The 111,711-nt window shown below is 71.0% G+C and carries 105 protein-coding genes, 1 tRNA gene and 6 pseudogenes (1 of these 112 only partly in view); 50 read left to right on the plus strand and 62 right to left on the minus strand.

The genetic code is table 11. The features are described 5' to 3' along the window. Together ACIBBB_RS22635 and ACIBBB_RS22640 are read right to left on the minus strand one after the other, a co-directional pair. Positions 1–1,019: pseudogene (locus tag ACIBBB_RS22635) on the minus strand (hypothetical protein); the annotation flags it as partial. Positions 1,020–1,024: 5 nt separating this feature from the next. Further along, entirely contained in the window at positions 1,025–2,002 is a 978-nt protein-coding gene (locus ACIBBB_RS22640) for an SMI1/KNR4 family protein (protein WP_189109560.1), read from the minus strand. Positions 2,003–2,422: 420 nt separating this feature from the next. On the opposite strand from ACIBBB_RS22640, the gene ACIBBB_RS22645 reads away from it, so the two are divergent. Both ACIBBB_RS22645 and ACIBBB_RS22650 read left to right on the plus strand, forming a co-directional pair. Further along, entirely contained in the window at positions 2,423–2,884 is a 462-nt protein-coding gene (locus ACIBBB_RS22645; protein WP_398985011.1) for a YwqJ-related putative deaminase, read from the plus strand. 7 nt (positions 2,885–2,891) lie between these two features. Next, positions 2,892–3,380, plus strand: a complete 489-nt coding sequence (locus tag ACIBBB_RS22650) for an SUKH-3 domain-containing protein (protein ID WP_398984662.1) — start codon at positions 2,892–2,894, stop codon at positions 3,378–3,380. A 26-nt stretch (positions 3,381–3,406) separates the two neighbouring features. On the opposite strand, the gene ACIBBB_RS22655 is transcribed toward ACIBBB_RS22650, so the two are convergent. Continuing rightward, on the minus strand, positions 3,407–4,753 hold the full coding sequence (locus ACIBBB_RS22655; protein WP_398984664.1) for a sensor histidine kinase: 1,347 nt from the start codon (positions 4,751–4,753) through the stop codon (positions 3,407–3,409). Positions 4,754–4,910: 157 nt separating this feature from the next. On the opposite strand from ACIBBB_RS22655, the pseudogene ACIBBB_RS22660 reads away from it, so the two are divergent. From ACIBBB_RS22660 to ACIBBB_RS22690, 7 genes and pseudogenes are all read left to right on the plus strand, one after another. Then, positions 4,911–5,397, plus strand: a pseudogene (locus tag ACIBBB_RS22660) (hypothetical protein). A gap of 11 nt (positions 5,398–5,408) precedes the next feature. Next, a tRNA-Gln gene (locus ACIBBB_RS22665) sits at positions 5,409–5,479 on the plus strand. Between the two features lie 118 nt (positions 5,480–5,597). Continuing rightward, a complete protein-coding gene (glmU, locus tag ACIBBB_RS22670) occupies positions 5,598–7,046 on the plus strand; it encodes a bifunctional UDP-N-acetylglucosamine diphosphorylase/glucosamine-1-phosphate N-acetyltransferase GlmU (RefSeq protein ID WP_398984666.1) in 1,449 nt (482 codons plus the stop codon). Positions 7,047–7,156: 110 nt separating this feature from the next. Then, the gene (locus tag ACIBBB_RS22675; RefSeq protein WP_398984668.1) at positions 7,157–8,134 is read left to right on the plus strand and encodes a ribose-phosphate diphosphokinase; all 978 of its coding nucleotides are present in this window, start codon (positions 7,157–7,159) and stop codon (positions 8,132–8,134) included. 213 nt (positions 8,135–8,347) lie between these two features. Next, positions 8,348–8,938, plus strand: coding sequence for a 50S ribosomal protein L25/general stress protein Ctc (locus ACIBBB_RS22680; RefSeq protein WP_398984670.1), 591 nt, complete (start codon positions 8,348–8,350; stop codon positions 8,936–8,938). Positions 8,939–9,061: 123 nt separating this feature from the next. After that, positions 9,062–9,658: an aminoacyl-tRNA hydrolase gene (gene pth / locus ACIBBB_RS22685; RefSeq protein WP_398984672.1), complete on the plus strand. Its 597-nt coding sequence runs from the start codon at positions 9,062–9,064 to the stop codon at positions 9,656–9,658. 98 nt (positions 9,659–9,756) lie between these two features. Further along, positions 9,757–10,227: a hypothetical protein gene (locus ACIBBB_RS22690; RefSeq protein ID WP_398984674.1), complete on the plus strand. Its 471-nt coding sequence runs from the start codon at positions 9,757–9,759 to the stop codon at positions 10,225–10,227. 238 nt (positions 10,228–10,465) lie between these two features. Here ACIBBB_RS22690 and ppc read toward each other — a convergent pair whose 3' ends face one another. Further along, entirely contained in the window at positions 10,466–13,189 is a 2,724-nt protein-coding gene (gene ppc / locus ACIBBB_RS22695) for a phosphoenolpyruvate carboxylase (RefSeq protein WP_398985013.1), read from the minus strand. Positions 13,190–13,485: 296 nt separating this feature from the next. On the opposite strand from ppc, the gene ACIBBB_RS22700 reads away from it, so the two are divergent. Both ACIBBB_RS22700 and ACIBBB_RS22705 read left to right on the plus strand, forming a co-directional pair. Continuing rightward, on the plus strand, positions 13,486–14,496 hold the full coding sequence (locus ACIBBB_RS22700; protein WP_398984676.1) for an acyl-CoA desaturase: 1,011 nt from the start codon (positions 13,486–13,488) through the stop codon (positions 14,494–14,496). After that, positions 14,493–15,185 (plus strand): TetR family transcriptional regulator, encoded by a 693-nt coding sequence (locus ACIBBB_RS22705; protein WP_384318564.1) that lies wholly within the window; start codon positions 14,493–14,495, stop codon positions 15,183–15,185. Before ACIBBB_RS22700 ends, ACIBBB_RS22705 begins: the two co-directional genes overlap by 4 nt. Before the next feature lie 108 nt (positions 15,186–15,293). Here the strand turns inward: ACIBBB_RS22705 and ACIBBB_RS22710 are convergent, their stop codons facing one another. Further along, positions 15,294–16,163, minus strand: coding sequence for a trans-aconitate 2-methyltransferase (locus ACIBBB_RS22710; protein ID WP_398984678.1), 870 nt, complete (start codon positions 16,161–16,163; stop codon positions 15,294–15,296). A gap of 131 nt (positions 16,164–16,294) precedes the next feature. Here ACIBBB_RS22710 and tamR point away from each other — a divergent pair, with 131 nt between their 5' ends. After that, positions 16,295–16,792 (plus strand): MarR family transcriptional regulator TamR, encoded by a 498-nt coding sequence (tamR, locus tag ACIBBB_RS22715; RefSeq protein WP_398984680.1) that lies wholly within the window; start codon positions 16,295–16,297, stop codon positions 16,790–16,792. Between the two features lie 28 nt (positions 16,793–16,820). Here tamR and ACIBBB_RS22720 read toward each other — a convergent pair whose 3' ends face one another. Further along, entirely contained in the window at positions 16,821–17,591 is a 771-nt protein-coding gene (locus ACIBBB_RS22720; protein ID WP_398984682.1) for a LuxR C-terminal-related transcriptional regulator, read from the minus strand. A gap of 256 nt (positions 17,592–17,847) precedes the next feature. Here ACIBBB_RS22720 and ACIBBB_RS22725 point away from each other — a divergent pair, with 256 nt between their 5' ends. Further along, positions 17,848–18,291, plus strand: coding sequence for a GNAT family N-acetyltransferase (locus ACIBBB_RS22725; RefSeq protein ID WP_398984684.1), 444 nt, complete (start codon positions 17,848–17,850; stop codon positions 18,289–18,291). A 180-nt stretch (positions 18,292–18,471) separates the two neighbouring features. Here the strand turns inward: ACIBBB_RS22725 and galK are convergent, their stop codons facing one another. From galK to galT, 3 genes are read right to left on the minus strand one after another with little or no spacing between them, the layout of a single operon-like run. After that, a complete protein-coding gene (galK, locus tag ACIBBB_RS22730) occupies positions 18,472–19,632 on the minus strand; it encodes a galactokinase (RefSeq protein WP_398984686.1) in 1,161 nt (386 codons plus the stop codon). Next, on the minus strand, positions 19,629–20,597 hold the full coding sequence (galE, locus tag ACIBBB_RS22735; protein WP_398984688.1) for a UDP-glucose 4-epimerase GalE: 969 nt from the start codon (positions 20,595–20,597) through the stop codon (positions 19,629–19,631). The genes galK and galE overlap by 4 nt, the downstream gene beginning before the upstream one ends. Further along, the gene (galT, locus tag ACIBBB_RS22740; RefSeq protein WP_398984690.1) at positions 20,594–21,640 is read right to left on the minus strand and encodes a galactose-1-phosphate uridylyltransferase; all 1,047 of its coding nucleotides are present in this window, start codon (positions 21,638–21,640) and stop codon (positions 20,594–20,596) included. The genes galE and galT overlap by 4 nt, the downstream gene beginning before the upstream one ends. Before the next feature lie 220 nt (positions 21,641–21,860). Between galT and ACIBBB_RS22745 the strand changes: the two genes are divergently transcribed. Next, the gene (locus tag ACIBBB_RS22745) at positions 21,861–23,543 is read left to right on the plus strand and encodes a sodium:solute symporter family protein (protein WP_398984692.1); all 1,683 of its coding nucleotides are present in this window, start codon (positions 21,861–21,863) and stop codon (positions 23,541–23,543) included. A 20-nt stretch (positions 23,544–23,563) separates the two neighbouring features. Next, complete coding sequence (locus tag ACIBBB_RS22750) at positions 23,564–23,860, plus strand: hypothetical protein (RefSeq protein WP_398984694.1); 297 nt, start codon at positions 23,564–23,566, stop codon at positions 23,858–23,860. Between the two features lie 32 nt (positions 23,861–23,892). Here ACIBBB_RS22750 and ACIBBB_RS22755 read toward each other — a convergent pair whose 3' ends face one another. The 4 genes from ACIBBB_RS22755 to ACIBBB_RS22770 form a co-directional block, all read right to left on the minus strand. Beyond that, complete coding sequence (locus ACIBBB_RS22755) at positions 23,893–24,615, minus strand: LuxR C-terminal-related transcriptional regulator (RefSeq protein WP_398984696.1); 723 nt, start codon at positions 24,613–24,615, stop codon at positions 23,893–23,895. A gap of 276 nt (positions 24,616–24,891) precedes the next feature. Further along, positions 24,892–26,706 (minus strand): PQQ-binding-like beta-propeller repeat protein, encoded by a 1,815-nt coding sequence (locus ACIBBB_RS22760; RefSeq protein ID WP_398984698.1) that lies wholly within the window; start codon positions 26,704–26,706, stop codon positions 24,892–24,894. Positions 26,707–26,803: 97 nt separating this feature from the next. Beyond that, positions 26,804–28,564, minus strand: coding sequence for a PQQ-binding-like beta-propeller repeat protein (locus ACIBBB_RS22765; RefSeq protein WP_398984700.1), 1,761 nt, complete (start codon positions 28,562–28,564; stop codon positions 26,804–26,806). Positions 28,565–28,820: 256 nt separating this feature from the next. Then, positions 28,821–30,641 carry an ABC-F family ATP-binding cassette domain-containing protein gene (locus ACIBBB_RS22770; protein WP_398984702.1) on the minus strand — a complete coding sequence of 607 codons (1,821 nt, stop codon included), beginning with the start codon at positions 30,639–30,641 and terminating at the stop codon, positions 28,821–28,823. Positions 30,642–30,890: 249 nt separating this feature from the next. Here ACIBBB_RS22770 and ACIBBB_RS22775 point away from each other — a divergent pair, with 249 nt between their 5' ends. Continuing rightward, positions 30,891–31,355, plus strand: a complete 465-nt coding sequence (locus tag ACIBBB_RS22775; RefSeq protein WP_398984703.1) for a hypothetical protein — start codon at positions 30,891–30,893, stop codon at positions 31,353–31,355. Positions 31,356–31,546: 191 nt separating this feature from the next. After that, complete coding sequence (locus ACIBBB_RS22780) at positions 31,547–32,686, plus strand: PQQ-dependent sugar dehydrogenase (RefSeq protein WP_398984705.1); 1,140 nt, start codon at positions 31,547–31,549, stop codon at positions 32,684–32,686. A gap of 129 nt (positions 32,687–32,815) precedes the next feature. On the opposite strand, the gene ACIBBB_RS22785 is transcribed toward ACIBBB_RS22780, so the two are convergent. Further along, positions 32,816–33,262, minus strand: coding sequence for an ATP-binding protein (locus ACIBBB_RS22785; protein WP_398984707.1), 447 nt, complete (start codon positions 33,260–33,262; stop codon positions 32,816–32,818). Positions 33,263–33,480: 218 nt separating this feature from the next. Between ACIBBB_RS22785 and ACIBBB_RS22790 the strand changes: the two genes are divergently transcribed. From ACIBBB_RS22790 to ACIBBB_RS22805, 4 genes are all read left to right on the plus strand, one after another. Continuing rightward, complete coding sequence (locus ACIBBB_RS22790) at positions 33,481–34,335, plus strand: helix-turn-helix domain-containing protein (protein WP_398984709.1); 855 nt, start codon at positions 33,481–33,483, stop codon at positions 34,333–34,335. A gap of 11 nt (positions 34,336–34,346) precedes the next feature. Continuing rightward, entirely contained in the window at positions 34,347–34,544 is a 198-nt protein-coding gene (locus ACIBBB_RS22795; protein WP_398984711.1) for a DUF397 domain-containing protein, read from the plus strand. Between the two features lie 258 nt (positions 34,545–34,802). After that, positions 34,803–35,183 (plus strand): hypothetical protein, encoded by a 381-nt coding sequence (locus ACIBBB_RS22800; RefSeq protein WP_398984713.1) that lies wholly within the window; start codon positions 34,803–34,805, stop codon positions 35,181–35,183. Between the two features lie 44 nt (positions 35,184–35,227). Beyond that, positions 35,228–35,428, plus strand: coding sequence for a DUF397 domain-containing protein (locus ACIBBB_RS22805; RefSeq protein ID WP_398984715.1), 201 nt, complete (start codon positions 35,228–35,230; stop codon positions 35,426–35,428). Positions 35,429–35,934: 506 nt separating this feature from the next. Here the strand turns inward: ACIBBB_RS22805 and ACIBBB_RS22810 are convergent. The 5 genes and pseudogenes from ACIBBB_RS22810 to ACIBBB_RS22830 form a co-directional block, all read right to left on the minus strand. Further along, positions 35,935–36,837 (minus strand): LysR family transcriptional regulator, encoded by a 903-nt coding sequence (locus tag ACIBBB_RS22810; protein ID WP_398984717.1) that lies wholly within the window; start codon positions 36,835–36,837, stop codon positions 35,935–35,937. 287 nt (positions 36,838–37,124) lie between these two features. Further along, positions 37,125–37,445 carry a hypothetical protein gene (locus tag ACIBBB_RS22815; protein ID WP_398984719.1) on the minus strand — a complete coding sequence of 107 codons (321 nt, stop codon included), beginning with the start codon at positions 37,443–37,445 and terminating at the stop codon, positions 37,125–37,127. 668 nt (positions 37,446–38,113) lie between these two features. Next, positions 38,114–38,875 carry an SDR family NAD(P)-dependent oxidoreductase gene (locus ACIBBB_RS22820; RefSeq protein WP_398984722.1) on the minus strand — a complete coding sequence of 254 codons (762 nt, stop codon included), beginning with the start codon at positions 38,873–38,875 and terminating at the stop codon, positions 38,114–38,116. A gap of 128 nt (positions 38,876–39,003) precedes the next feature. Beyond that, positions 39,004–39,654, minus strand: coding sequence for a TetR/AcrR family transcriptional regulator (locus ACIBBB_RS22825; RefSeq protein WP_398985015.1), 651 nt, complete (start codon positions 39,652–39,654; stop codon positions 39,004–39,006). A gap of 288 nt (positions 39,655–39,942) precedes the next feature. After that, a pseudogene (locus ACIBBB_RS22830) lies at positions 39,943–40,258 on the minus strand (transposase); the annotation flags it as partial. A gap of 157 nt (positions 40,259–40,415) precedes the next feature. Here ACIBBB_RS22830 and ACIBBB_RS22835 point away from each other — a divergent pair. Both ACIBBB_RS22835 and ACIBBB_RS22840 read left to right on the plus strand, forming a co-directional pair. Then, positions 40,416–40,823, plus strand: coding sequence for a YciI family protein (locus ACIBBB_RS22835; protein WP_398984724.1), 408 nt, complete (start codon positions 40,416–40,418; stop codon positions 40,821–40,823). Then, entirely contained in the window at positions 40,820–41,980 is a 1,161-nt protein-coding gene (locus ACIBBB_RS22840; RefSeq protein ID WP_398984726.1) for an RNA polymerase sigma factor, read from the plus strand. The genes ACIBBB_RS22835 and ACIBBB_RS22840 overlap by 4 nt, the downstream gene beginning before the upstream one ends. A 21-nt stretch (positions 41,981–42,001) precedes the next feature. On the opposite strand, the gene ACIBBB_RS22845 is transcribed toward ACIBBB_RS22840, so the two are convergent. Then, positions 42,002–42,547, minus strand: a complete 546-nt coding sequence (locus ACIBBB_RS22845) for a YciI family protein (RefSeq protein ID WP_398984728.1) — start codon at positions 42,545–42,547, stop codon at positions 42,002–42,004. 35 nt (positions 42,548–42,582) lie between these two features. Beyond that, positions 42,583–42,951, minus strand: a complete 369-nt coding sequence (locus ACIBBB_RS22850) for a nuclear transport factor 2 family protein (RefSeq protein ID WP_398984730.1) — start codon at positions 42,949–42,951, stop codon at positions 42,583–42,585. An 89-nt stretch (positions 42,952–43,040) separates the two neighbouring features. Between ACIBBB_RS22850 and ACIBBB_RS22855 the strand changes: the two genes are divergently transcribed. After that, entirely contained in the window at positions 43,041–43,829 is a 789-nt protein-coding gene (locus ACIBBB_RS22855; RefSeq protein WP_398984732.1) for a helix-turn-helix domain-containing protein, read from the plus strand. Positions 43,830–43,880: 51 nt separating this feature from the next. Here the strand turns inward: ACIBBB_RS22855 and ACIBBB_RS22860 are convergent. After that, positions 43,881–44,354, minus strand: a pseudogene (locus tag ACIBBB_RS22860) (TetR-like C-terminal domain-containing protein); the annotation flags it as partial. Between the two features lie 140 nt (positions 44,355–44,494). Between ACIBBB_RS22860 and ACIBBB_RS22865 the strand changes: the two are divergent. After that, positions 44,495–44,716 (plus strand): annotated as a pseudogene (locus ACIBBB_RS22865) (hypothetical protein); the annotation flags it as partial. Between the two features lie 82 nt (positions 44,717–44,798). On the opposite strand, the gene ACIBBB_RS22870 reads toward ACIBBB_RS22865, so the two are convergent. After that, positions 44,799–45,488 (minus strand): alpha/beta fold hydrolase, encoded by a 690-nt coding sequence (locus ACIBBB_RS22870; protein WP_398984734.1) that lies wholly within the window; start codon positions 45,486–45,488, stop codon positions 44,799–44,801. A 127-nt stretch (positions 45,489–45,615) separates the two neighbouring features. Here ACIBBB_RS22870 and ACIBBB_RS22875 point away from each other — a divergent pair, with 127 nt between their 5' ends. Continuing rightward, complete coding sequence (locus ACIBBB_RS22875; protein ID WP_398984736.1) at positions 45,616–46,152, plus strand: GNAT family N-acetyltransferase; 537 nt, start codon at positions 45,616–45,618, stop codon at positions 46,150–46,152. 45 nt (positions 46,153–46,197) lie between these two features. Here ACIBBB_RS22875 and ACIBBB_RS22880 read toward each other — a convergent pair whose 3' ends face one another. From ACIBBB_RS22880 to rsmI, 6 genes are all read right to left on the minus strand, one after another. Next, on the minus strand, positions 46,198–47,103 hold the full coding sequence (locus ACIBBB_RS22880; RefSeq protein ID WP_398984738.1) for a 4-(cytidine 5'-diphospho)-2-C-methyl-D-erythritol kinase: 906 nt from the start codon (positions 47,101–47,103) through the stop codon (positions 46,198–46,200). After that, complete coding sequence (gene rsmA / locus ACIBBB_RS22885) at positions 47,100–47,969, minus strand: 16S rRNA (adenine(1518)-N(6)/adenine(1519)-N(6))-dimethyltransferase RsmA (protein ID WP_398984740.1); 870 nt, start codon at positions 47,967–47,969, stop codon at positions 47,100–47,102. The genes ACIBBB_RS22880 and rsmA overlap by 4 nt, the downstream gene beginning before the upstream one ends. After that, entirely contained in the window at positions 47,966–49,243 is a 1,278-nt protein-coding gene (locus ACIBBB_RS22890; RefSeq protein ID WP_398984742.1) for a ubiquitin-like domain-containing protein, read from the minus strand. The genes rsmA and ACIBBB_RS22890 overlap by 4 nt, the downstream gene beginning before the upstream one ends. A gap of 174 nt (positions 49,244–49,417) precedes the next feature. Next, a complete protein-coding gene (locus tag ACIBBB_RS22895) occupies positions 49,418–50,302 on the minus strand; it encodes a TatD family hydrolase (RefSeq protein ID WP_398985017.1) in 885 nt (294 codons plus the stop codon). 70 nt (positions 50,303–50,372) lie between these two features. Next, complete coding sequence (locus tag ACIBBB_RS22900; protein ID WP_398984744.1) at positions 50,373–50,852, minus strand: hypothetical protein; 480 nt, start codon at positions 50,850–50,852, stop codon at positions 50,373–50,375. A 129-nt stretch (positions 50,853–50,981) separates the two neighbouring features. Continuing rightward, complete coding sequence (gene rsmI / locus ACIBBB_RS22905; RefSeq protein WP_398984746.1) at positions 50,982–51,896, minus strand: 16S rRNA (cytidine(1402)-2'-O)-methyltransferase; 915 nt, start codon at positions 51,894–51,896, stop codon at positions 50,982–50,984. 142 nt (positions 51,897–52,038) lie between these two features. Here rsmI and ACIBBB_RS22910 point away from each other — a divergent pair, with 142 nt between their 5' ends. Both ACIBBB_RS22910 and ACIBBB_RS22915 read left to right on the plus strand, forming a co-directional pair. Then, entirely contained in the window at positions 52,039–53,760 is a 1,722-nt protein-coding gene (locus ACIBBB_RS22910) for a dolichyl-phosphate-mannose--protein mannosyltransferase (protein ID WP_398984748.1), read from the plus strand. A gap of 160 nt (positions 53,761–53,920) precedes the next feature. Then, positions 53,921–55,573: a penicillin-binding transpeptidase domain-containing protein gene (locus tag ACIBBB_RS22915; protein WP_398984750.1), complete on the plus strand. Its 1,653-nt coding sequence runs from the start codon at positions 53,921–53,923 to the stop codon at positions 55,571–55,573. A gap of 66 nt (positions 55,574–55,639) precedes the next feature. Here the strand turns inward: ACIBBB_RS22915 and ACIBBB_RS22920 are convergent, their stop codons facing one another. Both ACIBBB_RS22920 and ACIBBB_RS22925 read right to left on the minus strand, forming a co-directional pair. Continuing rightward, positions 55,640–56,815: an epoxide hydrolase family protein gene (locus ACIBBB_RS22920; protein ID WP_398984752.1), complete on the minus strand. Its 1,176-nt coding sequence runs from the start codon at positions 56,813–56,815 to the stop codon at positions 55,640–55,642. Between the two features lie 61 nt (positions 56,816–56,876). Further along, the gene (locus ACIBBB_RS22925) at positions 56,877–57,338 is read right to left on the minus strand and encodes a VOC family protein (RefSeq protein ID WP_398984754.1); all 462 of its coding nucleotides are present in this window, start codon (positions 57,336–57,338) and stop codon (positions 56,877–56,879) included. A gap of 199 nt (positions 57,339–57,537) precedes the next feature. On the opposite strand from ACIBBB_RS22925, the gene ACIBBB_RS22930 reads away from it, so the two are divergent. The 6 genes and pseudogenes from ACIBBB_RS22930 to ACIBBB_RS22955 form a co-directional block, all read left to right on the plus strand. Then, positions 57,538–58,548 carry a helix-turn-helix transcriptional regulator gene (locus tag ACIBBB_RS22930; RefSeq protein ID WP_398984755.1) on the plus strand — a complete coding sequence of 337 codons (1,011 nt, stop codon included), beginning with the start codon at positions 57,538–57,540 and terminating at the stop codon, positions 58,546–58,548. 62 nt (positions 58,549–58,610) lie between these two features. Next, positions 58,611–59,069, plus strand: a complete 459-nt coding sequence (locus tag ACIBBB_RS22935; RefSeq protein ID WP_398984757.1) for a MerR family transcriptional regulator — start codon at positions 58,611–58,613, stop codon at positions 59,067–59,069. Then, the gene (locus tag ACIBBB_RS22940) at positions 59,035–60,027 is read left to right on the plus strand and encodes an aldo/keto reductase (protein WP_398984760.1); all 993 of its coding nucleotides are present in this window, start codon (positions 59,035–59,037) and stop codon (positions 60,025–60,027) included. The genes ACIBBB_RS22935 and ACIBBB_RS22940 overlap by 35 nt, the downstream gene beginning before the upstream one ends. Positions 60,028–60,124: 97 nt before the next feature. Next, positions 60,125–60,634 (plus strand): YbaK/EbsC family protein, encoded by a 510-nt coding sequence (locus ACIBBB_RS22945; protein WP_398984763.1) that lies wholly within the window; start codon positions 60,125–60,127, stop codon positions 60,632–60,634. Beyond that, positions 60,631–61,482, plus strand: a complete 852-nt coding sequence (locus ACIBBB_RS22950; RefSeq protein WP_398984765.1) for an EamA family transporter — start codon at positions 60,631–60,633, stop codon at positions 61,480–61,482. Before ACIBBB_RS22945 ends, ACIBBB_RS22950 begins: the two co-directional genes overlap by 4 nt. A gap of 52 nt (positions 61,483–61,534) precedes the next feature. Next, positions 61,535–61,777 (plus strand): annotated as a pseudogene (locus ACIBBB_RS22955) (ankyrin repeat domain-containing protein); the annotation flags it as partial. Between the two features lie 34 nt (positions 61,778–61,811). Here ACIBBB_RS22955 and ACIBBB_RS22960 read toward each other — a convergent pair. The 3 genes from ACIBBB_RS22960 to ACIBBB_RS22970 all read right to left on the minus strand — a co-directional run bounded on the left by ACIBBB_RS22960 (position 61,812) and on the right by ACIBBB_RS22970 (position 63,851). Beyond that, a complete protein-coding gene (locus tag ACIBBB_RS22960) occupies positions 61,812–62,762 on the minus strand; it encodes an SDR family NAD(P)-dependent oxidoreductase (protein WP_398984767.1) in 951 nt (316 codons plus the stop codon). A 136-nt stretch (positions 62,763–62,898) separates the two neighbouring features. Then, positions 62,899–63,633, minus strand: coding sequence for a hypothetical protein (locus ACIBBB_RS22965; protein ID WP_398984769.1), 735 nt, complete (start codon positions 63,631–63,633; stop codon positions 62,899–62,901). Continuing rightward, positions 63,630–63,851 (minus strand): hypothetical protein, encoded by a 222-nt coding sequence (locus tag ACIBBB_RS22970; protein WP_398984771.1) that lies wholly within the window; start codon positions 63,849–63,851, stop codon positions 63,630–63,632. The genes ACIBBB_RS22965 and ACIBBB_RS22970 overlap by 4 nt, the downstream gene beginning before the upstream one ends. A gap of 191 nt (positions 63,852–64,042) precedes the next feature. On the opposite strand from ACIBBB_RS22970, the gene ACIBBB_RS22975 reads away from it, so the two are divergent. From ACIBBB_RS22975 to ACIBBB_RS22985, 3 genes are all read left to right on the plus strand, one after another. Next, positions 64,043–65,092 (plus strand): aldo/keto reductase, encoded by a 1,050-nt coding sequence (locus ACIBBB_RS22975; RefSeq protein ID WP_398984773.1) that lies wholly within the window; start codon positions 64,043–64,045, stop codon positions 65,090–65,092. A gap of 413 nt (positions 65,093–65,505) precedes the next feature. Next, entirely contained in the window at positions 65,506–67,164 is a 1,659-nt protein-coding gene (locus tag ACIBBB_RS22980; RefSeq protein ID WP_398985019.1) for a lyase family protein, read from the plus strand. A 163-nt stretch (positions 67,165–67,327) separates the two neighbouring features. Continuing rightward, positions 67,328–68,896: an MFS transporter gene (locus ACIBBB_RS22985; protein ID WP_398984775.1), complete on the plus strand. Its 1,569-nt coding sequence runs from the start codon at positions 67,328–67,330 to the stop codon at positions 68,894–68,896. 54 nt (positions 68,897–68,950) lie between these two features. On the opposite strand, the gene ACIBBB_RS22990 is transcribed toward ACIBBB_RS22985, so the two are convergent. The 6 genes from ACIBBB_RS22990 to ACIBBB_RS23015 all read right to left on the minus strand — a co-directional run bounded on the left by ACIBBB_RS22990 (position 68,951) and on the right by ACIBBB_RS23015 (position 74,817). After that, entirely contained in the window at positions 68,951–69,931 is a 981-nt protein-coding gene (locus ACIBBB_RS22990) for a phosphotransferase family protein (RefSeq protein WP_398984777.1), read from the minus strand. Between the two features lie 200 nt (positions 69,932–70,131). After that, on the minus strand, positions 70,132–70,917 hold the full coding sequence (locus ACIBBB_RS22995) for an SDR family NAD(P)-dependent oxidoreductase (protein WP_398984779.1): 786 nt from the start codon (positions 70,915–70,917) through the stop codon (positions 70,132–70,134). A gap of 7 nt (positions 70,918–70,924) precedes the next feature. Further along, a complete protein-coding gene (locus ACIBBB_RS23000) occupies positions 70,925–72,127 on the minus strand; it encodes a serine hydrolase domain-containing protein (protein ID WP_398984781.1) in 1,203 nt (400 codons plus the stop codon). Positions 72,128–72,171: 44 nt separating this feature from the next. Then, the gene (locus tag ACIBBB_RS23005; RefSeq protein ID WP_398984783.1) at positions 72,172–72,948 is read right to left on the minus strand and encodes an energy-coupling factor ABC transporter ATP-binding protein; all 777 of its coding nucleotides are present in this window, start codon (positions 72,946–72,948) and stop codon (positions 72,172–72,174) included. After that, positions 72,945–73,706, minus strand: coding sequence for a cobalt ECF transporter T component CbiQ (cbiQ, locus tag ACIBBB_RS23010; RefSeq protein ID WP_398984785.1), 762 nt, complete (start codon positions 73,704–73,706; stop codon positions 72,945–72,947). Before cbiQ ends, ACIBBB_RS23005 begins: the two co-directional genes overlap by 4 nt. A 1-nt stretch (position 73,707) precedes the next feature. After that, positions 73,708–74,817 (minus strand): energy-coupling factor ABC transporter permease, encoded by a 1,110-nt coding sequence (locus ACIBBB_RS23015; RefSeq protein WP_398984787.1) that lies wholly within the window; start codon positions 74,815–74,817, stop codon positions 73,708–73,710. Positions 74,818–75,106: 289 nt separating this feature from the next. On the opposite strand from ACIBBB_RS23015, the gene ACIBBB_RS23020 reads away from it, so the two are divergent. Further along, on the plus strand, positions 75,107–75,523 hold the full coding sequence (locus tag ACIBBB_RS23020) for an SsgA family sporulation/cell division regulator (RefSeq protein ID WP_398984789.1): 417 nt from the start codon (positions 75,107–75,109) through the stop codon (positions 75,521–75,523). A 150-nt stretch (positions 75,524–75,673) separates the two neighbouring features. Here the strand turns inward: ACIBBB_RS23020 and ACIBBB_RS23025 are convergent, their stop codons facing one another. Together ACIBBB_RS23025 and ACIBBB_RS23030 are read right to left on the minus strand one after the other, a co-directional pair. Next, complete coding sequence (locus tag ACIBBB_RS23025; protein ID WP_398984791.1) at positions 75,674–77,920, minus strand: MMPL family transporter; 2,247 nt, start codon at positions 77,918–77,920, stop codon at positions 75,674–75,676. 167 nt (positions 77,921–78,087) lie between these two features. Next, positions 78,088–78,660, minus strand: coding sequence for a TetR/AcrR family transcriptional regulator (locus ACIBBB_RS23030; RefSeq protein WP_398984793.1), 573 nt, complete (start codon positions 78,658–78,660; stop codon positions 78,088–78,090). 218 nt (positions 78,661–78,878) lie between these two features. Between ACIBBB_RS23030 and ACIBBB_RS23035 the strand changes: the two genes are divergently transcribed. Further along, positions 78,879–82,274, plus strand: coding sequence for a S41 family peptidase (locus tag ACIBBB_RS23035; protein ID WP_398984795.1), 3,396 nt, complete (start codon positions 78,879–78,881; stop codon positions 82,272–82,274). A 65-nt stretch (positions 82,275–82,339) separates the two neighbouring features. Here the strand turns inward: ACIBBB_RS23035 and ACIBBB_RS23040 are convergent, their stop codons facing one another. The 4 genes from ACIBBB_RS23040 to ACIBBB_RS23055 form a co-directional block, all read right to left on the minus strand. Then, positions 82,340–82,609 (minus strand): hypothetical protein, encoded by a 270-nt coding sequence (locus tag ACIBBB_RS23040; protein WP_398984797.1) that lies wholly within the window; start codon positions 82,607–82,609, stop codon positions 82,340–82,342. A 90-nt stretch (positions 82,610–82,699) separates the two neighbouring features. Then, positions 82,700–83,581, minus strand: coding sequence for an SDR family oxidoreductase (locus ACIBBB_RS23045; RefSeq protein WP_398984799.1), 882 nt, complete (start codon positions 83,579–83,581; stop codon positions 82,700–82,702). Further along, entirely contained in the window at positions 83,578–84,486 is a 909-nt protein-coding gene (locus ACIBBB_RS23050; RefSeq protein ID WP_398984801.1) for an alpha/beta fold hydrolase, read from the minus strand. The genes ACIBBB_RS23045 and ACIBBB_RS23050 overlap by 4 nt, the downstream gene beginning before the upstream one ends. Continuing rightward, on the minus strand, positions 84,483–85,988 hold the full coding sequence (locus ACIBBB_RS23055) for a flavin-containing monooxygenase (protein ID WP_398984803.1): 1,506 nt from the start codon (positions 85,986–85,988) through the stop codon (positions 84,483–84,485). The genes ACIBBB_RS23050 and ACIBBB_RS23055 overlap by 4 nt, the downstream gene beginning before the upstream one ends. 196 nt (positions 85,989–86,184) lie before the next feature. On the opposite strand from ACIBBB_RS23055, the gene ACIBBB_RS23060 reads away from it, so the two are divergent. After that, the gene (locus ACIBBB_RS23060; RefSeq protein WP_398985021.1) at positions 86,185–86,802 is read left to right on the plus strand and encodes a MerR family transcriptional regulator; all 618 of its coding nucleotides are present in this window, start codon (positions 86,185–86,187) and stop codon (positions 86,800–86,802) included. A gap of 16 nt (positions 86,803–86,818) precedes the next feature. Here ACIBBB_RS23060 and ACIBBB_RS23065 read toward each other — a convergent pair whose 3' ends face one another. Further along, positions 86,819–87,619 (minus strand): exodeoxyribonuclease III, encoded by an 801-nt coding sequence (locus ACIBBB_RS23065; protein ID WP_398984805.1) that lies wholly within the window; start codon positions 87,617–87,619, stop codon positions 86,819–86,821. Positions 87,620–87,659: 40 nt separating this feature from the next. Here ACIBBB_RS23065 and ACIBBB_RS23070 point away from each other — a divergent pair, with 40 nt between their 5' ends. Next, complete coding sequence (locus ACIBBB_RS23070; protein ID WP_398985023.1) at positions 87,660–88,139, plus strand: GNAT family N-acetyltransferase; 480 nt, start codon at positions 87,660–87,662, stop codon at positions 88,137–88,139. Between the two features lie 86 nt (positions 88,140–88,225). On the opposite strand, the gene ACIBBB_RS23075 is transcribed toward ACIBBB_RS23070, so the two are convergent. Both ACIBBB_RS23075 and ACIBBB_RS23080 read right to left on the minus strand, forming a co-directional pair. Continuing rightward, positions 88,226–88,633, minus strand: coding sequence for a rodlin (locus tag ACIBBB_RS23075; RefSeq protein ID WP_398984807.1), 408 nt, complete (start codon positions 88,631–88,633; stop codon positions 88,226–88,228). A gap of 191 nt (positions 88,634–88,824) precedes the next feature. Then, positions 88,825–89,235: a rodlin gene (locus tag ACIBBB_RS23080; protein WP_398984809.1), complete on the minus strand. Its 411-nt coding sequence runs from the start codon at positions 89,233–89,235 to the stop codon at positions 88,825–88,827. 218 nt (positions 89,236–89,453) lie between these two features. Between ACIBBB_RS23080 and ACIBBB_RS23085 the strand changes: the two genes are divergently transcribed. The 3 genes from ACIBBB_RS23085 to ACIBBB_RS23095 all read left to right on the plus strand — a co-directional run bounded on the left by ACIBBB_RS23085 (position 89,454) and on the right by ACIBBB_RS23095 (position 91,513). Next, on the plus strand, positions 89,454–89,867 hold the full coding sequence (locus ACIBBB_RS23085) for a rodlin (RefSeq protein ID WP_398984811.1): 414 nt from the start codon (positions 89,454–89,456) through the stop codon (positions 89,865–89,867). Positions 89,868–90,150: 283 nt separating this feature from the next. Then, positions 90,151–90,384: a chaplin gene (locus ACIBBB_RS23090; RefSeq protein WP_398984813.1), complete on the plus strand. Its 234-nt coding sequence runs from the start codon at positions 90,151–90,153 to the stop codon at positions 90,382–90,384. A gap of 157 nt (positions 90,385–90,541) precedes the next feature. Further along, on the plus strand, positions 90,542–91,513 hold the full coding sequence (locus tag ACIBBB_RS23095) for a chaplin (RefSeq protein WP_398984815.1): 972 nt from the start codon (positions 90,542–90,544) through the stop codon (positions 91,511–91,513). A 95-nt stretch (positions 91,514–91,608) separates the two neighbouring features. Here the strand turns inward: ACIBBB_RS23095 and ACIBBB_RS23100 are convergent, their stop codons facing one another. Then, positions 91,609–92,907 carry an FAD-dependent oxidoreductase gene (locus tag ACIBBB_RS23100; RefSeq protein WP_398984817.1) on the minus strand — a complete coding sequence of 433 codons (1,299 nt, stop codon included), beginning with the start codon at positions 92,905–92,907 and terminating at the stop codon, positions 91,609–91,611. 62 nt (positions 92,908–92,969) lie between these two features. Then, positions 92,970–94,373: an ATP-grasp domain-containing protein gene (locus ACIBBB_RS23105; RefSeq protein WP_398984819.1), complete on the minus strand. Its 1,404-nt coding sequence runs from the start codon at positions 94,371–94,373 to the stop codon at positions 92,970–92,972. Positions 94,374–94,519: 146 nt separating this feature from the next. Between ACIBBB_RS23105 and ACIBBB_RS23110 the strand changes: the two genes are divergently transcribed. Further along, positions 94,520–95,722 (plus strand): glycoside hydrolase family 26 protein, encoded by a 1,203-nt coding sequence (locus ACIBBB_RS23110; protein WP_398984821.1) that lies wholly within the window; start codon positions 94,520–94,522, stop codon positions 95,720–95,722. Between the two features lie 27 nt (positions 95,723–95,749). Here ACIBBB_RS23110 and ACIBBB_RS23115 read toward each other — a convergent pair whose 3' ends face one another. The 9 genes from ACIBBB_RS23115 to ACIBBB_RS23155 all read right to left on the minus strand — a co-directional run bounded on the left by ACIBBB_RS23115 (position 95,750) and on the right by ACIBBB_RS23155 (position 106,940). After that, positions 95,750–96,958 carry a GNAT family N-acetyltransferase gene (locus ACIBBB_RS23115; RefSeq protein WP_398984823.1) on the minus strand — a complete coding sequence of 403 codons (1,209 nt, stop codon included), beginning with the start codon at positions 96,956–96,958 and terminating at the stop codon, positions 95,750–95,752. Then, positions 96,958–97,623, minus strand: coding sequence for a lipopolysaccharide biosynthesis protein (locus tag ACIBBB_RS23120; protein WP_398984825.1), 666 nt, complete (start codon positions 97,621–97,623; stop codon positions 96,958–96,960). The genes ACIBBB_RS23115 and ACIBBB_RS23120 overlap by 1 nt, the downstream gene beginning before the upstream one ends. Before the next feature lie 7 nt (positions 97,624–97,630). Beyond that, the gene (locus ACIBBB_RS23125) at positions 97,631–98,818 is read right to left on the minus strand and encodes a glycosyltransferase (protein WP_398984827.1); all 1,188 of its coding nucleotides are present in this window, start codon (positions 98,816–98,818) and stop codon (positions 97,631–97,633) included. Further along, complete coding sequence (locus tag ACIBBB_RS23130; RefSeq protein WP_398984829.1) at positions 98,815–99,606, minus strand: polysaccharide deacetylase family protein; 792 nt, start codon at positions 99,604–99,606, stop codon at positions 98,815–98,817. Before ACIBBB_RS23130 ends, ACIBBB_RS23125 begins: the two co-directional genes overlap by 4 nt. Further along, the gene (gene murJ / locus ACIBBB_RS23135) at positions 99,596–101,386 is read right to left on the minus strand and encodes a murein biosynthesis integral membrane protein MurJ (protein WP_398984832.1); all 1,791 of its coding nucleotides are present in this window, start codon (positions 101,384–101,386) and stop codon (positions 99,596–99,598) included. The genes ACIBBB_RS23130 and murJ overlap by 11 nt, the downstream gene beginning before the upstream one ends. Further along, positions 101,383–102,744, minus strand: a complete 1,362-nt coding sequence (locus ACIBBB_RS23140; RefSeq protein WP_398985025.1) for an O-antigen ligase family protein — start codon at positions 102,742–102,744, stop codon at positions 101,383–101,385. The genes murJ and ACIBBB_RS23140 overlap by 4 nt, the downstream gene beginning before the upstream one ends. A gap of 97 nt (positions 102,745–102,841) precedes the next feature. After that, on the minus strand, positions 102,842–104,482 hold the full coding sequence (locus ACIBBB_RS23145) for a sugar transferase (protein WP_398984833.1): 1,641 nt from the start codon (positions 104,480–104,482) through the stop codon (positions 102,842–102,844). Then, a complete protein-coding gene (locus ACIBBB_RS23150; RefSeq protein WP_398984835.1) occupies positions 104,479–105,672 on the minus strand; it encodes a glycosyltransferase in 1,194 nt (397 codons plus the stop codon). The genes ACIBBB_RS23145 and ACIBBB_RS23150 overlap by 4 nt, the downstream gene beginning before the upstream one ends. A 101-nt stretch (positions 105,673–105,773) precedes the next feature. Further along, positions 105,774–106,940: a DUF3344 domain-containing protein gene (locus ACIBBB_RS23155; protein WP_398984837.1), complete on the minus strand. Its 1,167-nt coding sequence runs from the start codon at positions 106,938–106,940 to the stop codon at positions 105,774–105,776. A gap of 229 nt (positions 106,941–107,169) precedes the next feature. On the opposite strand from ACIBBB_RS23155, the gene ACIBBB_RS23160 reads away from it, so the two are divergent. From ACIBBB_RS23160 to ACIBBB_RS23175, 4 genes are all read left to right on the plus strand, one after another. Then, positions 107,170–107,421 (plus strand): chaplin, encoded by a 252-nt coding sequence (locus tag ACIBBB_RS23160; RefSeq protein WP_398984839.1) that lies wholly within the window; start codon positions 107,170–107,172, stop codon positions 107,419–107,421. A 183-nt stretch (positions 107,422–107,604) separates the two neighbouring features. Further along, on the plus strand, positions 107,605–107,844 hold the full coding sequence (locus ACIBBB_RS23165; protein ID WP_398984841.1) for a chaplin: 240 nt from the start codon (positions 107,605–107,607) through the stop codon (positions 107,842–107,844). Positions 107,845–108,159: 315 nt separating this feature from the next. Further along, entirely contained in the window at positions 108,160–108,852 is a 693-nt protein-coding gene (locus ACIBBB_RS23170; protein WP_398984843.1) for a hypothetical protein, read from the plus strand. Between the two features lie 145 nt (positions 108,853–108,997). Continuing rightward, positions 108,998–109,297, plus strand: coding sequence for a hypothetical protein (locus ACIBBB_RS23175; protein WP_398984845.1), 300 nt, complete (start codon positions 108,998–109,000; stop codon positions 109,295–109,297). A gap of 158 nt (positions 109,298–109,455) precedes the next feature. On the opposite strand, the gene ACIBBB_RS23180 is transcribed toward ACIBBB_RS23175, so the two are convergent. Together ACIBBB_RS23180 and ACIBBB_RS23185 are read right to left on the minus strand one after the other, a co-directional pair. Continuing rightward, on the minus strand, positions 109,456–110,124 hold the full coding sequence (locus ACIBBB_RS23180; RefSeq protein ID WP_398984847.1) for a vitamin K epoxide reductase family protein: 669 nt from the start codon (positions 110,122–110,124) through the stop codon (positions 109,456–109,458). Positions 110,125–110,452: 328 nt separating this feature from the next. After that, positions 110,453–110,959, minus strand: a complete 507-nt coding sequence (locus ACIBBB_RS23185) for a DUF5949 family protein (protein ID WP_398984848.1) — start codon at positions 110,957–110,959, stop codon at positions 110,453–110,455. A gap of 176 nt (positions 110,960–111,135) precedes the next feature. Between ACIBBB_RS23185 and ACIBBB_RS23190 the strand changes: the two genes are divergently transcribed. Then, positions 111,136–111,711, plus strand: the beginning of a protein-coding gene (locus tag ACIBBB_RS23190; RefSeq protein WP_398984849.1) for a cytochrome P450. 738 nt of this gene lie beyond the right edge of the window; only the first 576 of its 1,314 coding nucleotides appear in the window; the start codon lies at positions 111,136–111,138; its stop codon lies off the right edge, out of view.

The following is a 111,711-nucleotide window of genomic DNA, read 5'->3' on the forward strand; positions in this document are numbered from 1 at the left end:
GGATCCGCCAACATCGTCGCCGCGTGATGCACACCACCGGGCGGAGGCGTACCAGGCGCACCCGGGGCACCGGGCGGAGGCGGAGGGGTACCGGGCCCACCAGGGCCGAGGTGCGAGGCGAACTGCGTCGGCTGATAGCCACCGCCCGGCGCGCCGGGCGCACCCGGAGCGGGCGGCTGAACACCGGGGGTGCCGGGGGCGCCGGGCACCCCCGGGGCACCGGGCGGAGCCGGCGGGCCGCCACGCGCGCCGCGCGGCGGCCCCGTCGCCTTGCTCGTCGCCGCGGCGGCGATGTCACCGGGGCTGCCGGGCGCGGGGGACGCCGGACCGAGGCCCGGGGCCATCGTCGTACGCGGCAGCTGACTGCCGCCCGACATCAGCGCCGTCGGCGCCTCGGCCGCCAGACCGGGCGGCGGCGTACCGTCGTCGTCCATCCCGGACAGCGGGGGTGCGAAAACCGTCGCCGGGAGACCCACGGATCCGTCGTCATTGGCGGCGTTGGTGTCCGTACCGGCCCAGGGGGTCGCCCCGGCCGGAGTGGCCGACGGCTCGGGCGCGGAAGCGGGAGCGGGGACGGACGGCCCGGCGGGAGCCGCGCCCGAGCGGGGGCCGGAACCCGCGCCCGCGCCCGCGCCCGAAGCCCCCGGGGTCCCCAACTTGTCCGCCGCGTCCTGCAACCACTCCGGCGGCGTCAGCAGGAAGGACGTCTGGTTCAGATCGATACGCTGCGGCGCCCTCGGCGGCTCGGGAGCCCCCGCCTGCGACCCGTACTCCTCCTCGTAGCGCCGGATCACCTCACCCACCGGCAGCCCCGGCCACAGCGTCGCCTCACCGCTGTCCCTCGCGATCACCAGCCGCTGGACTCCGCCGTCCGACCTCGGACCGTCCGCCCGGTCCTCCGCCCACACCACGAACCCCAGCTCGAACTCCCGCACCCGCACCTCACGGTGCTGATACGCGGGCACGTCACCGTTGACCCACTCGTCCGCGCGTTCCTGCGCCTGAGCGAATGTCACCATCGCGCTCATCCCTCCACCGGGACGGCGCGGGCGAAGCCGCCGTCCACCATCAGGTTCGCCACCGTGTCCAGCTCCGGCGGATTGCCCGCCAGCCTCGTAAGGAAGGCGTCGAAGTCCGCACCACAGGGCAGCAGCAGGCGCTCCACCCGCTCCTGCACGCTCCAGCCGTCGCGGTCACGCGCGTCGTCGTACGCGCAGAACCAGACCGAACCGGCCTGATCGCCCCGCACCTTGAGCGCCAGAATGCCGCCCTGGACGAACGCCACGCCCAGATAGTCCTTGGTCAGATGGTCCCGCAGACACTTGTTGACGTACAACAGGTCGTTGACCGCCGCCTCTTCACGCACCGTGAAGAACGGCTGGTCCACCAGCAGCCCCAGCTCCGCGTCAAGTGCCGCGCCGACGGGGGCGCAACCGCCCGCCGCCTTGAGGAAGGTGCGGTACGGGCCGGGCAGCCGGTACCCGAGATCCTCCTCCACACCGAGCAGTTGCTGCTCGGTCACCGACACCGAGCTCTTCGGCAGCCCGAAGTGCACCGGCCTTGTTTCCTGAAGAGGCCGCGTCCCGCGCTTGCCGTGATCCACCAGCGTCGTGGCCAGCCCGCCGTGATGCCGCAACAGCGCCTTGACCTCCACCGGCACCAGCAGCAGCCGGCGCGATCCCGCCGCGTGGTGCCAGGTCCAGCCGTGCGGGGTGGCCACGGAGGGGATGGTGTCCCACAGGTCGTGACCGGCGGCGTGCAGCGCGGCGTTGGCGGACACGTAGTCCGTGAGCCGCAACTCGTCCACGCCGAAGCCCTCGGGGGGTTCGGCGATCTCGGCGGCCGCGCGCGCGTACGGCGAGAAGTCCGGGAAGCCGTTGCCGTCCACCGGCACACCCCTGGGGTGGCGGGAGGCCCGGACCGGGTCCGGGAAATGCACGACCTGCCCGGCGTAGGCCGCATTCGGTGGCGCGGCTTGCTGCCCGAGCCGACCTGTCGTCATGGCGGATGCCCCCTGCTGGCTTCTGACTGGTTCGGCACAGCCTATGCGGTGAAGCAATGGGGGACGCCGCCCCTCCGGCCCCTCGAAGACCGCCGCCGGTGCGTCCGTTCGGGTACCGGTGACAACGGGTCACCCCAGGTCACGCAGCGACGACGGCGCGCCCCGATACCGCCCCGGCTTCCCCACGGCATGTCACATTTGGCAGGCTGTCCCCCGCAACTCGGGGGATTGCGTGGGGATTGGGCAGAGAGGGACGACGCTTTGCACACAGCACAACAGGACACTTCGGGGGATCCACGACTCCGCGCACCCGCCGGCCCGGGGGCGCCGTCGGAGCACCCCGGCACCGACAACGCCGGTGAGCGAGCGGCGAGGACCACCGCCGCCGCCTCGGCAGGTGACGCCTCCGGAGACCCGCGCCTGAGCTGGAGCAGCACCGAACCGCACCGGCCGCCCGCCCTGCGCCAGCGCCGCGACGGCATCCTGCCCGCCGTCGCCGCCGCGCTCTCCGTGCGTGGCGAAAATCTCACGTGCACCGCGGGCAAGGCCGATCAGCCGCCCGCCCTGCACCCCCTCGTACAGGACTTCCTGGACACCCTCACCAGCGGCCAGCGGGAACGATTCACCGGCCGCTGCCCCGAGGCGATCCTGCTGTCGCGGCACCTCGCCGCCGTCGAGGGCTCCCGCTCCAAACGGGCCCAGCGCAAGGCCCTCACCCACGGCGAGGCCCGCCGCTCCCTCAAGCACGGCAAACTCACCGCACGCCGCATCCGGGAGGACGGCGACCCGCTCCACGGCAGTTACGCGCCGCCCTGCCGTTCCTGTTCGGCGATGCTCGCCCACTTCGGCGTACGCCCCGTCGACCCGACGCAGAACGGCTGACCACCCCGTGCCCGACCTCACCACCACCAGATTCCCCGTCAACGTCGACGTCGCCCTGCGCGAGGCCGGCTGGCAGCCGGGCCGCTGGGACATGCGGCAGGCCGAGGAGTGGGCGGACACGCTGCGCGCCCACATCACCCCCGCGGGGCACGTGCACGCCGTGTTCGCGGCCGTCGTGGAGATCTGGGCGGAGTTCGGCGGGCTGACGGTGACGGGACCCGGACCGGGGCGGCAGATCGCGCCGACGACGGTACGGTTCGACCCGCTGGCCGGGATCCATTTCGCCCGTACGCTCGGCGACCTCGGGCGCTCCCTGGACACGGAGATCAGCCCGATCGGCGAGGAGGGCGACGGCCAGGCCGTACTCGCGGTCGACGCCACGGGGCGTGTCTACTCCATCGACCACACGGGCGACTGGTTTCTGGGCCCGCACATCGACCACGCCCTGGCGGCGCTGGTGACGGGGGCGCAGCCGCAGCGTCTCACCTCGGACTGAGCACCGGTACCCAGCAGCCACAGGGCCTACGCCGCGGCCCGGTCCGGCAGCACCGCCGACACCCGGAAACCCCCCGCGTCCGTCTCCCCCGACACGAACACCCCGCCCAGCGCGTGCACCCGCTCCCGCATCCCCACCAGCCCGTTGCCGCCACTGGGCAGCCCGGCGTCGGCGACGCCGTACGACGGGCCGTTCTCCACCTGCATCGCTATCTCGGCGTCGCGGTGCGCCAGGCGCACCATCACCTTCGACCCCGCCGCGTGCTTGTGCACATTCGTCAACGCCTCCTGCACCACCCGGTACGCGGTCTGCTCCACCTCCGGCGCGTACGCCCGCGACACCCCCTGCACCGCGAACTCCACCACCATCCCCGCGTCCCTCGACTGACCGACCAGCGTCTCGATGTCGCGCATACCGGGCCCGTCCTCCGCCGCGGCGGCAGCGGCGGCAGCGGCAGCGGCACCCACCGAGGCCAACGGCACCGTCGAACCGCCCGCACCGCCCCCCGGCCCCACGCCGGCCCCCTTCCGGGCCGCCTGCTGCTCTCCGGCGCGCAGCACACCGAGCATCTCCCGCAGCTCCGTCAGCGCCTGCCGCCCCATGTCCCCCACCAGCGCGGCGTTCTTCACGGCTTTCTGGGGGTCCTTCAACGCCACGGCCTGCAACGCGGCGGCATGCACCACCATCAGACTCACCCGGTGCGCCACCACGTCGTGCATCTCCCGCGCGATCCGCGTCCGCTCCTCGGTACGGGCCCACTCCGCCCGCTGCTCGGCCCGGTCGGCGAGCAGCGACAACTCCTGCTCCAGACTGTCGGCGCGCTCCCGCAGGCTCTCCATCAGCCGGCGCCTGGCTCCTACGTAGAGGCCGAGGAGTACGGGCGGCAGGGAAAGGCTCAGCGCCATGAAGACCGCTATCAGCGGTATGTACCAGCGCGTCGCGGACGCGAGGTCCGAGCCCACGACGTCCTGCCGCGTCCGTACGAAGGCGACGATGAGCGTCCCGACGAGCGACATACCGGCGAGCGCCCCGATGATCCGCCGGGGCGCGTCGGAGGCGGCGAGCGTGTAGAGCCCGACCACGCTGAGCAGCACGCCCATCTCGGCGGGAGTGACGGAGACGGAGACGAGCACGACGGCCATCGGCCAGCGCCGCCGCACCAACAGCACGGACCCGACCAGCACCCCGAAAACCACCCCGAGGGCCACCGGCAACCGGGCGTTGCCCGCGAACCGGATCCCCTCGAACGCACACTCCAGGGCGGACCCACCGGCCAGCCCCACATCCAGCACGACACTGCGCCGCCGTCTCCACCACCAGAGCCCGCGGGCGGTCGAACCCTCGGCCTCCTCGTGTGCCCCCGTTGTGGTCATGCCGTCCAGCCTACGGGCGCCCGCGACACAATTTCCGACGAGTGCTATCAGCACGCGAACGGCCCCCGCACAAGAGGAACGGACGTCGATCACACGATCCGGCGAACCGACCAGACTTTCGAGCCGGACGTCCGGATTCCGGACGATGATCTCCAACATGACAGCAATCAACGCCAAATACGCCGACTTCGAGGCACTCAGAGAGCGGGCTGTGGCGCTGCGCCGGGAGGCCTTGAGCCGCCGCCAGATCCGCGACCGGATCCAGGTCCAGAACAGCTGGAGCTGGGGTGCTCGAAGAGTTCGATCTCGTTATGGGTACGGGATCTGCCCAAGCCGCCGAAGCGAACGCGGGAGGAGGCATCGGCGATCGGCTGCGTTACCACGTACACATCCACGAGACCGCCGACGCTTCGAGCGCCGAGCGATTCTGGGCGGGAGTCGTGGGCGTAGACACGTCCCGCCTCAGCAAGACCACCGTCAAGAAGCACAATCCGAAGACGAACCGCAAGAACATCGGCGAGGGCTACCACGGCTGCCTCAGTATTCGGGTGCTCCGGAGTGCGGACCTATATCGTCGCGTGGAGGGCTGGTGGTGCGGCATAGTAGGGGCTGCGCTTTTGTCCGACCCAGCAAAGCGGACATAACTGGCATACCATCCCGGATCGTCTAAGGGCAGGACAAATGGTTTTGGTCCATTGAATGAGGGTTCGAATCCTTCTCCGGGAGCCGCGCAGTTCGGGTCCTGACCTCTCCGGTCAGGACCCGCCTTCGTTTCCGTCCCGAAACCCCCCGGTATCCTGCGGATGTCCGTCACGCCAAGCATCCGAAGCCGAAGGGCATTCCCGTGAGCGCCAACCGCCCGGCCGCCGTCGTCGTCCTCGCAGCGGGTGAGGGCACCCGTATGAAGTCGAAGACCCCCAAGGTTCTGCACGAGATCTGCGGGCGCTCGCTCGTCGGTCATGTCGTCTCCGCCGCGCGCGAGCTGGAGCCCGAGCATCTCGTCGTCGTGGTCGGGCACGCGCGGGAGCTGGTCGAGGGGCATCTGTCCGGTACGTACGACGGTGTGCGTGCCGCGTTCCAGGCCGAGCAGAACGGCACCGGGCACGCCGTCCGGATGGCCCTGGAGGAGTTGGGGCAGGCCCCCGACGGCACCGTCGTCGTCGTGTGCGGCGACACCCCGCTGCTCTCCGGTCCGACGCTCGCCGCGCTCGCCGCGCAGCACGAGAGCGACGGCAACGCCGTCACCGTGCTGACCGCCGAGGTGCCGGACGCGACCGGGTACGGGCGCATCGTGCGGGACGAGGCGAGCGGCGCGGTCACCGGGATCGTGGAGCACAAGGACGCGACGGACGAGCAGCGCGCGGTACGGGAGATCAACTCCGGGGTGTTCGCCTTCGACGGGCAGTTGCTCGCGGACGCGCTCTCCAAGGTCAGCAGGGACAACAGCCAGGGCGAGGAGTATCTGACCGATGTCCTCGGCATCCTGCGCGGGGCCGGGCACCGCGTCGGCGCGTCGGTCGCGGCCGACCACCGCGAGATCCTGGGCATCAACAACCGCGTACAGCTGGCCGAGGCGCGCCGGCTCCTGAACGAGCGGCTGTTGGAGCGGGCGATGACGGCCGGTGTGACCGTGGTCGATCCGGGTTCGGTGCTGATCGATGTGACGGTGACGTACGAGCCGGACGTGATCGTGCACCCGGCCACGCAGTTGCTCGGTTCGACGCATCTGTCGGAGGGCGCGGAGGTGGGCCCCAACTCCCGTCTGACGGACACGATGGTGGGCGAGGGCGCCCGCGTGGACAACACGGTGGCCATCGACGCCGAGGTGGGCGAGGGGGCTTCGGTGGGCCCGTTCGCGTACTTGCGTCCCGGCACGAAGCTCGGCGTGAAGTCGAAGGCCGGGACGTTCGTCGAGATGAAGAAGGCGACGATCGGGGACGGTTCGAAGGTGCCGCATCTGTCGTACGTGGGTGACGCGACGATCGGTGAGCAGACGAACATCGGTGCGGCGAGCGTGTTCGTCAACTACGACGGCGAGTCGAAGCACCACACGACGATCGGCTCACACTGCAAGACAGGTTCAGACAACATGTTTGTGGCGCCCGTCACTGTCGGGGACGGTGCTTACACCGCCGCCGGATCGGTCATCACGAAGGACGTGCCGTCGGGTTCGCTGGCCGTCGCGCGGGGCCAGCAGCGGAATATCGAGGGTTGGGTGGCTCGTAAGCGGCCGGGGAGTGCCGCCGCGCAGGCCGCCGCCGCGGCCTCCGACGAGCTCGCGCTCGAAAGCTGACCGGAAACAGGCGCTCCGTTCAGCGCGTACCGTGATAGATGCTCACGTTCGGCTGACTCGCAGGCACGCGCGGGTGCAGCAGCAATCAACACGTCTGAGGAGACTGTGCTGTGACCGGGATCAAGACGACCGGCGAGAAGAAGCTGATGCTCTTCTCCGGCCGCGCCCACCCCGAGCTGGCCGAGTCGGTCGCCCACACTCTGGGCGTCGGGATAGTGCCGACCAAGGCTTTCGATTTCGCCAACGGTGAGATCTACGTGCGCTATCAGGAGTCGGCCCGGGGTGCGGACTGTTTTCTGATCCAGAGCCACACCGCTCCGATCAACAAGTGGATCATGGAGCAGCTGATCATGATCGATGCTCTGAAGCGGGCTTCCGCCCGGAGCATCACCGTGATCGTGCCCTTCTACGGATACGCCCGGCAGGACAAGAAGCACCGTGGGCGTGAGCCCATTTCGGCCCGTCTGGTCGCGGATCTGATGAAGACGGCCGGCGCGCACCGCATCCTGACCGTGGATCTCCACACGGACCAGATCCAGGGCTTCTTCGACGGTCCGGTGGACCATCTGTTCGCGCTGCCGATCCTGGCGGACTACGTGGCGACGAAGGTCGACCGTACGAAGCTGACGGTGGTCTCGCCGGACGCCGGGCGGGTACGGGTGGCGGACCGCTGGTGCGACCGGCTGGACGCGCCGCTCGCGATCGTGCACAAGCGCCGCGACAAGGACGTCGCCAACGTGGTGACGGTCCATGAGGTCGTGGGCAATGTCGAGGGCCGGGTCTGTGTCCTGGTGGACGACATGATCGACACGGGTGGCACGATCTGCGCCGCCGCGGACGCGCTGTTCGCGCACGGCGCGGAGGATGTCATCGTGACGGCGACGCACGGTGTGCTGTCGGGCCCGGCCGCGGACCGGCTGAAGAATTCGCAGGTGAGCGAGTTCATCTTCACGGACACGCTGCCCGATCCGGGCAATCTGGAGATGGACAAGATCACGGTCCTCTCCATCGCGCCGACGATCGCGCGCGCTGTGCGTGAGGTGTTCGAGGACGGTTCGGTGACGAGCCTCTTCGACGAGCAGGCGTAGCGGTAGCCGCGTCGTACGCCCCCCGCGCGGGGCTTTGAAGATCGATTTCTGGGGCGGCCTCCCCGCCGGGTAGACTCAGTGAGTTGCTCGGCGAGGGAGGCCGCTTTCATTCGCGGCTGTCCGTTATCGACGCGCTCTTCGTAGCAGGCCTGTCGTGGCCGGGTGACCACCAGTTCCGTCGTCACCGATGATTCATCTACGAGGAGTGCAGCCATGGCTGAGATCAAGATCGCCGCTGAGGTCCGGACCGAGTTCGGCAAGGGCGCCGCCCGCCGCACCCGTCGTGAGAACAAGGTTCCCGCGGTCGTCTACGGCCACGGCGCCGACCCCGTCCACATCTCCCTGCCGGGTCACGACCTGATGATGGCGCTCAAGACGGCCAACGCGCTGCTGAACGTCGACATCGAGGGCCGCAAGGAGCTCGTCATTCCCAAGGCCGTCCAGCGTGACGCGCTCAAGGGCTTCATCAAGCACGTCGACCTGCTCGCGGTGAAGCTCGGCGAGAAGGTCTCGGTCGAGGTCGCGGTGCACACCGAGGGCGAGCTGGCCCCGGGCCCGTTCCTGCTGGAGAACGTGCTCAGCACCCTGACCGTCGAGGCCGAGGCCACGCACATCCCCGAGTCCGTCACGGTCTCCGTCGCGGGTCTGGAGGCCGGTGCCTCCATCCTGGCGAAGGACGTCCCGCTGCCCGACGGCACGACGCTGGTGACCGACGAGGACGCGGTCGTCATCCAGGTCCTGGCCGCGCAGGCGGAGGAGCCGTCGGCCGAGGAGAGCGCGGACGAGGCCGCCGCGGAGGCCTGAGCCTCGGCTTCATCCTGAGTACGGGGCCCCGGGTACGGGTCCTGGGAAACGCTTTGCCCGACGGGGTGGCGGGCCGGTGCCCGCCACCCCGTTCTTCTTCGTCCTCAAGGAGACGCAGCGCAGATGACGACGGATGCGACCGCCCCGTGGCTGATCGTGGGCCTGGGCAATCCCGGCCCCGGTTACGCGGCCAACCGCCACAATGTCGGTTTCATGGTGGCCGATCTCCTCGCGGACCGGATCGGCGGCTCGTTCAAGCGCGCCCAGAAGGCCCAGGCACAGGTCCTGGAGGGCCGGGTGGGGCCGATGGGGCCCGGCAGCCGGCGGGTGGTGCTGGCGAAGCCGCTGTCGTTCATGAATCTGTCCGGGGGCCCGGTCGCCGGGCTGCGGGACTTCTACAAGGTGCCGACGGCCAACATCGTGGCGATCCATGACGAGTTGGACATCGACTACGGCACGCTGCGGCTGAAGCTGGGCGGCGGGGACAACGGTCACAACGGTCTGAAGTCGATGACCAAGGCGATGGGCCCCGACTACCACCGGGTCCGGTTCGGCATCGGACGGCCTCCGGGGCGGATGCAGGTCGCCGACTTCGTACTGAAGGACTTCTCCTCGGTGGAGCGCAAGGAGCTGGACTTTTCCGTGGACCGCGCGGCCGACGCCGTGGAGTGTCTGGTGACGGAAGGGCTGGAGCGGGCGCAGAGCGCGTACAACTCCTGACATACACGCACATACTTCGCACACCCCTTGTCCACTCAACGACCATTTGTCTGCCACAAGTTGACCGACCGCGTCCGGATGGCCAAGGATCGCGGTCCATGAAGCGGAGCTCGTCGCAACTGGCACTGTCGGTGGGCCGTCGTGTCGCGATGGCGTTCGTCGCCGCGCTGCTGGTCGTCGCGGGTTTCTGGACGTCCTGGGGTACGGCGCAGCATGTGCTGCTCTCCAAGGGCCGCGAGCACGGGACGCTGGCCGTCACCGAGTGCGGCGGGACGACGTGTACGGGGACGTACGACCCGGAGGGGAGCGCCGGGCCTCGGGCCGGCACTCCGATCGAGCGGTCGGTGGCGGTGAAGAAGGGCCGGCAGTACGAGGTGGTGAGCAAGCCCGGCACCGGCGAACTGGTCCGCGCGGGCTCGTCCGGCCGTCTGCTCGCGTGGGTGCCGCTCGGCGGCGCGCTGCTGCTGGCGGCGCCGGTGGTCGGCGGCGGGCTGCGGCTGACGCGTACCGCGTGGGGCACGGCGCTCGCGGGTGCGGTGCTGCTGGCGGCGGCGTTCTTCGCGCTCTGACGCCGGCCTTCGGAACGGGCCTCCGAACGGGCCCTCCGAACGGAACTTCTGAACGGACACGGGCGCGGGGCGGGCCCCCCCCGCCCCGCCCCCCCCCCCCCCGGGCCCCCCGGCCCCCCCCCCCCGGGGGGGGGCGCCCCCCCCCCCCCCCCCCGCCCCGCCCCCCCCCCCCGCGCCCGCCCCCCCCCCCCCCCCCCCCCCCCCCCCCCCCCCCCCCGCCCGGTGAACAGGCTCCCGGTCAGCCGGTGTTGCGCAGCCCCGCCGCCACCCCGTTCACCGTCAGCAGCAGCGCCCGCGAGAGCAGCGGGTCCGGTGCCTCCTCGCGCGCCGCCGCCGCGCGCTGGCGCGCGAGCAGCGAGACCTGGAGGTAGGAGATCGGGTCGAGATAGGCGTCGCGGATGGCGAACGTCTGCCGCAGCACCGGGTTGGAGCCGAGCAGCTTCTCGCTGCCGGTGATCCGCAGGACTTCCTGCACCGTGAGCGCGTGCTCGGTCTCGATGGCGGTGAAGACGTGCTTCAGCTCGTCGGGCACGAGGGTGTCGACGTAGTGCCTGGCGATCCGCAGGTCGGTCTTGGCGAGGGTCATCTCGACGTTGGAGAGGAAGTTCTGGAAGAAGTGCCAGTGCTCGTGCATCTCGTCCAGGACCGGGTCGAGACCCGACTCCCGCAGCGCCTTGAGACCGGAGCCGACCCCGTACCAGCCGGGGACGATCTGCCGGGACTGCGTCCAGCCGAAGACCCACGGGATGGCGCGCAGCCCGTCGAGTCCGGCGCCGGAGTCCGGGCGCCGGGAGGGACGTGAGCCCAGGTGCAGGTCGGCGAGCTGGTCGACCGGGGTGGCCGCGAAGAAGTACGCGGGCAGGTCCGGGTCCTCGACGAGCTCGCGGTACGCCCGGTGGGCCGCGTCCGAGACGGTGTCCATGGCCGCGTCCCAGCGCGCGAGCGCCTCGTCGGACTGGCGCGGCGCGGTGTGCAGCGCGGACGCCTGGAGGGTCGCGGCGACGGTCAGTTCCAGGTTCTCCCTGGCCAGGGCCGGGATGAGGTACTTGTCGGAGATGACCTCTCCCTGCTCGGTCACCTTGATCTCGCCCTCCAGGGTGCCCCAGGGCTGCGCGAGGATCGCGTCGTGCGAGGGGCCTCCGCCGCGGCCGACGGTGCCGCCGCGGCCGTGGAAGAGCCGCAGGCGCACGCCGTAACGGTGGGCGACGTCGCGGAGCCTGCGCTGGGCGCGGTGGATCTCCCACTGGCTGGTGGTGATGCCGCCGAACTTGGACGAGTCCGAGTAGCCGAGCATGACCTCCTGGACGTCGCCGCGCAGGGAGACGAGGCGCCGGTAGGAGGGGTCCGCCAGCATCTCGTCGAGGATGATGTCGGCGGCGCGCAGCTCGTCGGTGGTCTCCAGGAGCGGCACGATGCCGATCTTCGCCCAGCCGGCGTGCAGGTCGACCAGTCCCGCCTCACGGGCGAGGACGGCGGCGGCGAAGACGTCGTCGGCGCCCTGGCACATCGAGATGATGTAGGACTCGATGACTTCGGGGCCGAAGCGCTCGAAGGCCTGCTTGACGGTGTGGAAGACGCCGAGGGTCTTCTCGCCGGCGGCGTCCAGCGGCGCCGGGGTGGGGGCGAGGGGCCGGCGGGAGCGCAGTTCCTTGGCGAGCAGCTTCTGCCGGTAGTCGCGCGGCATGTCCGCGTACCGCCAGGACTCCTCGCCGAGGCGGTCGAAGAGCTGGCCGAGCGCGTGATGGTGGGCGTCGGCGTGCTCGCGTACGTCCATGGTCGCGAGCTGGAGCCCGAACGCGGCGAGCGTGCGGATGGTGCGGTCCATACGGCCGTCGGCGAAGAGTCCGCCGCGGTGGGAGCGCAGGGACGTCTGGATGAGGGTGAGGTCTTCCAGCAGCTGCGCGGTGCCGAGGTAGTCGCGGCCCTCGTTGTGCGGGGTGCCCTTGGCGAGGCGCTCGCGGGTGTTGACGAGCTTCTGCCGGATGCAGGTGGCCTTGAGGCGGTACGGCTCTTCCGCGTTGAGGCGCTTGTAGCGGGGGCTGATCTCGGGGAGCCGGTCCAGGTCGGTGGCGAGCGAGTCCAGGAGTTCCTGGGTGGCGCCGGCGTACCGGATGGAGTTGGAGAGCTGGCCGCGCAGCTGGTCGATGAGTTCCAGTGCGTCGCTGATGCCGTGTTCGTGCTGGAGGATCAGCACTTCCCAGGTGACGGCGGGGGTGACGTTCGGGTTGCCGTCGCGGTCGCCGCCGATCCAGGTGCCGAAGCTGAGGGGGCGGGTGCCGGGGGGCAGCTCGACGCCGACGCGCTCCAGCTCGGCGACAAGGTCCTCAAGGACGTCGCCGACCGCTTCGGCGTGCAGCTCGTCGAGGTAGTAGATGGCGTTGCGGGCCTCGTCGGCGGGCTCGGGCCGTACGACGCGCAGCTCGTCGGTCTGCCAGATCAGGTCGATGGACTCGGCGAGGCGCAGGTCGTGGCGGCGCCGGTCGGCGGCGATGACGGGGGCTTCGAGGAGTTCGGCGATCCGGCGGAGCTTGTTCAGCACCGAGCGGCGCGCGGCCTCGGTGGGGTGCGCGGTGAAGACGGGCCGGACGCTGAGGTTCTTGACGGTGGCGCGCAGGTGCTCGGGGTCGGCGTCCTTCAGGCGGTCGGCGGTACGGGCGAGGAGCCCGCCCTCGGCCTCCCGGCGGGCGCGCATCTCGCGGCCCCGGTGGACCTGCTCGGTGACGTTGGCGAGGTGGAAGTAGGTGGAGAAGGCGCGGACGAGCTTCGCGGCGGTCTCCAGGTCGGTGTCTCCGAGCAGCGCGGCGGCTGCCTCGCCGTCCTCACGGGTGAGGGCGCGGACACGCTCGACGAGGTCGAGGAGTTCCCGGCCTTCCTGGCGTACGAGTGTTTCGCCCAGGAGGTCGCCGAGCCGGCGGATGTCGGAGCGCAGCTCCACATTGGCGGTCGTGCTGCTCTCGGTCACGGTGCCCTCGGCGGCGGACGGCCGGTCGGCGGTCGGTCCGGCGCCGGTCGGGATCTGGTCGGCACTGCTCACAGGTGCGGCTCCTTGCAGTGTTCGAGCACGTCGGGAGGAGAGGTTCTGGAGAGATTGTTCGACCGGACCGCGCTGTCCGACGTCACAAGGATAGGTGGCCTTCGCGCGTCGTTATCCACAGGCCCCTTGTCGCGTGCCTCCACGCTGCCATACTTACGTTGCCGTAAGTTACGCGCCCGTAGACGGGCAGAATGCCGCATTCCACACTTCCAGGGGACACACCCATGTCGACAAGCCCTGACGTTCTCGGCGACTCCTCACAGGCCCAGCCTGCGCCGGACGATTCCTCCCTCCCCCTCGCCGCCTCGGTTCCCTCCGCCACACTCGGCGGGGAGAGCAAACGCTCACTGGAGCAGATCACACTGCTCCTCTTCATCGTCGTGCCCTTCATCGCCCTGCTCGGCGCCGTTCCGCTGGTCTGGGGATGGGGCGTGAGCTGGCTCGACCTGGGCCTGCTCGTCGCCATGTATTTCATCGGCTGCCATGGCATCACGGTCGGCTTCCACCGGTATTTCACCCATGGTTCTTTCAAGGCGGCGCGGCCGTTGCGGATCGCGCTGGCCGTGGCGGGGTCGATGGCCGTGGAGGGTCCGGTGGTCCGCTGGGTCGCCGATCACCGTAAGCACCACAAGTTCTCGGACGCGGAGGGCGACCCGCACTCGCCGTGGCGGTTCGGCGAGACGCTTCCCGCGCTGCTCAAGGGCCTGTGGTGGGCGCACATCGGCTGGCTCTTCGACGAGGAGCAGACGTCGCAGCAGAAGTACGCGCCGGATCTGATCAGGGATCCGGCGATCCGGCGGGTCTCGAAGCAGTTCCTGCTGTGGGCGTTCGTGTCGCTGGCGCTGCCGCCGCTGATCGGCGGGCTGGTGACGATGTCGTGGTGGGGCGCGTTCACGGCGTTCTTCTGGGGCTCGCTGGTCCGGGTGGCGCTGCTGCACCATGTGACGTGGTCGATCAACTCGATCTGTCACGCGGTGGGCAAACGTCCGTTCAAGTCGCGTGATCGGTCAGGCAACGTGTGGTGGTTGGCGGTCTTGTCCTGTGGCGAGTCATGGCACAACCTGCACCATGCGGACCCGACGAGCGCCCGGCACGGTGTGCTGCGAGGTCAGATCGACTCCAGTGCCCGGCTGATCCGCTGGTTCGAGGTGTTCGGCTGGGTGCACAGTGTGCGGTGGCCCGACGCCGGACGACTGAACGCCCGACGGAAAATTGACCATCCCAACGCGGCATGATTGGCAACGTGGCGATCGACGGCGGTAAGAGCGACACCGACAAGAGCCGGACCTCCGCAGCGCCCCGGCGCTCGCGCCGGGTCCGGATGACCGGCAAGGAGCGTCGCGAGCAACTGCTGGACATCGGCCGCACCCTGTTCGCCGAGAAGGGCTACGAGGGCACGTCGGTGGAGGAGATCGCCTCGAAGGCGGGCGTCTCCAAGCCGGTGGTGTACGAGCACTTCGGCGGCAAGGAGGGGCTGTACGCCGTCGTGGTCGACCGCGAGATGCGCCAGCTGCTCGACATGGTGACGAGTTCTCTCACCGCGGGCCATCCGCGCGAGCTGTGCGAGCAGGCGGCGTTCGCGCTCCTCGACTACATCGAGGAGTACACGGACGGTTTCCGTATCCTGGTCCGCGATTCGCCGGTGGCCCAGTCGACCGGCACGTTCGCCTCACTGATCAGTGACATCGCCACGCAGGTCGAGGACATCCTCGGCATGGAGTTCAAGGCCCGCGGCTTCGACGCGAAGCTGGCCCCGCTGTACGCCCACGCCCTGGTGGGCATGGTGGCGCTCACGGGCCAGTGGTGGGTGGACACCCGCCGCCCCAAGAAGAACGAGGTCGCCGCGCATCTGGTGAATCTGGCCTGGCACGGCCTGGGCAATCTGGAGGCCAAGCCACGACTGATAGGCCACCGCAAGGTGTGAGCCGGGGCCGTTGGGCCCCTGATCTCCGCCGCGGACGACACCGGGACGCTATGAGGCCGTGTCGTCCCGGTGCGGCCGGACCCCGTGTCGTCCCGGTGCGGACGAGCGTCAGACCGGCCTTCTCGCCACCGCGAAGATCCGGCGGAACGGGAACACCGTGCCGTGCGGGCCCGGCGGGTACGCCTTGCGCAACAGGTCGCCGTACTGGCCGAGGAATTCCGCCGCCTCCTCCGGGTCGTCGGCCAGCTCCGTCAGGACGGGCCGCAGGGCCGTGCCCTTGACCCAGTCCAGCACCGGGTCCTCCCCGGAGAGCAGCTGGAGGTACGTGGTCTCCCACGCGTCCGTCGTGCAGCCGAGGTCGGTGAGGCGGACCAGATAGTCGGCCGGGTCCAGTATGTGGACGAAGCGCCGGCCGTGGGCGTCGAGGCGGCTGCTCCAGCGCGGGGTCTCGCACAGTTCGCCGAGCAGCGCGTGGCTGGGGGCGGTGAAGTTGCCGGGGACCTGGAAGGCGAACGTGCCGCCGGGGGTGAGGGCGTCGATCCAGCCCGCGAAGGATTCGGCGTGGTTCGGGACCCACTGGAGCGCGGCGTTGGAGACGATCAGGTCGTACGGCTCGTCGGGTGTCCAGTGCGCGGCGTCGGCGGGCCGGAAGTCCAGCCGGCCGCCGCCGGGCGTGGGGCCCGCGTACTCCTTCTCCGCCTCGGCCAGCATCTCGGGCGAGAGGTCGAAGCCGGTGATGTGGGCGGTGGGCCACCGTTCGGCGAGGAGCGCCGTGACATTGCCGGGGCCGCAGCCGATGTCGGCAATCCGTGCGGGCCGGTCTCCGCTCGGGAGTTCGGGGATCCGGCCCAGCAGATCGAGGAACGGGCGGGTGCGGTGCTGGGAGTGGTGGAGGTACTGCTGCGGGTCCCAGGTCGGTGCGGGGGTGGACCCCGGGCCGGGTGCTGGATTCGTCGCCGGACTCGCTGTCGAACGCATGTGTGAGGCCCCCTCGGGATAAGGATCGGTCGAGCGGAATGCCGTCCGCGCCCGACCATGCCCAAGCCTGCCCCCAAGTATATCTTGACGTCAAGAGACTTCATGTCGAGGGACCCTTTAGACTGATCGTCATGGAGGACGAGGTCGACCGTCTGGTCGCAGCATGGCGCCGGGAGCGCCCGGACCTCGACGTGGAGCCGCTTGAGGTGCTCAGCCGCGTCAGCAGGCTGGCGCGCCATCTCGACCGGGCCCGGCGTCTCGCGTTCTCCGAGCACAGCCTGGAGCCGTGGGAGTTCGACGTCCTCACCTCGCTGCGCCGGGCCGGCGCGCCGTACCAGCTCTCCCCCGGTCAGCTGCTCACCCAGACCCTGGTCACCTCGGGCACGATGACCAACCGCATCGACCGGCTGGCGAAGAAAGACCTGGTCGAGCGGCTGCCGGACCCCAGCGACCGGCGCGGGGTCCTCGTACGGCTCACCCCCGAAGGGCGTGACCGCGCGGACCAGGCGCTGGCCGGGCTGCTCGCCCAGGAGCGCGCGATCCTCGGGGAACTGTCACGCGGACAGCGCGGCGAACTGGCCGCGCTGCTGCGCCGGTTGACGGCGCCGTTCGACAACATCCCCGGCTGAGAGCCTGTCGGGTGGCCTCTGAGCCGGATCAGCCGACCCGTACCGCGTCCGTACCGCCCAGATCCGCCGGACCGACTCCCGCCCGGCGGGCGAGCGCGACCGCCGCCAGTGTCGAGTGCACGCCGAGCTTTCCGAGCACGTTCTGCATATGCGTACGGACCGTGTGCGGGGACAGGAAGAGGCGCTCGGCCACCGCCTTGCGTCCCAGGCCCGCCACCATGCAGCGCAGCACTTCCAGTTCGCGCGGCGTCAGCGAGTCGACCAGCCGCTCGCTGTCCGTGCGGTGCTTACGGGCGGCGGTCAGCTCCCGCAGGACGCTCGTGAGCAGCGCGGGCGGCAGATGCGTCTCGTCGCGCAGGACGCCCCTGATCACCGCCAGCAGCCGTTGCAGCGAGCAGTCCTTGGCGACCCAGCCGGACGCGCCGGCCTGGAGCGCGAGTGCCGCGCGGCTCGGGTCGTCCCTCTCCGCGAGGACGACGCAGCGCACGGACGGCTGTCCCGAACGGACGCCCGCTACCAGCGAGATGCCGTCGACGAGGCCGAGACCGGCCTCGCCGTGGTCGGGCACGGCGCGGGCCACCGGGCCGCTGCCCTGACCCGCGACGATGCCCAGATCGGCGTCGACCAGCAGCACGTCGTACTTGCGCCCCTCGGAGGCCGCCCGCTCAAGACACCGCAGCGCGGCGGGACCGCTGCCGGCGGCGGCGACGTCCACGTCCGGCTCCGCCGCGAGGGCGGCTGCCAGCGACTCGGCGAATATGCGGTGGTCGTCCACCACGAGAACTCTGATACGGACCAATTGACACCCCCTGATGTCGGGGCGCGGACGACGCGGGTACGGCGCCCGGAGAGAGGGGGATCGCGTCGCGTGGACACGGTGCCGCCTCGGCCGCCGCCGTGCGGCTGCCCACCCACCCCGGGCGTCGTACCCGACTGTCTCGCTTCCCTGATCAGCACCGGCCCCCACCGGTGCTGTGCATCAGCGTACGGGCGGGCGCCCGGAGCGGAAGACTATTTACAGAACTGATCGACGGCGTCCCATTAGGGTGAGGCGCATGTTTCGTATCGAGACAGAAGTCGACAAAGAACGACGCGCGTTGCTGGGGATACGGCTGCGGGAGAACAACACGGCCCGTTCGCCGGTCCTGCGGGAACTCCGGGGGTCCGCCGAGGACGAGGAAGTCCCGCTGCACGTGTGGCTGATGAACGAGTCGACGGGCGCGCTGGCGGGCGGCCTCGCCGCCCACATCTGGGCGCGCTGGCTCCATGTCGACCTGCTCTGGGTCGACGACGCGCACCGCGGCACGGGCCTCGGCACCCGCCTCCTGGCGGAGGCGGAGGAACTGGCCCGCACCCACGGCTGCCTCCACGCCCGCCTGGAAACCTGGGACTTCCAGGCCCCGGCGTTCTACCGCCGCCAGGGCTACGACCTGGCGGGCCACATCCCCGACTACCCGCCGGGGGTCACCGAGTACTTCTTCACCAAGCGCCTGACCTGAGGGGGGACCTACGGAAGGCGGACCAGCGGGCCCTGGAACGAGGGGCGGCCGGTCCACGCAACCGCAAGGCCGCAGGCGGCCGCGCCACGGAACGCCGGCCACGGACCGCGGTCCGCGAGACCGCGGGTCACAGGTCACAGAGGTGCGCACGCGGACATCCCGCGTGCCCGGCCGAAGGCTTCAGCCCACCCGGCGCGCCCCCCGCGAGGGGACCGCAGGGAAGACGCGCGGCGTCGTGTGGCCCGCCGTCGCGAACGCCTCCTCGACCGCCTTCGTCACCGTGTCCGCGTCCGCCGTTTCCACCAGGACGATCGCCGAGCCGCCGAAGCCGCCGCCCGTCATGCGCGCGCCGAGCGCGCCCGCCGTGACCGCCGACGTGACCACCAGGTCCAGTTCGGCGCACGAGACCCGCAGGTCGTCGCGGAGTGAGACATGGCCCTCGATCAGGATCGGGCCCACCGCGCGGACGTCACCCGCGTCGAGCAGGGCTATGACCTGTTCCACCCGGTGGTTGTCGCTCACGACATGGCGGACATAGCGGCGTACGCTCGCGGCTTCCCCCGCCAACCGGTCCAGTGCGTCGGGCAGATGCGCGTACTCCACCTCGCGCAGCGTGCGCGCGCCGAGCGCCCGCGCGCCGGCCTCGCAACCGGCGCGCCGCTCCGCGTACGCGCCGTCGCCCAGCGCGTGCTTCACCCGCGTGTCCACGACCAGCAGTTGGAGCCCGACGGCTGCCAGGTCGAAGGGGACCTGGCGCTGCGAGAGGTCGCGGGTGTCGAGGTACAGCGCGTGCCCCTCGGTGCAGCAGGCGGACGCCATCTGGTCCATGACCCCGCACGGGACACCGACGAACGCGTTCTCCGCGCGCTGCGCGAGCACCGCCAACTCGGGTGCGGACAGGCCCAGTTCGTACAGGTCGTTGAGCGCGAGCGCGGTCACGACCTCCAGCGCCGCCGACGAGGAGAGCCCCGCGCCCGTGGGCACGGTCGAGGTGAGGTGGATATCCGCGCCGGGCACCGCGTGCCCCGCCTCGCGCAGCGCCCATACGACGCCCGCCGGATACGCGGCCCAGCCGGTGTCGGAGAGCGGCACCAGTTCGTCGAGCGCGAGCCGCACCACGCCGCCCGGCGCGTCGGCGGAGTGCACCCGCAGCACGCCGTCGCTCCGCCGCGACACCGCCGCGACGGCGGTGTGCGGCAGCGCGAGCGGCATCACGAAGCCGTCGTTGAAGTCGGTGTACTCGCCGATCAGATTCACCCGGCCCGGCGCCGCCCACACGCCCTCCGGCGCCGAACCGTACAGCTCCTCGAACTGCGCGCCGACGCTCTCCTCGGTGCTCACCCGTGTGTCTCCTCTCGGCGTGCGAACGCCCACGCGTCCGCGACGATCCCCGCCAGGTCGGCGCGGCTCGGGCTCCAGCCAAGGCGCTCGCGCGCCGTCGCGGCGGAGGCGACCAGGACCGCCGGGTCGCCGGGTCGGCGCGTGGCCGCGACTTCCGGCACCGGGTGCCCGGTGACCGTACGGACGGTCTCGATGACCTCCCGGACGGAGAACCCGCTGCCGTTGCCGAGGTTGCAGATCAGGTGCTCCCTGGCGACCGCGGCCTTCAGCGCGAGCAGATGCGCGTCGGCGAGGTCGGCGACATGGATGTAGTCGCGTACGCACGTGCCGTCCGGGGTCGGGTAGTCCTCCCCGTACACCGCGATCGACTCCCGCGTCCCGAGGGCGACTTGCAGGACCAGCGGGATCAGATGCGACTCGGGATCGTGCCGCTCTCCGTAACTCCCGTACGCCCCCGCCACGTTGAAGTACCGCAGCGAGACCGCGGCCAGCCCGTGGGCGACGCACTCGCCCGCGATCATATGGTCGACGGCGAGCTTGGTCGCCCCGTACGGGCTGGTCGGCGCGGTCGGGTCGGTCTCGGTGATCGGGGTGGAGACGGGCTCGCCGTACGTCGCCGCCGTCGAGGAGAAGACGAGCCGGCGGACCCCGGCCGCGCGCATCGCCTCCAGCAGCGCCATCGATCCGCCGACGTTGTTGTCCCAGTACTTCTCGGGCTTGGCGACGGACTCGCCGACCTGGGACGAGGCGGCGAAGTGCAGGACCGCGTCGTAGGAGGGGTCGAGCCACTTGACCGCGTCGTGGACCCGGCCCTCGATGAACTCCGCCCTCGCCGGGACCGCTTCGCGGAAGCCGGTGGAGAGGTCGTCGAGCACGGTCACCTCGTGCCCGGCCTCCAGCAGATGCGTGGCGACCACGCTGCCGACATAACCCGCGCCGCCTGTAACCAGATACTTGCCACTCACGTGCTCGCTACCTCTCGCAGTGTCCGGGCCGCGGTCTCCGGCGGCACGTCGTTGATGAAGGCATCCATGCCGGACTCGGATCCGGCGAGGAACTTCAACTTGCCCGACGTGCGGCGAATGGTGAAAAGTTCCAGGTGAAGGGCGAAGTCCCCCCGTCCGGCGGCACGGAACGGTGCCTGGTGCCAGGCGGAGATGTACGGCGTCGCGGGTTCCCCCTCGCCGAAGATCCGGTCGAAGCGCCGCAGCAGCTCCAGATAGACCCCCGGGAACTCCTCACGCGCCGCCTCGTCCAGCCCCCGCAGGTCCGGCACCCGGCGCAGCGGGTAGAGGTGCACCTCGTACGGCCAGTGCGCCGCGTACGGCACGAAGGCCACCCAGTGCTCGCCCGCCAGGACCACCCGGTCGGCCGCGCGCTCGCGCTCCAGGACGTCGTCGAAGAGGTTGCCTCCGGTGGCCGCCCGGTGCTCGGCCGCGGAACGGGACATCCGTTCGGTTCGCGGGGTGACGAAGGGGTACGCGTAGATCTGCCCGTGCGGATGACCAAGGGTCACACCGATCTCGGGCCCGCGGTTCTCGAAGCAGAACACCTGCTCCACCTGCGGAAGTTCGGCGAGTTCGGCCGTGCGGTCGGTCCATACGCCGAGGACGAGCGCGGCCTGCTCCTCGGTGAGAGCGGCGAAGGAGGCCTCATGGTCGGAGGTGAAGCAGACGACCTCGCAGCGGCCGGAGTCCCCGGCGAGGGAGGGGAAGCGGTTCTCGAAGACGACGACGTCGTAGTCGCTGTCGGGGATCTCGCTGAGCCTGCCCGCCGCTGCGTCGGTGGGACAGAGCGGGCACTCCCCGGCCGGCGGGTGGTACGTCCGGCCCTGGCGGTGCGAGGCGACGGCGACCGAGTCGCCGCGCAGCGGGTCGTGGCGGATCTCGGAGGTGGTGGAGATCGGTTCGAGGGGCCGCAGGTCCACGGCGTCGCGTACGGCGTCGTCGCGGGAGTCGTAGTAGATCAGCTCCCGGCCGTCGGCGAGGGCCGTCACCGTCTTCTTCATCGATTTTTCCTCCGGGCCCGCCCGGCCCCGGAGAATCCGGGCCCGTTATCCAAACAGAACCAAACATAACTAACCACGAGCCCACACGCACGTCAACGGCTGCTTCACTCGATCACGATCGAACAAAGAACACCATCAAAAGTGTTCAGTATCTGTAAGGACAGGCGTAGGTTCCGAACTGACTTCCGAGTAACGTTCACGCGACGAAGCGGGTACCCCCATGCAGTCCCCCACGTACTACCTGGCCGAAGGGCTTCGGCTCCCCACCAACGGCCTCGACTACACGATCCTCGCGATCTACTTCATAGTCGTCCTCGGCATCGGCTTCGCCGCCCGGGCCAGCGTCAAGACCAGCCTCGACTTCTTCCTCTCCGGCAGATCACTGCCGGCCTGGGTGACCGGCCTCGCGTTCGTCGCCGCCAACCTCGGCGCGACGGAGATCCTGGGCATGGCCGCGACCGGCGCGCAGTACGGCGTGGCCGTCGTGCACTGGTACTGGATCGGCGCGATCCCCGCCATGGTCTTCCTCGGCCTGGTGATGATGCCGTTCTACTACGGCTCCAAGGTGCGTTCCGTCCCCGAGTTCCTGCTCCAGCGCTTCGACAAATCGGCGCACCTGCTCAGCTCGGTCCTCTTCGCCTTCGCCGCCATCCTCATCGCGGGCGTCAACCTGTACGCCCTGTCGATCGTGGTCGAGGCGCTGCTCGGCTGGCCCCAGTGGGTCTCGATCGTCGTCGCGGGCTTCTTCGTCCTCGCGTACATCACCGTCGGCGGGCTGTCGTCCGCCATCTACAACGAGGTGCTCCAGTTCTTCGTCATCCTCGCCGCGCTCATCCCCCTCACCGTTCTCGGCCTCAAGCGGGTCGGCGGCTGGGACGGGCTGAGCGACTCGCTGACCGCGAGCAAGGGTGAGAACTTCCTGAGCGCCTGGGGCGGTACGGGCATCGGCGACGCCAACCCGCTCGGCGCGAACTGGCTGACGATCATCCTCGGGCTCGGCTTCGTGCTCTCCTTCGGCTACTGGACGACGAACTTCGCCGAGGTGCAGCGCGCGCTCTCCGCCAAGAACCTCTCCGCCGCCAAGCGCACCCCGCTGATCGCCGCGTTCCCGAAGATCTTCATCGTCTTCCTGGTGATGATCCCGGGGCTGGTCGCCGCCGTGATCGTGCCGAAGATAGGCACGGCGGGCTCGGACCTGACGTACAACGACGCGATCCCCCTGCTGATGCAGGAGCTGCTGCCGAACGGTGTGCTCGGGATCGCCGTCACGGGTCTGATGGCCGCCTTCATGGCCGGCATGGCGGCGAACGTGTCGTCCTTCAACACCGTGTTCACCACCGACATCTGGCAGAAGTACGTGGTGAAGGACCGGGAGGACACGTACTACCTGCGTTTCGGCCGGCTCATCACCGCGATCGGCGTACTGGCCTCCATAGGCACGGCCTTCATCGCCGCCAGCTTCTCCAACATCATGAGCTACCTCCAGACCCTGTTCTCCTTCTTCAACGTGCCGATGTTCGTGGTCTTCATCATCGGTATGTTCTGGAAGCGGGCCTCGATGAAGTCCGGCGCCTGGGGTCTGGTCGCCGGTACGACGGCCGCGATGGTCAACTACTTCTGGATCTACAAGCAGGGCGTCATCGACATCCCCAGCGACCAGGGCGCCAACTTCGTCTCCGCGATCGTCGGCTTCGTCGCCGGCGCCGTGGTGATGGTCGCCGTCACCCTGTTCACCGCCCCGAAGCCGGAGTCCGAACTCGCGGGCCTGGTCTACGGGACGACCTCACCCGGCATGTCGGAGGCCCCGGCCGAGGGCGACGACGCCTGGTACCGCAAGCCCGCCCTGCTCGGCTGGGGCGCGATCGTCATCGCCGCGCTCTGCTACATCCCGTACTCCTTCTGATCGAAACGGAGGCACACACCATGTCCGACCTGCACAAAGAAGTCTCCGAACTGGAAGGCAGGTCCGCCACGGCGGCCCGCCTGTTCGACATCCGTCTCATCATCGGCGGCCTGTTCACGCTGTACGGGGTGATCGTCACCGTCGCCGGTGTCTTCGTCTCCGACGCGGACATGAAGAAGGCGGAGGACGTCAACATCAACCTCTGGACGGGGCTGGCGATGCTGGCGCTCGGCCTGTTCTTCCTCGGCTGGATGAAGCTGCGCCCGGTGGAGATACCCACGCCGGCCACGACGGACGGGCCCGGCCCGGAGAAGTAGTCGCGCCCACGCGGGGGCCGGGCGCCACGTACTCACTCGTACGTGGTGTGCGGCCCCTTCGTCGTGTCGGGGAGCCCGTCCGGCATGACCGTCACGGCCGCCCGGTCCAGCAGCCCCGTCCGCGCGGCCAGCGCCGCCGCCTCCAGCCGGGAGCCGACCCCGAGCTTCATCAGGACCCGCTGCACATGCGTACGGGCGGTGCTCGGCGCGATGCCCATACCGGCCGCGATCAGCCGGGTGTCCTCCCCCTCGGCGACCCGCACCAGCACCTCGATCTCGCGCGGGGTGAGCATCCGCAGCAGCCGCTGCCCCTCGTCGTCCGGCTGGGCCACGGGATTCAGCAGCTCGGTGAACGCGCCCTGCAACAGCCCCGGCGCCACGGCCGCGTCGCCCGCCCGCGCCTTCACTATGGCCCGTTCGACGCCCTCGATGCGTTCGTCGTGCCGTACGTATCCGCAGGCCCCGGCCGCGAAGGCGGCGGCGATGCCCCGCGGGCTCGGCACCGGCCCCAGCACCACGACCGCCACCTGCGGGCGGTCGCGTCTGATCCGTACGATCGGGTCGAAAGCTCCCGGCTCGGCCGGCGCCGCGGTCCCCATGAGACACACCTCGGGCGCCCGGCTCACGACCAGTTCGGCGGCGCCCGCCGTGGGCGCCGCCGCGGCGAGCACCCGGTGCCCGCGCAGTTTCAGTGCCGAGGCCAGCGCCTCGGCGAGCAGTCGGTGGTCGTCGACCACCATGAGCCGTACGCCCATCGAGCAACCCCATCCCCGCCGGCTCCGGGCGCCCCCCGGCCCCCCTGACCCGGCAAGCTACACGCTCGGCCGTGGTCGCGCGCCCCCATACGGGTAAGAAGACGCCCACTTGTCGAATTCGCCGCTATTAAGGGGCGACGGGTTCGTGATCCCGGTTGCGCGGCTCGTCGGCCGCGCTCGTCCTCAATCGCCGGACGGGCCGCATTTGCGGCCCGTCCGGCGATTGAGGACGAACCGCCCACCGGGCGTCCCCGGTGAACTCTTCCGGCCACGGCACTAGTTCGTGGTGAACGCCACCACGAGGTACTCCTTGCGGTCCTTGCTGTACTCGCTCGGCTCACTGATGAGCGTCTCCGAGGTGTACATCCGGCCGCCGCCGTACCTGATCTCCGCGCCGTCCAGCGAGAAGCTGGTCTCCGCCTCGCGGACGGACTCCTCGCTCGGGTTCTCCATCAGCAGCGTCTCCTTGAAGGTGCCGCCGTCGATGGAGACGATCTGTCCGCCCTTGTCGTAGGGGGGCCACTTGTACGCGATGATGTTCGAACCGTCCATGCGCAGCGGGTACATCGCGTAGCGCTCACCCGCGTCGGCCCGGTCGGTCGTGGCCTTGCCGGTCGCGAGGTCGAAGGAGACGATCTCGTTGGTCTGGCCGTAGTCCTCGCCGGTGCCCTCGTGCTCCTCGGTCGGCACATAGATCCGGTCGTTGCCGACGGCGAGCTTGCTGCACTGCTCGACCTCGGTGGATCCGCACCGGCCGGCGTACTTGTCGGCGTCCACGGGGATCTTGGCGCGCAGCTTGCCGGTCTTCTCGTCGATGGAGAAGAAGTCCGAGATGCCGCTGCCGTCACCGGCGGTGTCGCCGACGTCGGCCGCGACGACCAGCGGCTTGGTGGAGACGACCGACACGTACTCGACGCCCGCGGGCATCTTGAACTCGGAGATCGGCGCCCCGTCGGCGGGGTTCACGTTCTGGATGAGGACCGTCGGGTCGTCGTACGAACCGCACTTGCGGGCCGCGACCAGCCCGGGGCCGCCGCCGTAACCCATGTCGTAGCAGCCCTCGGCGTTGACCTCGGGCTTCCACAGGTTGTCGCCGGAGGTGAGGTCCCAGGCCGCGCCGCCGTCGGTACCGCCGACGGCGATGGTCTTTCCGCTGAGGGTGACCTCGTTGAAACTGGCCTTGTCGTCACCGGCGTTGCCGCCCGTCACCGACTTGGTCCACAGCAGCTTGCCCGCTTCGAGGTCCACCGCGCCGACCTCGGTGCAGGAGACGTACTTGTCCTTGGCGGTCGGCTTGCTCGCGGCGAAGACGACGGCCGTCTTGTTGTCCTCCGTGGTGTGGCGGGAGGCCGCGCAGACCTGGCCGGGCAGCGGGATGGTCCAGAGCTGCTTGCCCATGTCCGGGTCGTAGGCGACGATCTGGTTCACGCCGGTCTTGACGTACGCCTTGTCGGTGATCCACGAGCCGGACACATCGGTGATGTCACCGACCTTGGGCTGCGGCAGCTGGAAGGCGACCTTCGACTTGGTGTTGGACGGCGGCTTCTCGTCGCCGCCGCCGAGGGACTTCCCGTCCTTGCCACCGCCCTTGGTGTCGGACGTCTTCGCCTCGTCCTTCTTGTCGTCGCCGCTGGAGGCGAAGTAGACGCCACCGCCGACGATCAGGACGACGGCGACCACCGCGGCGATGATGATCTGTGTCTGCGTGCTGATCTTCTTGCCGCCGCCGGGGGCGCCGGGCCCGCCGGGTCCGGGCTGGTTGTACGGCTGGCCGGGCTGCTGCGGGTAGCCGTACTGCGGCTGGCCCGCCTGCGGATACCCGTACTGCGGCTGACCGGGTGGCTGCTGCGGATGGCCGTAACCGGGCTGGCCCCCGGGCTGCGCCGGCGGCTGCTGCGGATACCCGTACTGGGGCTGGCCGGGCTGCTGCTGCGGGTAGCCGTAACCGGGCTGCTCGGGTGGCGGCGTCGGGGCTCCGAAGCCACCGGGGGGCGGCTCGGTCGGTGCGCCGAAGCCACCGGCCGGTGGCTCCTGAGGCTGGCCGAAGCCTCCCTGCGGGGGCTCGTTGGGCGGCTGCGGTGGCTGCGTCATGGCGTGCTTACCTCGAAATGGGTGCGAGTACGGAGGGGGAGACGGAAGGCGGACGGAAGGCGCGCCGCCCGGAGGCGGCTCATGTGCGAGAAGCTCATCACTTGCCGAACGCCATCATGGTCTTCGTCTCCATCTCGGCCTTGTCGTCAGTGGCGCTGACCCGGCTGCTGGTCACGTAGAACCGCCCGTCCACGTAGTCCAGTTCGGAGGAGTAGAAGGAGTTCTCGATCTCGGATGTGGACTCCGGATTCTGGAGCAGCACCTTGGGCGAGCCGCCGGCCGGCGCCAGGGTCGCGATCGCGCCGCCCTTGTCGTACGAGGGCTCGAAGTAGACGACCACGTTCGCGCCCTCCATCCGCAGCGGCGTCATGACGCGCTCGGCCGGGGCCTTGGCGCGCCACTTGGCCTTGCCGGTGGCGAGGTTGAAGGCGATGACCTCGTTGGTGCCGGTCGAGCCCGTCTCGCTGGGCTGCGTCGACATGTAGAAGGTGTTGGTGTCGGCGGCGACACCGGTGCAGCCGTCCAGGTTGGCGCCGAAGACGATGAAGCTTCCGCCGCAGTTGGGCTGGAACTTGTCCTTGCCGCCGTCGATCTGCGAGCGCACGGTGCCGTTGTCGTTGAGCGCGACGATGGCCCAGGACTTCTTGTCCGGCTCGGTCAGCGACAGGACGATCGGGTTGCTCGAATAGACCTTGTCGAGCTCCCAGTTCGTCTTGAGCTTGTACGTCCACCTGGCCTTGCCGGTGGACGGATCGAGCTCCTGCACCTGGTTCTGCTGGTTGTCGATGTCACCGCCGGGGCACGTCTCGGCGGCGATCATCCGGGGGCCGCTGGAGATGGCGTTCGGCTGGCAGTCGCCGGGCACCTCGTCGAAGAGCTCCTTGCCGTCGCTCATCCGGTAGGCGTTGACATGGCCGGTGCGGGCCGCGGTGACGGTGTCGCCGTTGATCGCGAGGGTGATGTCGGAGAGGAAGTCCCAGTTGCCCGCCTGCTTGACCTCCTGCTTCCAGCCGCCCTTGCCGGTCTTGAGGTCGACCTGCTGGAGCACGTTGCAGTCGGCCTTCTCCGAGACCCCGTCCTTGATCGCGATGACGATCTTGCCGTCGTCCGTGGGCAGCGAGGGCGCGGCGCACGCCTCGGCGGGCAGGGTGAGGCTCCACTTCTGCTTACCGTCCGCGGCGCCGTAGCCGACCATCTTCTTGTACATGGCCTTGGCGACGACATCGCCGGCGAACCACGGGCCGTACACGTCGGCGCCGTTCTTCGGCAGGTCGACGTCGTTCTTCTGGAGCCACAGGACCTTCGCCTCGCCGTCCTTGCGCCCGGCGTTGAGGTCGTCCTGCGCCTCGCGCCCGCCGCCGGTGCCGTCACCGTCGTCCGGGACGGACTCGCCGGTGGGCTTGGCGTCCTTGTCCTTGCTGACGTTCTTCTTGCCCCCGCCGCTGTCGTCACCGCTGACGGCGAACCAGGTGCCGCCGCCGATGACGAGCAGGCCCGCGACGGCCGCGGCGATGACGATGCCGGGCTTGCGCTGGAAGAAGTTGCCGCCGCCGCTGCCGCCGCCCGGGGGCGGGATGGGCGCGCCGGGGAACTGCTGGGGCGGGTAACCGCCGCCACCGCCGTACGGGTTGGCCTGGGAGCCGTAGGGGCCCGGCTGGTTGTAGGGACCGGGCTGGTTGTACGGGCCCGGCTGCGCGTAGGGGCCGGGCTGACCCGGCGGCTGGCCGGGAACGGGCGGCGTCTGCTGCGGGTACCCGTACCCGGGCTCGCCCTGCGGCGATCCCTGCGGGTAGCCGTATCCCGGCTGTTGGCCCGGCTGCTGGCCCGGCGGCGGTGGCTGGCTGGGCGGCTGGGTCATCAGCCATTCCCCCTTGTCGTACGGTCCCTCGTCCGGTCGGTCTCCCCCGCGATTCCGGATGGCTGGAAATCAGCTCTCGTACACGAGCCGATAGCCACCGGAAGGAGCGATTCGGGCTTGGAATCCGCAGTGTCACGTCAGTCGAGCGGGCCTTCTTTGTATCACTCGCACCCCTGTACGGGAGGGGCCGGTCCTCCCCTGTTCCCAAGGGAGGACCGGCCCGTGATGCGGTTGTTACGAGGTCTGTACGGGACCTCTACGCGTCCTCGGCGAGCTCCATCCAGCGCATCTCCAACTCGTCGCGCTGCGCGACGAGTTCACGCAGCTCGCCGTCGAGTTTCGCCACCTTGTCGAAGTCCGTGGCGCTTTCGGCGATCTGTCCGTGGAGGGCGGTCTCGCGCGTCGACATCTTGTCGAGCTGACGCTCGATCCGCTGGAGTTCCTTCTTCGCGGCGCGGTTGTCCTTCGCGGACGCGGCGGGCGCCGGCGTACCCCCGCCGGACCGCGCCGGCGCGGACACCGCCGCCGGGGCGGCCGACTCCACGACCTGGCGCCGCCGTTCGAGGTACTCGTCGATACCGCGCGGCAGATGGCGCAGGGCGGCGTCGCCGAGGAGCGCGTACACCTTGTCCGTCGTCCGCTCGACGAAGAACCGGTCGTGGCTGATGACGACCATCGTGCCGGGCCAGCCGTCGAGCAGGTCTTCGAGCTGGGTGAGGGTCTCGATGTCGAGGTCGTTCGTCGGCTCGTCCAGGAACAGCACGTTGGGCTCGTCCATCAGCAGCCGCAGGATCTGCAGCCTGCGCCGCTCGCCGCCGGACAGATCGCCCACGGGCGTCCACTGCTTGTCCTTGCCGAAACCGAACTGCTCGCAGAGCTGACCGGCCGTCATCTCCCGCCCCTTGCCGAGGTCGACCCGGTCGCGCACCTGCTGGACGGCCTCCAACACGCGCAGCGTGGGCTTGAGTTCACCGACCTCCTGCGACAGGTACGCCAGTTTGACGGTCCGGCCGACGACGACCTTCCCGGCCGTGGGCTGGACGTCGCCCTGCGTACGGGCCGCCTCCGCGAGCGCGCGCAGCAGCGAGGTCTTGCCCGCGCCGTTGACGCCGACGAGACCGATCCGGTCACCGGGGCCGAGCTGCCAGGTCAGATGCCTGAGCAGCACCTTGGGCCCGGCCTGGACGGTCACGTCCTCCAGGTCGAAGACCGTCTTGCCGAGGCGCGCGTTGGCGAACTTCATCAGCGCCGAGTTGTCGCGCGGCGGCGGGACGTCCGCGATCAGTTCGTTGGCGGCCTCGATGCGGTAGCGCGGCTTGGAGGTACGGGCCGGCGGGCCGCGCCGCAGCCACGCCAGCTCCTTGCGTACCAGGTTCTGCCGCTTGGACTCCTCGGTGGCGGCGATCCGCTCACGCTCGGCGCGGGCGAAGACGTAGTCGGAGTAACCGCCCTCGTACTCGTGCACCGCACCGCGCTGCACGTCCCACATCCGCGTACAGACCTGGTCCAGGAACCACCGGTCGTGCGTCACGACGACGAGCGCGGACCGGCGCTCGCGCAGATGCCGGGCGAGCCAGGAGATGCCCTCGACGTCGAGATGGTTGGTCGGCTCGTCGAGGATGATCACGTCCTGCTCGGCGATGAGCAGCTTCGCGAGCGCGATCCTGCGCCGCTCACCACCGGACAGCGGCCCGATGACGGTGTCGAGCCCCCCCGGGAACCCGGCCATGTCGAGCCCGCCGAACAGCCCGGTGAGCACGTCCCGGATCTTGGCGTTGCCGGCCCACTCGTGATCGGCGAGATCCCCGATCACCTCGTGCCGGACGGTGGCGGCGGGATCGAGCGAGTCATGCTGGGTGAGCACCCCGAGCCGCAGCCCACCACTGTGCGTGACCCGCCCGGTGTCGGCCTCCTCCAGCTTGGCGAGCATCCGGATGAGGGTGGTCTTGCCGTCTCCGTTGCGCCCGACGACCCCGATCCGGTCCCCCTCGGAGACGCCGAGGGAGACACCGTCGAGCAGCGCACGGGTGCCGTACACCTTGGTGACTGCCTCGACATTGACCAGATTGACGGCCATTTCACTCCTGCTACGGGACGGATGGATCGACGTCCCAGGGTAGTCGGCGCGGGGGGTGTCCCGGGCGGGCGGTCCGGGTGGTGGGCGGGGGCCGACGGAATCAGCTCCGCGCGCGCCCGCGCAATGATCACGTGGGCTTCGGTTCCATCCCTGCGGGCGGTTTACCCAGGGGAGCGGTACGGGTCGCCTCAGGCACTCCTACGCTACTCGGCGTAGTCGATCGACTACCGATAGCGGAAGGAGATTGGTATGCGTGCCACATCTGCGGGTCGGCTGGCGGCCCTTGCCTCAACAGTCCTGGTGCTGGTCGGCGGGGTGAGCGTCGGCGCGGCCCAGGCGGAGGCGCCCGGCGGGCCCATCACGTACTCGATCACGTTCTCGAACCCGCGTGAGAGTGACGACAACGACCTGCCGGAGCCGTACGGCGAAGTGGTCGTGCGGGCCCCATGGGGCCAGCAGACCGCGCTGTGGGAGCACCCCGACCGGGAGATCAACACGCCCACCTTGCCCCGCTATCCGCTGTTCGGCGGCGCCGAGCACCGGTACGCCCCCCACCCCGTCTCCGAGGTGTGCGCGTTCGTGGGTGAGGACGACACCGGCATCAACGAGGACGACGTCCTGGCCGACGGCTGCGTGCCGTACACGGGCCCCGGCGAGTACACGATCAGCGCCGAAGGCGGATCGGTGACGGTCACCGTGTACAACTTCGGCTGACCTTCCGCCTGACCGTCCCACCGTGAACCCCGGCCATGGGTGCCCTCCCGCGTGGGCACCCGTGCGCCGGGCAGGGCGGGGCGGAGCGAACGGGACCGGTATTGGTCTGGGCCAGAACACCTCCGTCTCTGTAGCCTCACCCGTGGCCGGCCGCACCGAATCCCCCCACTCGCCGGCTCCAGGAGGTCACGATGAAATTTCGCACCAGAAGCTCGGCGATCATCGGCACCATCTGCCTCATCGGTTCCCTCGCGCTGGGCCAGGCATCCGCCGACGAGCCGACCGCCCCACGCCCGTCGGCCGCCGAGGTCGTGCTCACAGAAGTGGGCACGGCCCTGAACCCCATCGCCGGCGCCGCCGGGCCCGACGGCACGGTCTGGATCGCCGAACGCGCGGGCACCGTACGGGTCCTGGGCGACCAGGGGCTCGGCGAGCCCGTCCTCGACATATCCGACGAGACCACCACCGACGGCGAACGCGGGCTGCTGGGCGTCGCGTTCGACAAGGACTTCGCGCACTTCTACATCTCGTTCACGAATCTTGAAGGCACCAGCACGATCGACGAGTTCGCCGTACAGAACGGCGCCATCCAGCCGGACACCCGGCGCACCGTCCTGACCCAGACGCAGCCGTTCGAGAACCACAACGGCGGGGACATCAAGTTCGGCCCCGACGGTTACCTCTACATCGCGCTCGGCGACGGCGGCTCGGGCGGCGACCCGCAGGGCAACGGGCAGAACCTCGACACCCTGCTCGGCAAGATCCTCCGGATCGACCCGACCGGCGGCGAGCCGTACGCGATCCCGGCGGACAACCCGTTCGTGGGTGACCCGAACGCGAAGGACGAGATCTGGTCGTACGGGCTGCGCAACCCCTGGCGCTTCTCCTTCGACTCCGGCACGGGCGACATGCTCATCGGCGACGTCGGCCAGAGCGAATGGGAAGAGATCGACTGGGCGTCCGCGAACAGCGGCGGCGGCGAGAACTACGGCTGGGCCTCCATGGAGGGCAACCACCCCTTCCGCGGCGGCACGGAGCCCGCGAACCACGTCCCGCCGGTGCACGAGTACGACCGTAACGGCCTGGGCTGCTCGGTGACCGGCGGCTTCGTCTACCGGGGCGACGCCATCCCGGACCTCAAGGGTAATTACGTCTACAGCGACTACTGCGACGGCACGATCCGCACCCTGAAGATCGAGAACGGCGCCGTGACCGGCCAGGGCGACCTCGGGGTCAACCCGGGCGAGGTCGTCTCGTTCGTCCAGGGCGGCGACCGCGAGCTGTACGTGCTCACGCTCGGCGGCAGCGTGTCGCGTATCGACGCGGCGTAATCCCTGTCGGACACGAGGCCGGGCTCGGTGCTGAGCAGTCAGCGCCGGGCCTGGCTCGCGTACGGACCAGCCCGGCGGCGAGGGCGGCGAGCCCGGCGGCGGTGAGGATGAAGTCCCACGCCAGATGCCTCACGCGGCGGCGCCGTGCCGGGCGAGATTGAACCAGACGGCCTTGTACGAGGGCGAGCGCCCGCCGTAGATGGTGAGCCCCCAGGCACGGGCGAGACTCTCAACGAGCCGAAGCCCCTGCCCGCCTTCTTGTACGACTCCGGCCCCGGCCTCGCCGGGCGCGGGCAGGGCCCAGGGGTTGTCGTCACGCACGTACACGGTCGCCTGCTTCCGATTGACGACGGCATCGACCCGGATGAGCCGGGTGCGGGTATGCCGATGCGCGTTGGTGACGAGCTCGGTGACACAGACCCGGGCGTCGTCCACGAGGGGGGTGTACCCGCTGACGTCGAGTAGGGCGCTGACGAACTCGCGGGCGAGTCGGGGGGCGTGGGCGGTATTGGGCACGACGAGTCGGTAGCTTTCGCCGCCGTGGTGGGGGGTGGGGGTGGGGCTCACGGGGGGCATGTCGGTTCTCCCTGTCTGGAGGGTGGATACGCGTGGCCCGCCATGCGTGGCAATGGCCGCTGGCGCGGCTGCACTTCGGTCTTACTGGCAGACGTGACGCTGGCATGACCTTAGAGTTAATACATGCACCGGTGCAACCGTAGCCGCGAGGCCGCGATGGCCGGTGGACCCGTGACACCGTTACGGGCGACACTGTGCGCAAACAGGGGAAGGTAGCCATGCCGCCAAGAGACAACCCGACCGCACGCCAGGCGCGCCTCGGCTGCGAGTTGCGGAAACTTCGCGACCGCGCTGGCAAGACGGCTCGCGAAGCGGCCGGTCTGCTCTCGACGGATCAGGCCCGGATCAGCCATATCGAGGCGGGTCGGATCGGGATCAGCGAGGAGCGTGTCCGCCGGCTTGCCGCCTTCTACGCCTGCGACAACTCCGCCTTGATCGAGGCGCTTTGCGCCATCACGGGGGAGCACCGCGGTCAGTACTGGTGGGACGACTACCGGGGCATCCTGGCGCCCGGTTTTCTGGATCTCGCCGAGCTGGAACATCACGCGGTCCACCTGCGCTACCTCCAACCGGTCACCTTCCCGGGCGTCTTGCAGACAGAGGATTACGCGCGGCGCCTGTTCGACAGCGTTCTGCCGAAACTCCCGGCTACCGAGGTGGGAGCCCGTGTCGAGCACCGCATGAGGCGCAAGGCAATCTTCGAGCGCGAGGAGCCGCCGGAGTTGGAGGCGATCGTCCACGAAGCGGCGCTACGGATGCGCATCGGCGGCCGTAAGGTCGCGCGTGGCCAACTCGAACACCTCATCGAGATGTCCGAGCGCCCCGAGATCATGCTGCGGATCATCCCGTTCACCAATGAGGACTTCATCGACCTCACGCAGACCGTGCTGTACGCGGGCGGTGTTGTCCCGCAACTCGACACCGCACACATCGATGCGCCTACGGGCGGTCTCTTTCTAGACGTCGCTGCCGAGCTTGAGAAGCACCGAACATTGCTCGACTTCGCCGAGCAGGCTTCACTGGAACCTGCCGAGTCACGCAGCTTCATCCATCACATCGCACGGGAACTCTGAAAGATCGAGGCATGAAGAAAGAAATCAACTGGCAGAAGTCGTCCTTCTCCGGTGAAGGACCGCAGTGCGTCGAGATCGCCGAGCACAACGGCGACATCCTCGTCCGCGAGAGTGACGACCCGGACGCGATCACGACCACCAGCCGGGACAAGTTTGCCGCGTTCATCGCAGGTGTAAAAGCTGGCGAGTTCGACCATTTCGCCAACTGACAGGGCCTGACCTGCGATTGGAGCCCCTCCGCGCACCCGGCGGAGGGGCTCCCACTATGCATCCCCGAAACATGCTCCGGTGCATACTTGCCGCCAACCCTCCCGTGACGCTACCGTCACTACGCGTTGCACTGGCCGTGGCTACCTCGGCAGGGCCGTGCCCAGCGGCAACGCCAGAGGGGTCACCCCTGCCCGCCCGCTCTTCATGCCGGCGGCCAGGGCGGGGGTGATCGCGCCACCACGGCGGAAGGCCCACCCATGCACCAGCCCGCAGCTTCGCCATGCCCGGACGCGGAAATCCGCTACTGGTACGAGCACGTCACGTACCGTTCGCTCACCGCCGCGGGCTCGGACATCGAGAAGATCGAGCGCCACTCCGCCCGCACCCCCGCCGAGGCGATCCGCCACATCCGGCTGTCCGTCCGCACCCTCACGGCCACGCTCCCACCCAAAGAGCGCCAACGCGCCCTCAGCTGGGCCGAAGGCGGCGGCTGCGTCGGAGCCGTGGCCGCCCTGCACAGGGGCCAACCCTGCGGGTTCTCGCTCAGCCACCGGGGCGCCTGGGTGGAGTGGACCGTCCATCCGTACCACGTGTTCCACACCCCCGAGGCGCGCCGACTCCCCCTCGTACCGCGCTGAACGCAACCCACACTCCACAACACTCACGAAAGCGAGCCACCAACATGGCCGGCACCATCAACTGGCAGAAGTCCTCCTACTCGGGATCCGACGCCGAGATCAAGTGCGTGGAACTGGCCCACGTCGACGGCCGGATCCTCCTCCGGGAGAGCGACGCGCCGGAGACCGTCGTCACCACCGACCGCGACAAACTGCGGGCGTTCCTGCTCGGAGTGAAGGCGGGCGAGTTCGACCACCTGGTCTGACCTGCCCGCCTCTGAGGGCCGCCCGCCGGGACGGACGGCCCTCCCACCCTTGACGCCCTGGCCACCGGCCGGGCCGCAAGGCCCTCCGCGCAGTGGACGCACACGGCCGGCACCATCAGGGCGGTCGGCGCGCCACCGAGCGTCATGGCCCCCGCGGCACGGTCTGGATAGCGGAACGCGCGGGCCCCTGCGGTGCCTCGCTCTGCGGGCCGCACTCGGGGGGCCGCACTCGGGGGGACTCCGGCCGAGGCCGTGCGGCAGATCCGGGTGGCCGTGCGGGCCCTCGCCGCCACGCTGTCGCCCAAGGAACGTGAACACGACAGTGCGAAGGCCGTGAACATGCGTCTGCTCCTATCCGGGTCCCGGCAGGAGACGCCGGCGGGAGTCTCCCGTTTCCGGGGTGATGTCTGTGCGCGTCTGACCGCCCGGCGCGATGAACTGTTCGAGCTCGCGGACGCGGTGCTGTCTGCGGACGGTCCGGTGCTCGCGGTATGTCGCCTCACCGATCATCCGGATTCGGTGAAGTCGGTGGAGGCGGCCGTTTCGGTGACCACGTCCATCAGGACGTGCAACGCGGGTGAGGTGTTGCCGGACAACCAGACCATCTCGGTCGGGACGAACTCCCCGTCCAGGGGCACGAACACCACGCCGGTGCGGCGGAGACTGCTGGCCGACCGGGGCAGCCGGGTCACCCCGACGCCGGCCGCCACAAGGCCGAGCAGTCCTTGCGCACTCGCGTCCTGATGGACCACGTCGGGGGCGAACCCGGCCCTACGGAAGGAGCCGTCGAACGTCTGGTGCCAGGGCTCCCACGAGCTGCGCGGGGTCAGTACCCAGCGTTCGTCGGCCAGCTCGTCCAGGGCCAATTCGGCGCGTCCGGCGAGCGGATGCTTCTCCGGCAGAACCGCGCACACCTGTTCGTTGAGGAGTGTTCTGGTCTCCAGACCGTCCGCCAGCGGAGGCCGGGTGAACGCCAGGTCGTAGCGTCCTTTGAGTACACCCTCGACCAGCGGCTCGATCGTCGTCTGCTCCGTCGTCAGCTTGATTCCCGGCAGTCGTTGGCATACGGCCCGGATCACCGGCGGGAGCAGGTAGTTCGTCGTGGTGGTGAGGAAGGCGAGGCGGAGGCTGCCGATCTCGCCGCGCGCGACTCGTGCCACGCCGTCGATGGCTTCATCGGCACGGTCCAGTACCGCGCGGGCCTCGGGGACGAACCAGGCACCGACATCGGTCAGTCGGGTACCCCGGGTGTCGCGGTCGAAGAGCTTCACATCCAGCATGCGTTCCAGCAGGGTGATTTGCTGGGACAGCGACTGCTGGCTGATCATGAGCCGCTCGGCGGCCCGCGTGAAATTGGACTCCTCGGCGACGGCGACGAAATATCTCAGCTGCCGAAGATCAGGAGTCACAGCGACAGCCTACCGCCACAACAGGTAACCGGTGCTGGACGGCGTTGGTATGCCAGGACGAACGGTCTGAGATGAGGGCCCGCCGAAACCGGCGGGCCGGCGAAGGTTCCGAAAGAAGACTTAGCATGGCGCCTACACAGCTGAATTATCTTTTTCATTGCAGGGACTGGCCGGGTACTTGACCTGTCGGAAAAGCACCCGGCCGCGTCGACCAGTGACTGATTATTCTGCGGTCACCCTACAGTCGGGGGCGTCTGCCCCAGGTCAAGAGGTGACAGTTGATCCCCTCAGCCGCAGGCCCTGATGATGGCCTCTCGGGCGTTCAGAAGCGCTTGCTGCAAGGTCCCCGTGCTGATGGATGCAAGCTGTGTGATGTGCCGCACGATTCCTTCGGAATCGCTCGGGCTTCCCGTCCACTTGTTTACGAAGCCCTGGTCTCGTTCGAACTGGAGATACTTGTTGAGTTCGTCCTGGCAGGCCGCAGCGGCTGACTTGACGCTTACGTGATGCGCGGGCGTCGAGGGGGCAGCCGAAGCGGGTACAGAGAGAACCGCGACCGCTGCTGCCGACAGGAGACAGATTCCAGCGAGACGTTTCTTCATGAACATTAACTGTTCCTCTCGTAACGTCTTCTTGCCGAAGAAGAAGCTCCCCTGGTCACCGAGACGGGAGCCGTCGACCGGCGGGACATATGGGAACCTGGCGCAGTTCCCTGTTTCAAGCCCGCATGTGAGGGTGCGTCACTTACTCCCGGACTTAATTCGTGACCGTGGCGGAGTGCATGAGGCAGAAACACCATCAACTGCTGTGGCTCTCCTGAGGAATTATGTCGGTGCGCGAAAGAGAAGATCAAACAAAATCTACCTGTAACGGCTGCAGGTAAATCCTGTGGCCGACCGCAGCCCGACACTCGGGAAGGCGTACGGACCGCCTCCGGCTGCCAGTTCCACCGGATGACCACATCGCCATCAAGGCCGCCCAAGTCCCTCCGCCGGTTCACAGCGCGATCCTTGGGTGACGCTTTCTTCCCACTTCCCCCCTCGTCGACGTACTCCCGGAAGACGGTGGGTTCTTGGACCAGCCGCCCTGGGTGCGGAGCTTCTCCGGCCGTTTGCCCCTTTCCGCGGTCGGTGGTGACGAGTCCTCGGCGGCCAGGGCCCTCCAGGTGCTCCAGCAGTGGTTCGGGGGCCGGTCACGGCTGCCGACACGGCCCCCGGGGCTGTCGGACATCGCACCGGTGTCGGTGTTCCTGGCCGGTTGCCCCGGGGTGTCCGGGTCAGGGCCGGAGGCCGCCGGAGGCGAGCAGGACCTCTCCGGTCACCCATCGGGCCTCGGGCGAGGCGAGGAAGGTCACGGCGAGGGCCACGTCCTCCGGGCGACCCAGCCTCCCGAGCGGTGTCTCGGAGATCAGCTTGTCGATGTACGGGCTGCCGATGAGCCCGTGTTCGTGGCCGCCCTCGGTTTCCGTGCCGCCGGGGGCGACGGCGTTCACTCTGATGTTGGCCGGTCCGAGTTCCTTGGCGAGGACGCGGGTGATGGCCTCTACGGCGCTCTTGGTCGCCGTGTAGATCATCTGGTTCGGCTGGGAGATCTGGACCGCGGTGGAGCTGATGTTGACGACGCTGCCGCCGCCCCGGCCGAACCGTTTCACCGCCTCGCGGGTCGCCAGGACGACCCCGAGGACGTTGGTGTCGAACTGGTGGTGGAAGTCCCGCTCGGTGATCTCGGCCAGCGGGCCGAACTCGTAGACACCCGCGTTGTTCACCAGGATGTCCAGCGAACCGAATGTCTCGACGGTGCGATCGAACAGCGTGCTCAGGTCGACGGCCTTCGTGACGTCGGCGACCATGGCGATGGCCTTTCCGCCCTGGAGGGTGATGGCCTCCGCGACCTGCTGCGCGCGGGTGCGGTCCCGGTCGCCGGGGTAGTGGTTGACGACGACCGCCGCACCGGCGGCAGCCAGGTCCTTCGCTATGCCGGCGCCGATTCCCTGTCCAGCGCCGGTGACCACGGCGACCTTGCCCGTGAGTGAGCCCATGATGTGTCCCTTTCGCAACGAACGGACTTCAGTCCGGTTTGTTGAGTGCAACAGGACCACGGTCCGTTTGTATTTCCGTCGGAGGGTGCGGGTTCGGCCTCGGCGCGACAGGTGGCCTTGAGCACCACCTACACCGCTGGGGCCAGACGGACCACGACGTCGAACCAGCCGGCCTCCAGGCGCTTCAGGGACATCCCGCGCCGGCCGATCAGGTGATCGACGAGTGCGGTGGTGAGATAGCCCATCAGGGTGTGCGCGAGGAGTTCGATGTCACGATCCGCGTTCACCTGGCGCAGCAGCGTGGCGATGTGGGTGGTCCGAAGAATGTATGGCGGGGTCGTATAGAGGCGGTCGGTCTCCGCGTGGGCGGCCAGATAGAGGTCGCGGTGGGAGCGTTCGTGGCGGATGACGGCCGGCCCGAAGGCCCGAAGCCGTTCCATGGCGGGCGCGTCGGGCCCCAGCGGTGGTGGGCCGGTGAGGAAGGCGGCCTGGAGCCGTTGCTCGTGGTGATCCAGGAGTGCCTGCACGAGGCCGGCCCGGTCCCCGAATCGCCGGAAGACGGTGCCCTTACCGACCCCCGCGGCAGCGGCGACTTCCTCCATGGTCACGTTCGCGACTCCACGTTCCGCGGCGAACCGGGCCGCCACTTCCAGCAGTCGAGCGCGATTGCGCGCCGCGTCGGCCCGTAGCCGCGGCTGTTCGCCGAGGGGGGTGAGCGTGAGATCCGTCCCTTCCAAGGCGTCACTCCGCGCCGGGACGGACGGATCTTGGGTGGTCATGGACTCAATCCTAGCTCGCGGGAAACACAAATGGACCGTGGTCCGCTTAGGGTGGCGAGCAGAGATAAGGGGACTACGTCCGCCTGCCCACCGCTCTCCCCAAAGGTTTCCCTTGTCCGCAGACACCCTCGCGCTCGTCGGCAGCCCTCGTGCCGCGTCGGACAACACGTCGATCTGGTCAAGCAGCGCGGCGGCCCGTTCCGCACGCCTCGCTCTCTTGTAGGTGACCAGCATCCCCTTGTATCGCCGCGTGGACTTGTCGGGCCGGCCGAGTCCGCTTCTGGCCCGGACCGCGAGGAGGAGGCCGAGGGTGTCGATGCCGATGTGGCGCTCGCGTCCTGCGATCTTCTTGCCCGCATCGACGCCCTGGCCTGCGGCCTCCCGGACCAATCGGCGGATGGAGCCGTTGAGCTGGTCAACGCCGTCCTTCAGCGGGCGGCGAAGTATCCCTGGACGGTTTCCCACCGCGAGAAGTCATGGGGAAGGCAGCGCCAGGGGATCCCGGTCCGGTCCACGTACAAGAACGCGTCCATGATCCGCCGCAGGTCGTGCTTGGACGGCCGCCCGATGTCAGACCCTTCCCCCGCCGCTCGGCCCGCCAGGCGACAGACTGGGATCGCCGCGCGGCGCCGCACCGCAGTGAGCCCTTCGGGTCCCGCGGTAGAGATACTTCGTGCGGCGATGTCGAGAAGCGGGAGCCGGCTCCGTCCCTGGTGTGAGCGCGGCCAGAATGGGTCGCACCAGTACCGAGGAGAGACATCATGGCCAAGTACCTGCTGCTCAAGCACTACCGCGGCGCCCCTGCCTCCGTGAACGACGTCCCCATGGCCCAGTGGAAGCCCGACGAGATCACGGCGCACGTGCAGTACATGCGGGACTTCGCCACCCGGCTCGAAGGAACCGGTGAGTTCGTCGACAGTCAGGCGCTCTCCGACACGGGGACCTTCGTCCGGTACGACGGTGAGGGGCGTCCGCCGGTCACCGACGGGCCGTTCGCCGAGACCAAGGACCTCATCGCCGGGTGGATGGTGATCGACGTCGACAGCTACGAGCGCGCGCTCGAACTGGCCGGGGAACTGTCGGCCGCCCCCGGGGCGGGCGGGGAGCCGATCCACGAGTGGCTGGAGCTGCGCCCGTTCCTGACCGCGCATCCCACCGTCACGGAGTGAGTGCCGAGGGGAACGAGCCCCTGCTCCGGAGCCTCACCCCGAGCGTGCTCGGGGTCCTCGTCCGCCGCGGAGCCGACTTCGCGGCGGCCGAGGACGCCGTGCAGGAGTCGCTGGTCGAGGCGGTCCGCGTGTGGCCCGAGGACCCGCCGCGGGACCCGAAGGGCTGGCTGGTCACCGTGGCCTGGCGCAAGTTCCTCGACGCGACCCGGGCGGACACCGCCCGCCGGCGGCGGGAGGACCTCGTCGAGAAGGAGCCGGTGCCCGGACCCGCGCCGACGGTGGACGACACGCTGCGGCTCTACTTCCTGTGCGCCCATCCGTCACTGACGCCGTCGTCGGCGGTCGCGCTCACGCTGCGCGCCGTCGGCGGGCTGACCACCCGCCAGATCGCCGAGGCGTATCTGGTGCCCGAGGCGACAATGGCGCAGCGCATCAGCCGGGCCAAGCGCACCGTCTCCGGTGTGCGGTTCGACCGGCCCGGGGACGTCGCGACCGTGCTGCGCGTCCTCTACCTGGTCTTCAACGAGGGGTACTCCGGGGACATCGACCTCGCCGCCGAGGCCATCCGGCTCACCCGGCAGCTCGCGGCCTCGATCGACCACCCGGAGGTGTCGGGGCTGCTCGCCCTGATGCTGCTCCACCACGCCCGGCGCGCCGCCCGCACCGCACCCGACGGGAGCCTGGTGCCGCTGGCCGAGCAGGACCGGGGCCGGTGGGACACCAAGTCGATCGCCGAAGGCATCGAGATCCTCCAGGCGGCCCTCGCCCGCGACCGGCTGGGCGAGTTCCAGGCCCAGGCCGCGATCGCGGCACTCCACGCGGACGCGCAGACCGCCGGGGAGACGGACTGGGTGCAGATCGTCGAGTGGTACGACGAGCTCACGCGCCTCACCGACAACCCGGTCGTCCGGCTCAACCGCGCGGTGGCCGTGGGCGAGGCGGACGGACCGCGCGCCGGGCTGGTGGCGCTCGCGGCGCTGGACGACTCCCTGCCCCGCCACGACGCGGTGGCGGCGTACCTTCACGAGCGCGACGGCGACCTGGCGACGGCGGCACGGCTGTACGCGGAGGCCGCGCGGAAGGCGGCCAACCTCGCGGAACGCGAGCATCTGACGCGTCAGGCGGCCCGGCTCAACGCCGGGCGGGGCGCTTCCTAAGGGCTGTCCCCGGAATCCTTTTCACGACCGGCCGCCGAACTGCCAGTTGTGGACCTCGATGTCGGCGTATCCGTCCGGGGTGAGTACGGCGCGGGCCGTGGCCGCGTCGGGGGCGCGGAGCAGCGCCGCCGTACCCACCCAGGTGGTGTCGTCGTCGGACATCAGCGGACCGTACGCGATCAGTTCGGCCCGGTCGGACGGGACGGCGAGGTCGACGGCCGGGCCCCGGCCGAGGCCGAGCACCAGATACCGGTCGCCGTCCTCCGGGCCGCCGGGGAAGTCCCACATGGTGCGGCCCAGCGCGTTGTGCCACCGGCGCAGCAGCACGTCCCGGTACACGCCGGCCTGGTAGCCGGGCTCGTCGAAGGCGAAGGCGCGGGCGGCGGCGGGGTCGGGCAGGTCGAGGATGTGCACACTGCCGGTGCATGTCTCGTCGTCGACGAGAGTCGGGCCGCGCGCGATCATTTCCTTGGCGTACCGGTCCATGTAGGACCAGTGCTCTTCCAGAAGTTCATGGCGCAGCGCCATGGAGCCGGGACGGTCGCGGTGGTAGCAGAAGAACTCCATGCCGTTCAGTGTTCACCACCGGCCCACCGCGTCGCTCACAAGGTCGCCACCGGATTCGGAGCGTCCGGCGGGATCTGTTCGACGACTTCCCAGCGCTCCGCGATCAGACCGGCCTCGATACGGAAGACGTCTGCCACCGCGATGTCGAGATCGGTGGCGGGCAGCCACCGCCGGGAGAACATCGTCACGTAGTCGTCTTCGGCCATCAGCCGGCGGATGTCGATCCGCAGATCGGCGAGGGGCAGAAGCCGCGCCGCCGCGAGCCAGTCCGCTCTGGTCGAGGTCTGGAACGGCAGGCCGTGATCGACGTAATCGTCACACAGCAGCGGTGCGACACCGTCGAGGTCGCCCTTCCCGTACAGCTCCAGGCATGTGCGGACCAGGTCCTTGTTGTGAGTGCTCATGGACCGAAGTGTCGGCGCGAGGGGCGGGGGCTGTCGATGAACTCGCGGTTCATGGACCCGGGGCGAAGCGCGTGACTAGGGTCGCCACCATGGAAACGGTAGGCGGCCTGCTGCGCGAGTGGCGGCACGGCCGACAGCTCAGCCAGCTCGATCTCGCCCTGGCGGCGGGTGTTTCGCCGCGCTACGTCAGCCTCGTCGAGACCGGCCGGTCCCGGCCGAGCGCCGACATGGTGCTGCGGCTCGCGGCCCAGCTCGACGTGCCGCTGCGGCATCGCAACCGTCTGCTGGTCGCGGCCGGTTTCGCGCCGCGGTACCGCGAGCGGCCGCTGGACGAGCCGGACATGGCCGCCGTACGGGACGCCGTGGTCAGGGTGCTGCGCGCCCACGAGCCCTATCCGGCGCTGGTCCTGGACCAGCGCTGGAACATCGTGATGGCCAACGGCCCGGTCGAGCACTTCCTCGCGGAAGTCGACCCGGAACTGCTCCACCCTCCCGTCAACATGATCCGGCTCGGACTTGATCCACGGGGTCTCGCCCCCCTGATGGCCAATCTGGCCGAGGTCCGTTCACTGCTCCAGCTGCGGCTCGCACGGCAGGCCGCCAAGAGCGGTGACCCGGTGGTGAGCGCGCTGTACGAGGAGTTCTTCGCGGAGTACGAGCCCGAGGGACCGGCGCCCGGGATGGAGTCGGAGGTGGCGACTCCGATGATCTTCCGCTTCCAGGGGCGGGAGCTGAGCATGTTCTCGACCATCACGACGTTCGGAACCCCTCAGGACATCACGCTCGAAGAGATCTCGATCGAGTCGTACTATCCGGCGGACGCCGAGAGCGCCGCCATCCTGCGAAGCCTCGGGCCCGCCCACGGGTGGCGCGTGTAGCACCGGCAGTGGGTGGCGCGTGTAGCGCGCGCCCGGCCGGCCCGCACGCCCCTACCTGGCCGGCCCTCGGCGTCGCGGTGTCCGTTCGGGGATCCGGCTGTGGACGTCCGCGAGCGTGTTCCGCATCGCCATGCGGAAGAGCTCGGCCTGGTGGTCGCCGAGGAAAGAGGTGTGCCCGAACACCTCCAGTACGACGAGGCCGTGCAAATGCCCCCACGCGCCCAGGAGCAGTGCGGCCGCGGGAGCCGGCAGGGCTCCGGGACCGTCCGGGCTCAGCTGCCCCGGATACTCACGGAACTCGGGCGAGAGCTCGGGGGCGTCGGCGGCGGCGAGCTGGGCCTGGGTGAAGCCGTCGAACATCTCGCGCTGGAAGATCGCGCTCATCCGGAGCAGGGCCCGCGTGGTCGGGCCCCCGACGGGTGCCGCGTACTGCCGCAGCGGTGTTCCGTACAGGAGCTGGAACAGCTCGGGGTGGGCGATGGCCCACCGGCGGTAGCCCTCGGCCGCCGCCACCATGCGCGGCACGGCCGGGCCTCATCGACGAGTACAGCGGCTCGTACGAGGGCGGGCTCACCGTCCAGGCCGGAGGCGGCACCGGGGTGGGCGTCGACCTGTCGACCCAGGTGCCCAAGGACCTCATCCTGGCCGAGGCCATCGCCGTACCGCTGACCCTGTTCGGCCTCGGCAGCGGGCTGGCCATCCTCATCGACGCCGTCGCCGTACGCGGAGTGCTGGTACCCGCCGCGATGCGGCTGCTGGGACGCTCGGCCTGGTACGCGCCCGGCCTCCTGCGGAAGTTCCACGGGCGGTTCGGTCTCAGCGAGGGCGGCCCGGCGCCGACCCCCGTGGAGGCGTCGCCGTACGTGAAGAACACCACGAAGGTCTGAGAGATCGGTCCGAGGGATCTCACGCCTGTCCGACCGGCCCCGCGTGGGGTCCGGTCGGACAGCCGTTCAGACGTTACGGGGGTCAGGCGTCGAGCAGGATCCGGGCCAGTTCCCGCGGCTGGGAGAACATCGGCCAGTGCCCGGTGTTCATCTCCACCAGCCGCCACTCGTCGCTCTTCATCAGCTCGGCCACGTCCGGCGGCAGCTCCGGCCAGTCCAGCAGGCATTTGATGTACGTCGCGGGAAGCTCCCCGAGCGGGCGGTCAAGCTTCGCCCGCCCGGTCAGGCTCGCACCCGGGTGCGGCGTCGCGCCGGCCACGATGCGGGCGGTCTGCTCGTCGTCAAGGCCCTGCCCCTCGTACTCCTGTGCCGTGGGGGGCATCCAGAAGCCGCCGTTCTCCGCGATCGACGCCTCAAGGGTCGCCGAGCCGGAGACGAACGACTTCCCGTCCGTCGGCACGTCCGAGTCGACGAACACCACCCGGGCCAGCCGGTCCCCGATGCGCTCGGCGGCCTGACCGACCGGGATGCCCGAGTAGCTGTGCCCGACCAGGACGACATCACGCAGATCGAGACGCTCGATCGCGCCCACGATGTCCTGGACGTGGGTCTCCTGATCGATGGGCGTGTCCCGCCCCTCGTCCCGCCTGTCGGCCAGCCCGGACAGCGTCAGGGCGTGGGCCCCGTGCCCGGCGGCCCGCAGCTCGTCCACCACCTCGTCCCACGCCCACGAGCCCAGCCACGCCCCTGCCACGAGCACGTATTGAGTCATGGCGGGAATCTAACGCAGGGGTCTGACAACGGGGTGTCCCCCCGGCGGGCCCGGTGCGGGCGGGGCGCCGGGCCGGGGTTAGCGTTCTCGTGAACCGGGTCCAGGCAGAGCGAACAGGAGCGCCCCGTTGACCGTTGAACTGCGGGTCGATCCGACCCCCGCCGGGGCTCCCGCCCTCGACCTCCGCCCCTGGGACGACAGCGGCATCCAGCCGCTCATCGACATCTACCGCGACCCCGCGCTCCGGCGCTGGACCCGGATACCCGTCACGGGGGTCGAGGAAGCGATTCGCTGGCTGGAGCTTCAGCGGGACGGATGGCGGACCGGGGAGCGGCTCAGCTTCGCCGTCCGGGAAACGGGCCGGATCGTGGGCCACGTCGTCGTCAAATCCACTGCCACGCACGGCGACAGCGCCGAGGTCGGCTACTGGACCGCCGCCGAGGCCCGGGGACGGGGAATCGCGTCACGGGCCCTGGAGGCCCTGAGCGACTGGTCCTTCACCACCCTCGCCGGGGTCACCCGCCTCGAACTGCTCCACCAGATCGACAACCCGGCCTCCTGCCGCGTCGCGGAAAAGACGGGCTACACCTACCGGCAGACCCTTCCCGCCCGCCCCCCGTTCCCCCTGGACGGCCACCAGCACGTACGGGAGGCTCCGCGGTAAGGCGGCTCCGAGAACCGAGCCGCCCCCACAGGTCCGGTCCGTCCGTCAGGACACCACCCGCGCCCCCGGCGCCGGTGATGAAGTCACCCTTGCCGTGCGGCAGTTGCCCGAGGTCAGCAGGGCTTCGGCCACCGTCGTCGCCGACTCCTCGTCCTTCGTCAGGAACGCCGTTGTCGGGCCCGAGCCCGAGACCAGGGCCGCCAGTGCGCCCGCCGATGTGCCCGTCGTGAGCGTCGACGCGAGCGACGGGCGCAGGGAGAGGGCCGCGGGCTGGAGGTCGTTGGTGAGGGCGGCGGACAGGGCCGTCGCGTCGCCCGTGCGCAGGGCCGCGAGCAGGGCCGGGTCGGCGGCGGGTGGCGGGACGTCGGACGCCGCGTTGAGGCGGTCGAACTCCGCGTACACCGCCGGGGTCGACAGGCCGCCGTCCGCGACCGCGAACACCCAGTGGAACGTGCCGCGCACCTCCAGCGGTGTCAGCCGCTCCCCGCGCCCGACGCCGAGCGCCGCGCCGCCCAGCAGGCTGAACGGTACGTCGCTGCCCAACTCGGCGCAGATGGCGAGCAGTTCGGCCTCGGACGAGCCCAGTGACCAGAGCGCGTCGCACGCGAGCAACGCGCCCGCGCCGTCCGCGCTGCCGCCGGCCATGCCGCCCGCGACGGGGATGTCCTTGTCGATGTGGATATGGACGCGCGGCTCGATCCCGTGCCGCCGCGCCAGCGCGACGGCCGCCCGCGCCGCGAGGTTCGTCGCGTCGAGCGGGACCTGGTGCGCGTCCGGGCCCGCGCAGGTGATGCGCAGTTCGTCGGCCGCCCTCACGGTGATCTCGTCGTGGAGACCCACCGCGAGAAAGACGTTGGCCAGGTCGTGGAAGCCGTCGGGGCGTGCCGCGCCCACCGCCAGCTGGACGTTGACCTTCGCCGGTACCCGTACGGTCACCTCGGTGCCACTCACGCGTGCGCTCCCTTCGACTCCGCGATACGTGCGAACTCCTCCACCGTCAAAGACTCCCCCCGCGCCTGCGGCGAGACACCCGCCGCGAGCAGCGCCGTCTCCGCCGCCGGGGCCGACCCGGCCCAGCCCGCGAGCGCCGCGCGCAGTGTCTTGCGGCGCTGCGCGAAGGCCGCGTCCACGACCGCGAAGACCTCCGTGCGTGACGCGGTGGTCGTGAGCGGCTCGGCGCGACGGACGAGCGAGACGAGGCCGGAGTCGACGTTCGGCGCGGGCCAGAACACGTTGCGGCCGATGGCGCCGGCGCGCTTGACCTCCGCGTACCAGTTGGCCTTCACCGACGGCACGCCGTACACCTTGTTCCCCGGCGCCGCCGCGAGCCGGTCCGCGACCTCCGCCTGGACCATGATCAGGGTGCGCTCGATCGTCGGGAAGTGCTCCAGCATGTGGAGCAGGACGGGCACGGCGACGTTGTACGGCAGGTTCGCCACCAGTGCCGTGGGCGTCGGGCCCGGCAGCTCCCGTACCCGCATCGCGTCCGCGTGCACCAGCGAGAAGTGGGCGGCGCGGTCCGGCATCCGGGCCTCGACGGTGCGCGGCAGCGCGGCAGCCAGGATGTCGTCGATCTCGACGGCCGTCACATGCCTGGCCGCCTCCAGCAGCGCCAGCGTCAGCGAGCCGAGCCCGGGGCCCACCTCCACGACCACGTCGTCCGGCCGCACACCGGCCGTACGGACGATCCGTCGGACGGTGTTGGCGTCGATGACGAAGTTCTGGCCGCGCTGCTTCGTGGGGCGTACGCCCAGTGCGGCGGCCAGCTCGCGGATGTCTGCGGGGCCCAGGAGGGCATCGGGCTCTGTGGTGCTCACCCGTGCAGCCTACGGCCGCAGTGCGGCCACGGACTCGCCCCCCTTTGCACGTAGAGCTTCTTCGCCCGCATGGTCTGCTCGCCCGCCGACGCGTCCTGCGGGCGTCCGCTGCCGCCGAGGGACTGCCAGGTGCCGGTGTCGAACTGGTAGAGCCCGCCGTACGTCCCCGAGGGGTCGACCGCGTCCGGCCGCCCGCCCGACTCGCAGGCGGCGAGCCCGGCCCAGTCGAGTCCGTCGGCGCCCGCGACGGAGGCCGGGCGCCGCTTCGTACCGACCCTGACGCGCTGGGTGACGGGCGCGCGGACGATCTTCTCGGAGATCTGGCGGGGCTTCTGCTTCACCCCGTTGACGGCGCGCACCGCGTAGGTGAGGCGGCGCGTCCCCTGCTCGCCCTGGCGCGTGACCACCTCCGTGCCGGTGAACAGCGAGGGGTCCTGGATCCGTTCGGTGTGGTACGGGACAGCCTCGTCGCGGACGATCTCGTCGCGGGTGATCCGCATCACGGTGATCGTCTGGCCGTCGCGCGGGAAGCTCTCGGGCCGTACGGAGGTGGTGTCCTGGCCGTGCAGGGCCAGCCCGCCGTCGGCCAGGGCCTCGCGCACGGTCGCGGCGTTCGTACGGATGGTGTGCTCGCGCCCGTCGGCCATGAAGGTGACGGTGCGCTCCGTCAGGACGTCGAGCGCGAGCCCGCTGCGGGGGATCGCGGACGAGCGCGAGACGGACAGGAGGGCGCCCTCCGCGCGTACCCCGAGCTGCCGCAGCGCGCCGTCCACGGTCTCTGCGGTCGTCCAGATCTGGCGGCGCCGGCCGTCGACGGTGAGCATGACGGGGCGGCCGTGGCGGACAACCACCGTGTCGCCGTTGGTGAGTTCGGCGCCCCGCCCGGGGGCTACGAGGTCGTGCTCGCCGATCCTGACGCCCTCGTCGGCGAGGAGTTCGTCCACGTCGTCGGCGAAGGTGTGGAGGGTGCGCGGGGTGCCGTCGACGCTGAGCCTGACGGCCTTGTCGTCGGCGACGAAGGCGGAGGTGCCGCCCGCCAGGACGGCGACGACGAGGGCCTGCGGGACGAGACGGCGGCGAGAGGCAGGACCGGGACCGAGGTCGGGCACCGGGTCCGCGGAGACGGCGGGCGGTGGCTGCTGGTGTGGGACCGGCGTCGTCTCCGGCGGGGCGAACCACGGCACGGTGGGCGCCGGTTCGGGACGGGGCCATACCTCGCGATGCCCACCGCGTCCGCCACTTCCGGCACGGTGACTGCCCTGCGCACTGCTCATGACGCTCGACGCTCCACAAGTCCGGTCCGACCCCCGCCCGATGCCCGGCGGACACTAGCGGAGCGATCGTCACTCTCCAAAGCAGCGCGACTACACGGCGTAGCTGTTCGAACGCCGTCAGCGCCGCCGGACCGACCGGGACACCGGCCAGGACACCGGCCAGGACCAGCCGTCTCAGTAGCCGAAAGCGCGCGCCGTGTTGGCCGAAATGGCCGTCGCCATCGCGTCCTCGCCGATCCCCCGGACCTCCGCCATCGCGCGCACCGTGATCGGAATCAAAAACGGCGCATTGGGCCGTCCCCGGTACGGAACGGGCGTCAGAAAAGGTGCGTCCGTCTCGACCAGAACGAGTTCGAGCGGAGCGACGGCCAACGCCTCACGCAACGGACGCGCGTTTTTGAACGTCATATTTCCCGCGAAGGACATGAAGTAGCCTGCGGCGGCACAGATTTCGGCCATTTCCGCATCGCCCGAATAGCAGTGGAAAATGGTCCGCTCCGGAGCGCCTTCGTCGGCGAGGACGCGCAACACATCGGCGTGCGCTTCGCGGTCGTGGATCACGAGTGCTTTTCCGTGCCGCTTGGCGATCTCGATATGCGCGCGGAAGGAGCGTTCCTGCGCGGCCATCCCGTCGGGCCCCGTACGGAAGAAGTCGAGCCCGGTCTCACCGACGGCCAGCACCGGACCGAGCGCGGCCAGGCGGTCGATCTCGGTGAGCGCGTCGTCCAGGGCCGCGTCACCGCCGGCCTCGCGCACGCCCTGGCGCGACCAGCCGTCGGGGTCGCCGTGGACGATGCGCGGCGCCTCGTTGGGATGCAGCGCGACAGCCGCGTGCACGGACGCGTGCGCGGCGGCCGTCTCGGCCGCCCAGCGGGACCCCTTCACGTCGCAGCCCACCTGGACGACGGTCGGCACCCCTACGGAGGCGGCCTTGGCGAGGGCCTCCGTGACGGTGCCGCTCTGCATGTCCAGATGGGTGTGCGAATCGGCGACCGGCACCCGCAGCGGTTCGGGTGCCGGCGGCGCTTCGTCGGAGCGTGTGGCGCTTTTCGGGCTCATGGGCACGATCGTACGAGGACCGAACCCGCCGGTCCCGGGCAGCCGGGCGCTGTCCGGTGGCCTGAGCCGCCTACCTGCGGTGGAAGGGGTGCAGGAGATCGGAGAGATGCCAGTGGTGGGCCGGCTTCCCCTGCGCGTTCTCGGCCACGGCGGCGACGGCCGCCCCGCCCGCCTCGTTCGTCACCGGTATCGGCTCCGCCGGCTTCGGCTCCTTCGCGGCCTTGGACGCCTTGGACGCCTTGGACGCCTTGGACGCCTTCGGCGGCCTGGGCGTCCGGACGGAGTTCCGCTGCTGGCTCATCAGGGCGTGCACCGAGGACACCTGTCCCGAGCGCATGATGCGCACGACGTGGTGTCCGCAGTTGACACAGGTCGGACTCGACAGCGGTGAGGGCACCCGCAGTCCGTCCGCCTTGTACACGACGAATTCCTGCCCGGAACCGTCCTTGTGGTGTTCTATGTCGTACGCCTGCTCCCAGCCGTGACCGCATCGCATGCAGCAGAACGCATATGCCTCGTGGGCGACGGCGTTGCCCGTGATCTCACTCATGCCCAGCTCCTCTCCACTCGACCCAGTGGACGCCTATTCGGGCGGGAGCGCATCAACGCTGTCGATTAATGGCAGGCTCTTGGCCTCCTCATGCCGAAAGGGCCCGGCACACGGTCTGCGCTTTGCTTTTCAAGATAGTCCTTTACCGTCCCGGGGGCTTGTCCGGGCAGCATTCTTTGCCGCCACGACCGCGTCGAAGACCTCGCGTTTGGGCACCCCTCCTTCCAGGGCGACGGCCGCGATCGCCTCCTTCCTGCGCTCCCCCGCCTCCTCCCTCACCCGCACCCTGCGCACCAGTTCACCGGGGTCCGTCACGGGCGCGGGCTCCGGGGCTCCCTCGACCACCACGGTGATCTCTCCGCGTACGCCGTCGGCCGCCCACTTCGCCAGTTCGCCGAGGCCGCCGCGCTTCACCTCTTCGTACGTCTTGGTCAACTCGCGGCAGACGGCGGCCCGGCGGTCCGCGCCGAAGACCTCGGCCATCGCCGCGAGGGTGTCGTCGAGCCGGTGCGGCGCCTCGAAGTAGACAAGGGTGCGGCGCTCGTCGGCGGCCTCGCGGAGCTTCGCCAGCCGTTCGCCCGCCTTGCGCGGCAGGAACCCCTCGAAGCAGAAGCGGTCGACGGGCAGTCCGGAGAGCGCCAGCGCGGTCAGTACGGCGGAAGGGCCCGGCACCGCGGTCACCCTGATGTCGCGCTCGACGGCCGCCGCCACGAGCCGGTAACCGGGGTCGGAGACGGACGGCATCCCCGCGTCCGTCACCAGGAGCACGCGGGCGCCGCCGGCCAGCGCCTCCACGAGTTCCGGCGTACGGGCGCTCTCGTTGCCCTCGAAGTACGACACGACGCGGCCCGTGGTCCGCACGCCGAGCGCCTGTGTGAGCCTGCGCAGCCGCCGGGTGTCCTCGGCGGCGACGACGTCCGCCGCCGCGAGCTCGGTGGCGAGGCGCGGCGGGGCGTCGGAGGTGTCGCCGATGGGGGTCCCGGCGAGGACGAGAACGCCGGCCGGGGCTGCGGGGGCCGTTCCGCTGGAGGGCACAGTAGTCACGTACGCCATCCTCGCAGGGCACCCCGCGCACCGGGTCCGCCGCCGTGTCACCGCCCGGTCCGCACCCCGTCCGCGTCCGCTCCGCCGCCGTGTCCGAGGCCGTGTGCCCACGACGCACAGTCGCGTTCCCTACGATGGCGCGGTGACCAGTACCGCGCCAGAAGCCCTCCAGGGTCGTGACGCCGAGGACAGGCCGCCGTCGTGGCCCCAGCGCCTGCGGCGGTTCGGCTATGCGCCGAGACCCGTGATCGGGCTGCGCGAGCGGCTGGTCCCGCCGTACACGGAGCCGTCGACCCGTCTGTGGATCGTGTTCGGCGTACGGCCGCTGCTCGCCGACCGGCTGATCCGCTGGTCCGCGTGGACCGGTCCGCTGCTGGTGGCGCTGGTCGCCGGACTGATGCGGTTCTGGCATCTGGGCAGCCCCAAGGCGGTGATATTCGACGAGACGTACTACGCGAAGGACTCGTGGGCGCTCGTCAAGCAGGGTTACGAGGGCAGCTGGCCCAAGGACGTCGACAAGCTGATCCTGGCCGACCCCTCGACGGTCCCGGTGCCGACGGACCCCGGGTATGTGGTGCACCCGCCGGTGGGCAAGTGGATCATCGGGCTCGGGGAGCTGATGTTCGGCTTCGACCCGTTCGGCTGGCGCTTCATGGTGGCCGTCCTCGGCACGCTCTCCGTACTGATGCTGTGCCGTATCGGCCGCCGGCTGTTCCGTTCGACGTTCCTGGGCTGTCTGGCGGGCGGGCTGCTCGCCGTCGACGGACTGCACTTCGTGATGAGCCGCACCGCTCTGCTCGACCTGGTGCTGATGTTCTTCGTACTGGCCGCGTTCGGCTGTCTGCTGCTCGACAGGGACTGGGCGCGAAGGCGGTTCGCCGACGCGCTGCCGGTGGACGCCGAGGGGGTGCTGCGCCCGGACGCCGCCGTCGCCGGGGGGCTGCGGCTGGGCTGGCGGCCGTGGCGTATCGCGGCCGGTCTGATGCTGGGACTCGCGTTCGCGACGAAGTGGAACGGCCTCTACATCCTGGCCGCGTTCGGTCTGCTCACCATCTTCTGGGACGTGGGCGCGCGGCGCACCGCCGGCGCCGTACGCCCGTATCTCGCCGTCCTCAAGCGCGACCTGCTGCCGGCCTTCGTCTCGACGGTCCCGGTCGCGATCGTGACGTACATCGCCTCGTGGACCGGCTGGATCGTCACCGACAAGGGCTACTTCCGCGACTGGGCGGCGACCGAGGGCCGGGGCGGGATGTGGTCCTGGCTGCCCGACTGGCTGCGCAGCCTCTGGCACTACGAGACCGAGGTCTACAGCTTCCACGTCAATCTGACCTCCGGGCACACCTACCAGTCCAATCCCTGGAGCTGGATCGTCCTCGGCCGCCCGGTCTCGTACTTCTACGAGGACCCCAGGGGCGGTACGGAGGGCTGCACGGCGGCCCCCGCGGACAAGTGCGCCCAGGAGGTCCTGGCGATCGGCACACCCCTGCTCTGGTGGGCGGCGTGCTTCGCGCTCCTGTACGTGCTGTGGCGCTGGTTCTTCCGCCGCGACTGGCGCGCGGGCGCCATCGCCTGCGGGGTGGCGGCGGGCTGGGTCCCGTGGTTCTTCTACCAGGAACGCACGATCTTCCTCTTCTACGCGGTGGTCTTCGTCCCGTTCCTCTGTCTGGCGGTGTCGATGATGATCGGCGCCATGCTGGGCCCGGCGGGCTCGGACGAGAGACGCAGAACGATCGGCGCGGTCGGGGCGGGCGTTCTGGTGCTGCTGATCGTATGGAACTTCATCTACTTCTGGCCGGTCTTCACGGGGCAGACGATCCCGGTCGGGGAGTGGCAGGACCGGATGTGGTTCGACACCTGGGTGTAGTCGCGGAACGGCGGTGCCCGCCGGGCGGTCGCGGCGGTGCGTCGCGGTCCGATAACGGCCCCTCATTCGTTCACTCTCGTCCCGTAGAGTGCGAAATCATCGCTCCTTGAACACGTTCAAAACGTGGCCGGGAGCGCTCCTGGGGGAGGGGACCGCGCTCATGCGCAGTGGAACGAAGGTCGCGATCGTCGGCGGTGTGTTCATCGTCGTCGCCGGTGGCATCGGGTACGGGGCGTACAAAGTCATCAGCGGGGACGACGGGGGGAGTACCGGGACCGGGTCACAGTCGGCCGAGGTCAGAACCGGGCCGCCCGGCGCGGAAGAGATCAAGAACACCGCCGAGGAGTTCCTCGCCGCGTGGGCCGACGGCAAGGACCCCGAGCTCGCCGCGGCGTACACGAACAACGCGTCCGCCGCGAAGGACGCCGTCGCCGGCTACAGCGAGCGGGCGCACATCACCGGCGCCGTGATCACTCCGGGCGCGGCGACGGGCGCGAAGGTGCCGTTCACCGTCGAGGCGACGGTGACGTACAAGGGGCTGAGCAAGCCGCTGTCGTACGCCTCCGAGCTGACCGTCGTCCGGGGGGTGACCACCGGGAAGCCGCTGGTCGACTGGGCGCCGACGGTCATTCATCCGAAGCTGACGAAGAACAGCAGCCTGGTCACCGGCGAGGCGCCCACGCCGCCGATCAAGGCGGTCGACCGCGACGGGACCGAGCTGACGGCCGAGAAGTACCCGTCGCTGGCGCCGGTGCTCGACCAGTTGCGGGACAAGTACGGCGAGAAGGCGGGCGGCGAGTCCGGCATCGAGACGTGGATACAGACGGAGGGCGAAGGTGACGGCGCCGGCAACGGCGACAGTGCGCCGCGCAAGACGCTCCTGACGCTCTCCAAGGGCAAGAGCGGCGAGCTGACGACGACGCTCGACGCGGAAGTGCAGGCGGCGGCCGAGCAGGCCGTGAAGAAGTTCGACGAGGCGTCCGTCGCGGCCGTGAAGCCGAGTACCGGCGAGATAGTCGCCGTCGCCAACAACCGTAAGGACGGCTTCAACGCGGCGATGCTCGGCAAGCAGGCGCCGGGCTCGACGATGAAGATAGTGACGGCGGCGATGCTGCTGGAGAAGGGCCTGGCCGGCGCGGACCGGCCGGCCGAGTGCCCGAAGACGGTGCTCTACCAGGGCACTTCGTTCCACAACCTGGACAACTTCGACATCCAGGGCGGCACTTTCACAGAGAGCTTCGCCCGGTCCTGCAACACCGCCTTCATCAAGTTGATCGACGACACGAAGGACGACCACGCACTGCCCACCGAGGCCCGGCAGGTCTTCGGCCTCGGGCTGAACTGGCAGACGGGCATCGCGTCGGCGGACGGCAGCGTGCCGGAGTCGGACGGCGGCGGGGCGGCGGCGCAGTACATCGGCCAGGGCACGGTCCAGATGAACGTGCTGAACATCGCGTCGGTCACGGCCACCACGAAGGACGGCACCTTCCGCCAGCCGATCATCGTCCCGCGCGGGCTGGACAACCGCGAACTGGCCGTCGCCGAGAGGCAGTTGCCGGGCGCGGTGGGGCAGCAGCTGCGCGACATGATGCGCGAGACGGCCTCGTGGGGCACCGGCAAGGCGGCGATGGCCGGGCTCGGCGGTGACAAGGGCGCCAAGACGGGGTCCGCCGAGGTGGACGGGCAGGCCACGTCGAACAGCTGGTTCACCGGCTTCCAGGACGACCTGGCCGCCGCCGCGAGCGTCGAGTCGGGCGGGCACGGCGGCGACGCGGCGGGGCCGGTGGTCGCGGCCGTACTCGCGGCGGGCTGAGCGGGCGCGCGGAAGGCTGAGCGGTGCGGGGCCGAGTACCGGCCCGGGGCCCGTGCCCGGCCGTGCTCAGCCCAATGCCGCCGGGCGGTACGGGCGGAAGAACGCGCGCAGCTCCTCCGCGTACAGCTCCGGCTCCTCGAACGCCGCGAAGTGACCGCCGCTCGGGGGCTCGGTCACCCGCACGACGTTCGCCGTGCGTTCGAGCCACGCGCGCGGCGGGCGGACGATGTCGCCCGGGAAGAGCGAGAAGCCGGACGGCACCTCGACCCGGCGGGCGAGCTGCGCGGGCGGGATCGCGGCGTTCGCGCCGTACATGCGCATCGACGAGCCGATCGTCCCCGTCAGCCAGTAGAGCGTGACGTTCGTCAGGATCTCGTCCTTGGTGAAGCTCCGCTCGACATGGCCGTCGGAGTCGCTCCACGCCCGCATCTTCTCGACGATCCACGCGGCGAGCCCCGCCGGTGAGTCGGTGAGCCCGAAGGCGGCGGTCTGCGGCTTCGTACGGTGCATGGCGGCGTACGCGCCCTCCTTCGCGCCCCAGGCCGCGGCGCTGTCGAGCCAGGCGCGCTCCTCGGGGGCGAGCTCGGCCGGGTCGCCTGCGAAGACGGGCACCCCCGCGTCCGTACGGTGCACGGCCACGATCCGGTCGGGGTGGTCGAGTGCGAGGTAGCGGCTCACATGGCTGCCGATGTCGCCGCCCGCCGCACCGAACCGGTCGTAGCCGAGCACGCCCATGAGCTCGGCCCACAGACCGGCGACGGCGATGGAGTCGAGGGCCGGGCCCGTGGGGCGGTCGGAGTAGCCGTAACCCGGCATGTCGGGGACGACCACGTCGAACGCGTCGGCGGGGTCGGCGCCGTGCGCCCCCGGATCGGTCAGGAGCGGGATGACCTTCGCGTACCGCCAGAACGAGTCCGGCCAGCCGTGGCTGAGGACCAGCGGCAGCACGGGCCCGGCGGTCGCGTCGGCCCGCACGTGCGCGAAGTGGATCCCGAGGCCGCCGAGCCGGACGCGGTAGCGGGGAAAGCGGGCGAGGGCCGCCTCCTGTGCGGGCCAGTCGAATCCGTCCGCCCAGTGGGCGACGAGTTCGCGGTGGTAGGCGAGGTCGGTGCCGAGCGACCATCCGGCGTCCTCGGGCGCGTCCGGCCAGCGTGTCGCGCGCAGCCGCGCGCGGAGGTCCTCCAGCTCGGCGGGAGAGGTCCGCGCGGTGAACGGCTCGGGGCGGGGCGGGGCGTCCGGCATGGCACGCATCCTACGGACCGTGCCCGGCCGGACCGGCCCGGTCCACGCCGCGGCGTCAGGGTCAGTCCAGGCAGAACTCGTTGCCCTCCGGGTCCCGCATCACGATGTAGCCGGTGCTCATCGGGGGCGCTGGCTCGTCGCGGCGCAGCCGTGTCGCTCCCAGCGCCACGAGCCGGTCGCACTCGGCCTCCAGCGCCGCCATCCGCTCCTCCCCCTCCAGTCCGGGGGCCGCCCGGACGTCGAGGTGGACGCGGTTCTTGGCGACCTTGTCCTCCGGCACCTGCTGGAAGAAGAGCCGGGGGCCCTGCCCGTCCGGGTCCTCCAGGGCGGACCTGGTGTTGCGGTCCGCCTCCGGTACGCCGACCCGCGCGAGGAAGTCGTCCCACGCGGCGAGCGGGTCGGCGCCCTCGGGCAGGTCGACCCCGGGCGGGCCGGGGTGGACATAGCCCAGGACCTCGCGCCAGAAGGTCGACAGCGCCTGCGGGTCGTGGGCGTCGAAGGTGATCTGGATGTGGCGGCTCATCGGCTCGCTCCGTTCGTCGGGGGTTTCGTGTCCGGTCGTGACCGGTTTCTTGTCGGGGTTCTTGTCGGGGTTCCGTGTGCGGGTGGAGGTCCCGCGGCGGGCGGACCTCGAAGAGATGGTGGATCAGCTCCCGGTGGATGTGCAGCCTGACACCCCTGGCGGACAGGATCGGTCCGCCATCCCTGCCAGGCTGGGGGACATGGATACGACGGGCGGAGCCGAGCGCGGTACGACGGAGCGGGTACTCACGCTGCTCGGGCTGCTCCAGCGGCGCCGGGTCCGGACCGGCCCCGAACTCGCCGAGCGGCTCGGGGTGACGCCGCGCACGGTACGGCGCGATGTGGAGCGGCTGCGCGCGCTCGGCTATCCGGTCCATGCCGGTCAGGGCGTCGGCGGCGGCTACCGACTCGGCCCGGGGCAGGAGTTGCCGCCGCTCCTCCTCGACGACGAGGAGGCCATCGCCACGGCGGTCTCGCTGCTCGCCAACGCGGGTGGCGGCGCCGGGGGCGCGGTCGCGGGCGGTGGCGATGCCGCGCTCCGGGCGCTGAGCAAGCTCGACCAGGTGCTGCCCAACCGGCTGCGGCACGAGGTGCGCGCGCTCTCCGGCTCGGTGGAGTTCTTCGGCCAGGGGGGCCGCTCGCCGGTCGACCCCGAGACACTCATGACGCTGGCCAGGGCCTGCCGCGACGAGGTGGAGACCGGCTTCGACTACCCCTCCGGGAGCGAGGTGCGGCCCCGGCGGGCCGAGCCCTACCGGCTGGTCGCCTCCGACCGGCGCTGGTATCTCCTCGCCTACGACCTCGACCGTGACGGCTGGCGCAGCTTCCGCGTCGACCGGATGACGGGCGTGTCCCCCCGGACCTGGCGCTTTCGCCCGCGCGCGGCGCCCGACGCGGCGGCGTACGTGCAGGAGGGGGTGGCCAGCCGGGTCTACCCGCACCAGGCGCGATTCCTCGTACACGCCTCGGCCGACGCGGTGCGCGTACAGATATCGGCGTCGGCCGCTGTCGTACGCCCCCGGGGAGACGACAGCTGCGAGGTGCTCAGCGGCGGCGCCGACCTCGACTTCGTCCTGACGCATGTGCTCCTGCTGGGGCACGAGTTCGAGGTGCTGGACCCCCCGGAGCTGGCGGGGCGCGCCCGCGCGCTGGCGAGGAGACTGCGCTCGGCCGGTACCACGACGGCCGCAGCGGTGGCGGACGGGACATGACCACCCGGATGCCGGGCCCGCCGTTTGACCTGTAGCGCACTACAGGTTGCACGATGAACGACATGAGCGGACCACTGCTTCTCCCTGATGTTCCCGGCGAGGTCCCTCCCGACGGGCTCTCCATCGGGGAGACGGCGGCCCTGACCGGAGTCGGTGTCGAAACCCTGCGCTACTACGAGCGCGAAGGGCTGCTGCTGGATCCCACACCGCGCGACGCGGGCGGACGCCGCCGCTACCGGAAGCACGACATCGCCTGGATCTCCGGGCTGGTCATGCTCCGCGAGACGGGCATGCCGATCGCGGACATACGCGTCATGGCCGATCTCAGCCGGCGCTCCGGCACCGAGGCCGAACGCCTGGAGTTCCTGGAGCGGCACCGCGAACGCGTCATCGAAGAGATGGAACGCACGAAGCGGCACCTGGCGGCGATCGACAAGAAGATCCGCGCGTACCGGCTGCGAACGAGAGAAGAAGGAGAACAACCGCATGGGAACGACGATGAGGATCACGGAGCTGGGTGACGGCCTGCGGGTCTCCGCGCTCGGGCTCGGCGCCATGGGCATGAGCGCGTTCTACGGAAGCAGTGACGAGAGGGAGTCCGTCGCGACGCTGCGGCACGCCGTCGACCAGGGCGTCACCTTCATCGACACGGCCGAGGCGTACGGCCCGTTCGAGAACGAGAAGCTGATCGCCCGCGCGCTCGGGGGCCGGCGTGCCGAGGTCACCCTGGCCACGAAGGCCTCGTCCGAGACGGACGACGACGGCACGGTGCGCGGACGCAACGGCACCCCGGCGTACATCCACCGGGCCGCCGACAGATCGCTGCGGCATCTGGGCACCGACGTCATCGACCTGTACTACCTGCACCGGGTGGACCCGAACGTGCCGATCGAGGAGTCCGTCGGCGCGATGTCGGAGTTGGTCACGGCGGGCAAGGTGCGCCACATCGGCCTGTCCGAGGCATCCGCGGCGACGATCCGCCGGGCTCACGCGGTCCACCCGCTGGCGGCCGTGCAGTCGGAGTTCTCCCTCTTCTCGCGTGACGTACTGGAGAACGGCGAGAAGGCGGTCATGGACGAACTGGGCATCGGTTTCGTCGCGTTCTCACCGCTGGGGCGCGGGGTGCTCACCGGCGGCGTCCGGAGTCTCGACCACCTCGCCCCGGACGACGCCCGCCGCGGGCTGCCGCGCTTCCAGCCGGAGGCGTTCGCCGCGAACCGCGTACTCGTGGAGCGTGTCGAACTGATCGCGGCGGAGAAGGGCGTCACGATCGCGCAGGTGGCGCTCGCCTGGCTGCTCCACCAGGGAGTCGTACCGATCCCCGGCACGCGCCACCGCTCCCGGCTCGACGAGAACGCCGCCGCCGTGGATGTCACGCTGTCGCAGGACGAGCACCGGCGCCTGACGGCGGCGCTGCCGGCCACGGAGATCGCGGGCGGGCGCGGGGTCGCCCCCGCGGTCCACGGAACGGATCGCTGAGAGCGCGGCGGCGGCAGCGGCAGCGGCAGCGGCCGAGAGATCATGACCGGTGAAACGCGCTCGCACTCGCCGTGCCGGTGCCGCTAGCGTGCCCGTCATGAGCGACCCCGGCGGCACGCCTGACACCCCGGCCCATCCTCGTTTCGTCGAGGCCCTGCGCGATCTGGGCATCGACGACCTCATCGGCGAGGTCCGCACCTTCCCCGACGCCACCCGTACGGCGGCCGAGGCCGCCGCCGCCATCGGCTGCGGGCTCAGCGAGATCGTCAAGTCGCTGATCTTCGAGGCCGACGGAGTCCCGGTCCTGGTGCTGATGGACGGCGCCTCGCGCGTCGATGTGGAGCGCGTACGGGAGGAGTTGGGCGCCGGGAAGGTCACGCGGGCGCGCGCCGATCTCGTACGGGAGACCACCGGGTACGCGATCGGAGGCGTACCGCCCTTCGGCCACCGCACCAGGACGCGCGTGCTGGCCGACCGGGGGCTGCTCGACCACGACGTGGTGTGGGCGGCGGCCGGTACCCCGCACACGGTGTTCCCGATGGCTCCCAAGAGCGTGGTGTCGTACGCGGGCGGCACCCTGGTGGACGTCCGTGAGCGTATGGCGTGACCCCGGCCGTCGCCGCCGCCGTCCTCCTGGCGGCCGTCACGCACGCCACCTGGAACGCGATCGCGCACACCATCAAGGATCAGCTTGTCGCCTTCACCCTGATCGCCGGCGGCGGCACGGTGCTCGGCGCGGTCGCCGTGTGCTTCGCGCCGTTCCCGGCCGCCGGGGCGTGGCCGTATCTGATCGCCTCCGCCGTGCTGCATGTCGGCTACCAGGCGCTGCTGATGCGGTCGTTCAGCCTCGGCGACTTCGGCCAGATGTATCCGATCGCGCGCGGCACGGCGCCTCTGCTGGTGACCGTCCTGGCGGCGGTCTTCGTCGGCGAGTCGCTGGACCGCTGGCAGGCGACGGGCGTGGCCGTCGCCTCGGCGGGGCTCGTCGGGGTGGCCCTGTGGGGCATGTGGAGCGCGGAGACGAAGCCGCAGTGGCCCGCGCTGCTGGCCGCGCTGGCGACGGGGGTGTCGATCGCCGCGTACACCGTCGTGGACGGGGTGGGCGTACGCGAATCGGGCACTCCCCTCGGCTACATCGGCTGGCTGATGATCCTTCAGGGCTCGCTGATCCCGCTCTACGCGCTGTACGCCCGCCGCGGTCGGCTCTTCGCGCGGCTGCGCCCGCACGTGGGTCTCGGGCTGCTCGGCGCGGCCCTGTCGGTCGGGGCGTACGCGCTGGTGCTGTGGGCACAGACGCGCGCGGCACTCGCGCCGATCGCGGCGCTACGGGAGTCGTCGATCATCGTGGGGGCGGCGATAGGCGCGGTGTTCTTCAAGGAACGCTTCGGTACGCCGCGCATCGCGGCGGCCGGGCTGATGGTGGTCGGCATCGGCCTGATGCTGCACACGAGTTGAGGGGAAAACAGGGACCGGGACGAACAAGAGACGGCGGAAGAAGCTGTCCCGGCGTCTGCTGCTGGCGGCGGGCGCGGTGCCCGACACCGAGAGCGGCGACGGCTCGGAGGGCACGCCGCTGTGCGGGGCCGCGTGCTGGGGGCATGCCGGCGCCGTACGCGAACTGCTCGTGTACGGCGCCGATCCGCGCCTGCGCGAGGACGCCGGCAGCGGGCGCTCGCCGCTGGAATGGGCGCGGACCGGGCCGTATCCGGAGACGGTGCGGCTGCTGGAGGAGGCGGGCGCGGGCGGCTGAACCGAGTGGGCGCGGGACGGGGCGGGCGGGCGCGTCAGGCCCGCCCGGCGGCGGCCAGCATGTCGAGCGACACCTGCCACAGCCGCTCGGCCGCCGCCGGGTCCTGGGCGTGCGCGGCGACGCCGCCGGAGTCGCCCTCCCGGTGCGGACGCGCCTCGTTGCAGTCCTCGAAGTACCGGCCGCCGACGCCTTCGAGCCCCGGCCAGGTCGCCACCAGCACGGAGGTGGCCGCGCCCTGCTGGGGCGTCTTGAACGTGTAGCCGGAGGCGATCGCCTTGTCGAGTTCGTCCCGGCTCATGTGGCGTGTCAGGTTCGACAGGACCGCGCCGGGGTGGACGGCGTTGGCGGTGATGCCGTCGGCGGCCCAGCGGCGGCTCGCCTCGATCGCGAAGAGCGCGACGGCCGTCTTGGACTGGCCGTACGCGAGCACGGTGTCGAAGGGGCCGTCACGGAAGTCGATGTCGTCGAACTTCACCCCCTGCCGCAGATGCCCCACCGAGGTGAGCGCGACGATCCGGGCCCGGTCCGCCTCGGCGAGCGCCGGGTGCAGGCCGGTGGCGAGCGCGAAGTGGCCGAGGTGGTTCGTGGCGAACTGGAGCTCCCAGCCCTCCGGCGTCCGCAGCTCGGGCGTGTACATCACACCGGCGTTGTTGATCAGGATGTGCAGCGGCCCCTCCCACGCGGCGACGAACTCGGCGACGGACCGCTGGTCGGCGAGGTCGAGCGGGGCGACGGACAGGCGCCTGCTGCCGGTGCTGCCGGTGATGTCCTGGGCGGTGCGCTCGCCGGCGTCGACGTCGCGTACGGCCAGGGTGACCTCGGCGCCCGCGCCGGCGAGGGCGCGGGCGGTCTCGATGCCGATGCCGGAGGAGGCGCCGGTCACAACGGCGCGGCGGTCGGTGAGGTCGATACCGGCAACGACCTCGGCGGCGGTGGACTCGGCGTCGAAGGGGGTGGTGATGCGGCTGGTGGAGTCGGTGGTCATGGGGCGGCCTGCCTCTCTCGGGTCTCTCTGGGGGCATCACCGAAACCAATCACTGCATTTCGGCCAATACCTCTCAAGCCAACCACTGGACAGGGGTCGTTCGGCGGAGGCGGGGAAGCCCGTTTCCGCCAGTCGGTCAGGCCCCCGGCGGGGGCGGCGGGGGCAGCCGCCAGTACTGGCGTTTCTTCTCGTCGCGGATCGCCAGGCCCAGGCCGTTCAACTCGTCGCGCAGCGCCCGCACGTCCTGCGCCGTGCCCGTCTTCCCCATCGCGTGCGCGCGGGCGCTCAACAGGGCGTTCGCGCCCACCGGGAGGCCCGGTGTGTCCGGGACCCAGAGACGGAAGCCGGCCCGGTGCGGGTCCTCGGGCGTCCAGTTCCAGCCATGGGCGGTGAAGGCGGCGGTCAGCTCCGCGCGGTCCAGGTCGCACGGCTCGCGGGCCGTCTCCTCGGTGTGGTGGCCGAGCAGTACGAGGAACTTGCCGTCCAGATGGACAGCGACGGTGTCGGCGCGGCGCAGCTCGCGGGACTCGTCGCGGATCGTGAGCGTCACGTGGGTGTCCGACACCCGTACGGTCAGCGACTCGTGCAGCGCGATGAACCCCACCAGCACCCCGAGCACCGCGCCCACCGTCAGGCCGAGAACGGTGAGCCACGGCTCGGGAACGGCGTTGACCAGCTTCGCCGGGCCCTTCATCGGGGCCCAGCGCAGCGTCACCAGCCAGTTGGCGAGGAGTTTGACCAGCCAGCCGGCGACCGCCCCGGCCACGGCGAACGCCGGGACGAGCCAGGCCGGTTGGGACAGGACGGTTGCCTCGGCCGACTCGGCCGACTCGGCCGACTCGGCGGGCCTCGGTCCTTCATCCGGCTTCATGGTCGGACGGCCACGTGCTTCTTGACGGCGTCGGACAGAAAACCCACCGCGATCCCGAGCAGCGTCATGACGGTGTAGCCCACCACCTCATGCCCGTCGGGAACGAGGAAACGGGAGAAGCCGAAGAACGTCGGCATCCAGTCGACCCACTGGTGGAGCAGCCCGGTGACGCCCGACGCGACCAGCGCGAAACTGATGAACCCCAGAATTGCCTTCATGTGCCGAGGCTAGAAAGCGGAGGCCGGGGCCGGCATCGGCCGAAGGGATCCGCGGGGGTGACCAAAGTATCGGCCCGGCGTCCGTCGCCCGGATCCTGACGGCCCGTGGCGGCTTGCCTTCGACCGCACTCCAGGTCCTAGAGTGCCCCGCGTACGCCCCGACGGGGGGCTGACCAGCGAGGGAGCAGCACATGCGTTACCGCACGCTCGGCGGCACCGGTATCGAGGTGAGCGCCCACTGCCTCGGCACGATGATGTTCGGTTTCGTCGGCAACCGCGACCACGACGACTGCGTACGGATCATCCACTCGGCCCTCGACCGGGGCGTCAACTTCCTCGACACGGCGGACATGTACTCCACCGGTGAGTCCGAGGAGATCGTCGGCAAGGCGCTCAAGGGCCGCCGGGACGACGTCGTACTCGCGACCAAGGTGCACTTCCCGATGGGCGAGGGCCGCAACCGCGGCGGCAACTCGCGGCGCTGGATCGTCAAGGAGGTGGAGGAGAGCCTGAAGCGGCTGGGCACCGAGTGGATCGACCTCTACCAGATCCACCGCCCCGACCACACGACGGACATCGAGGAGACACTCTCCGCGCTGACCGATCTGGTGGCACAAGGCAAGATCCGCGCCTTCGGATGCTCGACGTTCCCCGCCGAGGAGATCGTCGAGTCGCATGTCGTGGCCGAGCGCCGCGCGCTCCACCGGTTCCGTACCGAGCAGCCGCCGTACTCGATCCTGGCGCGTGGCATCGAGACGTCGGTGCTGCCGGTCTGCCAGCGATACGGGATGGGCGTGCTGACGTGGAGTCCGCTCGCCTCCGGCTTCCTCACCGGCAAGTACCGCAGGGGCGGCGCCATCGACCTGACCACGGGCCGCGCCGCGCTCACCCCGGCCCGGTTCGATCCCGCGTCCCCGGTGACCATCGCCAAGCTGGAGATCGTCGAGCAGCTGGCCGCGCTGGCGGAGAGCATCGGCTGCTCGCTGCCGGAGCTGGCGGTCGCGTTCGCCGTCGCGCATCCGGCCGTGACGTCGGTCATCATCGGTCCGCGCACGATGGAGCAGCTGGACGGTCTGCTGGCGGGCGCCTCGCTCACCCTGGACGACGCGACGCTCGACCGTATCGACGAGATCGTGGCGCCGGGGACGAACGTCTATCACCCGGACGGCGCCTGGACGGCGCCCGTGCTGGCCGACGCCTCCCTCCGCCGGCGGCCGGTCGCCGACCGCGCGGCGGCGTAAGCCTCATACGGGGGGCAGCCTCATACGGAGGGCACAGCGCCGGTGCCGATGGCGTACGACTCCGCACACGGCACCGGCCTGGCCGACGGCCCCACGCCGTCTCACCCGGCCGGCCCCGAGGGCCTGGCCGGATTGCGCCGAAGCACGTTCCGCCGGTCCGCCCCTCGCCTCGCCGGACGCGGACCGGCGGGGGACCCTGATGGCGAAGGCCGGGCCCACGCCCGGCACGTACCGGTTCGACATCAGGCTCCAGGGCGACGAGGAGACGGTTTTCCTTGACTTCCGCCGACCACCCGGATCACACCGGTCACACCAATCACACCAGTGACGCCGGCGACGCCGGGCTGCTCTCGCCCGGCCGGGCGGGATCCGCCGCCGAGGCGGCCACCGGCGACGTCTCCTTCCTCCGCGCGATGCTCGACGCCGAGGCGGCGCTGGCCCGCGCGCAGGCGGTGGTCGGGCTCACCCCGATGGCGGCGGCCGAGGTCATCACGGCGGCGGCAGGGACGGCGGAGCGGTTCGACGTACGGGACGTGGCGCTGCGGGCGCGCGCCGGGGGCAACCCGGTGATTCCCCTGGTGGCGGATCTGACGGCGGCGGTGGACGAGGAGGACACCAGGACGGGCGGCGGCACCGACGCGGCGCAGTACGTCCACCGGGGCGCGACCAGCCAGGACATCGTGGACACGGCGATGATGCTGGTCGCCACCCGTACGGTGCCGCTGATCCTGGCGGATCTGGACCGTACGGCGGAGGTGCTCGCCGTCCTGGCCACGGCCCATCGCACGACCCCGATGGCGGGACGCACCCTCACGCAGCACGCGGTCCCGACGACGTTCGGGCTGAAGGCGGCGGGCTGGCTCTCGTCGGTACGGGACGCCCGCAGCCGGCTGGCCGCCGTCCGGCTGCCGGTCCAACTGGGCGGCGCGGCGGGGACGTTGGCGGCCTTCGCCCCGGTCGACGACGCGGTGGACGCCCGGCCGGAGAGGACCTCCTCCGCCGCGTCCTCCGACCCTGTCTACGACCTGACCGGTGCGCTCGACGCCACGGTGGACAGCCCGCCCGAGCCGTTGCCGGACTACCCGACGGACCCCGGCCCGACCGGCCCCGACACCGGGTTCGAGCCCGAGTCGGAACTGGGGACCGGCCCCGCGCCCGACGAGCCTGTCTACGACCTGACGGGCGCGGCCCCCAGTACGTCCAACAACGTCACGCCCGAGGACGCGCCCCCGGTGGAGGGCCGGACAGCGGAGGCGGACGGGGGCGCGGCCGGGAACGACACCGGCGTACGGCTCCTCACCGCGTACGCCGACCAGCTCCCCCTCGCCGAACCGACGCTGCCGTGGCACACCCTGCGCACCCCCGTCGCCGATCTCGGCGCGGCACTCGCCTTCGCGGCGGGAGCGCTCGGGAAGGTGGCCGCGGACGTTCTCGTACTGTCCCGGACCGAGATCGGGGAGGTCGCCGAGGCGCGCGGCGGCGGTTCGTCCGCGATGCCGCACAAGCGGAACCCTGTGCGGGCCACCCTGATCGCCGCCGCCGCGCGGCAGGCACCAGGGCTCGCCTCCGTACTGCTGGGGGCCCTCGTCGCCGAGGACGAACGCCCCGCCGGCCCCTGGCACGCCGAGTGGCAGCCGCTGCGCGAGCTGCTGCGGCTGACCGGCGGAGCCGCCCACGACGCCGCCGAACTCGCCCACGGCCTGCGGGTCTTCCCCGACCGGATGCGGGACAATCTCGGGCTCACCCACGGAGTGCTGGTCGGCGAACGGCTCGTGACCGCCCTGATCCCGGCCGTCGGCCGGACCCGCGCGAACGAAGTGGTGGGCGCCGCCGCGCGCCTCGCGTCACGTGCCGGTATCCCGCTCGCACAGGCGCTGACGGAGACCGACCCGGCGATCGCCGAGCTGATCGGGCAGGCGCGGCTGCACGCCCTCACCGACCCGGCCGGCTACACGGGCTCGGCCCCGGCCCTCGTGGACCGCGCGCTCGCCGAACACGCCGCCGCCGGGCGCGCGGCGGCCGAGGCCGCCCTCGAACATCCCCCGGACGGCGCCCCGGAGGACCCTCGATGACCGATAGGACCAGTGGTCCGGCGGGGGCCGTCCGGGGGACGTCCGGGGGCGGTCCGGCGGTCGAGTCGCGGGACCCTTTCGTCCCACTTAGAGTCAGATCCGGATGAACGGTGGCGTTCCCTGTCCGAGGGCGCGCATCACCCCGTTCACCACCCCCCCACCTATGACTGATTCACAGCCCACACCGCCGAACACACCGCCGAACACAGGGAAGACCGCCGCCGCTCCCGACGGGGAGGGCGGCCACGGCATCGCGCTGGCCATCATCGCGTCCTGCCAGCTGATGGTGGTTCTCGACATCACCATCGTGAACATCGCGCTCCCCCACATCCAGAGCGCGCTCGGCTTCTCGACCCAGAACCTGTCGTGGGTGGTCAACGCGTACACCCTCACCTTCGGCGGTCTGCTGCTGCTCGGCGGGCGCCTCGGCGACATCCTGGGGCGGCGCCGGGTCTTCATGTTCGGCGTGGCGCTCTTCGCCTTCGCCTCGCTGCTCTGCGGTCTGGCGCAGGACTCCTGGCAACTGCTGGCCGCCCGCGCCCTCCAGGGCGTCGGCGGCGCCATCGCGTCCCCGACCGCGCTGTCGCTGATCACCACCACGTTCCGCGAAGGGCCCTCGCGCAACAGGGCGTTCGGCGTGTTCGCGGCCGTCTCCGCGGGCGGCAGCGCGATCGGACTGCTGCTCGGCGGCATCCTGGTGGAGTGGCTGGACTGGCGGTGGATCTTCTTCGTCAACGTGCCGATCGGGCTGGTGATCATCGGCCTGACCCCCCGCTTCATCAAGGAGTCCGAGCCGCGCCCCGGCAGTTTCGACGTCGTCGGCGCGCTCACCGCGACCCTGGGCATGGTGGGCCTGGTCTACGGCTTCATCCGGGCGTCCGAGGAGGGCTGGACCGACGACCTGACACTCGGGTCCTTCGGCGCGGCGGTGGTGCTCCTGGTCCTCTTCATCGTCATCGAGCGCCGGTCGCGACAGCCGATCACGCCGCTGTGGATGTTCCGCGACCGCAACCGCGCGGGCGTCTACGGGATGATGCTGAGTCTGTCCGCCGCGCTGTTCGGCATGTTCTTCTTCCTCACGCTCTTCACGCAGGAGGTCCTGGACTTCAGCCCGCTCCGGACCGGCCTGGCCTTCCTCCCGGTGAGCGTGGTCATCGCGATCGGTTCGGGGGTCGCCTCGCAACTGCTGCCGCGCTACGGTCCGAAACCGTTCATGGTGACCGGCGCGATCCTGGCCACCGCCGGCCTCGCGTGGCTGACCCAGACGGACGTCCACAGCACCTACGCGGGCAGCCTGCTGGGCCCGGTGCTGGTCTTCGGCCTCGGCATGGGCTTCCAGTTCGTGTCGCTGACCCTGATGGCCGTCTCGGGCGTCGACCCGAAGGAGGCCGGCGCCGCCTCCGGCATCCTCAACGCGACGCAGCAGGTGGGTGGTTCGCTGGGGCTGTCCATCCTGGTGACGGTGTTCGGCACGGCCACCAGGGACGAGGCGAAGACCCAGGCCCGCGACTTCATGGCGCACGCGACCCCGGCCCAGAAACTGACGTTCCAGAAGACGCGTTCGCTGCCGAAGCCGTGGAGTGACGAGGTACTGGCCGCGGGTGTGTCGAACGCGTTCATCGTGGCCGCGGTGATGGCCGGTGTCTCGGCCGTGATCGCGCTGTTCGTGATCCAGGTCCGCGCCTCGGACCTCGAACGCCTCAAGGGCGGCATGCCCCCACCGGGCGCCTGACGTCCCTAGGGCGTGCCGGGCGCCGCGTGCCGGACGGGACTTCTGAAACACTCCCTAGGCCGTCGTGGAGATCACTCCAAGGGCCAGGATCAGCGCGGGCCCGGCGGTCCTGCGGGTCACGGCGGTCCGCGCGGGCGGGTAGCCGCGCGGCACGGCCTCGACCAGCATGATCAGGTAGAGGTAGCAGCGGTAGAGCGCCATGCGCAGCCGCGCGGCCGTGTCGAAGCCGGTGTCACCGCCGCCCGCGCGGTAGCCGTCAAGCAGGGCCGGGTCGTCCTCGGGCTCACCGAACAGATTGAGCGAGACGAACTCCGCCAACGGGTCGCCCCAGAACATCCGTTCCCCATCGATGACCCCACCGATCCGCCGCTCCCCCGGCTCACCTGTCAGCAGGATGTTGCCCTGCCAGAGATCGAAGTGGACGAGCGCGGGAACGCCGACCTCGTCCAGCGCGGGAGCGGCGGCCCGCGCCAACGTCCGTACGCGCTCCCCGGACACCGGCAGCCTGGCCCCGAACCGCTCGGCGTCCGCCAGAACCGCCTCCAGCATCGCGCCGAACGCCTCACGCCAGGTTCCCGCGGTGGCCACGGCCTCGGACGGATACCCGAAGCGTGTACCGGTGACGGTGTGCAACTCGGCGACGTACGACCCGAGTTCGCGCCGCAACCGGTCATGCTCCGCGTCCCCGAGCCCGGCCGCCGCCGGCGCGGACCAGGGCTCCCCCGGTACCTCCGACATCAGCAACGAGTCCGACGCCAGGCGCACCACCTCGGGCACGGGCACGCCGGTGCCACCGGCCCGCCGGTAGAACTCACCCTCGTTGACGAGCAGTTCACCCTCGTACGTCAGACGCGGCGTCCCGGGCTCCGGCGGCAACTTCAGTATCAGCCGCCCGCCGCCGTCCAGCCGGACGCGGTAGAGGCTGTTGTACGTGCCCCCGCCCAGCGCCTCGTATCCGTCGACCGCCCGCGCCCCGCCCGGCGTCCCCGCGGCATCGAGGATGGCGGCGAGCCGGGACGCGGTCAGCGCGGACATCTGCGGAATCCCCTCGACGGCACGGCCACGGCGTGGCTGAAGACCTCAGCCTACGAGCACCTTCCGCAGCACCTCCGCGAACTCCGCCGGTGCCTCGACGAACCCGCCGTGCCCGGGTGTGGGTGGTGACCATGGTGGGGCCGTCCTTCTGTGAGAAGCGGTGGCGATGACGTACATACGACCCCGTCGAGCGGCGGAACTCATCGCTCCCCGGACACCGGCGCGCCCGTCAGCGCCTGCCGCAGCGCCACGTTCGCCGACAGGATCCCGCCGTCCACCGGCAGCGTCACCCCCGTGATCCACCCCGCGTCCGACGACGCCAGGAACGCCACCGCCGAGGCGACATCGTCCGGCCGCCCCACCCGGCCCGCCGGGTAGTGCGGCGCCGCGCGTTCCAGGTTGGCCTCGCGGCCCGTCCAGCCGTCCGTGTGGATCGTGCCGGGGGCGACGAGGTTGACGCGGACCCCTCGCGGCGCCGCGTGGCCGGCCAGGGTGCGGGTCAGGCTCGCGAGGCCCGCCTTCGCCGCGCTGTAGGCGTGGTTGCCGAAGTCCTGTTCGCCGTTGACCGAGCCGATGCTCACGATCGCGCCGCGCCCCGACGCCGCCAGGTGCGGCAGCGCCGCCCGCGCGCAGCGGAAGGCGCCGGTCAGGGTCAGGTCGAGGTCGCGGGCCCAGTGTTCGTCCGGCTCGTCCTCGAAGAGCGGCACGTCCTGGGTGCAGGAGTACGCGTTGTTGACCAGGACGTCCAGCGAGCCGAAGCGCTCGACGGCGTACGCCACGGCTGCCTCGACCGACGCGCGGTCGCCCACGTCGCACACGTACGGCACCGCGCCGTCGATCAACTCCGCGGCCCGCGCTGCCCGTTCACCGTCCACGTCCGTGATCAGCACCCGGGCGCCCTCGGCGGCCAGCCGCCGGGCGATCGCCTCGCCGATGCCCTGCCCGGCTCCCGTGATCAGTGCGCTGTGATCCTCGAATCGCCTCATGTGCCGATCATGAGGCCGACCTGACGGCTCGCACCAGGGCCTGTGCCCGGGGATCCGCCGTCACTCCCTTGCGCATGCCGTTGGTGACGTAGCCGAAGGCGATGCCCGACTCGGGGTCGGCGAAGCCGAGCGAGCCGCCGCGTCCCGGATGCCCGAAGGAGCCCGGCCCCAGCAGCGGCGCGCCGGAACCGTGCAGCATGAAGCCGAGCCCGAAGCGCGTGCCGACGACCAGCACCCGGTCGGGGCCCGCCGACTCCTCGGTACGGGCCAGGGTCAGCGTGGCCGGCGCGAACAGCCGCGCCCCGCCCCGGTTACCGCGCCCGGGGGCGTCCACCGGGCCGATCATCGCCGCGTAACAGCGCGCCAGGGCACGCGCGGTGGAGATCCCGCCGCTCGCGGGCATCTCGGCGGCGCGGTACGCGGCGCTGTTCTCGTCCGGCGGCGGATCGATCGCGCCGAACGCCCGCCGGGTGAGCGATTCGGGGTCCTTGTACGCCTCCGTGACCGAGCGCTTCGCGCGCAGCCGCAGTTCGCCGCCGACCGCCGCCGGCTCCTCGATCTTGCCTATCCGGCCCACCCGGTGCGCCTCCTCGGCGGGCAGCCCTATCCAGAAGTCCAGGCCGAGCGGACGGGCGATCTCGTCGGCGATCCAGCGGCCGACGGAACGACCGGTGGCCCGTCTCACCAGTTCGGAGACGAGCCAGCCGTACGTGTGCGCGTGATAGCCGTGGTCGGTGCCCGGCTCCCACACCGGCCGCTGCGCGGCGAGCGCGTGCGCGCCCGACTCGCCGTCGAGCGCCTCGGCGGTACTGAGCGGCCGGTCGAGCACGGGCACGCCCGCGCGGTGCGACAACAGATGCCGTACGAGGACCCGTTCCTTGCCGGCCGCCTTGAACTCCGGCCAGTACGTGCCCACGGGCGCGTCCAGGTCGATCCGGCCGCGCTGGTGCAGCAGAAGCGGTACGGCGGCGGCGACGCCCTTCGTCGCGGAGCGGACGACCTGCGCGGTGTCGACGGCCCACGGCTCCGAGCCGTCGACGTCGCGCGTGCCGGCCCACAGGTCGACGACCTTGTGCCCGTCGCGGTAGACGGCGACGGCCGCGCCCCGCTCACCGCGTTCCTGGAAGTTCCGTACGAAGGCGTCCTTGACGGGTTCGAAGCCCGCGGCCACCGTGCCCTGGACGTCAGCGACGCCTACCATCCCGCTCATGCCTCCATGGTGCACGCATCGCGACACCGACCGAGCCACGGGGGCTAGGAGGTCGCGACCGACTTCGGGTCGAAACCGAACGGCAACTCCAGCCGGTGCGCACCCATCAACTCCGCGTCGCCGAGCAGGTCCCGTGTCGGCCCGTCGGCCGCGATCACGCCCTCGCTGAGGATCACGGCGCGCGGGCACAGTTCCAGCGCGTACGGCAGGTCGTGCGTGACCATCAGGACGGTGACGTCCAACGCCCGCAGGATGTCCGCGAGTTCCCGGCGCGACGCCGGATCGAGGTTGGACGAGGGCTCGTCGAGTACGAGAATCTCCGGCTCCATCGCCAGGACCGTCGCGACAGCGACCCTGCGGCGCTGCCCGAACGACAGATGGTGCGGCGGCCGGTCCGCGTACTCGGCCATGCCGACCTGGGTGAGCGCGGCGACGACCCTGGCCTGAAGCTCCGCGCCGCGCAGACCGGACGTCGCGGGGCCGAAGGCCACGTCCTCACGCACCGTGGGCATGAAGAGCTGATCGTCGGGGTCTTGGAAGACGATGCCGACGCGGCGGCGTATCTCGGCGAGGTTCTGCTTGGCGACGGGCAGCCCGGCGACGGTGACGGACCCCGCGCCCGCCGTGTGGATTCCGTTGAGATGCAGGACGAGGGTGGTCTTGCCCGCGCCGTTGGGCCCGAGCAGCGCGACCCGCTCACCGCGCCCGACGGTCAGGTCGACGCCGAAGAGGGCCTGGTGGCCGTCGGGGTACGCGTACGCGAGCCCGCGCACATCGAGGGAAGGCGGGGGCGACGACTGCTCCGGGGACTGCGTGTTCATAGGGTCCAGCCAAGCAGACAGACCGCGAGCGCCGAGAGGGGGAGGGCGGCGGCGGAGGTCCACTGGGCGCGGGATGCCGTCATCTCGTCGATGACCGGCATCGTGCCCGTGTAGCCGCGGCTCATCATCGCCAGATGCACCCGCTCCCCGCGCTCGTAGGAGCGGATGAACAGCGCCCCGGCGGTTTTGCCGAGCACACCCCAGTGCCGTACGCCGCGCGCCTCGAACCCGCGTGAGCGGCGGGCGATCGACATCCGCCGCAGCTCGTCGGTGATCACGTCGCCGTAGCGGATCATGAAGGACGCGATCTGGACGAGCATCGGCGGGAGCTTCAGCCGTTGCAGCCCGAGGAGCAGCGCGCGCAGTTCGGTCGTGGAGGCGAGGAGTACGGAGGCGGCGACCCCCAGCGTGCCCTTGGCCAGTACGTTCCAGGCGCCCCACAGGCCGGGGACACTCAAGGAGAGGCCGAGGAACTGGACCTGGTCGCCGGGGACCACGAACGGCATGAGGACGGCGAAGGCCACGAACGGGACCTCGATCAGCATCCGGCGGAGCAGAAAGCCGGCCGGGACGCGGGCGAGCGCCGCGACGCCGGCGAGCAGCGCCGCGTACAGGCCGAAGGCCCATACGACCTCGCGCGGGGTGGAGACCACAACGAGCACGAAGCACAGGACGGCGGCGAGCTTGCAGTGCGGCGGCAGCGCGTGGACGGGCGAGTGGCCGTGCCGGTAGAGCTTGTGGGCGTGACCCGCTCCCATGTCAGCCCCGCTCGGAAGAGGCGGGCGCGGAGGGCCCGGAAGAGGCGGGCGCGTTGTCCGTCGTACGGCGCCGGTGCACCACGTAGAAGATCCCGCTGCCGACGACGACCGTCGCCCCGACGCCGATCATGCCCGCGAGGCCGCCCGAGAGCCGGGGGTTGGAGATGTCCTTGATGCCGTAGTCGGCCAGGGGCGAGTCGGCGGCCGCGTGCTCCTCGACCTCCTTGTCGATGCCCTTGTCGGCGGCGACCTTCTCCAGGCCGTCGGGGTTGGCGGAGGCGTAGAAGGAGACGACTCCGGCCAGCAGGAGGGCAGTGCCGAGACCGGCCACCAGCAGCCCGCGCGGCGAGCGTGCGGCGACCGGAACAGCGGGCTCGGCGGCGGGAGTCGGCGCGTCCACCAACTCACCGTCCACCCGCAGCTTGAGCGGCGCCGCCAGCCCGCGGGCCCCGTGGACCAGGTCGGGCCGTACGGCGATGACCGCCCCGACCGTCAGCGCGGTGATCGCGGCCTCGCCGATGCCGATGAGCACGTGCACACCGACCATCGCGGTGAGCACCTTGCCGATCGGGATGTCCGTGGTGCCGCCGATCGCGTAGAGAAGGGTGAAGGCCGCGGCGGCTGCGGGCACGGACACCAGCGCGGCGACGAACGCGGACACGGTCACCGAACGCCGCTTGCGCGGCAGGACGCGGAGCAGGCCGCGGAAGATCCCGTACGAGACGATCACCGTCACGACGCCCATGACCGTGATGTTCACGCCGAGCGCGGTGAGCCCGCCGTCGGCGAAGAGGATGCCCTGCATCAGCAGGACGACGGCGATGCAGAGCACCCCGGTGCAGGGGCCGACGAGTATCGCCGCGAGGGCCCCGCCGAGCAGATGCCCGCTGGTGCCCGCCGCGACCGGGAAGTTCAGCATCTGCACAGCGAAGACGAAGGCGGCGACGAGGCCCGCGAGGGGTGCGGTGCGCTCGGCGCCATGGCCCTCGGCGAGCGGCCCGGAGCCCAGTTCGCGGCGGGCGCCGCGCAGGCTGATCGCCACGGCCCCGGCCGCGACGACGCCGGCGGCGGCCGACACGGGCAGGTTGATCATTCCGTCGGGGACATGCATGGGCGGGCTCCGCTTCCGGCAGGCGTTCAGACGTGGTGAACCGCTCGGAGAGAGCCGTTCGAATAGATAGTCCTCTCTTGCGAACGAGTTGCAAGAGCGCGGGGCATGCGAACCGGTGTACGGGCACCGAACGGCACGGAAAGTTTGAGCTTCCCGGGAGACCCGGCGTTAAATAAGGGATAAAAGGTATCTTGTGATGTAAAGCACCACGTACCGCACACCAAGCACCACACCGCGCACCACCTACCGCGTCGAGAGCGCCGTGGAACCGCCGCAGAGGAGCGAAGCGATGCCGGCCGTCGTCGAGCAGCCTGCCAAGGTCCGTCTCATCACGGACGCCCCCCACCACGGGTGCCTCACGGTCACCCTCCGCTACGACAGTGCCGACCCTCTCACCGTCCGCGTCGCGTTCCCCGCCGAGGTGTCCCGTGACGACGCCGAAGTGGTGTGGGCCTTCACCCGCCAGCTGCTCGTATCGGGGCTGCGCACCCCCTCCGGCGACGGCGACGTGCGCGTCTGGCCGTGCGGCCGGGCGCAGACGATGCTCGAATTCCACTCGCCGGAAGGTGTGGCGCTGACCCAGTTCGACACGGCCCTGCTGCGCCGCTTCCTCCGGCTGACGTACGAGACGGTCCCGGTCGGCGAGGATCGGTATCCGCTGCGCGCGAAACGCGGTCTCGACCGGCTCCTGCACCACACGAATTGAGCCCGTCCGGCGATCGAGGACAAGCGTGAGGACAAGCGCGGCCCACGAGCCGCGCGACCCTGCCGACGCCGCTGTGCCACGGCGCCGGCGCCCCACAGCACTCCGCCGGGCGGACTGCGAACGCAGCCCGCCCGGCCACTGTGAAACCTGTCAGACCCGCACCAGCTCCTTCTCCGGCCCGGCGTCGCCGCCCGCGTCGGCCGACCCCTTCTCCAGCATCTTCCGCAACTGCTCGCCCTCCACGTCCACGTTCGGCAGCAGCCGGTCGAGCCAGCGCGGCAGCCACCACGCCTTGTCGCCGAGCAGCGCGAGCACCGCCGGCACGATGGCCATCCGGACCACGAACGCGTCGAAGAAGACGGCGATCGCCAGCGAGAAGCCGATCATCTTGACCATCGACTCGCTGGAGCCGATGAAGCCCGCGAAGACGGCCATCATGATCACCGCGGCGGCGGTGACGACCCGCGCCCCGTGCCGGAAGCCGGTGGTGATCGCCTGGCCGGGCCGCTCCCCGTGGACGTACGCCTCACGCATCCGCGTGACCAGGAAGACCTCGTAGTCCATCGCGAGACCGAAGACCACACCGACCATGAAGATCGGCATCATCGACATGACCGGGCCGGTCTGCTCGACACCGAACAGGCCGGAGAGCCAGCCCCACTGGAAGACCGCGACCACCGCGCCGAGCGCGGCGACGACCGACAGCAGGAAGCCGAGCGCCGCCTTCAGCGGCACCAGGACCGAGCGGAAGACGAGCATCAGCAGCAGGAACGCCAGACCCACGACGAGCGCGAGATACGGCAGGAGCGCGTCGTTCATCTTCTCGGAGAAGTCGGTGTTCATCGCGGTGGCGCCGGTGACCAGCACCTTCGCCTCGCTGTCGGCGGCGATCTCACCGCCCGCCTCGCGGATGGTGTGAACGAGGTTCTCCGTCTCCACCGACGAGGGACGGTCCTTCGGGACGACCGTGATCGTCGCCGTGTCGCCGGCCTTGTTGTAGCTGGCGGGGGTGACGGCGGCGACGCCCTTCAGTTCCTTCACGGCGTCGGTGACCTGCGCGGCGGTCTGCTTGGCGTTGTCGTCGCCCTTGCCGTCGACGACGACCATCAGCGGGCCGTTGAAGCCGGGCCCGAAACCGTCCGACAGGAGGTCGTACGCCTTGCGCTGCGTGGTGCTCGTCGGCTGTGAGCCGTCGTCGGGCAGACCCATCTCCAGCTGGGTCGCCGGGACGGCGATGATGCCGAGGCCGACGACTCCGGCGAGGAGCACGGCGACGGGACGGCGCAGGACGAAGCGGGCCCACCGGGTGCCCATGTTGGGCTTGCCCTCGGCCGCCTTGCCGTCGGCCGAGACCGCCTGCTCCCGGGCCATCCTCGCGCGCAGCTTCTTGCCGTGGACACGCCTGCCCGCGAATCCCAGCACGGCCGGGACGAGGGTGAGCGCGATGAGGACGGCGATGACGACCGTGCCGGCCGCCGCGACGCCCATCTTGGTGAGCATCGGGATGTTGACGACCGCGAGCCCGACGAGCGCGATGACGACGGTGAGCCCGGCGAAGACCACGGCCGATCCGGCCGTCCCCGCGGCCCGTCCGGCGGCTTCCTCGGGTTCACGCCCCTCGGCAAGCTCCGCCCGGTAGCGGGAGACGATGAACAGCGCGTAGTCGATGCCGACGGCGAGGCCGATCATCATCGCGAGAATGCTGGTGGTGGAGCCGAGATCCATCACGCTCGCCAGCGCGGTGATGCTCGACACGCCGATTCCCACGCCGATGAGCGCGGTGAGCAGCGGCAGTCCCGCCGCGATCAGTGAACCGAAGGTGATGACGAGCACGATCGCCGCCACCGCGATACCGATGATCTCGGTGGCCCCGGTCTCCGGCGCCGCCTGGAGCGCGTCACCGCCGATCTCGACGGTGAGGCCGGCCTCCCGCGCCTCGGCCCCCGTCTCCTCCAGCGCCGTACGGGTCTCCTCGGTCAGCTCCATCGAGTTGACCTTGTAGGTGACCGAGACGTACGCCGTCGAACCGTCCTGCGAGACGGCCTTCGCGGCGTACGGGTCGGCGACCCGGGCGATCTGGTCCGAGCCGGCCGGCAGCTCGTCGACGATCTTCTCGACCTCGGCCTTGTTCGCGGCCGATGTCATCTTCTCGCCCTCGGGCGCCTTGAAGACGACCCGGGCGGTGGCCCCGTCGGCGCTGCCGCCGGGGAAGCGCTCTTCCAGCAGGTCGAAGGCCTTCTGGGCCTCCGTCCCCGGGATGGAGAAGGAACTCGATGTCGCGGTGGACGCTGACGCCGCGCCGACGCCGGCGAGTGCCAGCAGCGCCACCCATACGAGGGCGACGAAGTTTCGGCGACGGAAGGCGAACCGTCCGAGTCTGTAAAGAAACGTGGCCACGAGGCGTACTCCCGGTCTGGGGGTGGATCAAGGGCATGGGGAGCCGACCGACGGCGCGAGAGCGACACGCGTCAGGTGCTGGTGCCGTGAGGCACCGGGTACTGCTGGGGAGGCCCCGGAGGTGGGCGAGCGGCCCAGGGAGGCGAAGCTGCGAGCTGCGGGGAGGGTCAGACGCCGAGGGCGGGGAGAAGCACGGCGTCGAGGTAGTCGCGGAGGAAGGCCTGGTCGACCGACCGGTCCTCGACGAGCTGCCGGGCGACGAAAGCGCCGACCAGCATGTGTGTGACGTATTTCAGCGCGGGTTGGTCCTCGCTGATCTCGCCCCGGTCCACGGCACGGCGCAGGAAGAGGCCGAGTCCGTTGAGTTCGGGCTCGATGAGCAGGTCACGCAGCGCCTGGTGGAGATCGGGGTTGTTGTGGACGGCATGGGCCAGGCCCCGCATCAGCGCGGAGTCCCGTTCCATCTGGCAGTCGTCGGCCATCGAGACCATGGCGTGGAAGTCCCCGCGCAGCGAGCCGGTGTCGATCTGTGCGACATCGGCCGGCTTGTTGTGGCGCAGGGCTCGTGCGACGAGCTCCGGCTTGCTCCCCCACTGGCGGTAGAGGGTGGCCTTGCTGGAGTGGGTGCGGGCGGCGACGGCGTCCATGGTGAGGGCGTCGTAGCCGACATCGCGCAGCAGGTCGAGCGTGGCTCCGTACAGCTCTCCCTCGCGCTCCGGCGTGAGTCTGGTGCGTGCCATGTCCGACCTCCCGTCAAGGTCTCGAAGAGCTGAACGAAACGACTTCGTACAGTACGAAGATAACCGCACCGTCATCGAAACGGCAACGTTTCGCTTGTGGGCTCCACCACATCCGGGAACGCCCCACCGGCGCTGCCGACCGCCCTGCCGAACACATCCGGCCAACTCCTCTCCGGCCACGAGTTGCCGCACCCCTCCCGCACGGAAAGCATTGGGGGGTGAGTGACGACGTCGCGTATCTCCGTTATCCGCATCTGCACGACGACTTGCTGTGCTTCGCCGCCGAGGACGATCTCTGGGTCGCCCCCCTCTCGTCGGCCAAGCACCGCCCGGACCGTGCGTGGCGGGTGACCGTCGACCGCACGAGAGTGGGGCATCCCCGGTTCTCGCCCGACGGCGGCCAGATCGCCTATACGAGCTGGCGCAGCCTGGATCCGGAGATCCATCTCGCGCCGGTGGCCGGCGGCCCGGCCCGCCGCCTCAGCTACTGGGGCTCCACCGACACCCGCGTCTGCGGCTGGACGCCGCCGGACAAGGACGGCGCGGCGCAGATCCTCGCCGTCTCCTCGCACGGCCAGCCCTTCTCGTACTATTCCTGGGCCTACAGCGTCCCCACCGACGGCTCCCCCGGCGGCAAACTCCCCTGGGGCCCGGTCGCCGACATCGCGATCACCGAGATCGAGGGTGAGCGGCGCAGCCTGCTGCTCACCGGCAAGCCGCCGCACGAACCGGCCGCGTGGAAGCGGTACCGGGGCGGCGCCACGGGCCGGCTGTGGCTGCACGGCGAACGGCTGCTGGCGGATCTGCCCGGCCATCTCGACTGCCCGATGTTCGTGGCCGGGCGCATCGCGTTCCTCTCCGACCACGAGGGCGTCGGCAATCTCTACTCGACGCTCCCCGACGGCACCGACCTGCGCCGGCACACCGACCACGACGACTTCTACGCCCGCCACGCCTCGTCCGACGGCCGCCGGGTCGTCTACCAGTGCGCGGGAGAGCTGTGGCTGGTGGACTCGCTGGAGCCCGACTCCGTGCCGCGCAAGCTGTCGGTACGGCTCGGTGGGCCGCGCGCCGGGCGGCGCACCTACCAGGTCCCGGCCGCCCACCACGTCGACGCGATCTCCGTGGACACCACGGGCCGGGCGAGCGCCGTCTCCGTACGCGGCAGCCTGTACTGGCTCACCCACCGCGACGGCCCGGCCCGCACGATCACGGACACACCGGGCGTACGGGTACGGCTCCCCGAGATGCTGGGCAGCGGCGGCAAGGTCGCCTACGTCACGGACGCGGACGGCGAGGACGCGATCGAGATCGCGTATCTGCCGCGCGCGAGCGGCGACATGCCGCCGCTGCGGCTCGCCTCCGGCCGGCTGGGCCGCGTCCACGAGCTGATCGCGGACCCGGACGGTGAACGGCTCGCGCTCAGCACGCACGACGGAAGGCTCCTGATACTGACGGTTCCTGACGACCCGTCGGGCGACGGCGCGTCGCAGGGCGCGGTGCCGGAGGCCGAGGGTCCCGCCGAGCCCGTCACCGAGCCGGTCACCGAGGACATCGCCGACGACCTCACCGAGCTGATCCGCTCCGTCAACGGCCCCGTCACCGACCTCGCGTTCTCCCCGGACGGCGACTGGATCGCCTGGTCCCACCCGGGCGTCGGCCGCTCGCTGCGGCAGATCAAGATGGCGCGGATCGCCGACCGTACGATCGTGGACGTCACCAACGGCCGTTTCGAGGACGAGAATCCCGTTTTCACGCGGGACGGCCGATATCTCGCCTTTCTTTCCTGGCGCGGGTTCGACCCGGTGTACGACGTGCACACCGGCGACCTCTCCTTCCCGCTGGGCTGCCGCCCCTACCTCGTACCGCTGTCGTCGGCGACGCCCTCGCCGTTCGCACTCCTCCCGGACGGCCGTCCGGCCGCCGGCGGGCTCGACCCGGTGACGGTCGTCGCGTCCGACGGCACGGCCTCCCTGCCCGACGGGACGGTCATGGTCGAGGTCGAAGGACTCCCGAGCCGCGTCACGCCGTTCCCGGTCTCCGCGTCCAAGTACTCGGCCCTGCAACCCGTCAGCGGCGGCGGACTGGTCTGGCTGCGCTGGCCGATCTCCGGCGCCCTCGGCGAGACGTTCGCCAACCCCGCCGACACCTCGGGCCGTCCGACCCTCGAACACTTCGACATCACCAAGGCGCGCAAGAGCGAACTCGTCGACCATCTCGACTGGTTCGCGCTCAGCCGGGACGGCTCCCGGCTCGTGGTCGTGGACGACGACGACCTGCGCGCCGTGCCCGCCACCGAGCCGGGCGACGGCGACTCCACCGTCCATCTCGACCTGCGCCGCATCCTGCACGAGGTCGATCCCGCGGCCGAGTGGCGCCAGGCGTACGCGGAGGCGGGCCGCATCATCCGCTCGTACTTCTGGGAGCCGGACATGTGCGGCATCGACTGGGACGCGGTGCTCGGCCAGTACCGCCCGCTGGTCGAACGCGTCGCGTCCCCCGACGAGTTCGCCGATCTGCTGCGCGAGGCGCTCGGCGAGCTGGGCACCTCGCACGCCTACGTCACCCCCGCCCGCCGCAACGAGGGACCGCCGCACTACCAGCGCGCCATGGGCCTGCTCGGCGCCAACCTCGTCTGCCGGGACGGCGAATGGCTGGTGAAGCGGATCCTGCCCGGCGAGTCGTCGGACTCCAAGGCCCGTTCCCCGCTCGCCGGTACGGGCATCCGCGAGGGCGCGGTCCTCACCCATGTCGACGGCCGGCCGGTCGACCCGGTGACCGGCCCCTTCCCGCTGCTGTCCGCGGCCGGCGGTACGACGGTCGAGCTGACCTTCCGCCCCGCCGAGGACCTGTCACCGGGCAACGGCGGTGCGCGGCACGGCGGTTCACGGCGCGTGGCGATCGTCCCGCTCGTGGACGAGCGGCCGCTGCGCTACCAGGACTGGGTGGCCAAACGCCGCGAGGTCGTCCGCGAGATGAGCGGCGGCAAGTGCGGCTATCTCCACATCCCCGACATGGGCGGCTCGGGCTGGGCCCAGTTCAACCGCGATCTGCGTCTGGAGGTGTCCAGGCCCGCGCTGATCGTGGACGTACGGGGCAACGCGGGCGGCCACATCAGCGAACTGGTCGTGGAGAAGCTGACCCGGCGCATCCTCGGGTGGGACCTGACGCGCAACGCCCAGCCGGTGAGTTACGCCTCCAACGCGCCGCGCGGCCCGGTCGTCGCGATCGCGGACGAGGCCACCTCCTCGGACGGCGACATGATCACGGCGGCCTTCCGCCTGCTGAAGCTTGGCCCGGTGGTCGGGCAGCGCACCTGGGGCGGTGTGGTCGGCATGACGGGCAGGCACCGGCTGGTCGACGGCACGGTGATCACGGTGCCGATGAACGCGGCCTGGTTCGAGACCTACGGCTGGTCGGTCGAGAACCACGGCGTGGAGCCGGACATCGAGGTGCTGCGCACCCCGCTCGACTGGGCGGAGGGCCGGCACGCGCAGCTCGACGACGCGGTGTGGGTGGCACTGGAACTGCTCGCGAAGCAGCCCGCGGCGGTCCCGCCCGGCTACAGCGACGTCCCGGACCGCCGCCGCCCCCCACTGCCGCCGCGAAGCTGACACCCACGGGAAGAGGCGCACCCGGTGCCCCTGCACCGGGTGCGCCTCTTGGTACGAACGGCGGCTCAGGCGTCGTAGTTGTCGTCGAACCGGTCCCGCGCGTCCTGCGCCCGCTGCCGCGCCCTGTCGCCCTCGTCCCGCATCCGCTCCTGGCCCGCCGAGGAACGCTCGGACGACTCGTCCTTGTTACGGGCGTTCCCGGCGTCGCCGGTGTTCTTGTCCGCGTTCTTGTCGGCGTTCGTGCCCGCGTTCTTGTCGGCGTTCTGGGGCGACTTCTTCTTCGCCTGGCCGGCGAGCTGGTTCGACTTGTCCTTGAACTGGTCCGCGATACCCATGGGATCTCACTCCTGGAAGTCCGGTGAGGCCCGTGGACGACTCCCGGGCCCCGACCAGACTTACACGCCCCGACATACCGCGCATTTCGATCAATTACGCTGCGTACGCTCCTGCTCGTCGGCCGCCCCGCCGGCGCCCACGAGCCCTTTGCTGACCGCACCGAGCCGCGGTTCGAGTCCCCGCATCCGGCGGGACCCGACGGCCGCGACGAGGCCGGGCAGAGGCCAGCGTACGGAGCGCATGCCCCGCAGCCACCACTGCGCGTACACATGCGCCGAGCGCCGCTCGATCCCCGACACGACGCGCTCGACTGCGGGCCCGAGCGGATACGTCTTGCCGGCCGGCCACGGCAGCCCCTGCCGCATCTCGCGCATCACCTCGTCCTCGTCGGCGCCGCGAACCATGTCGGTGTCGGTCCACGACAGATAGCCGACGCCGACCCGGACGCCCTTGTGCCGGACCTCCGCGCGCAGGCTGTGGGCGAAGGCCTCGACTCCCGACTTGGAGGCGCAGTACGCGGTCATCATGGGCGCCGGGGTTATCGCGGCGAGCGAGGCGATCTGGAGGAAGTAGCCGCGGCTCGCCATCAGTACGGGCAGGAACGCGCGCGCCGTGACCGCGCCGCCGATGAGGTTCACCTCGATCACCCGCCGCCAGGCGACGGGGTCCGAGTCCAGAAACGGACCGCCCGCCGCGACACCCGCGTTGGCCACGACGATGTCGACCTTCCCGAACCGCTCCTTGACCTCACGCGCGACGCGGACCATCGCCTCGTGGTCGGTGACATCGGCGTACCAGTGCCCGCACTCGGTGTGGAGCCTGCTCGCCACGTCCTTCAACTCGTCGGCCTCCAGGCCCACGAGCGCCACCCGGGCGCCGCGCGCGGAGAGTTTGCGGGCCAGCGTCTCGCCCACGCCACGAGCCGCGCCGGTGACGACCGCGACCTGCCCCTCCAGACTGACCGGGCTCATACGGCGCTCTCCTCGGTCTCGTCGGCAGCGGCGCCGAGGTGGTCGCCCACCAGCCCTCGAAGCACGGCGGTCACCGCCTCGGGCGCCTCCACGGGCGTCATGTGTCCCACGCCCGTCAGCTCGGTGAGGCCGACGCAGTGGGGCAGTTCCTCGGCGAGCCGGCGCGCCAGCACCGGCGGCGTCAGCCGGTCGGCCGTCCCCGCGACCACCGCCGTGGGGACCCTCAACTCACGTACGCCCGCGTCGAGATCGAGCGAGCCCAGCACGTGCGACCAGGCGACCCGCACCGCGCGCGGGCAGGCGTGCACGATCCGCGCGCACACGGCGATCCGGTCCGCCGCCGTACCGGGCCCCATCGTCCCGTACCGCAGGAGCCGTTTCGAGAGCGGCGTGACCGGGCCGAGCGGGGCCCGCGCGCCGAGGACCATCCGGGTCAGCCGGGCCCGCAGCCGCCCGGGGCGCATCGGCACCACGAGCGATTCGGCCACCAGCTTCGAACTGCCCGTGCTGCACAGCAGCGCCGCCGCCGCGTGCTCCCGGAGGGCCGGCCGTGCGGAGGCGGCCATCAGCGTCATACCGCCCATGGAGTGCCCGGCCAGTACGGCCTTCTCACCGGGCGCGAGGGTCGCGCCCAGCACCGCCTCCAGGTCGTCGGCGAGCGCGTCGGTGCTGTAGCCGTGGCGGCCGACGGCGGGCGAACGCCCGTGTCCGCGCTGGTCGTAGACGATCACCCGGTGGTCCGCGGCGAGGTCGTCGATCTGCGCGGCCCAGAAGAGCGTCGAGCAGGTCCAGCCGTGGATGAGGACAATCGCGGGCGCCCCCTCGGAGCCGTACACCTCGACGTGCAGGCGTGAGCCGTCGGCGGATGTGGCCGTCAGGACACGGGAGTTGGGTGCCGTCGTCATCGAAGTGCCTCCTTGGCCTGTGTCTTCGCGTCGAGTGCCCGGACGACCTCGTACTCCCCGAGGTCCACGGCCCGCGTCGCCCTGCGGAACTCGGTCGTCGTCCCCGGCCAGATCGTGGTGTTGCGCCCGCCCGCGTCCAGGTACCAACTCGTGCAACCGCCGGTGTTCCACACGGTGCGCCTCATCCTCTCCTGTACGCGGCGGTTCCACGCCTCGACGGCCGCCGGTGTGGGGGTGAGCGCGGCGCCCGCCCCGAGCGAGCCGAGCGTGCGCAGATAGTCGCCGAGATAGCTGAGCTGGGACTCGATCATCAGGATCATCGAGGAGTTGCCCAGCCCGGTGTTGGGGCCGACGATCGTCATGAAGTTGGGGAAGCCGACGGCGGTCGCGCCGCGCAGGGACTCCATGCCGTCCTTCCACGACTCGGCGAGCGTGATGCCGTCGGCCCCCACCACCCGCTCGATGATGGGCATGTCGGTCACCCGGAAGCCGGTGGAGAAGATGATCGCGTCGACGTCGGTCTCGCTGCGGTCGGCGGCCACGACGGTCGACCCGCGCACCTCGGAGAGCGCGGACGCGACGACGTCGACGTTGGGCCGCGCGAGCGCCGGATAGTACGTGCTGGACAGCAGGATCCGCTTGCAGCCGATCCGGTACGAGGGGGTCAACTTGGCCCGCAGCGCCGGGTCCTTGATCGCCCGCGCCATGTTCGCCCTGGCCACGCGCTCGACCAGCCGCAGCTCACCGGGCCGCTTGGTGAACGCCTGGACCTGCAACTCCCTTATCCCCCAGAGCAGTCCGCGCCGCGCGGCGCCGACGGCCGGCACCGTGCGGTACAGCAGGCGCTCGGCGGCGGAGATCGGCCGGTCCGCACGCGGCATCACCCACGGCGGGGTGCGCTGGAAGAGCGTCAGCCTCGCCACGTCGGGCTGGAGGGCCGGCACGATCTGGATCGCCGACGCACCGGTGCCGACCACGGCGACGCGCTTGCCCCGCAGGTCGTAGCCGTGGTCCCAGCGGGCGGAGTGGAAGACCTTGCCGGGGAACGAGTCGAGGCCGGGCACGTCCGGCACCTTCGGGTCCGACAGCGCCCCGGTCGCGGAGACCACGACGTCCGCCGTGAGGATGCCGCGCGAGGTCTCGATCTCCCAGTGCGCCGCCTCTCCGATCCAGCGCATCAGCAGCACTTCGTGGTCCAGCCGGATGTGCGGCCGGAGCCCGAAGGTGTCGGTGACGCGCTCCAGATACGCGCGGATGTGCGACTGCCCCGAGAAGGTGCGCGGCCAGTCGGGGTTGGGCGCGAAGGAGAACGAGTAGAGGTGCGAGGGCACGTCGCAGGCGCAGCCCGGATAGTCGTTGTCGCGCCAGGTCCCGCCGATCGACCCGGCCCGTTCCAGGACGACGAAGTCGGTGATCCCGTCGCGCCGCAGCCGGACGGCGGCCCCCAGACCCCCGAATCCGGATCCGATCACCGCCACCCGTACGTGCTCGTGCTTGGCCATGCCGCCGCCTCCCACCGGAGTGCCACCAGATAACCGCGCCAGTAATCACTGGCACTGTGGGGAGAGTAGGGCAGCTCCTTACTCGTGGGTAGGGGGCGGACCAGAAAAGTTACCGGCGGTACGAGCCAGGGGCGGGACACGGCCGGGACATAGGCTGGCCGCCATGCCCGACCAGGAGGAAGTCCGCGAGTACCGCATGAAGGAGCTGGCCGACGCGGCCGGCATCACCGTGCGTACGGTGCGCTTCTACCGCGAACGCGGCCTGATCCCGCCGCCCCGCAGGCAGGGCCGGATCGCCTGGTACGACAGCCACCACCTGGCCAGGCTCCGTACGATCGCCGCCCTCCTGGAGCGCGGCCACACCCTCAACGGCATCGCCGACCTCGCCACCGCCTTCGACAGCGGCCGGGACGTCGCCGAGGTCCTGGGCCTCGGCGAACCGACCGAGGAGACACCCGTGCGCCTCACCCCCGAGGAGCTGGCCGACCACTTCGAGGGCGAGGTCACGGCGGAGAATCTGGCCACCGCCCTCGAACTCGGCTACCTCGCCACCGACGGCGACGACCTCGTCCACATCAGCCGCCGCCTCCTCGACGTCTCGGCCCGCCTGGTCCGCGAGGGCATCCCGCTGTCGGCGGTCTTCGAAGCGGGCCGCGAGGTCCGCGCCCACGCCGACGCCCTGGCCGAGCTCTTCGCGACGACGCTCCAGGCCCACGCCCCCGAAACGGCCCCGGAGATCCTGCGCCCGCTGGCCAAGAGCGTGGTGGACGCGGAACTCTCCATGGCGATGGACCGCCGCCTGCGCAAGAAGTGACCCGGCGGCGGCCCGGCTATCCCCACTCGTAGGCGACGCTCACCGGCGCGTGGTCGCTCCACCGCTCGCCGTGCGTCGCCGCCCGCTCCACCCACGCCTTCACCGCGCGCTCCGCCAGGCCCGCCGTCGCCACCTGGTAGTCGATGCGCCAGCCGGTGTCATTGTCGAAGGCGCGCCCCCGGTAGGACCACCAGGTGTACGGCCCGGTCCGGTCCGGGTGCAGGGCACGGACCACGTCCACGTACGACGCCTCGTCGAAGACCCGCGTCAGCCACGCGCGTTCCTCCGGCAGGAAGCCGGACGACTTGCGGTTGGCCTTCCAGTTCTTGAGGTCGGCCTCCTGGTGCGCGATGTTCCAGTCGCCGCAGACCAGCACCTCCCGGCCGTCCGCCGCCGCGCGCGCCTCGAGACCGCCGAGGTAGGTGAGGAACTCGTCCATGAACCGGACCTTCTCGTCCTGGCGCTCCGTGCCCACATCACCCGACGGCAGATAGAGGCTGGCCACCGTCACCCCGGGCAGGTCGATCTCGACGTACCGCCCGCTCGTGTCGAACTCGGCGCTGCCGAAGCCGATCCGCACCCGCTCCGGCTCCCGCCGCGAGTAGAGCGCGACGCCCGCGCGGCCCTTGGCCGCCGCCGGCGCGAAGACCGTGTGCCACCCCTCGGGCTCGCGTACCGCCTCGGTGAGCTGGTCCTCCTCGGCCCGCACCTCCTGCAGACAGACCACGTCCGCCCCGGTCCCGGCCAGCCACTCGACGAAGCCCTTCTTCGCGGCGGCGCGCAGCCCGTTCACATTCACGGATGTCACAGTGAGCATTCCGGCACCCTACCCAGCCCCTACCATCGGTGCTGTGGCCATCCAAATACGTCAGGTCCCCTACGACCACCCCGACGCCGCGAAGCTCGACGCCGAGGTCCAGCTCGAATACGCGGCGCGCTACGACAGCGAGGGGGACGCCACCGTCCTCCACCCCCGGATGTTCGACCCGCCCGGCGGCATCTATCTCCTGGCGTACGACGCCGACGACCGCCCGATCGCCACGGGCGGCTGGCGCTCGCAGGCCGCCAACGACGAGGGCTACTCGGACGGCGACGCCGAGATCAAACGGATGTACGTGACGGTGGAGGCGCGCGGCCTGGGGCTGGCCCGCCGTATCCTCGCCCGGCTGGAGGAGAGTGCCCGCGCGGCGGGCCGTACCCGCATGGTCCTGGAGACGGGCACCAAGCAGCCGGAGGCCATCGCGCTCTACCGCTCCAGCGGCTACACGTACTGCTCGAAGTTCGGCTACTACCGCGACGACCCGCTGAGCGTCTGCCTGGCCAAGCCCCTCCTCTGAGGGCCGTACCGAGAACATCCGCCGCGGCCGGACACGACAGCGCCCGGCCCGGCAGCCGAGCTGCCGGACCGGGCCTGGACAGAAGGTCAGTGGTTGCCCACGCCGTTCGCCGAGAGGATCGGGATGTCCTCCAGGATGTGCGAGAGGGGCTCGTCGCCCTTCGCCTGCGTCGAGTTCTCGGTGCACTGCTGGTTCTGCGGGGAGGACAGGACGTTGATGTCCTGGACCGCGATCGGCACGAGGCCGATGAGCGAGCCGACGTTCGCCTTGACGGGCAGGCCGATGCAGGGCTTGTTGAGCGTGCCCTGAACGAGGCTGAGCTGCGGGCTCATGTCCCCGTGGGTCTCCGAGTTGCCGAACTCCTGCTCGGCACCGTTGCCACTGAGCGACGTCGTGCCCGTGTCGTTGCCGATCGCCAGCGCCGGCGAGGCGGTGGCGGCGAGACCGCCGACCATCGTGGCCGCTACAGCAGCGGTAGCCCACAGCTTGTTCATTTTGTTGCCTTTCCGGAAAGTCGGACTCCACCGGTGGAGTGCCGGTTTGCTCAACTCGCCGCGCGTGGTTTGGTTGCGCCCGTTCCCCCGAACAGCCCATAAGGCATATCGGTACGTCGCGGCGAGCGTGAAAACGACCGGGCCACCGCGGAATTCAACGGTGGCCCGGCGGCGGTAATTCAGCGGCGATATCAGCCGTTGCCGGCGCCGTTGGCCGACAGGATCGGGATGTCGTTCAGGAGGTGCGACAGCGGCTCGTCGCCCTTCGCCTGCGTCGAGTTCTCGACACACTGCTGGTTCTGCGGGGAGGACAGGATGTTGACGTCCTGGACCGCGATCGGCACAACACCCAGCAGGGAGCCCGCGTTGACCTTGGCCGGCAGGCCGATGCAGGGCTTGTTGAGCGAGCCCTGGATAAGCGCCATCTGCGGGCTCATGTTCCCGTACGTCGCGGAGTTGCCGTACGCCTGCTTGGCACCGTTGCCGCTGAGCGACGTGGTGCCGGTGTCGTCACCGACGGCGAAAGCGGACGGCGCGGCCATGGCCGACATGCCCACGACGGAGGCGGCGACGGCCGCGGAGGCCAGAACCTTCTTGATCACGATGAGTCCCCTTCTGAAGGATGCCCCAAGTCCCCGGGGCGTCATGAGCAACTACATTCCGCAGGTTTAGTTATCGCGCTTCACTCCAACAGCTCATTAGGCACTCAATCAGCCCGCCAGGACCCCGCAAGCCGAACGAGTGAAGCACCGGAACCAAACCCAGGTGATGCGGTTGGGCAGGCCGCACCACCTGCATTTCTTGAGAAAAGGAACTAACCGTGATCAAGAAGATTCTGGCGACCGCGGCGGTCACCGCCTCCGTGGTCGGCGCCTCCGCCGCGGCCGCGCCGTCGGCCCTCGCTGTCGGCAACGACACCGGCACCACGTCGCTCAGCGGCAACGGTGCCAAGCAGGCGTACGGCAACTCCGCGACCCACGGAGACATGAGCCCGCAGCTCAGCCTCGTCCAGGGCTCGCTCAACAAGCTCTGTGTCGGCCTCCCGGCCAAGGCCAACGTGGGCTCGCTTGTCGGAATTCTCGTGCCGGTCGCGGTCCAGGACATCAACGTCCTGTCCTCCCCGCAGAACCAGCAGTGCGTCGAGAACTCGACGCAGGCGAAGGGCGACGAGCCGCTGTCGCACCTCCTGAACGACATCCCGATCCTGTCGGCCAACGGTGCGGGCAACGGCTGACAGCCATTGCCCATCCGGCCCCCGTTCCGGGCGAACTGAGGCCGCCGGGGCGAATTCGCCCCGGCTGCCTCAGTTTCACAGGACCGTGTTCACCCGCTCGTTCGCCGCGCAGATGCCTTAATTCCCGTGTCGATCGGGTGAACCAACAAAGGCCATAAATCAGGGCAGTTTCCTCATAAGCGCGTACTCGTTGGAGTTCCAGCAGCGGCGGTGCGGGCTGATAAATCCGTGCTCGCGTAGCACGAGAGCCGTGCGCGCGAACCGTTGCGGAAAGGGCTCAACCATGAATGCCAAGAAGGCAGCCACCCTCGTCGCGGGCGTTCTCCTCGCCGTCGGTGCCGCGGCTCCCGCCGTCGCCGACTCGGGCGCGCAGGGTGCCGCCGTGGGCTCCCCCGGCGTCCTGTCCGGCAACGTCGTCCAGCTCCCCGTACACATTCCCGTCAACGTGTGCGGCAACAGCGTCAACGTGCTCGCCCTGCTGAACCCCACCTTCGGCAACGCCTGCGTCAACGCCTGACACGCACGGAGGTGCGCGTCAGCGCACAGGCGCCCCCCGGGGTGCAACCCGGGGCCGGTTCCGACCGCGTACGGCGATACGCGCGTCGGGGCCGGCCCCGGTCGACACAGACACACCGACGCACCGGCGACACACACCGGCGACACAGGAGAACCAGATGCGAGAACTCATCGGCAAAGGACTGCTCACCGCCGCGGCGGCGTCGAGCGTGCTGTCCCTGAGCGGTGGATACGCCCAGGCCACCAACGGCGCGGCGGCGGCCGCCGGGTCCCCGGGGCTGCTGTCGGGCAACAGCGTCCAGGCCCCCGTCGAGGTCCCGGTCAACGTCTGCGGCAACACGGTGAACCCCGTCGGCGTGGGCAACCCCTCCTTCGGCAACAGCTGCGCCAACTCCTCCGGTGCGCACGCGCCGTCCAAGCCCCGGCCGGCCCACCACGCGCAGCACCAGGCCCCGCACGCCGAGCCCGCGCCCCACGCGGCGCCCGCCCAGGCGCCGCGGCCGGCCCCGCCGCGGGCCACCCGGGACACCGACAGCACCGACGCCGGCTCGACGCACGCCGCCAAGCCGTGGGAGAACGGCGGCGGTTCCGCACCGGCGAAGCACGAGCACCGCCCCGGCGAGGGAGCCCACGCGGCCCCCGCCGACCACTCGGACGGTCCGGGCCACGGCGGCTCGTCGGCCTCCGGCGGCGCGACCAACTCACCGGGTCTGCTGTCGGGCAACCTCCTCCAGGCCCCGCTCGACATCCCACTGAACATCTGCGGCAACAGCGTCGACCTGGTCGGTGTGCTGAACCCGGTCTTCGGCAACGCCTGTGTGAACGGCGCGGACGTCGAGCCCCCGAAGACCCCGGTGCACCCGCACACCCCGGTCGACCCGCCCCACCCGGGCGAACCGACCGGCCCCCGCAACCCGCCGAGGCCGCCCGTGGAGCCCCCGGCCGTGCCGGAGAACCACACCCCGATGTTCCCGGAGCAGCCGCGGCCCGTCGAAGAGGGCGATTTCGTCGACCAGTTGGCCGCGACCGGCACGGACTCGAACCTGCTGGCCTCCGCCGCCATGAGCGCCGGCCTGCTGATCAGCGGCGGCATCCTCTACCGCCGCAGCAGGGCGGCCACCCGCCGCTGAGTCCCTTCCGACGCGCCGGCCCCTCGGCACCCGGCCGCCGGACACGCCGCCCACGCGGTATGTCCGGCGGCCGGGGAGAGCCGGCGGCGGTCCCGTCAGAGACTCTCCATCCAGTTCGTCTGCGCCGCACCGGCGGGGAGTGTCTCGCGGGGTTCTCCCGGCTGTAGGTGCCGGGAGCCCGTTCCCAGGCGCCGTCGCACCCCGCGTACCACCCGTCCCGCCGTGTACGTCGCGCCGAACACGAACCGCATGGACGGGCCGAACGACGGCGCGCTGAGCAGGCCGGCCACGAACAGACCGGGGTGCGACGTCTCGAAGACGGTGTCCGTCTCGGGGGCGCCGCTCGCGCCCACGGTGCGCAGGCTCCGGCGCAGGCGCTCGTCGAGCGGTCCGGTCCTGTCCAGTCCGGGGGTGAAGCCCGTGGCGGCGATGACATGGTCGGTCGTGACCGCGCCGGACCCGCGGCAGGAGTCCAGGTCGAGCCGGATCCGGCCCCTGGCGGGAGCGGCGGCGGCCACACTCTCGCCCATCCGGACCTCCACGGCCCGCTCGAACCGCTCGCGCAGCCACCAGGCGCCGGCCGGGCCGAGCGCCGAGCTGAAGACGCGGGCGCGGGTCGAGGCGGGCAGCCGGTGGAAGAGGCCGGGGGTCCGCGCGTAGAGCCAGTTCTTCCAGCCGCAGCCCAGGCCCGTGTGCGGAGTGCGGGCGGCCTCCCCGAGGGGGCGTTCGAGGGGCGGCGGGAGGGTGTTCCAGTTCAGCCGCTCGGACCGGGCGACCATCCGTACGGCCGTGCCCTGTTCGGCGAGGAGCGTCGCGGTCTCCAGCGCCGCCTGGCCCGCGCCGACGACCGTCACGTCCATGCCCTTGAAGCGCGTGAGGTCCGCGTGGTCGACGCTGTGCGACACCCGCTCGGGCGGCAGGGCGCGCAGCGGGGCGGGGATGTCGGCGAAGGGCCGGACGCCGATGGCGAGCACCACCGTGCGGGCGAGGACCGTCTCGCCGTCCCCGCCGGTCGCGGGGTCGTCGTCGAGCGTGACCTCGAAGCCGCCCCCGGCGCGGGGGCGTACGGCGGTGACGGTCCGTTCCTCCACCGGCGGCGCGGCCCGAGCGGCGAACCAGAGGCCGTACGAGGCGAAGAAGCCGACCGGCAGCGGGACCCCGTGCTGGGCCCCCACTCCCTGGGTCGCCGCGTAGGCGGCCAGCCCGTACTCGCCCTTGGGGTCGGACAGGTTCGACGCCCACGGCTCCGACTTCAGGAACATGCCGGGCGGCATCCCGTCCCGCCAGGCCGCCATCGGCCTGCCGAACACCCGGGGCCGGAGACCGGCCGCCGCCGCGTGCGAGGCGATGGACAGTCCGTAGGGTCCGGCACCCACAACTACCAAGTCCTGCATAGGAGTTTGCCGCTCTCTCTTCTCTCGGGGTCCGCTGGTCGCGGACCGGCGCTCGGTGCCGGTCAGCGCGGGACGGGTGGGGCGGTGCTGTCGGGTGCGGCGTCCGGCGCGTGCCGGCGCTGGCGTACGCCGGACAGGAGCGACCGCGGCGCCCGCTCGGGCACCGGCAGCCCGGTACGCGGCCGGGGCCGGAACCGGAGCCGGCGTGCGCTGCCGCGCGCCGCGTGCAGGAGCCAGGCCGCGGTCATGGCGTACGCGGGCCGCGGGTCGTCCCGCGCGAACCACGCCGCCTCCGTGCTCGCCGGCCGGATCCGCCGGGCCCTTGACCGCGCCCGCGCCGGCTTCCGGCGCCGAGCCGAAGACAGCGCAGACAGCGCGGAGAGCAGCGCGTAGTGCTCGACCACGAAGGTCCGGCCGTGCGCCGGGACCAGAGGGGGGACGGGGCGCCCGGTGAGGTCCAGATGCAGCGCCCGTACGACGTCCGTGCCGGCCGGGTCGGTGAAGAGACGGAACTGCGCGCCGGGTCTGGGGTTGAAGTCGAGGAGGTGGTACGCGCCGGTGGCGGCGTCCAGCCGGAAGTCGAGGTCGAGGATGCCCCGGTAGCCGAGCGCGGCGATCACCTCGCCCGCCAGCCGCTCCACGGTGGGGTTGGGCAGCCAGCGGCCGACCGCCGTCAGCCCGGCGGCCACCGGCCACGACCGTTCCTTGCGTCCGGTCGCGCCGATCAGGATCGTGCCGTCGCCGCCGCTGTAGCCGTGGTAGAACCAGTCCAGATCGCGCCCGCGCGGCAGCATCTCCTGGAGCAGCAGCCGGCTCCCCGCCTCCGCGCTGCGCCCGAACAGTTCCCTGGCCTCGCGCGGCGAGCGCACGACGACGGTGCTGCGCAGCCCGGAGCCCTGGGGCAGCAGCCACGGACGGCTCCACTTGGCGACCACCGGCAGCCCCAGTGTCCAGGCCGCCCGCGCGGCCTCCCCACTGTTGCCGGGGACAACCGTGCGAGGGTGTGGCAGCCCGAGGGTGGAGCAGATCTCGGCCAGCTCCGCCTTGTCGGCGACCCGCTCCGGCAGGCCTGACGGCTGTTCAGGCAGGAGATAGCGGCCGGCCAGCCGGGGTCTCAGCCGGGCGACCGAGATGGCACTCAGATCGTCGAGGGGGACGAGGACGGCGGGGGTACCGAGCTGCTCGGAGATCCGCAGCAGCAGTCCGTGCAACTCCTCCCCCTCGTCGGCCGTGGCCCGGGGCCCCGTACCGCACCCCGGCGCATGCCCTGAGACGCGGTCAGGACGCGGATGGCCGCTGTGCAGATACCGGGATCTGGCGACGGGGCTGCGCGGCGACTCGATCACCGCGTGGACCGTGATTCCCGCCCGGCCGAGGGATCTGACGGCGCCAAGGGTCCCGTGGTGGAACGGATTCCGGTCAAGCCGCACAAGCACGGCGGGGACGCTGGTGTCAAAGCTCGCCACGGTGGTGTCCTTCATTTCGATGACCCATGCGGGGGGTGAAATCCACGGACGGTCTAGTGAAAGGCCGGACCGGGTTCCCGATCGGCTTATTAGAAATACTTTTGGAGCAGTGCGACACGGAACACGTCCCCTCATGAGGAGCACACATGGCCTATCGAAGACGACGGCTGATCAGCACCTGGGTGGGTGTCATCACGGCCGGCCTCCTTGCTTCAGGTTCCGTGCTGCCGATGGCGAGTTTCGCCGCCGGCCCCGATTCCCCCAGCAGCCCCGAACCACCGGAGGTGGAATCACCGGCGATGGGGGCGTACCTCGATTTCGGCCCCGAGGGCGTCCGCCGTATCGCCGGAATGCAGAAGTGGCTCGGCGGTACGGAACTGCGGGTCGGGCACTCGTACCTCCCCGGCGACGTCTGGTCCAACATCGAGGGCAGCCCGAGCTTCCTGAAGGACTGGGCCGACTGGAAGAAGGCCCGCGACGACCGCATGTTCGTGCTCAACGTCCCGATGCTCGAACGCAACGAGGGCCGGGTCCGCGACATGGCCGTCCGCAAGGAACTGCGCCGTGGAGCGAGGGGGGACTACGACCGGCACTTCGAGATCCTGGCCGAGCGGCTCGTCTCCCTGGGTGTGCCGGACACGGTCGTCGTGCTCGGCTGGGAGATGAACGGCACCACGTACACCCATCGCTGCGGCCCCGACCCACGGGCGTGGAAGGCGTACTGGAAGCGGATCGTCGGTGCCATGCGCGCGGTGCCCGGCCAGGAATTCCGTTTCGATTTCGCTCCGAACCGCGGAAGGGACGCCATTCCCTGGACCGATTGCTATCCGGGCGACGACGTCGTGGACATCTTGGGGATGGACTCCTATGACCAGCCGCCGGGGCGGACGTTCGAGGAGCAGGTGAATGAGCCGTTCGGGCTCCGTCACCATGTGGACTTCGCCGCTCAGCATGGAAAGGTTATCTCCTATCCGGAGTGGGGCCTCTTCCGCAACGGCGACAACCCCGAATACATGCGGGGCATGCTCAAATGGATCAAGGACCACCGGCCGCTCTATCACACGCTCACTGATTACTGCCCGCACGGCGTATATCAGTGCCATGAGAATCCGCGGTCCGCGCAGGTGTTCCGTTCGATGCTGTACGGGCAGAAGCCCGAGCCGCGGCCCGAACCGGAGCCCAGCGTCCCGCCGGCCACGCCTGTCGAGCCCCGGCCGGATCCCAGCACCCCGGCGAAGCCGGAGACGCCCTCGGACTGCAAGACGCTGACGCTCAGTTCGTGGATCGAGACCCTCCTCGGCAAGAGGATCTGTCTCCGCTTCGGCGGGTGGGAGCGCTGGCTGACCTGACCGGTCATCGTCCCGGCGGCGGCAGGATCATTCCTTGCCGCCGCCCCGGCGTGTGCGCTTCGCCAGGCCCGCCTTCATCGCCGGCAGCCGCTCGTTGACCAGGACGGCGGCCCGGCCGCGCGCGGCGGCGTGGGCGGCGACCAGCCGCAGCGAGGGCGCCATCATCCCGCGCGCCATCAGCAGCCGTTGGTTGCAGACGGTCTCCGGGCGCCAGTGGTGCTTGTACGGCTCGTTGCCGCGCAGCATGCTCAGCGTCGCGCGCCCGTCGGCGCTGGTCCGCCGGGCGCTCTCGCGCAGCAGCATCGTGGCGACGTCGACCTTCCGGTCGCGCAGCATCGGGTCGGCGCCGTACAGATAGCCGCCCGCGAGCCGCGGTGACATCAGGGTGAGGTCGGCGGCGACCACCTCTCCCCCGAGCAGGAACTCGGTGACCATCGCGTCGCCGCACTCGACCATGGCCCGCACCGAACGGGTCAGGTGCTGTGCGAAGCGCACGCTGAGGTGTTCCTGGGTGACACCGCGTCCCTGCCACTGGAGCCGGTGGAGATGGAGGAGCCGTTCGACGGCGGTCGGGATCTCGTCCCGGGGCACCACGCGTTCCTCGATGCCGACCGAGTCGATCTTGCGGATCTTGGCCCTGACGCGCTGGGCGCGGGAGGACGAGAGACGGCCGAGCAGTTCGTCGATCGGGACGGCGGGCAGTTCGAGGCAGGGCGAGTCGGGCAGCGTGTCGCGCGGGCCGTCCCAGCACCCGTAGACCCGTTCGACGGCGGCGCCGGGCCGTACCTCCCGGAGGTCGATCACGGCGGTGCGCGCGGCGTTGGCGAGGGCCTTCGCGAGCGCCGGGGCCGCGCTGTCGGCGCAGTCGTCGTCGATCAGGACGTCGGAGAAGTCGGAGATGGAGCCGCCGAGCTGGACCAGGACGGGGAAGGGCCGGTGGACCAGCATCAGCGGCGCCGCGCCGACGAGGGTGCCGTCACGGCGCAGGAGGACGACGCGGAGCCGGCCGGGGGTGCCGTACGACAGCCACCAGGAGTGCAGCCACGCGTGGCTCTGGAAGGGGGTGGCCGCGCCGGAGCGCCGGTGGAGCGCGTTCCACTCGGCCGCGAGGGAGCCGAAACGGTCCGGGTCCCGGCAGATCTCGGAGGTCAGTGCCGTGAAGGTGCCTCTGCCGAGGGTCTTGCCCGGGGCCGCGCCTGTCCGGCGGGTGCGCCGGGTGGTCGATTCCGCGGCCATCACACACTCTCCGTCTGTGGCACGGGCGCCGCCGAGGGACCGGGTACCGGCACGTGCACCTCGCCGCGCCGGCGCTTCGGACGGACCAGCGCGACGAGTCCGGCGAGGAGTCCGCCCGCGGCGGCGCCGACGAGCGCGGCCAGCGGCGCCGACGGCGACACGGGGCTGGTGGGCTTGACCGCACGGGAGAACTGGACCACCCGGACGTTCGTACTGCCCTGCATGTGCGTGCCGTTGAGCACCAGCGAGCGCGCGACGCCGTCGGCCATGCTGACGGCCGCCTGCCGGCCGCTGGAGGTGGCGGTCACCGAGATCATCGGGGCGTCGGGCGAGGTGACCGTGGTGACGTTCTCCTTGAGGACCTTCGCGGAGACCCCCGCCCACACCTGGGCGTCGCCGAGGGCGGCGACCTGTGAGGCGACCCGCCCGTAGGCCTGCGCGAAGCCGAGCGCGGCGGCCGGGTCGGTCTTGTCGGTCGGTACGACGAGTACGTAGCTGGTGGCGGAGTACTGCGGGGTACGGAGCGTTCCGTACGCGCCGCCCGCGAGCGCCCCGATCAGGACGCCGACCGGCACGATCCACCAGACGGGCAGGGCCCTGATCCTCGCCAGCACACGGCCGGGCCATGAGCCCTCGCGGCGCCGGCCGGTCTCTTTCTCGGTCATCGGGAACTCACTCCTCGGGGGTGGCGGGGCGGCGGACGGGGCGCTCGGACGAGCCGCCGTTCCGGCGCAGGGCGTGGCCGTAGACGGACATCAGCTGTTCGGCGCTGCGGGAAATGTCGTAGTGGCGCGCGGCGGGCGGTACCGGGAGCCGGCGGGGGCCGTCTCCAGAGGTGAACCGCTCCTGGAACGTGGTCAGTTCGGCGACGAGGCCGGAAACCGTCCCGCCGATCTGGCGCGCTCCCGGTGCCGCGTCGGGGGGCAGGTCCGTCAGGGCGGGGCAGGTGACGTGCAGGACGGGCAGCCCGGCGGCCAGGCCCTCGACCACCGCGAGCCCGAACGCCTCGTCCTCGGACGTGGACACGAAGACGTCCATGGCGGCGAGGAGTGACGGCAGGTCAGGTCCGGTGTCGGCGGCGGGGTTCGGCGGCGGGTCCTCGCACGCGCCGGGCATCAGGACGCGGTCGTCGGCGCCCAACTCGGCCGCCAGGGCGCGCAGCCGGTCGCGCTCGGGGCCCTCACCGACGAGCAGGAGGCGGGCGCCGGGCAGTGCGGCGACGGCCCTGACGAGCGTGTCGAAGCGCTTGCCCGGACTGAGCCTGCCGACGCCGCCGACCACGAACGCGTCGGCGGGCAGACCGAGTTCGGCCCGTGCTTTGTGCCGGGCCGTCTCGTCGTAGCCGAAGCGCGGCACGTCGATGCCGTTGGGCACGACATGGATACGGTCGCGGCGCACGCCCCAGCGGCGCAGCCGGTGCGCGACGGTGGTCGAGACGGCGACGGTCGCCGAGCCGAGGCGTTCGCTGCCGAGGTAGAGCGCGCGGGCGCCGGCGGTCAGCGGGCGGCCCTCGATCTGGGTGGCGCCGAGCGAGTGCTCGGTGGCGACGACGGTCCGTACGCCCGCGAGGCGCGCGGCGAGACGACCGTACACACAGGCGCGGTAGAGGTGCGTGTGGACCAGGTCGTACCGGCCGTCCTTGATCAGCCGGGTCAGCCTGGGCAGCGCGCCGAGGTCACGGTTGCCTCTTATGCCGAGGTTCGTGACCGGGCAGCCGTCGGCGGTGATCCCCCGTGCGACGGCGCCCGGGTTGGTGAGCGTGATGACGGCGCTGTCGGTGGGCAACTGGCGCAGCAGCAGGCGCAGTTGCTGCTCGGCGCCGCCGATGCCGAGGCCGGTGATGACATGCAGCACCTTCATGCGCCGCCGCCCTCGCCCGTGGTCGCGGTCTCGGCGGGCACGGAGGCGGGGCCGTACGGGCCGTACGGGACCGGCTCGCGGCGCCGGCCGTGCAGCGCGCGCTTCAGGAAGAGCCGGAAGGCGGTGTCCTCCTGGCCGATGTGCACACGCGGCAGCGCGAACAGGCCGGTGAGCGGGCCGGGGCTGATGCCGACCGCGTACCGGTAACCGGCTTCCCGTACGGCGGTCATGGCGCGCTCGTCGACCGTGCCGTACGGATAGCAGAACCCGGTCACCTCCCCGCCCGTGATCTCGCACAGCGCCTCGCGGCTGCCGCGCGTCTCCTCGGTCAGCAGCGGGTCGTCGGCCTCGGTGAGATCGGTGTGGCGCAGCCCGTGCGAGCCGACCTCCATCCCGGCCGCCGCCGCCTCGCGGATGCCGTCCGCCGTGAGGAGGGGCTTGCGCGGGCCGAGGCTGTCCCATTCGTTGATGCCACCGAGCCGGCCGGGGAGGACATAGACGGTGGCGGTGAACTCGTACCGGTGCAGCAGCGGCACGGCGTTCGTCAGGAAGTCGGCGTAACCGTCGTCGAACGTCAGCCCGACGAGTCCGGCGTCGCGGCCCTGAGCGCGGGCGACCAGCAGGCGCTCCATGCTCACGCCGGTGAGACCGCGGCGGCGCATCCAGCGCAGCTGCCGGTCGAGCCGGTCGGGCGAGACCGTCACCTGGTAGGGGTCCTCGGTCGAGTCGGTGATCGAGTGGTACATGGCTGCCCACAGGGGGCCTGCGGAGACCGTGTCAGCGGACATCGATGAGCTTTCGTGTGGCGGAGCGGACGAGGGAGTCGATCTCGGGTACCTGGAGGGCGCGTGCGATGACGAGGAACACCGTGGCGACCACCAGACAGGCGACGGCCGCCGCGGGCACGGGGGCGGGGATGAGGGCGCCGCAGAGCCATCCGGCGCCGGTGGCGGCAGCGGCGGCGGCGCTGAGTTTGACGAGCCCTCCGGTTATGTGGCGGACCCGCACCGGGACGCTGTGCCGGGCGACACCACCCAGCAGCAGTGCGGCGGTGACGGTGATGCCCAGCGCGTTGCCCGCCGCGATCCCGAGGACACCCCAGGTGCCGACCAGCAGGGCGCCGCCCGCGGTGGTGAGGGCGAGCCCGGCGAGCATGGCGAGCGCCGGGAACCACAGGGGACGCGCGGCGGAGAAGTAGCAGCGGACAAGGGCCCCGACGAGGGTGTGGCCGAGCAGCCCCAGTGCGTACACACGCATCACGGCGGCGGTGGCCGCTGTGTCCGCCCGGTCGAAAGCACCGCGCTGGAAGAGGATTTCGATGATCTGCGGTGCGCACGCGACGACGGTCGCGGCGCCCACGAGCACGATGACACCGGCGAGGGCGAGGTCGCGTTCGACGCGCCGCCTGGCCCGGTCGGTATCCCCGGCCGCCATGGCTCGGGCGACGACGGGGAAGGTGACCGTGCAGAGCATCAGGGACAGCACCATCGGCATCTGCGCGACTTTCTGCGCGTAGTTGAGATGCGAGATGGCGCCGGCGGGCAGGGGCGCGGCAAGGAAGCGTTCGATGAGGACCTGGGACTGGCGGGTGAGCGCGAAGACGATGACGGGGGCGAGCAGTCCGAGGACGACGAGCGGCCGGCCGGTGCCGGGCTGGTCGTCGGACGGCTCGTGCGCGGGCTCCGCCGCGCGGCGCTCGCGCAGCCGGCGCCAGACGAACGGCGCCTGGACGAGGACCATCAGGACCCCGCCGATGGCGACCCCGACGGCCGCCGCGCGGACCCCGAACCGGTCGCTGAGGATCAGCATCGAGGCGATGATGCCGACGTTGTACGCGACGTAGATCATCGCGGGCGGTACGAAGCTGCCGTGCGCCCGCAGTGCGGCGCTGCAGTAGCCGGCGATGCCGAAGCTGAACGCGCAGGTGGCCGTCAACCGGGTGCAGTCGACGGCCAGTCGGGTGTCCGGGAGGCCCGGGGCCAGGACGGCGACCACCCAGGGCGCCGCCAGCATCAGCAGGACGGCGCCCGCGCTGAGCGCGAGCAGCAGACTCGGCAGGGTCGTGCGCAGCAGGGCGTGCACGGGGTCGCGGTCGGAGCGACGGTCGGGCGTCGCCTCGGGCAGGAGTGGCTGAGGTAGGGCCCTGCGCGCGAGCGCCAGGCTGAAGGCGGGCACGAGGATGAGCGCCATCGCGTCCTCGATGAGCAGCGTCGACGCGACTTCGGGGACGGTCCAGGCGACGAGGAACGCGTCGGTGTCGGGGCCCGCCCCGTAGAGGTGGGCGATGGTCTGGTCGCGTACGAGACCGAGCAGCGCGCCGGCGGCGGTGAGGACGGCGGTCACCAGGGCCGCGCGGGCGAGGAAACGGCCGGAGAGGTGGCCGGTGCGGCTGCCCGGACCGGCCGTGCCCGCGTCGGCCTTCTTGGACAGCGAGGTCGAGGGCGGCGGCGGCCTGCGGCTGGGAACGGCGGGCTGCTGATCGGTCCGAGCGGATTCGGCGGGTACGGCGGGTACGGCGGGTACGGCGGGTTCCGTCGGCGACTGTGTCGCGTCGGTCAGATCGCTCACGCCACGCCAACTTCCGTGACGGTGCGCTGGTCCGCGCCGCCGTTCTCCCGGAGTCCCGCCCGGCGGTCGAGCGCCCACCACGCGGCCAGGCCGAGCACGACGGCGGTCAGCACCGTCGAGGGCCCGCCGATGTCCGCGTATCCGAAGTCCACCAGCTGCCAGATCAGCAGCCCGGCGGCGACCAGCGCGCAGTCGACACCCGTATGTCCGCGCCGCGCGCCGGGCAGTCGACGCAGCGCGAGGACGAGCAGCGCCGCCCAGCTCCCGGCCAGCGCCAGCAGGCCGACGATCCCCTGCTCGCTCAGGACCAGCAGATACATGTTGTGCGGTGAGAGCAGCGGCTGGCGCTGGAACGCCTTGCCCGCGCCGGCCGTGTCGCTGCCCGACGAGAGCGCGACCGAGGAGTGGCTGTCGCGGTAGGCGGGGAAGCCCTTCACCCCGACGCCGGTGACCGGGTCGGTGCGCCACATCCCGGCTGCCGCCGCCCACATCGTGTACCGGTCGGTGACCGACCTGTCGGGCGCCTCGGTGACCTCGGTGATGCTGCCGAGCCGTTCGGAGACCATCTGCGAGCCGATGCCGAGTCCGCCGACGAGTACGACGCCGAGCGCCGCCGCCACGAGCGCCACCCGGGCGGCGCGGCGCAGCCCGGAGAGCGCGAGTTGCAGGGTGACGGCCACGACCGTCGCGATCCACGCGCCCCGGCTGAAGGAGAGCACGAGCGGCAGGAAGAGCAGTGCGGCGCAGCCGAGCGCGGCGGCCCGCCGCCGGCGCGGCACGTCGCGCCCGCCGGCCGGGCCGGGCTCGGCCCCCGCGCCCAGGGCCAGTCCGACGGCGGCGACCAGGCCGTACGAGACGACGGTGGCCATGCCCATGACGTCGGTGGGTCCGAACGTGCCGACCGCGCGGACGTCCTCGCCCATGTACGAGGCGCCGGTGCCGGTCAGGTACTGGACGACGCCGATGAGCCCCTGCACCAGCGCGAGGACCACCATCGACCAGGCGATGAGCCGGAAGTCCCGGCGGTGCCTGATCAGCAGCAGCAGCGCGCCGGGCACGAGCACGAAGATCTGGAGGTAGCGCGCCACACCGGGCAGGCTGGACGCGGGGTCGTACGACGTGATCGCGGCGACGCACACGCCGAACACGGGAAGTCCGAGGACCAGCGCGGCCGTTCGGGTCAGCGGCCGGGAGCGGTCGCGCAGCACCCGTACGAGACAGAAGACGACCAGCAGCGCGGACGCGGCGTCGGCCGCCGTCCCGGAGCCGGCCGAGCCGTCCCCGGCGGGACCGGCCACCGGAACGGCGAGGAGCGCGACCACCGCCAGGACGGGCAGCACCGGGGCCGCCCGGCGCAGCGCCTCGCGCCAGTCGCGTTCGGCGCAGGCGGCGCGGGGAAGAGGATCGGATTCGGTACGGGGGGCCAGGAGCAGCGTGCCTCGGGGTTCGGCCACGTCAGCTCCCCGCCGGGCGCACGAGGGAGAGGGCGGTTCGGATGATGATGCACACGTCCTGCCACAACGACCAGTGGTCGATGTAGTGGTTGTCGAATCGGGAGCGGTCCTCGATGGAGGTGTCCCCGCGCAGCCCGTGGACCTGCGCGAGACCGGTGATACCGACGGGCATCCGGTGGCGTGCCGCGTAACCGGGATGGGTCTTGCTGAAGTTGGCGACGAAGAAGGGGCGTTCGGGGCGGGGGCCGACGAGGCTCATGTCGCCCCGCAGGACGTTCCAGATCTGCGGCAGTTCGTCCATCGACGTACGGCGCAGGAGGTGGCCCACCATGCTCATCCGCCGGTCGTTGGCGACGTTCCAGCGGGTGGCCGCCTCGTGGTCGTCGGCGGGGCGCAGGGTGCGGAACTTCAGCAGGGTGAAGGGGCGGCCGTGCTGCCCGATGCGTTCCTGGCGGAACAGCACCCCGGGGCCGTCGAGGAACCGTACGGCGAGTGCGCAGGCCAGCAGCACCGGTGAGATCGCGAGCAGGATGGGGCCCGCGACGGCGACGTCGAGCAGGCGCTTGGCGAAGGCGCCCCGGCGCGCGGTGGGCGGGGGGACGCGACGGCAGGTGAAGCCCCAGAGGTGCTGCGACATGGCGCCGCCGGCCCCGCTTCCGCCGACGAACCACGTGCCGCAGCCGTACTCGTGGAAGAGCGCGACCAGCCCGGTCCGGTCGGCCTCGGCCCCCGGGGTCGTGCCGCCCCTGGTGTCGTCGAGGAACACCGCGTGCCGTACGCCGTTCTGGATGACGGCGCGGTGGATCTCCTCGATGGTGCTCAGCACGGGGAGCGCGGGAACGAGGGTGTCGGCGTCGTCCTCGGCCTCGGACGGGTGCTCGTCGCCGTGCCGGTCGCCGGTCCTGTCGCCGCGTACAGGGGCGACGACGCCGACGGGACGCAGGCCGTAGACGGGGTGCCGGGCGAGCAGCCCGGCGAGCCGCCGCGCCTCCGGCCCCGTGCCCACGACCAGTGCGGAGCTGAGCCGGTGCCGCGCCGTGTGCCGCCGGTATCCGTGGACGAGCGCCCGGCAGCAGCAGGTGCCGAGTAACTGAGTGGTGCTGCCCGCCACCAGGGCGGTGAGGCTCAGCGCGTGCCCGGGAAAGAGCGCGGCCAGCATCGCGGCGGCGGCGCACCAGGCGACGAGGACGCGCGCGGCCAGCGCCGGGAGTTCGTCCAGTGCGATGCGCGGTCCCGACCGGCGGTAGAGCCCGGCGTACGCGTTGAGGACGCCGACGCACGCCATGAGCTGCGCGATCAGCACCAGATGGCGCTGTGCGGAGTCGAGTACGACGGTGCCCAGCAGGGCCGCCGCCCAGTCGGCGGCGACGAGCGGCAGCGCGAAGCGCAGGGGCGCGGCCGTGCGGCGCCGGGACGGCAGCGCGACGCGGTCGGTCGCGTCGCGCTGGGGCGCGATGGGTACGAACCCGAGCGGCGGGAGGCCGGTGGCGGTGAACGTCGCCTGGCCGAGCCCGCCGGTTCCGGCGAGCGCGCCGGGACCGTGGCCCCCGGGTTCCCTGCCCCGCTGTCCGACACCCGCCGCGGGGTGGCCTGTCGATCCGCGTCCGGAGGGTGCGGGGACGCTGGTGCTTTCCCTGGTCACTGGGGGATCGGCTCCCTGCGCTCGGAGCGCGGCACGGTGGCCACGTCGCGGTACACGTCTGCGATTGCCCTTGCGGTCTGCCGTACGTCATAGGTGCGAACTACGTGCTCGTGGCCCTGGCGGCCGAAGTTCTCGCGCAGCGCCCGGTCGCGCAGCAGCGCGGTGATCGCCTTCGCGGTGGCGGTGTGGTCCTCGGGCGCGGTCAGACAGTGCGCCCGCTGGGCGGGCGGCAGGCTCTCGCTCGCCCCGTCCACATCGCTGAGCAGGACGGTGCGCCCGCTGGCCATGGCTTCGAGCGGCGCGACCGCCATGCCTTCCCAGCGGGAGGGCAGTACGACGAGGTCGGCGGCGCGGTACCAGGGCGCGGTGTCCCGTACGGCTCCGGCGAAGAGCACCGACGGCGGGGCGCCGTCGCGCAGCCGCTCGGCGTCGGGGCCGTCCCCGACGAGCACGAGGCGGGCCTCCGGCATCCGGTCGAGGACCAGGGGCCAGGCCCGCATCAGGATGTCCTGGCCCTTCTGGCGGCAGATCCGGCCCACGCACGCGACGAGGGGTGCGTCCGGGGGAAGTTCGGCGAGCTGGGGAAGGGCTGCGCGGGCGGTGGCCGTCGAGGCGAGTCCGCCGGGGGTGCCCGCCGGGCGGAAGCGGTCGGCGTCGACTCCGTTGTGGACCACGGACCAGGGCGCCCGTACGCCGGCGCGCTCGCCCCGGCCCCGCTCGGCCTCGCTCACGCAGACGACGCGGGCGGTCCAGCGGGCGGCCAGCCGCTCCCAGCCCCGGCAAAGGGCCGCCGTCGTCCCGCTGACCGCCTCGAACGACCAGGCGTGCGGCTGGAACACGGTCGGGATCCGTCCGCGTACGGCCAGGCGCCCGGCGAAGCCGGCCTTCGCGCTGTGCGCGTGCACCACGTCGGGCCGGATCCGCCCGACCAGTTCGGCGACCCGCCGGATCTCGGCGGGCAGTCCGAACCCGGGGTCGCGGGTCGCGTCCCAGACCTCGGTCTCGGCGCCCAGCGCGGCGGCGTCGGGCCCGAGCTGCCCCTGCTCGGGGCAGGCGACGACGACCCGCATTCCGGCGGTGACTTGTGCCTGTACGAGATCCGCGACGACGCGGCCCACTCCTCCGTCGACCGGCTGGACGAGATGGAGCACCGTGAAGCCGGGACCGGGTCTGTGCGTTGGTGGGCGCACGCGCAACTCACTCCACTCATGGGTCTCTTGGGGGGGATTTCGTGGATCGGACAATCCGGTTGGCCCGAAAGCGCCGCTGAAGCGCGGACGCGTGAGCCGGCTCAGCGCCGCGCGTCCACCGCGACGAAAAACGCGCCGAGCCAGACCGAGTCTCGCCCGGTCCGGAAACTGACGTTCATAGTGTCGCCTCCCGGGACCAGCGCTTCACGCAGGTCGAAGATATCCGAGTCATATCCGAGAGTGTTCTTGTAAGCGGGTTGTCGTTTAATCTGATTGATACCGTCATCCGCGATGCTTGAATTCATCACATCATCGGCCTGATTGGCGCTGTCGCCGATCGAACGCGCATTCCCGCGACCCGTCCCGACGGCCAGCGAATCACCGCCCGTCCCGGAGTCCCCGTCGTACGAAACGACCCCGATGGTGCCCGCCGCGCCGGCCGGCGTAGGCAGCTTCCCGAGCCCGACCCGCACCTCCGGGTGCTCCGCGTCGAGCGCTTCGAAGCCGTCCCAGACCGCCAGATGACGCAGCGGGTCCTCGGCCCTCTCGTACGCGACGACCATCGTCCAGCCGCCCCACGCGCCGGCGGCCGTCCGGCCCATCGCGACATTGATCTGCGCCACCGTGTACATGCCCGAACCGGCGGACCGCACCAGCGGCGTGATGTCCGCCGACGCCTGGTAGGCATCGGCGCCCTCGGCCGTACGGTGGCCGATCAGCGTGTCGGACAGGACTTCCTTGTACGCGCCGCCCGGCTCGGCGATCAGCACGCGGCCGTTGTCCTCCGGCGGCTTCTGCTCACCGACGCGGAGGTTCCCGCCCCAGTAGAGCCGCGCGTAACTGACCTTGGCGCCGGCCGGTACGCGCAGTTCGCTCCGGGTCGAGTTGTAGGTGTTCGGGTCCTGGTCGAGGTCCGTGTAGAACATGTCGTACTGATCGTTGGCCGCCGTGGCGCCGCCGCGCGCGGCCTCGCAGGCGGACGCGGCGGCGGGGGTGACCGGGGTGAACCGGCCCGTGGTCCGGCAGGTGATGGCCGAGTTGGCGGCCCGGACGATCCCGCCGTGCTGGACGGCGTGATAGCGCTCGCCGAACGGAATTCGGGTCGCTTCTTTCACGGGCCCGTCCGCGGAATCCTCCGAGACCGTCGAGATCCTCGAGGCGGCCGACGCAGAAGAAACCGGGGTCGGAGCCACTGCCACGGCCGTCGCCGTCGCCGTAACGGCGAACAGCAGACCGCGCTTTACAGCATGAACCGCGCAATCGCGCATAGGGACTCTCCGACCGGAAGAATGAAACGCCAGTGCACACTTACAGAGCGCGGACTGAAAATCACGTGAGCCGCGCGGACCGTACCAAAGCACAGTCGCTTTCCCGGAATCGGTCCGCGCTCAAACCAGCAGGCGCCGCCATTCGAACTCTTCGGGCGGACTCGCGTTTCCCGAACGGCCGCCGGTCGTTGAGTCTGTCGCACCACTGGTAAATCGAAAGGATATGGTGATGAAGCGAGTCGCTAAGTCCGTAGTCATGGCAACGTCGAGTGCCGCCCTTCTCCTCGCCGGTGCCGGCATGGCGTCCGCCACCGGCCACAGCGGCGCCTCCGCCGAGGGAGTCGCGGCCAACTCCCCGGGCGTCCTGTCCGGCAACCTGGTCCAGATCCCGGTCCACATCCCGGTCAACCTCTGTGGCAACACGGTGAACATCGTCGGCCTGCTCAACCCGGCCTTCGGCAACACCTGCGTCAACGCCTGACCACTGGGACGGCCGGTCTCATGGCGCGCCGGCCGTCCTACCGGTTCCGACAGTCCACTGACGGAACGGGACCGGTTTCTTCACTCATTCGGACCGCAACCGATCAGCACGCCCCGCGTTGATCGGTGAGTCGGGCAACTGCGCCCGTACCGCCCTTCCCTTACGACCGAGGAGCTCATCCCCATGTCGCGTATCGCCAAGGCTGTTGTTCTGTCCTCCGCGGCTGCCGCCGCCGTCGTCGGCGCCTCCGGTGCCGCCATCGCCGACAGCGGCGCCCAGGGCGCGGCCATCGGTTCCCCGGGTGTCATCTCCGGCAACGCCGTCCAGGTGCCCGTGCACGTGCCCGTGAACGTATGCGGCAACACGATCAACATCATCGGCCTGCTCAACCCGGCCTTCGGCAACACCTGCGTCAACGCCTGAATCTGAACAGCAGTACGAGTGCCGTCACCCACGGCAAGAGCCGCTCTCCCCGTCCCGGGGCGGGCGGCTCTTCCGTTGTAAAGGGTGCGGGAGGTACGTGGGGTGCTCCGCTGTACGAGGGCGGGTGCGGCCACCCTTTCGGCGGCGACACGCGTCCCGGACGAGTGAGATTCCCCGGCGCCCCTGTCCAGGTCAGTGGGGGCGAAGCGGCCGGATGGCGGACACGGGGCGGGGCTCCGGATCGGTTGCGGGCGGCGGCCCCGCGACCCACGGTGAAGACGAAACCCCCCCATCATGTCCTGAAAGGACCTTTTCATGCGTTCCCACGTCTCATCCCGCGCCGCAGCCGCCGCCGTCTGCGGCGTACTCGTCCTCGGCGCCGCCGGTACCGCCGCCGCCGTCACCGTCCAGGAGACACCGGTCGGTGTCGGCGCCGAGGCCAACCGCGCCCCGATCGCCGACGCCGAGGCCCTCAAGCAGCAGACGCGGACCCTGAGTTCGCTGTCCGGCGCCATCAAGCCGGTCACCGACCTCCTCGACTCCGTCATCGCCGCGGACAACGGCCAGATCTCCGCCGCCGACGTCCAGAAGCACCAGAAGGCCATCAAGAAGGCCCTGGACGCCGTGAAGAACGCCGCGCAGGCCGCCCCCGCCAAGCCCGCGGGCAACACGGGCAGCATGGGCGACATGGACGCGGTGAACGCCGTGGGCGCCGACGACAAGGCCCAGGCCGCCGCCGACCTGACGGCCGAGGCCGTCGCCTGTGTGCAGCGGGCCACGGACGCGCTCCTCAAGGCGACCGTCACCAAGGACGCGAACGCCGTCGCCACCCAGTCGAAGGCCGTCGTCACCTCCCTGGTCAACCTCACCACGGCACTCGTCATGAACGGCAGCCTGCCGGCCCCGAACCTGCCGGGTCTGCCCGAGATGCCGAAGCTGCCGGAGGCCGAGGTGCCCGCGCCGGCTCCGGAGCTTCCGGGCGTGCCGTCGACGCCGAAGCTTCAGTAACACCGTAGAAGAGAAAGCCAGAACGGCCGTGCAGGTCCCTCGACGTGGGGCCCGTACGGCCGTTCGTCGTGTCCGGCGCGGCCGGAGATCGTTACTGAGGACGAGGTCAGGCAAGCCGGAACAACCGTTGAAAGAAGGATTCACCATGAAGCCCATGAAGGTCGCCGCGGTCCTCGCCGGCTCCATGCTGGCGCTGGGTGCCGGCGCCCCGGCGTTCGCCGCCGAGAACGTCCCCATGAGCCTGAACGGCGGACTGGGCGGGGCCCTGGAGACGGTGACCAACCAGGAGTCGCTCGACGCCCAGGTGGTGAACACGAATGCGCTGGACCCGAAGAACGACGGCTCCCTCGTCAACAGCCTGGGCGACGTGGCGAAGGGGCTGAGCGGCGGGTCCAAGGGCGGCAAGGGCGGCGCGATGCTCGGTGGGATCCCCCTCGGCCAGTAGGCCGGTCGGCCGGCAGGTCCGGCTGGTCAGGCAGGTCAGGCAGGTCAGGCCCGGGTGATCCAACTCCCGTACCACCGGCGGCCGCACGGAATCGTCGCACGCGAGTGCGCGTTCTGCGTGCGGCCGCTTCGTCGTTCACGCGCACCCGGGTCGGCGGGTCAGCCGGTCCAGAAGTCCCACCAGCGGGTCAGGATCAGCATCCCGATGGCCCCGATCCACAGCACCGGCAGCACCCAGTGGAACTCTCCCAGCGCGGTCCGCAGTCCGCCGGGCGCGGGGAGGATCCGGTGCGTGACGTTGTGCGTGGTGACGTAGGAGAACATCACGATCGTCGCGACCCAGGCCAGCGAGCACCAGAGGCAGAGGGAGCCGATGTTGTACAGCGACTGGTACTGGAGCCAGGTGCAGAAACCGACGCCGAACAGCATTCCGGCGTTCAGCCCCAGCCAGAACCACCGCCGGTACCGCGCCCCCGCCAGCAGCCCCGCCCCCACACACACCACGACCGCGTAGGCCGCGAGCCCCAGCATCGGGTTGGGGAACCCGAAGACCGACGCCTGGTCGCTCTTCATGATGTTCCCGCAGGACACCACCGGATTCAGACTGCACCCCGGCTGAAAGCCCGGATCCTCCAGCAGCTTGAACTTGTCGATCGTGATCACCCACGACGCCAGCACACCCGCCGCACCCGTCACCACCAGCAGCCACGCCAGCACCCGCCCCGCACCGAAGACCCCCGGGGCGGCGTGCCGTCCGTCCCGCGTGGGCTCGTCCCCGTACCTGTGCGCGCCGGACGCCGGCGCGTTGTCGCTCACTGCTGATGTCATGGTGTCTGCTCCACCGGTTCGGTCACGCATTCGAAGTAGCGTTTCAGCTGTTCCCCCCGACACGCCGGGCACAGTGACTCCGGGGTCGATTACGGCGTTTGCCAGACCATGAACTCCGTTCAAGCACCCCGATGGCAGCGCCTCTCAGCGGTGCCCAAGCATCGTGCCGAAGCGGTCCCGCCCCCTCCGCCGACCCCGCCTCCCCCCACCGCCGCGCCGATCCCCACCCCCATCTACAGCGCTCTGGTACAGGAGTGGGGCGCGGCGGGACGTACGGTCCCCGCGAACGGAGGGGCCGGCAGGAGCGGGCTGTGAGCCGGGGCCGCGCTCAGCCGCGCAGGCTGCTCACCGGCACCAGGCAGTGCGCGGCGCCGGTCAGCACCGCCTCGTCGCCGACGAAGGCACGCAGCTCCTCCTCGCTCACCGGCCGGCCGGGGGTGCCCTCGGGCCACGGCTGGGTGGCGAGGATGAAGTACACCGCGCCCGTCTCGCGGGCGTCCTCCTCCCACTCCGGGGGAACGGCGCACTGGGCCTTCAGATACGGCATGGTCAGCACGGCCCGCCCGGCCTGCACCAGCAGCGTGATCGGAACGCCGGGCGACGTGGCGACATCGGTCAGACCGGGGCCGGTCCTGAGCCCGACCTCCTTGATGACGGCGTGCATCGCCTCTTCCCCGGCCTCCGCGCCGTCACGGCCGTCGCCGAGTGAATAGGCCAGCAGGAAAGGCGGGTTGCGCTCACCGTCGGAAGGCTCACCGGTCCAGGGAATCACCGTGAGGGTGCCGAGCAGAGGGGCGTATTGCAGGCTTCCCTGCGCGGTGTTGGTAGAGGTCATGCTTCGGCACAGTAGCGGCCCGTCGGCGCCGGATGTGAGTTCGCGTCACCCGAGTGGCGGATTAATCGCCCCCGTGTGCGAGAACAGTCCTCCGATACCCCCGTCTGCCTTACGTCCGGCTCACGCCGATGTCCTGCCTGCCGTGGGAAGCTCGAAGTCACGGAAGGAATGGACACATGACGCCGAATCTCGCCGATCCCTCGTTCTGGCAACTGCCGCATTCCGAAAGGCTGGAGGGTTTCGCCCGGCTCCGCGCCGCCGGACCGCCGCAGTACTTCGTGGAGCGGCCCGGGGGTCGGCTGCGGCCGGAGCGGGGCTTCTACGCGCTGGTCAGCCACGCGGACGTGGTGGAGGCCAGCCGTAACGCGGAGGTTTTCGGCAGCGCGCCCGGCGTCACCACTCCCGAGCCGGCCCGCTGGGTGCGGGCGGTGTTCGGCGAATCGCTGGTCAATCTCGACGAGCCGCAGCACACCCAGCTGCGGCGGATCGTCTCGCGGGCTTTTACCCCCCGCATTCTCGCCGCGACGGAGGAGGACGTCCGCTCGGTGGCCAAGCGCATTGTGGACGACCTGCTCCGGGAACGGCCGAAGGATTTCGTCGCCGCGGTCGCTTCACGTATGCCGTTCGAAATCATCTGCAATCTGATGGGAATTCCCGAGAAGGAGCGTCCGTCGATCCTCGCCCAGGTGAATCGGGCGTCTGTCGAAACGGGTGTCGCTCGGACGGTGCGGCAGCGAATTCGCGTACCCGGA

Source organism: Streptomyces sp. NPDC051217, assembly GCF_044455465.1.
In the GTDB taxonomy this organism is placed as follows: domain Bacteria; phylum Actinomycetota; class Actinomycetes; order Streptomycetales; family Streptomycetaceae; genus Streptomyces.

Bases quoted from the DNA above. Each gene is read 5' to 3' on its own strand.
- ACIBBB_RS22640 (WP_189109560.1), bottom strand. From the start codon at position 2,002: ATGACGACAGGTCGGCTCGGGCAGCAAGCCGCGCCACCGAATGCGGCC.
- ACIBBB_RS22655 (WP_398984664.1), bottom strand. From the start codon at position 4,753: ATGACCACAACGGGGGCACACGAGGAGGCCGAGGGTTCGACCGCCCGC.
- ACIBBB_RS22680 (WP_398984670.1), top strand. From the start codon at position 8,348: ATGGCTGAGATCAAGATCGCCGCTGAGGTCCGGACCGAGTTCGGCAAG.
- pth (WP_398984672.1), top strand. From the start codon at position 9,062: ATGACGACGGATGCGACCGCCCCGTGGCTGATCGTGGGCCTGGGCAAT.
- ACIBBB_RS22690 (WP_398984674.1), top strand. From the start codon at position 9,757: ATGAAGCGGAGCTCGTCGCAACTGGCACTGTCGGTGGGCCGTCGTGTC.
- ACIBBB_RS22700 (WP_398984676.1), top strand. From the start codon at position 13,486: ATGTCGACAAGCCCTGACGTTCTCGGCGACTCCTCACAGGCCCAGCCT.
- ACIBBB_RS22705 (WP_384318564.1), top strand. From the start codon at position 14,493: ATGATTGGCAACGTGGCGATCGACGGCGGTAAGAGCGACACCGACAAG.
- ACIBBB_RS22710 (WP_398984678.1), bottom strand. From the start codon at position 16,163: ATGCGTTCGACAGCGAGTCCGGCGACGAATCCAGCACCCGGCCCGGGG.
- tamR (WP_398984680.1), top strand. From the start codon at position 16,295: ATGGAGGACGAGGTCGACCGTCTGGTCGCAGCATGGCGCCGGGAGCGC.
- ACIBBB_RS22725 (WP_398984684.1), top strand. From the start codon at position 17,848: ATGTTTCGTATCGAGACAGAAGTCGACAAAGAACGACGCGCGTTGCTG.
- galT (WP_398984690.1), bottom strand. From the start codon at position 21,640: ATGAAGAAGACGGTGACGGCCCTCGCCGACGGCCGGGAGCTGATCTAC.
- ACIBBB_RS22745 (WP_398984692.1), top strand. From the start codon at position 21,861: ATGCAGTCCCCCACGTACTACCTGGCCGAAGGGCTTCGGCTCCCCACC.
- ACIBBB_RS22750 (WP_398984694.1), top strand. From the start codon at position 23,564: ATGTCCGACCTGCACAAAGAAGTCTCCGAACTGGAAGGCAGGTCCGCC.
- ACIBBB_RS22755 (WP_398984696.1), bottom strand. From the start codon at position 24,615: ATGGGCGTACGGCTCATGGTGGTCGACGACCACCGACTGCTCGCCGAG.
- ACIBBB_RS22760 (WP_398984698.1), bottom strand. From the start codon at position 26,706: ATGACGCAGCCACCGCAGCCGCCCAACGAGCCCCCGCAGGGAGGCTTC.
- ACIBBB_RS22765 (WP_398984700.1), bottom strand. From the start codon at position 28,564: ATGACCCAGCCGCCCAGCCAGCCACCGCCGCCGGGCCAGCAGCCGGGC.
- ACIBBB_RS22770 (WP_398984702.1), bottom strand. From the start codon at position 30,641: ATGGCCGTCAATCTGGTCAATGTCGAGGCAGTCACCAAGGTGTACGGC.
- ACIBBB_RS22775 (WP_398984703.1), top strand. From the start codon at position 30,891: ATGCGTGCCACATCTGCGGGTCGGCTGGCGGCCCTTGCCTCAACAGTC.
- ACIBBB_RS22780 (WP_398984705.1), top strand. From the start codon at position 31,547: ATGAAATTTCGCACCAGAAGCTCGGCGATCATCGGCACCATCTGCCTC.
- ACIBBB_RS22785 (WP_398984707.1), bottom strand. From the start codon at position 33,262: ATGCCCCCCGTGAGCCCCACCCCCACCCCCCACCACGGCGGCGAAAGC.
- ACIBBB_RS22790 (WP_398984709.1), top strand. From the start codon at position 33,481: ATGCCGCCAAGAGACAACCCGACCGCACGCCAGGCGCGCCTCGGCTGC.
- ACIBBB_RS22795 (WP_398984711.1), top strand. From the start codon at position 34,347: ATGAAGAAAGAAATCAACTGGCAGAAGTCGTCCTTCTCCGGTGAAGGA.
- ACIBBB_RS22800 (WP_398984713.1), top strand. From the start codon at position 34,803: ATGCACCAGCCCGCAGCTTCGCCATGCCCGGACGCGGAAATCCGCTAC.
- ACIBBB_RS22805 (WP_398984715.1), top strand. From the start codon at position 35,228: ATGGCCGGCACCATCAACTGGCAGAAGTCCTCCTACTCGGGATCCGAC.
- ACIBBB_RS22815 (WP_398984719.1), bottom strand. From the start codon at position 37,445: ATGTTCATGAAGAAACGTCTCGCTGGAATCTGTCTCCTGTCGGCAGCA.
- ACIBBB_RS22820 (WP_398984722.1), bottom strand. From the start codon at position 38,875: ATGGGCTCACTCACGGGCAAGGTCGCCGTGGTCACCGGCGCTGGACAG.
- ACIBBB_RS22825 (WP_398985015.1), bottom strand. From the start codon at position 39,654: ATGACCACCCAAGATCCGTCCGTCCCGGCGCGGAGTGACGCCTTGGAA.
- ACIBBB_RS22835 (WP_398984724.1), top strand. From the start codon at position 40,416: ATGGCCAAGTACCTGCTGCTCAAGCACTACCGCGGCGCCCCTGCCTCC.
- ACIBBB_RS22845 (WP_398984728.1), bottom strand. From the start codon at position 42,547: ATGGAGTTCTTCTGCTACCACCGCGACCGTCCCGGCTCCATGGCGCTG.
- ACIBBB_RS22850 (WP_398984730.1), bottom strand. From the start codon at position 42,951: ATGAGCACTCACAACAAGGACCTGGTCCGCACATGCCTGGAGCTGTAC.
- ACIBBB_RS22855 (WP_398984732.1), top strand. From the start codon at position 43,041: ATGGAAACGGTAGGCGGCCTGCTGCGCGAGTGGCGGCACGGCCGACAG.
- ACIBBB_RS22870 (WP_398984734.1), bottom strand. From the start codon at position 45,488: ATGACTCAATACGTGCTCGTGGCAGGGGCGTGGCTGGGCTCGTGGGCG.
- ACIBBB_RS22890 (WP_398984742.1), bottom strand. From the start codon at position 49,243: ATGAGCAGTGCGCAGGGCAGTCACCGTGCCGGAAGTGGCGGACGCGGT.
- ACIBBB_RS22895 (WP_398985017.1), bottom strand. From the start codon at position 50,302: ATGAGCCCGAAAAGCGCCACACGCTCCGACGAAGCGCCGCCGGCACCC.
- ACIBBB_RS22900 (WP_398984744.1), bottom strand. From the start codon at position 50,852: ATGAGTGAGATCACGGGCAACGCCGTCGCCCACGAGGCATATGCGTTC.
- ACIBBB_RS22915 (WP_398984750.1), top strand. From the start codon at position 53,921: ATGCGCAGTGGAACGAAGGTCGCGATCGTCGGCGGTGTGTTCATCGTC.
- ACIBBB_RS22920 (WP_398984752.1), bottom strand. From the start codon at position 56,815: ATGCCGGACGCCCCGCCCCGCCCCGAGCCGTTCACCGCGCGGACCTCT.
- ACIBBB_RS22925 (WP_398984754.1), bottom strand. From the start codon at position 57,338: ATGAGCCGCCACATCCAGATCACCTTCGACGCCCACGACCCGCAGGCG.
- ACIBBB_RS22930 (WP_398984755.1), top strand. From the start codon at position 57,538: ATGGATACGACGGGCGGAGCCGAGCGCGGTACGACGGAGCGGGTACTC.
- ACIBBB_RS22935 (WP_398984757.1), top strand. From the start codon at position 58,611: ATGAGCGGACCACTGCTTCTCCCTGATGTTCCCGGCGAGGTCCCTCCC.
- ACIBBB_RS22940 (WP_398984760.1), top strand. From the start codon at position 59,035: ATGGGAACGACGATGAGGATCACGGAGCTGGGTGACGGCCTGCGGGTC.
- ACIBBB_RS22945 (WP_398984763.1), top strand. From the start codon at position 60,125: ATGAGCGACCCCGGCGGCACGCCTGACACCCCGGCCCATCCTCGTTTC.
- ACIBBB_RS22960 (WP_398984767.1), bottom strand. From the start codon at position 62,762: ATGACCACCGACTCCACCAGCCGCATCACCACCCCCTTCGACGCCGAG.
- ACIBBB_RS22965 (WP_398984769.1), bottom strand. From the start codon at position 63,633: ATGAAGCCGGATGAAGGACCGAGGCCCGCCGAGTCGGCCGAGTCGGCC.
- ACIBBB_RS22970 (WP_398984771.1), bottom strand. From the start codon at position 63,851: ATGAAGGCAATTCTGGGGTTCATCAGTTTCGCGCTGGTCGCGTCGGGC.
- ACIBBB_RS22975 (WP_398984773.1), top strand. From the start codon at position 64,043: ATGCGTTACCGCACGCTCGGCGGCACCGGTATCGAGGTGAGCGCCCAC.
- ACIBBB_RS22980 (WP_398985019.1), top strand. From the start codon at position 65,506: ATGCTCGACGCCGAGGCGGCGCTGGCCCGCGCGCAGGCGGTGGTCGGG.
- ACIBBB_RS22985 (WP_398984775.1), top strand. From the start codon at position 67,328: ATGACTGATTCACAGCCCACACCGCCGAACACACCGCCGAACACAGGG.
- ACIBBB_RS22990 (WP_398984777.1), bottom strand. From the start codon at position 69,931: ATGTCCGCGCTGACCGCGTCCCGGCTCGCCGCCATCCTCGATGCCGCG.
- ACIBBB_RS22995 (WP_398984779.1), bottom strand. From the start codon at position 70,917: ATGAGGCGATTCGAGGATCACAGCGCACTGATCACGGGAGCCGGGCAG.
- ACIBBB_RS23000 (WP_398984781.1), bottom strand. From the start codon at position 72,127: ATGAGCGGGATGGTAGGCGTCGCTGACGTCCAGGGCACGGTGGCCGCG.
- ACIBBB_RS23005 (WP_398984783.1), bottom strand. From the start codon at position 72,948: ATGAACACGCAGTCCCCGGAGCAGTCGTCGCCCCCGCCTTCCCTCGAT.
- cbiQ (WP_398984785.1), bottom strand. From the start codon at position 73,706: ATGGGAGCGGGTCACGCCCACAAGCTCTACCGGCACGGCCACTCGCCC.
- ACIBBB_RS23015 (WP_398984787.1), bottom strand. From the start codon at position 74,817: ATGCATGTCCCCGACGGAATGATCAACCTGCCCGTGTCGGCCGCCGCC.
- ACIBBB_RS23020 (WP_398984789.1), top strand. From the start codon at position 75,107: ATGCCGGCCGTCGTCGAGCAGCCTGCCAAGGTCCGTCTCATCACGGAC.
- ACIBBB_RS23030 (WP_398984793.1), bottom strand. From the start codon at position 78,660: ATGGCACGCACCAGACTCACGCCGGAGCGCGAGGGAGAGCTGTACGGA.
- ACIBBB_RS23040 (WP_398984797.1), bottom strand. From the start codon at position 82,609: ATGGGTATCGCGGACCAGTTCAAGGACAAGTCGAACCAGCTCGCCGGC.
- ACIBBB_RS23045 (WP_398984799.1), bottom strand. From the start codon at position 83,581: ATGAGCCCGGTCAGTCTGGAGGGGCAGGTCGCGGTCGTCACCGGCGCG.
- ACIBBB_RS23050 (WP_398984801.1), bottom strand. From the start codon at position 84,486: ATGACGACGGCACCCAACTCCCGTGTCCTGACGGCCACATCCGCCGAC.
- ACIBBB_RS23055 (WP_398984803.1), bottom strand. From the start codon at position 85,988: ATGGCCAAGCACGAGCACGTACGGGTGGCGGTGATCGGATCCGGATTC.
- ACIBBB_RS23060 (WP_398985021.1), top strand. From the start codon at position 86,185: ATGAAGGAGCTGGCCGACGCGGCCGGCATCACCGTGCGTACGGTGCGC.
- ACIBBB_RS23065 (WP_398984805.1), bottom strand. From the start codon at position 87,619: ATGCTCACTGTGACATCCGTGAATGTGAACGGGCTGCGCGCCGCCGCG.
- ACIBBB_RS23075 (WP_398984807.1), bottom strand. From the start codon at position 88,633: ATGAACAAGCTGTGGGCTACCGCTGCTGTAGCGGCCACGATGGTCGGC.
- ACIBBB_RS23090 (WP_398984813.1), top strand. From the start codon at position 90,151: ATGAATGCCAAGAAGGCAGCCACCCTCGTCGCGGGCGTTCTCCTCGCC.
- ACIBBB_RS23095 (WP_398984815.1), top strand. From the start codon at position 90,542: ATGCGAGAACTCATCGGCAAAGGACTGCTCACCGCCGCGGCGGCGTCG.
- ACIBBB_RS23100 (WP_398984817.1), bottom strand. From the start codon at position 92,907: ATGCAGGACTTGGTAGTTGTGGGTGCCGGACCCTACGGACTGTCCATC.
- ACIBBB_RS23110 (WP_398984821.1), top strand. From the start codon at position 94,520: ATGGCCTATCGAAGACGACGGCTGATCAGCACCTGGGTGGGTGTCATC.
- ACIBBB_RS23115 (WP_398984823.1), bottom strand. From the start codon at position 96,958: ATGGCCGCGGAATCGACCACCCGGCGCACCCGCCGGACAGGCGCGGCC.
- ACIBBB_RS23120 (WP_398984825.1), bottom strand. From the start codon at position 97,623: ATGACCGAGAAAGAGACCGGCCGGCGCCGCGAGGGCTCATGGCCCGGC.
- ACIBBB_RS23125 (WP_398984827.1), bottom strand. From the start codon at position 98,818: ATGAAGGTGCTGCATGTCATCACCGGCCTCGGCATCGGCGGCGCCGAG.
- ACIBBB_RS23130 (WP_398984829.1), bottom strand. From the start codon at position 99,606: ATGTCCGCTGACACGGTCTCCGCAGGCCCCCTGTGGGCAGCCATGTAC.
- ACIBBB_RS23155 (WP_398984837.1), bottom strand. From the start codon at position 106,940: ATGCGCGATTGCGCGGTTCATGCTGTAAAGCGCGGTCTGCTGTTCGCC.
- ACIBBB_RS23160 (WP_398984839.1), top strand. From the start codon at position 107,170: ATGAAGCGAGTCGCTAAGTCCGTAGTCATGGCAACGTCGAGTGCCGCC.
- ACIBBB_RS23165 (WP_398984841.1), top strand. From the start codon at position 107,605: ATGTCGCGTATCGCCAAGGCTGTTGTTCTGTCCTCCGCGGCTGCCGCC.
- ACIBBB_RS23170 (WP_398984843.1), top strand. From the start codon at position 108,160: ATGCGTTCCCACGTCTCATCCCGCGCCGCAGCCGCCGCCGTCTGCGGC.
- ACIBBB_RS23175 (WP_398984845.1), top strand. From the start codon at position 108,998: ATGAAGCCCATGAAGGTCGCCGCGGTCCTCGCCGGCTCCATGCTGGCG.
- ACIBBB_RS23180 (WP_398984847.1), bottom strand. From the start codon at position 110,124: ATGACATCAGCAGTGAGCGACAACGCGCCGGCGTCCGGCGCGCACAGG.
- ACIBBB_RS23185 (WP_398984848.1), bottom strand. From the start codon at position 110,959: ATGACCTCTACCAACACCGCGCAGGGAAGCCTGCAATACGCCCCTCTG.